This is a genomic window from Trinickia sp. (assembly GCF_051953955.1).
Taxonomy (GTDB): domain Bacteria; phylum Pseudomonadota; class Gammaproteobacteria; order Burkholderiales; family Burkholderiaceae; genus Trinickia.
The window spans coordinates 1-114288 of record NZ_JBQCIF010000086.1 but is presented as its reverse complement, the minus strand read 5'-3'; the positions used below and the strand labels follow the sequence as shown (position 1 = coordinate 114288).

Sequence of the window (114288 nt, the reverse complement as noted above, 5' to 3'; positions counted from 1 at the left end):
ATCGCGATCGTCGCGGCCTGCGGAGTGGTGGGTTTTCTGTTGAGCCTCCTGCTGCCGTCCACGCCCCTGCGTTTCGTCGCGCTCGTGCTCGGCGGCGCATGCATTCCTCTGCTTTATCCCTGCTTCTGGTCGATGCCGCCGCGCTACTTCACGGGGGCGCGGGCGGCCGCCAGCGTGGCCGCCATCAATTCGATCGGCAATCTGGGCGGCTTCTTCGGCCAGAACCTGATGCCGCTGGCCGGCAAGATGACGGGAACGGCATTCGGCCCGATGATCGTGCCGATCGTTTGCCTGACGGTGCTCGGCTTGGGCGCCAGCGTCGCGTGGCTCCGGTCGGAACGCGCCGTCGCGGCCGTCCCGGTATGATATGTACATCGACCTAATGACGTAGAAAAAATATATTGGACGTCTTACCGATAATCTTTCAGTATTCGGACGTTTAACGATGCAGACCCTGCGGCGGCGGGAGCGAAGCCTGCCGCCCAACGGTTGCCGCCCGGGCCGGCCGTGTCGATCTCGCCGGCCGGGCGCAATTTCAAAGTCGACGACCGCAATACCTGAGGATTCAGATGCCCCATTACCGCTCACGCACTTCGACGCACGGCCGCAACATGGCCGGCGCTCGCGCCTTGTGGCGCGCGACCGGCATGAAGGACGACGATTTCGGCAAGCCGATCATCGCCGTCGTGAACTCGTTCACGCAGTTCGTGCCGGGCCACGTCCACCTGAAAGATCTCGGTGCGCTCGTCGCGAAGGAAATCGAAGCGGCCGGCGGTGTGGCCAAGGAATTCAATACGATCGCCGTCGACGACGGCATTGCGATGGGCCACGGCGGCATGCTCTACTCGCTGCCGTCGCGCGAACTGATCGCGGATTCCGTCGAGTACATGGTCAATGCCCATTGCGCCGACGCGATGGTGTGCATCTCCAACTGCGACAAGATCACCCCGGGCATGCTGATGGCCGCGATGCGCCTGAACATTCCCGTCGTGTTCGTATCGGGCGGCCCGATGGAAGCGGGCAAGGTGAAGTCGCCGGCGGACGGTCAAGTGATCGCCAAGATCGACCTCATCGATGCGATGATCAAGGCCGCCGATCCTAAGGTCAGCGACGCCGAAGTGGCCGAAGTCGAACGCAGCGCCTGCCCGACGTGCGGTTCGTGCTCGGGCATGTTCACCGCGAACTCGATGAATTGCCTGACCGAGGCGATCGGCCTCGCATTGCCGGGCAACGGCACCATCGTCGCGACGCATGCGTGGCGCAAGGGCTTGTTCGAGCAGGCCGGGCGTCTCATCGTCGATCTGTGCCGCCGCTACTATCAAGAAGAGGACGCTTCGGTGCTGCCGCGCAACATTGCCACGAAGCGCGCGTTCGAGAATGCGATGGCGCTCGACGTCGCGATGGGCGGATCGACGAACACCGTGCTGCATTTGCTGGCAGCCGCGCAGGAAGCGGGTGCCGATTTCACGATGGCCGACATCGATCGCATCTCGCGCAAGGTGCCGTGCTTGTGCAAGGTGGCCCCCGCCACGGATAAATTCCATATCGAAGACGTCCACCGTGCCGGCGGCATCATGGGCATCCTTGGCGAGCTCGCGCGCGCGGAGTTGCTCGACCTGTCGTGCGGCAACGTGCATAGCGGCACGCTCGGCAATGCGCTGGCGCAGTGGGACGTCATGGGCGGCGCGGGTGAGGACGCGAAAAAGCTCTACCGTGCGGCGCCCGGCGGGATTCCCACCACGGTTGCCTTCAGTCAAGAGGCGACATATGCCGAGCTCGATAGCGACCGCGCGAAGGGCTGCATCCGCGATAAAGCGCACGCCTATTCGAAGGACGGCGGCCTCGCGGTGCTCTACGGTAATTTGGCCGAGAACGGTTGCATCGTGAAGACGGCGGGTGTCGACGAATCGCAATGGGTGTTCTCCGGCCGTGCGCGCGTGTTCGAAAGCCAGGATGCCGCCGTCGATGCGATCCTGGGCGACCAGGTCGTGGCGGGCGACGTCGTCGTCATTCGCTACGAAGGGCCGAAGGGCGGCCCCGGGATGCAGGAAATGCTGTATCCCACGTCTTATCTGAAGTCGAAGGGCCTCGGCAAGACTTGCGCGTTGTTCACGGACGGCCGCTTCTCGGGCGGCTCCTCGGGACTCGTGATCGGGCATGCTTCTCCGGAAGCGGCGGAGGGCGGCACGATCGGGCTCGTGGAAGAGGGCGATGTCATCGAGATCGACATTCCGCAACGCAAGATGCATTTGGTCGTGCCCGACGAAGCATTGGCGCATCGGCGCGCGGCCATGGAAGCGCGTGGCGATCAGGCTTGGCAGCCCGAGAATCGCGAGCGTGTGGTGTCGCAGGCGTTGCAGGCTTATGCCGCGTTGGCGACGTCGGCCGATCGCGGCGCCGTGCGCGATATTTCGCAGCTGAAGCGGAAGTAAGCGCGCGCCGATCGATCGTTAGCCTTTCCTTTGCTCTCAGACAGACCGCCGCCGGCAACGGCCGGCGGTCTTGTTACCTCTGTTGTTCAATCGCGGTCATCCTCCTTTCCTTTGCTTCGAAGACGTTCATCCCGACCACATAAGCGTAAAGGCTGGCTGGCATGAATCCAATGGCAACGTCTTTATAAATAAATCGATCCATTGTCTTAGTCTTCGTAGTTACCAGAATGGAGGGGACTCCTTGCTCGTCTTCGCTGCGCAAGTCGTTTTGCTTCGCAAAGTAGACACAGTTGTCGAGTTCGCTGGTTTTTTGAAGCGGCTTATCGCTCCATTTAACTTCGATGCACCATCCGGGTTTGGTTTTCTCATCCGCGCGATAGACGATGTCGATCTCGCCGGATTGCCCGCCATTGTTCCATCTGGCGTAATATAGCCGGTCTATCGTATTGCTATGGAGCCACTGACTGTAGATCGCTGTTTCAGTAAGATGGCCCATGGCTTCGCTGTCTTTTGCAAGCTGGCCGAACAGCGCTGCACGCATCGATGGGTTGGTCAGATAAACCTTGAACGTCGTGATCCTTTGAAACCGCTTGGCGGTGTGATCGACGCGCTCCATCCGACGAATCAAGAAGGCTGCCTCGAGATATTCGAGATATTTCTTGATCGTATTTTTTGCTACCCCGGAATTCTTGGTCAGCGACTCTAGGCTGACCTCGTTCCCGGTATTGTACGCGAGCGTGGTGAATAGCCGATTCAGATCCTGGATATCGCTGATCCCATATAGGCTGGGCAGGTCGCGCAGCAGCACCTTGTCAATGATGTCGCTTCTGATGTAGCGGCCGGTATCTCGCTGAATCTCTTCGGAGAGCGCTGCTTCCGGATACCCTCCAAAATTCAGATAGTCGCAAAAACTCGAATTCAGCGATTCGATGTCATGCGTCCTATAAATTTTCTGCCCGTGATCGCTCGGCTGAATTTCGATCAAGTTGTCCTTGCCGACGAATGCGAGATATTCCGCAAACAACAGCGGAGGTAGAACGAAATCGGTAAAACGGCCGGCTCCGGACTCTTGGCTTTTCAGCCGCAACGCAGCCGCGGCGGAGCCGGTGGCGACGAACTTGTATTTGGGATAGGAATCGACCAGAGACTTTAAATGAATCTCCCAGTGAGGAAGGTATTGCACTTCATCAAAGAAAACGTAGACGTCAGCGTTCTTTCCATGTCCTTTCAATTTTCGGAACAGGTTGAGCAACTTTTCGAGATGCAGACCTGTGTAGAGAGGGGTCTCGAGCGACACGTAAAGTATCGAATCGGGAGGGACGCCCGCTTGAAGCAGGCGATGGATTGCCTGAAACACCATCACCGTTTTCCCGACGCGCCGCGGACCCATGAGCACTACCGCGCGCCGGATATCTCGCTTGTTGAGTAGCTCAAAAAACGGATCGAAGTAGAAGCGTTTCGGCATGGAGACGAAGATTTCGTCGACGCTGCCGCCGTCCCACCATTCGTTGTCGAACGCCATCCGTTCGACGACTTCGTTTTCTGAGATTGTCAGCATAACCCACTAAGATCAAACGTTTGATCTTAGTATAGGGTGGTTTTCAGTCGCCGTGCAAGCCGGTGATACAAGCCTTTGCTCGCGGTGGTGCCGTTCGCATGCTCCGAGGCGGCATCGGAGGGCGCTTGCACCGTTGTGCCGGTGCCAGTGCGCACTGCGTCACCGCAGGGAAATGGATCGATGGATGTCGGCTTGGTCGATCTTTAAATCGACGTAGGAAGGGGAGGCCGCCGCATCTCGAATTGGCGGCGAGCGACGCAAGCGCTATCGGTTGGGCCGGGGTAGCTCGGACCGATGCGCTCTCAGCGAGGTAGGGCGACGAATGTGACGTTAGAGAATGCGATTCAACGCGCCGGCAAATCTGGCGACTGCGCCTTCGATATCATGCAGTTTTTCGAGGCCGAACAAGCCGATGCGGAAGGTTTTGAAATCCTCGGGTTCGTCGCACTGCAAGGGCACGCCGGGCGCGATCTGCAAGCCGGCATCGGCGAACTTTTTGCCGGAGCGGATGCCGTCATCGTCCGTGTAGCTGACCACGACGCCGGGCGCTTGATAACCTTCAGCCGCCACACTCTTGAAACCCTTCTCGACCAACAGCGAACGAATGCGCCTGCCGAGTTCGAGCTGCTCCGCTCGCACCTTGTCGAAGCCGTATGCCTCGGTTTCCTTGATCACATCGCGCAGCGTCGCGAGACTGTCCGTCGGCATCGTGGCGTGGTAAGCGAAGCCGCCGTTCTCATAGGCTTCCATGATCTGCAGCCATTTGCGAAGGTCGCAGGCGAAGCTCGTGCTGGTCGTCGCGTCGATTCGTTCTCGCGCAACCGGGCCGAGCATGACAAGCGCGCAGCACGGCGGTGCGCTCCACCCCTTCTGCGGCGCGCTGATCAGGATGTCGACGCCGGATGCCTGCATGTCGACCCAAACAGTGCCGGAGGCGATGCAATCGAGCACGAACAAGCCGCCGACGGCATGCACGGCATCCGCGACCGCGCGCAAATAGGCGTCGGGCAGCATCATCCCCGATGCGGTTTCGACATGCGGCGCGAAGACCAAATCCGGTTTGTTTTGTTTGATTGCAGCGACGACTTCTTCAATCGGAGCCGGCGCGTAGGCGACCTGCCTTCCCTGCTCGACAGGGCGTGCCTTCAGCACGATCGACTCGGACGGAATGCCGCCCATGTCGAATATCTGCGACCAGCGAAAGCTGAACCACCCGTTGCGTATGACGAGACACTTCTTGTTCGTCGCGAACTGTCGGGCGACGGCCTCCATGCCGAAAGTCCCGCTGCCAGGAACGATTACGGCCGACTTCGCGTGGTAGACGTTTTTCAGGGCGCCGGAAATGTCGCGCATAACGCCCTGAAACAAGTGCGACATATGATTGATCGAGCGGTCGGTGTAGACCACCGAGTATTCGAGAAGCCCGTCGCGATCGACATGGGGAAGTAGACCTGGCACGCTCGCCTCCGGTAAAGAATGAACGATCAGCGCAGTATGCGTCAGTCGATACCGCTGCCGGTAGTGCAAAAATGCATTCTACTTCCATCAAAGCAGCGGCTAACGAAAGCCGAGATCCGCAAACGTGGTTGTCTTTGCCCCGCAGGCTCGCACCAGCGCCAGATCGTGGCTTGAAAAAAAGACGGCTGCGCCGGTGGCCAATGTCTTGAACAGGTCGATGAGCACAGCGCGGGCGGGGGCGTCGAGCCCATTGCCCGGCTCGTCTGCGATGACGACGGTGGGCTTTCCGACGGTGGTGGCCGTCAGAAATAGCTTTTTGCGCGTGCCGAGCGACATCTGCTCGAAGCGCTTGTCCATATGCGGTGCAAGTCCGAATCGATCCGCGAGATCGAGCGTGCGGTCATCGACGATCGTCTTCTTGGCGGAGGCCACGAATTCGAGAAATGCACGGCCGGTCTGGAACGGATACGCCATGCAATCATCGGGCACGTAAGCCAAGGACGATTTCGCCTCGAGCGGCGCCGTGCGCAGCGAATGGCCGTCGAGCCATACTTCGCCTTCATCGGCCTCGACGGAGCCAGCGAGAATGCCGAGCAGTGTGGATTTGCCGCTGCCGTTTTCGTCGCAGAGCGCTACGCAGCCGGCGCCCGACGCATAGTTGAGGCCTTGGAAGATGATGCGTGAGTCGTAGCGTTTGCCGAGATTTTCGAACCGGAGCATGGATGTGGTCAATAAACGAAGAATCGCCAGGCGGCTGCGACCCAGGCCACAGCCAAGATGATGCCGAGCAGCGGAGATTGCCGGGACGCATAGCGTTGCGGCAGATACAGCATGGCGAGCAGCGGGGTACCCGAGAGCAAGAGCGCTACGGCTGACCCTATCGACAACACGCCGTGGGCCACGAGCGTTAGCGGCGCGATAGCGGCAAACGGCAGCGCTAGCGCAGCAACGGTCAGGCAGTCAGCCCGTGCCTTCGCAGCGGCGGCAACAGGCAGCGATCGGACGAAGTGGGCGGCGCTCGAATGTGCGGCTTTCAAGTCGCGATAGGTCGTCGCTGCGATCAGCGCTATTGCCGCTTGCGAAATCAGCGTCAGCGGAACGGCGCGTGTATCGAAGCTCCAGAGTGTGAGCAGCAGGCAAGCACAGACCGTAACCGCGCCCATGACGAGGCACCGCGCAAGCGTTGCGGTGGCGCGATCAAGGAGTATGCCGAGTTGTAGTCTGGCGAATGGCGACAGCGGACTCCTGCAACTGATGCGGATAGAGTTTTTGACGCAACGTGAGAAGGCGGATTGACCGTGCCACCGTGAACTCGGTTTGGGTGATGCGGTATGGGCGATCGCCAAACCGGCGAGTAACAATGACGCAATCAGCAAGACCGGACGTATCACGCCCTCTATCTGCATGCCGCCGGCGAGGAAGGCATTGGCAATGCTCAACGCGATCGCGTTGAGCGGGGTGCGCGACAGCGCAGTCAATTGCCATCCCAGCGCGATCGCGAAGAGCGCGAGAACGAATAAATAATTGATCGCTTTGTGCGGTAGAAAGGCTAGAGCGATTGCCGCAGCGACCATAGGCAGCAGCAGCGGCGTGCTGGCGACGAGAACGACGACGGTGTCGACGAACCGGCGGCGACTGTTTGGAACAGGCAGAGACTCGAGGAAGCTGACGAACGGGCCACCGACGATGGCAGTGCGCTGGGCCAAGATCCACAGCACGCCCACGGCTTCGAGCAGATGCACCCAGGCGAACCGCCATTCGACACTATGCGAAGGTGCCAGAGCTTCGAGCACTGGGGCGCCGAGAATGTGCGTCTGCGCCAATACGGGCATCGCGGGGAGCAGAAGTGTGAGCGATAAAAGAAGCGCCTGCCAATGCCTGCGCAGCATGCGAGACGTCGCGAGCGCGTACCACCTCAGTCGGCAAGACAGCATGGTAAGGATTAATGTCGGATAATGTGCGCCGAGCATATCACGACGATCTTCCAATATAGCGGTGCAGATTAGCGTTCTTCGTTTTTCGCGGCGGCCATATTGCTTCCAACTGTGTGCGGCCGCAACGCTCACCGTATAACCGAGGGCATGTGCCGTGGACCAACAGACCATTGAAACCTACTCGGCAAGCGCGGATCGCTTTGCGGCTGAGTGGCGCGATCAACCGCCTCCGACCGACATGTACGCGTTGCTGCAGCGCTATTTCGCGCCTGGGGGCGAAACTGCGGACATTGGTTGCGGCGCTGGCCGCGATGTCGCGTGGCTCAACGAGCATGGTTTTCCTGCAGTGGGTTACGACGCTGCTGCAGGCCTGCTCGCTCAAGCCACGACTGATTATCCGTCGCTCCATTTCCGGCGCGCGGAGCTTCCGTCGCTAGACGCCATTCCAAGCGGCTCCTACGACAACCTGCTGTGCGAAACGGTTGTCATGCACTTGCCGCCCGAGGAGGTCACGCAAGCGTGCGCCCGGCTGTTCGAAATTCTTAGACCGAAGGGCACGCTGTATTTGAGCTGGCGAGTCACAGAATCGGACTCTGCGCGAGATGCATCAGGACGGCTCTACGCCGCGTTCGACGCAGCCCGGGTCAGGGATGGCCTTCGCGATGCGGAATTTTTGCTCGATGTCGAAGCCGTCAACTCGTCTTCGGGGAAAAAGGTGCATCGGCTGATTGCCCGTCGGCGGTGAGAACTTTTGCTTACTTCTAGCTTCGGCCATACCGCCGAGGTTGGCGCCGATGAGCACCACGGCCGCGGCACGTCGCATCACGCGCGGCGATGCAGTAAAGTAGCGCCGCACCTACCCATTATCCCCACCCGCAACCGGCACCACGGCCCCTGTTATATAGCCTGCCTCATCGGATGCAAGAAAAAGAATGGGTGCGATTTGCTCGTCGAGCGTGCCGTAGCGTTTCAAGAAAGTGGATTCGGTGACCTGCTTCACCGTTTCGGCCATCCACGCTTTCTCTTGCACGTTGTCTCCCGCGGCGTTGCGCGGCACACGTCGCGCAGGCGCCTCGGTTCCGCCGGGCGCTGCGGCGACCACGCGGATGTTGTGCTCGCCATACTCCATCGCGAGCGACTGGGTCATGGCGTTGACGCCGCCTTTAGCCGCGGAGTAAGGAACACGGCGAATGCCCCGCGTTGCATTCGATGAAATGTTGACGATGGTTCCATGACCTTGCGCGAGCATGTGCGGAAGCGCCGCGTGACAGGCGTACAAGGTAGGCATGAGGGAGCGGCGAATTTCTGCATCGATCTGAGGCGGCTCGAATTCGGCATACGGCCGCATGCGAATGGCTCCGCCGACTCCGTTGATGAGGATGTCGATTCGCCCGAACGTCTGCACGGCAAATGCCATCGTGGACGCCGCGCCTTCGTAGGTCTCTAGATCGGCCACGAAGCCTGCGGTATCGGCACCCGTCGCCTCGGCAGCAACCTCGGAAACGAAATCCGCGCGGTCGACGAACAGCACTTTCGCGCCCTCCGCGGCAGCGCGCAGCGCAACGCCGCGACAAATGCCTTGCGCCGCACCCGTGACGACCATGACCTTTCCATCGAATCGTTGAGCCTTCATGCGGTCACCGGCGCTGCGTTGGGCGTGAACTTTTCGTAGTGGAAGCTATGAGGCGTCACACCGTTGTCGTCGAAATACTTGCGCACCGCGTCGACCATCGGCGGCGGGCCACACAGGTACACATCGACATCGCCCTCGTTCAAGCATTCAGCCGGCATGTGCTGCGTCACCCAGCCTTTGCGAGGATGGCTCGATGCGGCTTCCGCAACGACCGTGCTGAACGTGAAGTTCGGCAGTTTAGCAGCGTAGGCCTCGATCGCCTCGACTCGCACGAGGTCCAGGTCACGGGTGACACCGTAGATGAGATGGACCTTCTGCCGCGAGTGTGCGAGCACCAGAACTTCCAACATCGACAGGAACGGTGCCAGCCCCGTGCCGCCAGCCAGGAACAACAGCGGACGCTCCACGGCGCGCAGGTAGAAGCTGCCCAGCGGTCCGGTCATCTGCACTTTGTGGCCAGGTCGCGCTGAATCAAGCCAGGTGCTCATCACCCCGCCGGGAATCTTCTTGATCAGAAAGCTGACTTTCGATGCGCCCGGTGCTGACGAGAACGAATAGGAGCGGTGCTGTCCGCTGCCGGGAACATCGATGTTCACGTACTGACCCGCAAGGAAGACCGGAGGGGCGCCACCGTCCATGTCCAACTGAAGGACCACGGCCGCATCGTTGTGGTGTTCGACTTTAATCACCGTCGCGGCGAATTGGCTTTGCCCCGTTTTACACGCCGTGGACGATGCCGGAACCGCAATGACGCAGTCGCTTTTCGGCACCATCTGGCACGTGAGCACGAGTCCGCCTTCCTTTTCATCGTCGCTCAGCGCGTCTTCGATGTAGTCTTCGCCCAAATCATAGTTGCCGCTTTCGGCGCGGCACTTGCAGGTGCCGCAGACGCCGTCGGAGCAGTCCATTGGCAAGTTGATCTTGGCGCGGAAAGCGGCGTCGAGCACCTTTTCTCCGGTCTTGCATTCGACGAAGCGGGTCACGCCGTCTTCAAAGTTCAGAGCGATGTTGTAGCTGCTCATGTTACCTCCTACTTCCTGTCTCACTGCTATCGGCGGCATCAGACGTGATAGACGTCGAGCACCTGGCGGATATAGTCGTTCTTCAACGCGATCTTCTTGCGCGCAATCAGCAAGCGGTCGTCAACCTTTCGGAAGGTGACGTGGATGGTGCCGAAGAACTGGTCGGTGACCTTGTAACGATGATTGAGCGTGTTGAAGTTGTAGCGAACGTCAACCTCGCTATCGCGTTGCGCGAGCACCTCCACATTGGTCACATTGTGGCTAGTGCGCGGCTCGGGCATCGACGCGCCGCTGCGCTCGGTCTTGATACGGAACACGCGGTCTTCGAGGCCGCCCCGGTCCGGGTAGTACATCAGCGAGATCTGACTGTTCGGGTCTTCCGTGAGATCGTCGTCATCGTCCCAAGCCGGCATCCAGTATTCGACGTCTTCCGTGTAGCAGGCCAACCACTCGTCCCATTCACGGTCGTCCAGGAAACGCGCTTCCCGATAAAGCGCGTTGCAGATCTTTTGATAATCGATGCTCATGCGGACACCTCTGCCTGTTCTTTGCGCAACGCTTCGCGCATCGCCCGCGCCCAGTATTCGTGTTGAACCACGAAGAGCCCTTCGTCTTCGCTGCGCTCGCCCGAAATGAGCGGGTTCAAACCCATGCCCTTCGCGTTTGCGTCCGGCCCGTGGATCCACAGCGGCGCCCCCCGGGACATGTCGTTCCACATCGAGGTGGTGCCGGCATAGCCCGCTTGGCACGCACGAAATTCCTCGAGGTCGTCGCTCGTGCCCATGCCCGACACGTTAAAGAAATCCTCGTATTGACGAATGCGGATGGCGCGGCTCTCCGCACTCTCGCCCTTCGGTGCGAAGCAGAAGATGCTGACTTCCGTCTTATCGACGCTAATCGGACGAACCACGCGAATCTGCGTGCTGAATTGATCCATCAGGAAAACGTTGGGATACAAGCAAAGATTGCGCGTCTGGTTGACGATGTATTTGGCCTTGTCTTCTCCGACGCGCGTGGCGATTTCATCGCGATGTCGATAGATCGGGCGCACTTCCGGATTCATCGTGTTGGTCCACAGCAGGATATGGCCGTGCTCGAAGCCGTAGACCCCTGCGATCGACTTGCTCCAGCCGTTGGCATCAACAGCCTTCGTGCCCTCCACCTTGCGGCGGCCCATCGTTGCTGCGTAGTTCCAGTGCACAGTGCTGACGTGATATCCGTCGCAGCCGTTCTCCATCTGCAGCTTCCAATTGCCGTCGTAGACATAGGAAGAGTTGCCGCGCAATACTTCGAGCCCCTCCGGGGCTTGCGAGACGATTTGATCGATGATGACCTTGGTCTCGCCGAGGTAATCCTCGAGCGGCATGACGTCTTCGTTCAGGCTGCCAAAGAGGAAGCCTCGATAGTTCTGGAAGCGCGCGACTTTCTTCAGATCGTGAGAGCCATGCGTATTGAACTGCACCGGATACTCGGTGGTCTTCTCGTCTTTTACCTTCAGAAGCTTGCCGGCATTGGAGAATGTCCAGCCGTGAAACGGACAGGTGAAGCTGCCTTTGTTGCCGTGCTTGCGACGGCAAAGCATCGCGCCTTTGTGCGCGCAAGCGTTGCGGACCGCGTGCAGTTCGCCGGCTTTGTCACGCGTGATGACGATCGGCTGGCGGCCAATCCACGTGGTGTAGTAATCGTTATTGTTCGGAACCTGGCTTTCGTGTGCGAGATACACCCAATTGCCCTCGAAGATGTGCTTCATCTCGAGCATGTACAAATCGGGGTTCGTGAAGATGTCGCGACGACAGCGGAAAACACCGTTTTCCTTGTCATCCTGAACGGCGTTGCTCAATAAGTCGTCCAGTTGCCGTGCGTTATCGATCATTGCGGACATGAGGCGTCTCCCTATGCGGGCTTCGTGACGAAGCCTTCGGCATCGGTTCAGATAGTGCTTGCGGGGGTATCGGCGGCCGAGTGGCAGGCCGCCAGGTGGGTCGTTACGCCGAGACAGCGGCTCGCGGGCGATTCACCAACTGGTTGTCCTGGCCTTGAACCAGCGGGGTCAACCGGATGTTGAATTCGATTTCCTTGTACGCGTCGGCCTTGAGGCCAAGCGCGGTGCCGCCGGTTCTCTCGATCACGTGCGGCACGAGCTCTTCGCGAGTCGCGTAAGCGAAGTCGTCCCAAATCAGCGGGTCGCCTTCGATGTTGATTTGCGTCGTCAGCTTGCGGGTCTTGTTGCTCGTCACGAAAAAGTGCACGTGCGCCGGGCGGTTGCCATGGCGAGCCATCAAGTTCAGCAGTTGCTGCGTGGCGCCGTGCGGCGGGCAGCCGTAACCCACCGGCATGAGGGTGCGAAATTCGTACTTGCCGTCGGCACCGGTCTTCACCGCACCGCGCAAGTTGAAGTCGTCTTGCGCACGCGTCGGGTCGAAATGTGAGTAAAAGCCCTTCGAGTTCGCGTGCCAGCATTCGACAATCGCGTCGGCCACGGGCTTGCCGTCGGGTCCGGTCACCGTGCCACGAATGATGAGCGGACCTGCGTCTTCATCTGGGTTGAGATCGATCTTGGCCACCCCATCGCGGACCGGGGCACCCGCGACATACAGCGGTCCTTCGATGGTTCGCGGCGTGCCACCGTGGATGTCGGCTTGGCGGTCTTGCGCATCCATGCGGATGTCGAGGTATTTCTCGAGACCGAGACCCGCAGCGAGAAGAGCGGCCTCGCCGTCTCGTCCCAGTTTGTTGAAGTAGCTGACGCCGGCCCAAACCTCGTCGGGCGTCATGTCGAGGTCGTCTATCGCCGCAAAGAGGTCGCTGAGCAGACGATGAGTAATCTGCTTGGCGCGTGCATTGCCGTCCGGGCTTCCGAGGTTAGCAGCGGCCCTAAGCAGGTCCTGCACTTCCTTCGAGTCGAAAACTTTGGCGCTCATGTCTGCTCCTAACTCTCTATTTTTTGATGGGGTTAACCCTTGATTCAGACAGACCCGGGTATGCTCGGAAGGTATAATCGGGCGCTGAAATAGGCGTGAGGGCAGAATAATGGACGCAGAAACGCATAGTCCAACACTGTTTTAGTATCGCGCTATATCCAGGAGGTATTATATGGAGCTGCGACATCTGCGCTATTTCGTGGCGGTGGCCGAGGAGCGGAACTTCACGCGCGCAGCAAAGCGGCTCCATATCGCGCAGCCGCCGCTCAGCCGTCAGATTCAGCAGTTGGAAGAGACGTTGGACGTGCAACTGTTCGAACGGAATGCTCGCCCTTTGAAACTCACCGAGACGGGGAAGTTCTTCTACGAGCACGCCGTGCAATTGCTGGCGAAGACGTCCGAACTGGAATCGATGACCCGGCGAGTCGGCAATATCGAGCGCAGCATGTCGGTCGGTTTCGTCGCATCGACGCTCTACGGGCTGTTGCCAAAAATAATCCGGCGCTTCCGGGACGAGAATCCGACCGTCGAACTGAGCCTGCACGAGATGTCGACAATGGACCAGATTCGGGCACTCAAGGACGGCATCATCGACGTAGGGTTTGGGCGCATCCGCATGGAAGACGCAAACATTCGGCGCGTCGTCCTTCGGGAAGAGAAGATGATCGTCGCTTTCCCGCTCGGGCATCCTCTTGCGCTCGCCAAGCCGATCGCGGCCCTTCGGGACCTCATCGACGAAACGCTCATCGTCTATCCGAAGACTCCGCGTCCGAGCTACGCGGACCAGGTCCTCGCGGCCTTCCAAGACCGTGGGCTCAAGCCTCGAAAAATCTATGAGGTTCGGGAAATCCAGATCGCGCTGGGACTCGTCGCTGCCGGCGAGGGGATTTCCATCGTTCCAAGCAGCGTCTATGGCCTGAAGCGAGACGACGTCAGCTATCGGGAGCTCGACGACCCGACCCTTGTTTCGCCCATCATCATGAGCATGCGCGCGATGGACGAGTCGCGCGACATCAAGGAGATGCTCGCGCTGGTCTATCGCCTGTACGAGGATGAGCAAATCCCCCACGTGCCCTCCGCAGACAAGGCGCCGTAGGCACGTCATACCTGGCGGGTATCGCACTAGACGCCAATGGTCTTGGACAGGCGAATGTTGCGCGCGCAATACTGCAGCAACCTATCCATTTCGACCTTCCAGGTATGAACGCCCGAATCACTTCCGTCGAAACCATCCTGGTCGACCTTCCGACCATTCGCGCCCATCAGCTCTCCATGGCGACGATGCAGCAACAAACCATGGTCGTCATCCGCCTGCGATCGAGCGACGGCATCGAGGGCATCGGCGAAGCCACGACCATCGGTGGGCTGTCCTACGGCGAAGAAAGCCCCGAAGGGATCAAGCTGACCATCGACACCTACTTGGCTCCGGCGTTGATCGGGCAGGAAGCGGACAACATCAACGCGATCATGCTGATGCTCGGCAAGGTGGCACGCGGCAATCGGTTCGCGAAGTCAGGCATCGAAACGGCGTTGCTGGATGCGCAGGGCAAGCGCCTCGGCGTCCCCGTCTCCACGTTGCTCGGTGGCGCTGTGCGCAAGACCCTTCCCGTTCTTTGGACCCTCGCCAGCGGCGACACGAATCGCGACATTGAAGAAGCGGAGATGTTGCTCGCCGAACGCCGCCACAACGTGTTCAAGCTGAAGATCGGCCGTCGCAGCGTGCGGGACGACGTGGCACACGTGTCCAAAATCAAAGCGGCACTGGGCGAGCGCGCGAAAGTGACCGTCGACGTCAATCAGGCATGGAACGAAGTCGAGGCTGCCTCCGGTATCGAAGCCCTCGAGGCTGCCGGTATCGACCTCATCGAGCAGCCGACGCCGCGCGAGCAACGCGGAGCGCTGGCTCGGCTCGCGGCGCGTTTCGTCGTGCCGATCATGGCCGATGAAGGTGTCGCGGGTCCGGAAGACGCGCTCGAACTCGTGCGCGATGCCTGCGCGGATGTATTCGCGTTGAAGATCGCGAAGTCCGGGGGTATCCACGGCATGATGCGTACCGCTGCGATCGCCGATGCCGCAGGCGTTTTGCTCTACGGAGGGACGATGCTCGAAGGCAGTATCGGCTCCATCGCGTCGGCCCATGGCTTCAGCGCGCTGCCTCAGCTGGCGTGGGGAACCGAGCTTTTCGGGCCTCTGTTGCTCAAGGATGACATCGTGACGGCCCGCCCGCATTACAGCGACTTCGATCTGCATATTCCGGAAGGTCCAGGGCTCGGGCTGCAAATCGACGAAGAAAAGCTCGCGTTTTACCGTCGCGACAAGAAGGCTTGAACGCTTGAACGCCTGTCAACGAAGTATCGACGTGATGCTCCTTCAGGCACGCAGGAGCGCTATCTCTCTCAGGAGGCAAACATGCTGTATCTGGTAAGAATGGACGTGCGCATGCCGCACGACATGCCGACGGCACCCGCCGATGAAATCAAAGCGCGCGAAAAGGCCTACTCGCAGGAGTTGCAGAGAGTGGGAAAATGGCAACAACTGCACCGCATCGTCGGCGAGTATGCAAATTACAGTGTCTTCGACGTGGACTCGCACGACGAACTGCATACCATCTTGTCGGGCTTGCCCTTGTTCCCGTACATGACGATGCAGGTGACTCCGCTCGCGCGCCATCCGTCGTCGATTCGATGATGACGCGCTCTCGGCTTCGCGCATTAAGCCGCGAGCCGAGAAGCCATTGCGCCTTTACGCCCGATTCGCTCTCCATGGCGCGACGTGCCCGCGCTTCACGCGCTCGGGCAGATCGGCCTGCAGATAGTCGACGAACGATCTCAACCGTACCGAAAGCTGGTGACGTTCGAGGTACACCGCATAAATGTCGGCGTTGGGTAACGACCATGCCGTGAGCAGCGGAACGAGCGCTCCGCTGGCGAGATAAGGCGCAATCTCCCATTCCGAACGCACGACGACGCCCTGGCCGTCGAGCGCCCAGCCCAGGACGATCTCGCCGTCGTTGCTGCTCAGTTGGCCATGGATCTTGACGGTCTCCGCGTTTTTTCCGCGAGTGAAATGCAACGTGCCGTAAGCGGATTCGTTCTCGCGCAGGACGAGGCAATTGTGTTTCGCCAAGTCGTGCGGCGTGCGCGGCAGTCCGTGTTCTTCGATGTAACGCGGTGATGCGCACACGAGCCGCTTGTTCTTCAGCAGCAGGCGGGCGTTGATCCGCGCGTCCGGCACGTCGCCGAAACGAACGCCGACGTCATACGCGTGCTCCTGCAGGCTCAGGGGGCGATCGGTGAGCTGCAACTGAAATTCCATCGCCCGATGGCGGCGTGCGAATGCCGATATCGCGGGCGCCACATAAGCGCGTCCGAACCCGAACGACGCGTTGACGCGCAGTAGGCCGGACGGCTCGACGCTGCTGCTGCTGACCATCTGCTCCAGTTCATGCAGTTCGGCGAGCAACCGCGAGCCGTTCGTCAGATACACCTCGCCTTCGGTCGTGAGGCTGATGCGTCTCGTGGTGCGGTTCAACAGACGCACACCGAGACGGCGTTCGATCTGTTTCAGCCGCTTGCTGACCGACGGCGTCGTGACGCCCAGCTCTCTCGCGGCCGCCGTGAGGTTGCCTTCGCGCACCACCAGTTCAAAAACGGTGAGATCCGAAATGCTGTCCATTGTTTCCTTCAGGGAAAGGGCGGTTTGCTTTCTGCGACACCTTATCGCACAAAGCACAAATTAGACTATCAAAAAACATGAGGAGGCAACGATGTTTGCTGAATTCGAGCCGTTCTCGGCTGTGACCGATGGCATCACGATCCGCGGCGTCAAGGGCGGACGAGGCCCGGCTCTGCTGCTACTGCACGGGCATCCGCAGACCAAGGCGATATGGCACAAGGTCGCCGCAAAGCTCGCGCAGTCGTTCACGGTCATCGCGACCGATCTGCGCGGCTACGGCGACAGCGATAAGCCCGACGGCGCGCCTGACCACACGAACTACTCGAAGCGCCGCATGGCCCGCGATCAGATCGACGTGATGCGCGCGCTCGGCTTCGAACGCTTTGCGGTGCTCGCGCACGATCGCGGCGCGCGCGTGGCGGTGCGCATGGCGCTCGACCATCCGCAGTCGGTCGCGCGCTTGGCGATCTTGGACATCGCGCCGACGCTCGCGATGTACGAGCAGACTTCATTCGAGTTCGCGCGCGCCTACTGGCACTGGTTTTTTCTCGTGCGGCCCGCACCGTTTCCGGAAACGCTGATCCGGAGCGACCCAGACCTCTATCTGCGACAGACGATCGGCGCCCGCAGCGCTGGGCTCGCACCCTTTACGAACGAAGCCTACGCGGAGTATCGGCGTTGCCTGTCGGACCCCGCGACCGCTCACGGCATATGCGAGGACTACCGCGCGTCGATCGGTTGCGATCTCGTCGACGACCGCGCAAGCCTGGCCGCGGGCGACCAGATTGGCTGCCCGGTGCTCGCGCTCTGGGGCGCCGACGGCGTAATCGGGAAATGCTTCGACCCGCTGCACGAATGGCGCAAGTGGGCGAGCGATGTGGAGGGCGGCGCACTGCCATGCGGGCACTACATCGCAGAGGAGGCGCCCGATGCGCTTCTCGAGCGGGTGCTGCCGTTCCTTCGCGCCGGCATGCCGACTTGAATCGTCCTTACTCTCCCGCTCGTCCGACTCCCATGTCCAAAAGCACGCTCTATCAGAAGCTCGTCGATTCTCACACCGTGAGGCGGATCGACGACGACACCGTGTTGCTCTACGTCGATCTTCACGTCATGAACGAATACACGAGTCCGCAGGCGTTCAGCGGGCTCGAAACGCACGGCCGGCCGGTGCGCCGCCCGGCTCAGCAACTCGCGGTGGTGAGTCACATCATTCCGACGCATGCTCATAGCCCTCGCGTCATTCGCGATGCCGCGTCGCTCCGTCAGGCGGAGAACCTCGCAAGAAACTGCGCGCGCAGCGGCATCCGGCTCCTGGGCGTCAATGATCCGCAGCAGGGCATCGAGCACGTCGTCACGCCGGAACTGGGTCTTGTCCGGCCCGGCATGGTGATCCTGTGTGGAGATAGCCACACCACTACCTACGGCGCACTCGGTGCGCTGGGTTTCGGCATCGGCACATCCGAAGTGGAGCACGTGCTCGCTACGCAGACGCTCGTTTACCGCGTCGCCCGCACGATGCGCATCCACGTCGACGGCGTATTGCCCTTCGGCACTTCATCGAAGGATTTGATCGTCTGGATCATCGGCTGCATCGGCGCGCAGGGCGCACGCGGCTACGCCGTGGAATTCACTGGTTCGACGTTCGATAGCCTGTCGGCCGAAGCGCGCATGACGCTTTGCAATATGACCGTCGAAGCGGGTGCCCGCGCGGCATTGATCGCGCCGGACGACATCACGTTCGACTACGTTCGCGCGCACACCGATTTTCCCGATCCGCAGTGGAACGAGGCGTTGCAGGCGTGGCGTGCCTTGAAGAGCGACGACGGTGCGGTCTACGACGCGCAATTCGAGTTCGACGCCAGTCTTCTCGCGCCGTGCGTGACGTGGGGTACGAGCCCCGACCAGGCCATGGAGATCGACGCGCTGGTGCCCTCGCCGGAGGATTTCGACACCGTCGAAGGTGCCGCCTCCGCGAAACGCGCCCTCGACTATATCGGGCTGGCCGCACGTCAGCCGATCGCCGGTACCCCGATCGATCGCGTCTTCATCGGATCGTGCACGAACGGCCGCATCGAGGACCTTCGCATGGTGGCGGGGGTGGTGGCCGGCAAACGTGTCGCCGATGGGGTGCGGGCGATGGTGGTGCCCGGTTCCGGCCGCGTCAAGCGACAGGCCGAGGCAGAGGGCGTGGCCCAAGTGCTCCTCGACGCGGGCTTCGAATGGCGCGAGCCCGGCTGTTCGATGTGCCTTGCGATGAACGACGACGTTTTGGCCGAAGGCGAGCGCTGCGCGTCGACCACCAATCGCAATTTCGAAGGCAGGCAGGGGCGCGGTGGGAGAACGCACCTGATGAGTCCAGCGATGGCCGCCGCGGCCGCCATCGCCGGTTGCATCACCGATGTACGCAAGATGGGAAGCAAGCAATGAGCGTATTCACGCATATCGAGGGCAGCTTGTTGCCGCTGCCCGTCGAGAACCTCGATACCGACCAGATCATGCCCAAGCAGTTTCTGCGCATCGTCGATAAGGCCGGGCTCGCAGACGGTTTGCTGTACGACCTGCGCTATGACGGCGCCGGCACGCCGCGACCTGGCTCGATTCTGAACGACAGCCGCTATCGTCGTGCGAAGGTGCTCGTCGGCGGGGCCAATTTCGGTTGCGGTTCGAGCCGAGAGCATGCGGTGTGGGGACTTCAGCAATACGGTTTCGAGGCGGTCATCGCGCCGAGCTTCGCTGAAATCTTCTACTCGAATGCGATGAACAACCGTCTGCTGCTCGTTCAATTGCCGCGTGCCCTCATCAACGATCTCGTGGCCCGTTCGCTGGCCGATCCCACGACGCGCGTGGACATCGATATCGACACCCTCACGGTCAAGTTGCCCGGAGGCGGACGGAGCGCGTTTCCGCTTGGCGAGCGGCATCGGACCATGATCATGCAGGGTATCGACACGATCGGCTTGACGCTGCAGGACGAAGCCGACATTCGTGCCTTCGAGCAGCGGCATTTCGCGGATCACCCATGGGCGGCCGTGTTCTGAACGCGTCTGACCACGGCAAGCGCGAAGAGTGGCGTGCAAGCCACCGACACATCAGGAAATGGAGCGAGACATGAAACAGCGAACCGGAAGCACCCCAATCTACAAAATTCTCTACGTGCAGGTCATCTGCGCGATCGCGCTCGGCATCGTAGCCGGTCATTTCTGGCCGGCGCTCGCCGAAAGCGCCAAACCGCTCGGCGATATGTTCGTCAAAATGATCAGGATGATCATCGCGCCGGTGATCTTCTGCACGGTGGTCGGCGGCATTGCCAGCATGCGAGACATGAAGGCGGTCGGCCGCGTGGGCGGCAAGGCGATCCTTTATTTCGAGGCCGTTTCGACGTTCGCACTGGCAGCGGGCCTGATCGCCGGCCATCTGATCGAGCCGGGTGCGGGCTTCAACGTATCGATTGCGTCGCTCGATGCGTCGGCCGTCAGCGGGTACGTGTCGAAGGCCGCGCACGGCGAGGGCGTCCTGGGTTTCCTGATGCATGTGATTCCAGAGACGTTTCTCGGTGCGCTCACGCACGGCGACATTCTTCCGGTGCTGTTCGTGGCCATCTTGTTCGGCTCCGCGCTGTCGCTGATCGGCGAGCGGGCGAAGCCGATGAACGATCTGATCGACTCCGCCATGGCGGCGATGTTCAGCGTGGTCGGCATCATCACACGCGTTGCGCCGATTGGCGCGTTCGGGGCGATGGCCTTCACGGTCGGCAAGTACGGCATCGTCTCGCTGCTGCCGATGCTCAAGCTCATCGCGACGTTCTACCTCACGGCCGGCTTTTTCGTGCTGGTGGTGCTCGGCATCGTTGCGCGTCTGACGGGCTTCAGCATCCTCAGGTTTCTCGTTTTCATCAAGGAGGAACTGCTCATCGTCCTCGGTACGTCGACCTCGGAAAGCGCGCTGCCGCAACTGATGAGGAAGCTCGAGACGCTGGGGTGCACGCGCGCGGTCGTGGGCCTGGTGGTGCCGACCGGCTATTCGTTCAATCTCGACGGCACGAATATCTACATGACGCTCGCCGTGCTGTTTCTCGCGCAGGCCACCAACACGCATCTCACGCTCACGCAGGAGCTCACGCTGCTCGCGGTGACGATGCTCACCTCCAAGGGCGCCACGGCCGTGGTGGGCGCCGGTTTCGTCACGCTGGCGGCGAGCCTGTCAGTCGTGCCGACCGTGCCCGTCGCGGCGATGGTCCTCATTCTCGGCATCGATCGCTTCATGGCCGAATGCCGTGCGCTGACCAACATCATCGGCAATGGCGTTGCCGCCATCGTCGTGTGCGCCTGGGAAGGGCAGCTCGATCGCGCGAAGCTGAAGAATGCGCTGGAAAACCGGGGTACGCGTGACCTCGACGAAGCACGGCTGACAGAAACGTCGACAGCGTCGCTGGACTACGACGAACCGGCATCCACGCAGATGCAATAACGCATTCACGCTCACGCATTTCACAAGAGGAGACGACGATGAAGAGAACCACCTGGCCGCTGGGCCTGGCGGCAGGAACGGCGCTCGCGCTTGCGCCCATGGTGCAGGCATACGCGCAGAACAGCGTGGCGTTGTATGGGGTGATCGACGCGGGCATCGGCTATGCGAACAATGTCGCCGCCGCGCTCGGCGGCACCGGCGGCCACAAGTTTCAACTCACGTCCGGCGTGGGCAGCGGCTCGCGTTTCGGATTACGCGGGACCGAAGACCTGGGCGGCGGAAATGCGGCGATCTTCGTGCTTGAAAATGGATTCAGCGTTGCGAACGGATCGATGCTTCAAGGCGGCAGGCTATTCGGACGGCAGGCATACGTCGGCTTATCGAATAAGCGTTTCGGCACGGTCACGTTCGGCCGGCAATACGATACCGTAGTGGATTTCGTCAGTCCCTTTACATCGGCCAAGCAGTGGGGCACGCAATACGGCGCTCACGTTGGCGACGCGGACAATCTGTACAACGCGTTTCGCATCAATAACTCGCTGAAGTACACGAGCCGGACGTGGCGGGGCTTCACGCTGGGCGCGTTGTATGGCTTCAGCAACCAGGCGGGCGGCGGCAGCGGCACCGGCTTTGCCAACGATCGCGCGTGGAGCGTAGGCGCGAGCTATCGCATGGGCGGCTTTTCCGCTGGCGCCGGATATCTGCTCGTGGACAATCCTTCGTCGGGAAATGCGAACGGCACCAACGTCAACGGCGCGGTGGCAGGCGACTACACGAGTGCAACGAATATCTTCTATGTACGACCAGTCGCGCGTCAGGCCGTCGTAGCGGCGGGAGCGGCCTATCAGTTCGGGAAGGCGACCGCAGGGTTGATCTACAGCCATAGCAAGCTCGATTACATGGATCGCTCGTCGTTCGGCATTCACAACATCGAAGCGAATCTATCCTGGCGCCTGCAACCGTCGCTCGTGACGGGCATCGCCGCGATCTACAGCGATGGGTTCGTCGATGGGGCAGGCGGGATAGCGAATGTCGCAACGACGACGCATCCGCGCTGGCTCCAGATCAACGTAGGAACCGACTACTCCGTCAGCAAGCGAACCGACCTATACGCCGCCGTCGTATGGCAGAAGGCGGCGGGCGGTGCCGCGGTCGCCGCGATCGACGCGGTCGGCGGGCCGACCGGCGCGGGTGGCCGTTATCAGATCGCCGCTCAAATGGGCATGCGCACGAAGTTTTGAAAGTCTGTCTGCGCAATGCCTCACGCTCGCCGCATTATGCGGCTTGCTGAGCCAGTTTCGCCTAGACGTATCGTCCAATTTCAGATAATTTGATGGGACTGGTTTTTTCGTCGAGCGGCCAAGCAGACTGGATCGGACACGACATCGATCCTGTCGATAGCTGCGACCTGACCTTCGCGTCCCTTTGCCGAGCTCGTGACGTCATGCGGCAAGATAGGAAGAGCGAAGCTTTCGTCATGTGCTGCGGGACGGACGCGATGGAAGACGTCGCCTATGCCGCCGCTCTGCTTTTCGATCGTGAACGGCCTGTCGTTTTGACCGGCGCTGCGATCCCCGGTGGCAGTGCCAATGCCGATGGTCCGCGCAATCTGGCAGACGCTGCAAATCACCTTCTGACCGCCGATGACCAGATTGCCGGCCTTGTTGATTTGCTGGACGGCGAGCATGCCTACGGGGTCTCCTATCGAAGTTATCGACAATGGCGATGTTGTCGACTGTAAGTATTCAGCGGAGCAGCCCATCGACCGGAGAGGCGGGCAAGCTCAATGGCACTACCTGGCATCCGTATATACCGTTGCTCTCGAAACGCCGAGATGGCGCGCAACGATATCCATTGCGCGCCTTACGTCCATGAAGCCCGATTCTTTTAGCTCACGAAGCAAAGATCGTCTTTCTTCCGGTTTGAGAAGGCGTGGCGTCGTGGCGAGTTTGGCTGCGTACTGATCGATATGAGCTCGAAGCGCTTCGGCACCGATGGGATTCAGTGACTCTCTCTCGGCCGAGGCATCTACGCTAATGAACTGCGCCATGGTGCTCTGCAAGGAGCGGAACAATGTCAAATCGACATTGATGCACAACGCAGCGACATACTTTCCGCGCGAGTCCTTCACGCCGATAGAAGTGCTTTTAGCCTGGCGACCGTCGGAAAAGTGATTCGCGTAGTTCGAGAGGATTTGCGGAAACGCAGGATCCGCGATACGTGCTAGGCCGAGCTCGGTCGCCGGGTCGCCAACCTTCCGGCCGGACAAGTTATTGTGGATCTCGAGAATGGCATGCTTGGGGTCGGTCAAGTCGTGAACCACGACTTCGCAGAATGGCGCAAAGGTATCGCTCAACCCTTTCGCTATTTGCTTGACTTGTTCGAGCAATACTTCATGCTCGGGAGGGGATTTCTTGGTCATTTGTCTGTACTCAACGGTAGGTTCGCTCGAAACCTTGCTTCCCTTCACGCTACGAGGGGCGCTTTGGGATAATCGCCCGGTCTGGGGATCGAGATAGAAAGAGTCTTGCATCGCAAATTCTCAGATCAGGCTACGTATCAGGAATGCCTGTGGCATCCGCCGAATCCAGCCAGGCGGCGTAGCGTGGCGATCGGCAAACCGGCTCGGGGGCGGGGATCGATTCGTTCCGTAGGGGAACCCCTCTTGCTGGAAAGATTATCTAGAGTTAAATGAAATGTATCATAGGTGTAAACACCTAGCGCTGCTCCGGCTCCGAGCCTGGGCTGAGGTACTCATGGATGGGAGGGGCGCAGCGCAACTGGACGTCGCGCTGAGGGTATTGGGCAAGACGGTGGACGGCCTCGGGCAATGGCCGCGCATTCGGTTGGTGACGCGTTGCCATGCGCAGCGTTTCCTCGACGAATGCGGGGGGTACGCTGTTGGTCTCGATCAGGCCGTAAGCGTTTCCTCACCGCCGTATGTTCGTAGGTCGAGGGGGTGCATGGCGAGCCCAAGCAGGTCGCTTTTGTCTAGATCGGGGTCGGCAGCGTCCCACGTTTCGATGCCGCCAATGACGTCATCAACCAGTGTATCCTTAGCCGGCTCTGCGGCTTATCTGTTCATATGCCGCCTCATGCTTGACCTCGTGCGTGCAGACAGCCGATCTTAGGGTGATGCTTACCGTCCAGGGGTGACGTGTAACGTTTGCTGTCAGTCATCGGTGGATTGCTCCGGTAATCCCGCTAAGGCTCCATCCTTCGATGACTTCGGTAGTCATTACGACGTATTACGAGGTTGGCCGGGCATGTGCCGCAGCGGGGCAAATATCGACTGAACAAGAAAGAGAAAGGCTGGGCAATGAGTCCTCCAGAACGGTTGCCGCTAGAGAAGGCGGAGCAGCCAAAGATGCAAATGTCCCGCCGCGTTGCGATCAGATCGATCGTTGCGGCCGCAATGGTAGTCGGCGGTGCGGCTGGCTTCGTTCGGTTCGCGGGCTCGTCAGGTCTGTGGCCGCCGACGCATGGAGATGACGTCAGTGACGCCGAACGGCAGCGGCGCATCGATGCGTTCGCCGGGCTTGGTGCAATGCCGCTTTCCATCGTGGCTGACGATGATCGAGCGCGCGCGGTGCAGAGCATGAACTTGCCGCCGAGTATGCGTGAGTCGTTGCTTGGCGCGGTGAGCGGGCAAGCACTCGCCAGCAATGAGGACGCCGGCGCCGTGACTGCGTCGGCGGCCGTCGCTACTTCCTCAACGGCTCGAGCTCGAACGGCTCGAACTCAACGTGTTGGCGAGACGGCACCAAGCAAATCAAGTAATTCGAACGATCCGAATAATCGTGCTGCCATGCAATCTTTCGCTCAAAGGCAGAAGCTTGCCCGTCTCGCTTGGATAACGTTATGGGATTCCGATATTGAGGACGGCGATGCCGTTCGCGTCGAGTGTGGCGGCTATGCTCGCACGGTCACGCTGACCAAGCGCGGTATCACGTTCGCCGTGCCCGTTCCGCCCGACGGGCAAATACGGCTGGTCGGCGTGCGCGATGGGGATGGCGGCGGCATTACGGTGGGGCTTGCCTCGGGCTCGGCCAAAGTGGTGTTGCCGATCATGAGTGTGGGCGAGGTGCTGAACTTGAACGTGAGGGCATCGTGATGCAAAGGCTCACGGCGCTGGCAACGCGTCTGATGCCAGTGGCAATGGTGGCCATGACACTGGTCGTCGTTGCGCAGTTCTGGCTCGCTCATGGCCCGAGCACAACGTGGCTCGGGCGTCATCGCGATGCGTTCGCCGGCTTCGCGCAGGGGCACGCGTGGATGATTCTGGGATTCGCTGCGTTTTTCTGGCTTGCCACTTTTGCCGGCTATTTTCATGAACGGCAAGCGGCTCATCAACCGGCTGTCGCTAAAAGGAATTGGATCATGGATGCGCTCGATAGATTGACCAACCGGAAAGTGCTCGAGCAAAAGCTCGCCAAGAGCCCCGAGTCGGTCATCATCGATGCCGAGCAGCTTGCCGCGGCGCTCAAGAGCAAGGTCATTGGCCAAGATGCTGTCTGCGACGACATGGCCGCACAAATTCGTCGGCGCCTTGCGCTCAAGCAGCGCGGCAAGCCCGTGGGCGTCTTCATGTTGGCAGGCCCGCCCGGGACCGGAAAAACGTATTTGGCTAAATGTCTTGCGACCGAACTGCAACGCAAGTTGCTGCATTTCGACATGACGCAGTTCTCGAGCGGCGGGCAGGGGGCAACGCAACTCTTCGGCGCTGCGAAGGGTTACGTTGGCTCGGATACCTACGGCAAGCTCACGGCGGCTTTGCGGGATACGCCCAATGCGGTGGTGCTGCTCGACGAAATCGAAAAAGCTCATCCCGAGATCCATAAGAACTTCTTGACGGCGTGGAACGATGGGTTCGTCACCGAGGCGTCCGATGGTCGGCAAATCGCGACGACCGACGCGATCTTCATTCTCACGACGAACGCCGCCACGGATGCGCTGCACGCGTTGAGCGTGACGTTTGCCCACGATCCCGACGAACTGCGGCGAGCATCGACGAATGCGCTCAAGGAGGCCGGCTTTGCTCCCGAGGTGCTGAACCGAATCGATCGGTTTTTCGTTTTCCAGCGATTGTCCGGCCTTGACATCGCTCGCGTGACGGCGCTCGAGATCGAAGCCATGATCAAAAGCTACGGTCTTGACGTCGTGGAAGGCGGGATTGATCCCGATATTCTCGTGGACATGATGGAGCGGCAACAGAAGCTTGGCACGGGCGCGTCCTCGCGTGACCTGGTGCGAGCCGTCGAGGAATCGATCGCCGATACGCTCATCGATGCGAAACGCAATGGCGATCAGCGAGTCGCACTCATCTCCGAGCACGGAAAAATCATCGCTCGTCCGGAACAATGAACGCTCTTCCCAGACCTTCCCCGATCGCTGCGCTAGTGCTGCTATGGCGCCGCGCGTTTTTGTGGCGAATGTGCCTGTTGCTGGCGTTTGGGCTGACGGCGCTATTCGTGCTTTGCCCGCCCGATTTCGGCACTGGCAGCGGCCGTCCCGTATTGCCAGAGCAAGTCGTCTACGTGACGCCGAAGCCCTCGCCTGTCGCCGCGCAGGCAACCCAAGCGATGCCGGCAACCCCGCAAGCCACACCGCCCGTTAGTGCGAAAGAGCCACAGCCGGCTTTGGCCGCGACTGTCCCGTCGGTGCCGCAGCGCAGCGTGTCGCTTCCTTCGGTTCCCGCGGCCAATGCTGCGATCTCCCTCGCGGTGCCCGGACAATCGACGGCACCGGATTCGTCCGGTCTCGATCCGGCTTTACTCGGGCGCACCTATAGTGGCTCGGTCGACGTCAACGGATTTCACATACCGCTGCCGCCGGGCAAGTGGGCGGTGCTCGCGAATATCCGCGTCGGGAAGCCGGAGGCCCCAGGACTGGGCTTGTTCCTTGGGCACATCGAACGTCGGCGCCTGGTTGCCGGATTGCGCGTGTTCGTGCTCAAGAGCGTCGACTTACCGGGGGCGGGGTTTCCGAGTGTGCCGGGATGCGTGCCTGGCAATCCGCGCTACAACGCGATGGACGTTGCCGCGATGACGCCATTTGGGCATCAGGCGTGTTGGTTTATGTTGAATCTGTATACGCCGCCGTTTCTTCAATGGGCGGATCGAGGGGTGCACATTGCGCAGTTGGACCGAATCGCCGCGGGCGACATGGCGGCCAAGGGCGTGACGTACCCGCAGGATTTAATCTCCGTGGAATTCCATCGCGCGGAGAGGTGGGGCTTGCTGCAGGCCAGCTATCTGTTTAGCCCTGACAGCGCAGGCATTCGTTCGAACGAGGTGGTGTCCTATTCGGACTCGGATTGGTATCCGTCCAATATCGGGCGTTTTCCCGAAAAGGTGGCTTACGTCGAGAAGTTGAAGTCCTGGGCTCAAACGTTCTGGCCGAAAGTCGACGCGGCATTCAATGCGGCGCAGCCAAGCGGATACGATGCGGCGGTTGCCGCAAGCCAGCTTGCCGCGGCAAGCGAGCCGGCTGTATCAACGAACCGGCCAGCGTCGTCGACGGACGACATGTTGCAAACGCGTGGCCAGGAATGCCGGACGGCCCCTCGTCATCCCGTGCGGTCGACGGTTGCCGGTGCCACGGAGGCGCAGCCGTCGCGAGGGTTGTCGTGCTTCTTTGACGGCACGGGACAACTTTATGCTGCACGGATGGTGATGCCGTACTCGGGAGAGGTCGATGGCGTGCACCTGGGCGATAGCTTCGACAGCGTGCGGGCGAAGCTCGGTGAACCGACGAAGCAGTTCGCGTTCGCGGGTAAGCAGGCCAATGTCTATGCTCGCCATGCGGGCGCGTTCGAACGGTTTGATGTCGGCGCCGGTACGGTACAGATCATGTATGTCGGAAAAAACATGCAATAGTGGAGGGCGGTGATCTGTGGTGGGTGAGCCTCCCGTCACGCCCTGCCTCCAACGGACGACCATCAGAGTGTGTTCGCCGTGCTGACCACCTGCTCGTCGTCGAGCGAGGCTCAACTCCGTCATATGCAGCGGCGCTGGCATGAAGCGGCGCGAGTACGTTCGGCAAAACTGGTCGGGAGCGGGACTCGCGGCATAGGCTAGTTAAGGTTGGGCCAGTAGAGCCCGCGCAATCTCCCGCGGCGCCGACCCCACCGCGAGTTGCGGCGTGCCATGCCACTCGGCGCAGCGCACGAGCGCCCGGCGCACGTCGGCCAGCATCGTTGCACTGACGCGCAACCCGGGCTCCAAATGAAACGACTTCAACTCGAACACGCCCTGCGCACGATGGGCCTTCGCATCGACGCGCCCGATCAATCGCCCTCGATGCAAGATCGGCAAACAGAAATAGCCATACTTGCGCTTGGCCGCCGGCGTATAACATTCGATCGCATAATCGAAATCGAACAGCATGGCCGCGCGTTTGCGATCCCAAACCACCGGATCGAAGGGGGAAAGCACCGTCGTCACCGTGGAGCGTAAGCGGCCTTCCAAGACATCATCGAGCAGCGGCGCCGATTCGCTCGATACGAACGCGTCCTCTTTCCATCCTTCGACGCGCGCGGGAATCACCTCGCCGCGATCGGCCAGCGCATGGAGCTCGGCCGTGTATTTGCGCCGCTCGATCCGATAGTAATCGGCGATCCAATCGGCACGGGCGACACCGAGCGCCCGGCATGTGCGTGCGACGAGCGTGGGCTGCACCGTCTCGGCTGCCGGCAGGTCACGCGTATCGTTCCAGCGCGGCAGCACACGCTCGGCGATGTCATAGACGCGATGAAAGTTGCGCCGTTCGGCCACCATCAAATGCCCGAGCGTGAAGAGGACTTCGAGGTGCCGCTTTTCGGGTTTCCAATCCCACCAGCCGTTGCCGCGCCCGGCTTCGCGCTCGAAGTCGGCCGCGCGCACGGGGCCGTTTTCGCGCACGTGATCGAGCAGTCGATCGATATCGTCCTTGTAACGCTGGTGCCAATCGGCTGCGTATTTCCATCCCATGTTGCTCGGATCGAGCATGCGATGACGCAGCAGGCCATAGTCCTCGATCGGAACGAAACAGGCCTCGTGCGACCAATATTCGAATAGCCGCCCTTCCGCCAGGTGCTCGTCGAGCCACTGCGGCGGGTACGGGCCGATCCGGCTGAAGAGCACCAAGTACGGGCTGCGTGCGACGACATGGATCGTGTCGATCTGCAATTGCGCCATGCGCCGAATCGCCGCGAGCACGTCGTCCTTGACGGCCTTGCGGCGCGGCGGCGAAAGAAACCCTTGGGCGGCGAGGTGAAGGGTGCGGGCGGCGGCGATCGAAAGCGTCGTCATCGGTTGGGAGGGCTTTATGCGCGTGACGTGATGCGGCAGCGTACACCGCCTTCGTTCGATGTGCATCGAGCGTCGTTATCCAAAATTATCCGGCTTCGGTATAACGCCTAGCGTTTCGAAGCTTCGGTTTGCGATCGACTCCTCCCCCTCCTCGTTCGCTCCTCGGCGGTCAACAAAAGAAAATAATAGTTTCTGTTTTTGCCAAAATATGAAATTATTGTTTTCATGCCGAGACGATCCCCGGCTGTCAGCGCGCCCGCGGAAACAACGGATAAACTCCCAGCGCCACGAAGCCTGCCGCGAACCACACCATCGTCCACGAACTGGCTGCCAGCAGGTGAGGCAGCGACAGCGGCACGAGGAACAGCCCAACATAGACGATCGTGTTCGCCATTCCGAGCGCCGTCCCCGCGCGTGCCGGCCCGGCGAGGCTCGCGAGCTCGGCATAAGCCACCCCGTGCCACGCGGACACGCAAATGCCGGCGAACACGATCAATCCGATGACCGATGCGATCGGCGCCGCGTGCCCAAGCGCCACGGCACCCGCCAGCGCGGCGAACGAGGCGGCCGCAACGACCGTCGAGCCGCGCAGGTAGCCGCGGCGATTGCCGCGACGATCGGTGTGGCGCCCGCTCCATACTCGCATGACCATGGCGCCGAGTTGCACGGCGGCCATCGTCGTGCTGATGCCCGCCGTGCCCAGTCGGCCGAAGTCGTGCAAAAAGACGGTCGCGAACGTGAGAATGGCGAACTGCGGCATGCACAGTACGCCGATGCCGACTGCGACGCGCCAGATTTGCATGTCGCGCAGCGGGCTGCGTTGTGCAGGGGCACCGGTCTTCGTCGCGGGTCCGGAGCCGGCGGAGGTGGTGGGGGAGGTGGTGGCCATATTCGGCGGCTCGTGAAGCCAACGTATGGCGAAGGCCGCCGGCACGGCGCACAGCAACGCAAGCGCGCTATAGACCGCCGCGAAGCCGTGCGTCGAAGCGAGCCACGGCAGCAGCGAAGCACCGATGCCGCCGCCGAGCGGCACGGCTGTTTGCCGGATGCTCATGGCGATGCCGCGCTCGCCTTCTTTGAACCAACTCATGATGGCCCGGCCGCTGGAGCCATTGACGCTCCCGCCGAGCAGCCCGACCAACGCCATCGCGGCTGCGAGCACGGGCAACGCCGGAATCGAGCCGGCCGTCGGCACGACGAACAGTGCCATCGACAGCAGCGCGAGCGCCGTCCCCAGCATCCCGGCGATCAATACCGGCCTGTCGCCGAACCGATCGGTGGCGAGGCCCCACGGCAATTCCGATAGGGCGATGCCGAGGCCCGTGGCGCCCAACGCGACGCCGAGTTGCGCATTGTCGAAGTGGTAACCGGTGCGCATCCAAATAGCCGTCGTCGGGATGCCAGCGGCCGCCGCGGAGAACCCGGCATTCGCCGCGACGCCGACCGTGAGCACTTTCCACCGGTGCGACGCGCCGAGCGTCTTCCCCTGCGTCGTGACGAGATATCGCGTGTCCATGGATTGCTCCGTTTGACTGATGACGTTTGACGGACGCAGTCTCGCATTCTATGATCATCCTGAAAATCAGATAATTTTGATGTTTTCGTTCGAAAATACAGGATGATTGGTGATTCATGAGCCAAACGAACTTCGATGTCGCGGCCTTGCGCAGCTTCGTCATGGGCATGGACCTGGGCAGCTTCGCTAAAGCCGCGGACAAAGTCGGCCGTTCCACCTCTGCGGTCAGTGCGCAAATCAGAAAACTGGAAGAACAGGTGGGTGCGCCGCTGTTCCGCAAAGCGGGCCGCGGGCTCGGGCTCACGGATGCCGGCGAGGTCATGCTTCGCTACGCGCGGCGCTTAGTCGAGCTCAACGATGAAGCGGTCGTCGCCGCACGCGGCACGGATCTCGAGGGCTGGGTCCGTCTCGGGCTGCAGGAGGATTTCGGCGAGTCGTTGCTCCCGGGCGTTCTGGGCCGGTTCGCTCGCGCGCATCCGAAAGTGCGCATCGAAGCACGCGTCGCGCGCAACGCCGACTTGACCGAGCGGCTCGATGCCGGCGAGCTCGATCTCGCGCTAGTGTGGGACGATCTCAACCTTTCGCTTCAAGCGCGGCGCGTGGCCGGCGCCAGCGTCGAAGTGGCGAAACCGCCGTTGCATTGGATTGGATCCGATGCGCTGCAATGGTCGCCCGATGCGGGCGAGCCGCTGCCGCTCGTCCTATTCGATGGGGCGTGCATGCTCTGCTCGCTCGCGACGGATGCGCTCGATCGCGCCGGCATCGCCTGGCGCGTGGCCGTGACGAGCCCGAGCCTCGCGGGCTTATGGGCCGCGGCGGCGGCGGGGCTCGGGATGACCGTGCGCACTTCGTACGGCTTGCCGTCCACCGTCCGCACGCTCGATCCGGCCGGCTACGGTTTGCCGGCGTTGCCTTCGCTCGGTCTATCGCTGTTGCGTGCGTCGAGCGCGGCGGCGGCACCCGTCGAGCAACTGGCGGCGATCGTCGTCGATGCGGTCCGCGGCCATGCCGGGATCGAGGCAAGTGGCATCGCAGCTTGAACGGCGCGCCGCCACGCGCGTCACGTTGCCGCGCTAGGCCGCTGCGTGTATGCGTGGCGGGCTATCCGCGCGAACCACGCGCGATTTCATCGCCGGCGTTGGGTGCCAGCTTGCGCGTGATAGGAATGGAGCCGAGCGAGAACAGGCCGACCACGAGGAACGACGGCCAGAAGTCGGACCACAGGGCGTGCGCGTGGCCGTGCAGATCGCGCGAGATCTGCAGCACGATCCCGCCCACGGTCACGCCTAGCCCAAGCGACATCTGCTGCACCACGCTGCCCAAGCTCGTGGCACGGCCGACGTCCTGGCTGCCGATCTCGGCATAGATCATCGAATTCAAGCTAGTGAACTGCAACGCCGGGAAGAACCCGCCGAGCAGCACGACCACCCACATCACCCATACCGGCGTGCCCGGAAAAAATGCGCCATAGGCGGCGATGGCGATGCCCGAAAACACGGCGTTGTAAATGAGCACCGTGCGAAAGCCGTACTTGCGCAGCACCGACGACGTGAGCGAGCGCATGAACATGCTCCCGAACGCGGAAGCGCAGGTGATGGCGCCCGATTGAAACGCCGACATCCCGAGGCCTTCCTGCAACGCGAGCGGCAGCAAAAACGGCACGGCGCCGAGCCCGATGCGGAACATCGAACCGCCGAGCACGCTCGCCCGGAACGTCGGCACGCTCAGGAGCCGCAGGTCGAGCACGGGCCGCTCGGCGCGCTGCGCATAGAGCACGTACAGCGCGAGCAGCAGCGCACCCGTGACGGACATTTCATAGGCGGTGCGGTCGGAGACGAGTTCGCTGCCGATCAGCGATAGGCCGAGCATGACGAGCGACCCGCCGATGGCCGACAGCAAAAAGCCGAACCAGTCGAGCGGACCGGGATGCGGCTCGTGCGTGTTGACGATATGGCGATTCGTCAGGTAGATGCCGAGGATGCCGACGGGCACGTTGATGAAAAAGATCAGCCGCCAGTGCAAATACGTGGTGATGAAGCCGCCGAGCAGCGGCGCCGCGGCCGGCGCGAACATCGCAGGCAGGCTCAGGTAGTTCATGGCCCGCACGAACTCGGTCTTGGGCACCGCGCGAAAAATGATGATGCGGCCGACGGGCACCATCATCGCGCCGCCGATCCCTTGCAGGAAACGCGCGAGCGTGAAGATGTGCAGCGAGCGCGCGAAGCCGCACATCACGGAACCGACGACGAAGATTCCGATCGCCGTTCGGAAGACCGTGCGGGCGCCGAAGCGATCGGCCAGCCAGCCGCAAATCGGAATGAACACGCCGAGCCCGACGACATAGCTCGTGATCGCCACTTTCAGCGCGACCGGGTCGCTGCCGAAGTCGCGGGCCATCGACGGCAACGCCGTGACGATGATGTTCCCGTCGACGCTTTCCATGAACATGGCGCAGGCCACGATCAGCGGGGCGATGAAGGCTTTGATGGCAAGCGGCATGGACAAGCGGCGCTGCAACGACGAATCGTGGGCAAAGACGCAAAGCAGCGATTATGCGCCGAGTTGCTCGGGCGTGTGCACGAACCGCGCAAAGTTGTTGCGCGTACAACGAAAGAGCCGATCCGGAATAAAGGGCCGGATCGGCTTGGGGCACAAGAGCCCGCCGTCTCGCCGGGCGGTCGGCGAGCGGTCAACCCGCGGTCATTGCGCGAACGGATGGCTATTTACGTAGGACGCCAGATTCGACATGATCAAGCTGCCCCAGCCCGTCGGGTAGTCCCACCCTTTGGCCGCCCGGTAGCCGTAGCCTCGATAGCCGTTGTTGCCCGAGGTGACGTCATGGACGAGCGAAGGCGCCGCTCTCACGGCGCAGTAGATACTCGAGGCGGGGAATCCGAGCGAGTTCGAATGGGCCGATTCGAGCCGCGCCCATAGTCCGACGAAGATCGGCGAAGCCAAGCTCGTGCCACCGATCTGCTCGATCTGGCCGTAGCTGTAGACGAGCGCGCCAGAGCCCTGTGCCGCGTCGAACGAAATGTCGGGAACGGCGCGGCCGGTGGGCTGAGGGCTCATGGAAAGCGCTTTCTGCCACGACGGCAGCGGCTCGACCCGGCTGATGCCGCCCGTCGACGCCCAGAGCTTGCCGCTGTCGTCTAGCCCCTCGTTCCAGACCGTCTCGCTCGCCCACTTGCCGTTCGACGTAAAGAGCGTCGTACCGCCGACGGCGATGACGCTCGGCGACGAAGCCGGCCATGAGATCGAGTAGGTGCTACCGTCCGGATAGCCGCGGTTGTTGCATTCGTAGGCGCCCTCGTCGCCCGACGAAACCGAGAACGTCTGTCCTTGCGCGACGGCCGCGGCAAAGATCTGGTCTTCGGCGGCCACCGTGCCGTCGGCTTGCGCATCGGCTTCGCACCAGCCGAGCGAGACGTTGATGACCTTCGCCGTGTCGTCGCTGACGGCTTGGTTGAACGCCTGCGTCAGCCCCGTGTTGCCGGAGGCAGCCATATCGGCCTCATAGAAAATCAACTGGCCGACGGCGCCGCCCGCCGCACCGACGATATCTTGGCTGTCGAGGTCCCATTCGCCTTGGCCGTTAGGATCATCGCTGTAATCGCCGCTTGGATCGCCCGTTTGCACGGCCGAGACGTTGACTCGAGCGAGATCGTTGGCCTGCGTGAACTGATTCAGATCCTGTGTGGCCTGGTTCGCACCGCCGATCGTGATGATGCCGACCGCCGTGCTCGATGCCGTGGGTAGGGTCGTTGCGCCGTAAATGCGCGGCCATTCGGTCGGGTAGTGGCCCATTTCGGTCCCGATGGCCATCGTCTTCGCTTCCGTGCGCGGGCCTCTCACCGCCATCGTGTGAGCACGCGTCACGTTTTGCAGCCCTAGCACGGACAGGACGGTGCCGCCGAGCGCTTCGGGCACCTCGGCCGGTGCCGCATTCGCGAAGACGGTGCGGTTGCCTTTGCGCAAGTGCACGAGCGGGGTGTTGAATGCGGTCCTCACGGTGCCGGCCGTGCCGTCTGCCGAAATCAGCAGACGATTCTTGGACACGCGGATGTTGACGAAGCCGTTCTTACGCATGTACGCGACGACTTTTTGCACCTGTGCTTCGGTTGGCGCGAATTCGGACAAGAACGCCTCCGGCGTGAGGAAGCGGTGATACTGACTGTTGCCGCGCTCATTGACGGCTTGACCGAGCGCCTCGAGCTTCGCCATGTCGCGCACGCGCAGGCTGACGACCACATGGGCTTTCTCGCCGGGCGTTACGAGAGCTTGCGGCGTTGCTGCCAACGCCCTCATTTGTTGCGGCGTCAAAAACGCCCGTGTTTCGGTGCCGACCCACGCCGTCGGCCCAGCATCCGCATGGCTGGGCGGCGCGGCTGCGACGAGCGGCAATGCCAATGCAGCGGTTCGGAAAATACTTGGTAGGGACCCCTTCGATTCGAATGTCGACTTCAATTTGAGCTCCTAGGATTGCAACGCCAAGAGACGCCGTATCCGCGGGATAGCGGTGAGTCAACGGATTTTAATTTGCTGCCGTCTCGAGCCATCGTTATTGATTAATGGGGTAATAATATCGCTCAACGGTGCATTGAGCATCTTCAACGTAGCAGGTCGAGAATATGGCTGTGTAGCTGTTAATGGTAGTAGTGGAAAAGATGGTCTGTACGGAAAATGCGGGGCGTCGCGACGGATGCAGACTCCAGGACGGACATTTGCTACGGACGGCGCTTGCAGCCCGATCGAAGAATCCTAAACGACTAGGCAACTAGGAACGTCTTATTTACAGACGTTCGGATTAAAAGGGCGAGTGATGAGCGGCCGGAATCTTCGTCGTTCCGTGTATGCGCCGCGCATCACATTCGATGCCAATTGAGAACGCAGATTTTGAATCAGCCAGTTCACTGAGAGGTTGCATCGTCGTAAAAACGATCCAAATCGTTCTTCAATGCGTGCAGCGCGGCGTCGTCGAGGTAGATCATGTGTCCCGTTTCGTAATAGGTCACCCGCAGATTCTTGCGCAGCGATGGTTCTAGCCCCATGTGAGCAAGGTCGTACTCGGTCGCGAAGAATGGCGTCGCAAGATCGAAATAGCCGTTTGCGGATAGCACCTTCAGCCGTGGGTTTTGCCGCATCGCTTCGGCCAGGTCGGCCGCCGCATAGGGCACGTTCAGCGTCTCGCCCCACCAGGCGCGATGCTTCCAGCCCCACGTGTCGAGCACGTGACCATTGAAGACGCGATAGGGTGTTTCGCTCGCGTTCGCATCGTGCAGGTCTTGGGCCAAATGCTGGTGGAATGCGGCATTGAATGCGCTCGAAATGTACTTTTCCGAAGCGTCGAAATCGGGAGAAGAAGAATCGTCGTCATACTCGATGCCCTCGAAGCGGCTATCGTAGCGCCCCACGCTGCGCGCTTGGCCGAGCAGCAGTTGCTTGCGGAAATGAGAGGGCGAGATGCGCAGCCGCGCTCTGACGACGTATTGCGCGTCGAGTCCCGTGTATTGCGCAATGCGCGCGGCGATTGCATCGCGCTCGGCTTCGGGCAAGGCATCGCCTTTTCCGAGCGCGGCCGCATAGGGCCCCGCCGCGAATGCGCGTACTTCGTCCAAAAACGCGGGCAGGTCGGCGGGTTTCGAGGGGCCGAGCTTGTCGTGGTACCAGGCGGTCGCGGCGAACGAGGGCAAGTAGTGCACGTACATCAGGTCGAGCCCCGGCGCACGCGTGCCCGAATTGAGCACCGACGAAAGCAGCACCACGCCGTTCAGCGAGATTTCGTGCTGGCCGAGCCGATAGGCCAGCATGGCCGCCCGTGCGGTGCCATACGATTCGCCGACGAGGAATTTCGGCGAGTTCCAACGATCGTTGACGGTCAGATAGCGATCGATGAACCGGACGAACGCGTCGAGATCGCCATCGACGCTCCAAAATTGCTTGCCGCTGCCGTGGCCCACGACCTTCGAAAAGCCCGTGCCGATGGCGTCGACGAAGACGAGATCGCTCTTGTCGAGCAGCGAATCGGGATTGTCGGTGAGCACGTAGGGTGCGGGCGGCGTGGCCGACGGGCTCGAGGTATGCACGCGTTTCGGGCCGATCGAGCCGATCAGCAAGAACACGCTCGCGGCACCCGGGCCGCCATTGAAAAGGAAGGTAACGGGGCGCGCCGCGCCGCGCTCGGCCTTGCTCGTGTACGCAACGTAGGACATGCTCGCCTCGGGCTCGCCCTTGTCGTCGCGCAGCAATAGGTTGCCCACCGTGGCGTCGTAGTCGAGCCGGCGGCCGTTCAGGCGCAGCGCGTGCTTCGTCATGATCGACGTCTCGCGCGGCACGGGCTCCGCCGCGGCGTTCGTTGCCGCCGAAGCCGAGTGCGGTCCGCTTGCCGCCGGCGCGGCATGGGCGCGTGGATGGACATCGGGCTTTGCGGACGCGGATGCGGGCACGGGTGCGGACAGGGACGTGGGCGCCGATCCGGATACCGCGCCGACCACCGGTTCGGCGGCGTCGCTGCCGTTGTTGCTTTCGTCGTCGGCTAGGGCCAGCCGGCTCGTGCCGACCGTGCAGACCAGTGCGATCGCGAGCGCGGCCATTCGGGCCGTGCGCGTGCCGCGCGGCGAGGGAGGTATAGAGAGACGCAAGCGCATGGCCGCTCCTGAGGTGAGGATCGTTCGTATCCGTCGGCCCCAGATTCTTTACAAAGTCCCGCGCCGCGTCAACGAGGGGCCGCTGCGCACGCAGCGAACTTCGATAAGATGTGGGCGATCGAGACTCTCACCGCAAAGGCGATCGTCATGCCTATTTTTCCGCTTGCCACGAACGATTCCGCCGACGGAAAGCGCAGGCAGCGCGTCGCGACGGTGCTGCTCTACACCGTGCTCGTGGCGCTCGCGCTCTGGATCATTCGATCGTTCATTCCGTCGATCGTCTGGGCGCTCGTCATCGCGATCCTCGTGTGGCCGCTGCTGCAGCGCCTGAGCTCGCCCAAGCAGAGTCCGACGCGCGCGAGCGCCATCGCGTTGGCGATCACCACCGTGGTCGGCTTGTTCATCGTGCTGCCGATCGTGGGTGTTTTCGCCCAAGTGCTGCACGAGACGCATCACCTGATGCACTGGGTCTCCGACCTCGAGGAAAACGGCATCGCCTTGCCGAAGTTCGTGCAGCAGTTGCCTTTCGGCAATCAGATTTCGCAATGGTGGCAAACGAATCTCGCGCGTCCGCTCGAAGGCTCCCCGGCCATGCAGCAGTTGCGCGATAGCCACGTCGCGACGGCCGGCCGCCACTTCGGCTCGCTCGCGGTCCGCGGCGTCGTGCATTTCGGCTTCATGCTGCTGACGCTGTTCGTCGTGCTGCGCTCGGGCCCCCGCGTGTCCGAGCATCTGGCGAAAGCCGTGCGCCGCGTATTCGGTGCGGACGGTACGCACCTTGCGATGCGAATGGCGGCAGCCGTGCGCGGCACGGTGACGGGGCTCGTCGTGGTCGGCATGGGCGAGGGTGCGCTGATCGGCGTGGCCTACTATGCGACGGGCGTGCCTCACTCGGCCGAGCTCGGCCTCGTGACGGCCATCGCCGCGATGGTGCCGTTTTGCGCGCCGGTTGCATTTTGTCTCGTGGCGCTTTGGCTCGTGGTCCACGGCCAGGTGGCCGGCGCCGTGGCCGTGGTGGCGACGGGCAGCGTCGTCGTGTTCTTGGCCGAGCACTTCGTGCGCCCGGGGCTCATCGGCAGCGCGACGCGGCTGCCGTTCTTGCTCGTCTTGTTCGGCATCCTCGGTGGTGCCGAGACATTCGGCCTCGTGGGCCTCTTCATCGGCCCGGCCTTGATGACGGTCTTGACCGTGCTCTGGCACGAGTCCGTGCGGTGAGCCGATCGCGCACCGCGTGCCCGGCCCCGGCGGCAGGGGCCGAGGCCGGCCCTTTCGCTGTCATGCCTTCTCGGGCACCGGAGTCCTGAAGCTCACGTTGAGCAGATTCCATGCGGTGATCGTCACGATGACGAACCCGAGCTCGGCGATCTCCTCTTCGCTGAACCGCGCGCGCAGCCGCGCGAACGCTTCGTCGCTCGGATCGGTGTGAGGCACGCCCGTCACGAGCTCGGCCCATTCGAGCGCCGCGCGCTCGCGCTCATCGAAGAACGGGGCTTCGCGCCATCCGGCCACTGCATTCAGATGCCGAGGATCGGCCTCCATCTTCATCAGATCGCGCCAGTGCATGTCGATGCAAAACGCGCAGCCATTGATTTGCGACACGCGCATCAGAACCAATTCGACGAGACGATGCCCGAGCAGATCGCGGCGCAGCCCCGCCGAAAGCTGCTGCAAGTTGCGAAAAGCCGTTGGCGCGAGCTTGAAGTAATCGATGCGAGCAGTCAGTGACATGGTTTTTCCTCTCCGGTCGTGAGCGGAGCGCCGCCCGGTGCGGCGTCCATGCATTCAAGACGCCGCGTTTCGCGCGCCTGTGACAGATCGCGCGGATTTTTTTGGCCGTCCGGCCGAGGACGAGCCGCCGGGAAAATTTCTTACCATGAGCGACGCAGCTTGTTCTTGTTGTTTACGATAACCGTCGTATAATGGAGGCCTGGTGTCGATACCTCGAGGATTCATCGCGGCGAAGCAGGCCGTGATTGCCGCGCTACAGTCTGGGTTGTTTCAGCATGAAGCGCGTCGCCAGATTGACTTGAAAAATTTGCTTCAGGCCGGTGCGGTGAGTCCCGCCGAAGTCGAAGCCATTGTCCGCCGCGCCAAGGGAAGCGAGCACCAGTGCTCGCCTCATCATCAGGCGCCGTCGGTGGATGTGCACCTGATCGTGTCGCAGGGCTGGTACATCAAGTTTTACTTCATCGACGATCCCGACACGATGTTCATTAGCGTCCACCGGTGATTTTGAAGACTATGAGTACGAGACTTTTTCAGGAAGGCGACAAGAGCCGGGCGATCTGCTCGCACTGCGGCGAACGGGTAAGCACGACTTTCGTGCGCCGGGATGTTCCGTTCAGCGATGGCAAGGGGATCGCGAGGGATATCCTCGTGGCGGTGTGCGACGGTTGCGACGAGGTCGTCGCTACGCCGGCGCAGTCTACTCCGGCTATTCGAGAAGCGCGGCAAAGAGACATCAAATCCGTGGAGGCCCAATTGCCCGCCATCTATATCGATGCACTGGATTTAGCGGCCTACACGCTCGACAGCCAAAGTTCGACCGAATTTCGGAAGGTCTTGATGACCGTCTACCTTCATCGTTTCGCGTCGGGCGAATATCCGATCTCGGGGCTGGTCAAGGGGCTCGCGGCTGCGCAGTCGAGGTACGAGGAAAGCCGAGGCGGTGCTCGCAGGCGCTTGTCGTTGAAAGTCGCGCCGCGCATCGCCGAAGACTTGAACCATCTCGCCAAGGAAACGGCCATGTCCAAGACGGACGTGATCAAGTCCGTGATTTTTCGGATTCAATCGGATGTGTTGGAATCGCGCAAGCCAAGCCTCATGCGAGAGCTCAGCGCGCTCTCGCTGCTCGCGGCATAGTGGGCCGCAGCGGGGCGCTGCAATGCGTGCAACGTCCCCGATTGCGGACTCGGCTTCGCTACCTATCGGTGGCTATCGCTGCCTGCCGCTGCCAAAGCATCCTGTCACTGCGCGAGCGATTGCGGAACATGCGTGAGCTTGTCTGGGTTGCGGACGGAGTAAATCCCGACGACGCGCTCGCCGTCGGTGGCGAATGCCATTGCCGACTCGAGCCTGCCGTCGATGTAGCGCAGCAACCCCGGCTCGCCGTTGATGAGCGCATGGCGGTAAGCCAGCGCCGGGCCGAAGCGCCGCCCGGTGACCCAAAACAGATTGGCGATGCGAAACGCGCCATGTAGCACTTTGGAGACCGCCGGGACTTTGCCGCCGCCGTCGCCCACGAGTTCGACGTCGTCGGACAACAGCGCCTGAATGGCATCCCGCTCGCCCGACTGCGCTGCCCGCATGAATTTCTCGACGACGCGCCGATGCGCGTCGCGCGGCACGGGAAAACGCGTGCGGGTGTGCTGCACTCGCTCGGAGGCGCGATGGACCATTTGCCGGCACGCGGCCTCGCTCTTGCCGAGCAGCGTGGCGATTTCGCCGTAATCGTGATCGAACACCTGGCGCAGCAAGAACGCAGCGCGCTCCTCGGCTGAAAGCCGCTCGAGCACCCAAAGCAGCGCCATGGACAAATCGCTCGCCAGCTCGATGGCGGCTTCCGGCGTGCGCTCGTCGGCCTCCTCGACGAGCGGCTCGGGCAGCCACCAGCCGACATACGCTTCGCGTTCGGCCTTCGCCGCGCGCAAGCGGTCGATCGACAGCCGCGTCACGATCGTGACGAGCCAAGCCTCGGCCGATTGCACCGCCGAGCGATCGGTGTTCTGCTGCCAGCGCAGCCAGGCGTCTTGCACGATGTCTTCCGCGTCGGCGCGGGTGCCGAGCATGCGATACGCCACGGAGAAGAGCCGGGGCCGCAATGCATCGAACGGGTCGGAGGCGGCGAGTGAAGGGGCGGGATCGGTCATCATATCGTCTCGATGAAAAGAGCGTGCACAACGGCGCTCAACCGACCTTAGACGAGTCACGGCGCCGTTTTGTGACAGATCAAGCCCAACGCTCGCTCCCGCGCTCACCCCGGCGCCATCTCTAGCCGCAGGCGGCCATGGTCAATCCGAATTCGCGGGCGAGCAGGCCCGGCAACTCGCTTGGCACCACCGTACGCTTTTCCGTGCGCCCGTGCGAGACGATCTTGAAGCTGTCGCCGCCCAAGATCTTACGGCCGCTCTCGGTCATCAGCACGGCTACGATCATTCGTACGAAAATCGTATCCGGATGCGTCGAATTCAGATAATTCGCCGGAATGAAATCGACCCATTCCTGAGGCGAGAGATCGAATGCATACTGGTTCGCCCATTCTCCGTCGACCTTGGCCCGAAGCAAGTAGAAGCCATCCTCCCCCAAGCTCAGCATGAACGTGTCGTCGTCCTGGGCGATCTGGGCGTCCAACGCGTCGAGGCGCATCGGGGCACGAATGCCATAGCTGCCGAAGCCGAGGTCGCACAGCCAACGTTCGCCTTCGAGCGTGATCACGAGCGCCATATGCGTCCGGGGCCGCCGCGCGGGATAGATCATCGGTCGTGCAGCGACGTATTGATAGCGGATGCCGAGCGATTCCAACGCCATCGCAAACAGGCCGTTCACTTCGTAGCAGTAGCCCCCGCGCTTGCGATTCACGATCTTCTCGACGATGTCCTCCGGCACGAGCGAGACGATCTTGCCGGCCTGTACGTCGAGGTTTTCGAACGGCACCGAGAACAGTTGCCGGCGCATCATGCGCGTAACCGTCTCGATGTCGGCCTTCGGTGTCCCCGTGTAGTCGATGCGATGGAGGTAGTCGGTTAGAGAAAAATTGTCGGCGTGCATAGGCGTGGCCCCTTATCGAATCGATGAAGATAAGTTGTGTGAGCAACGAAAAGCATCGGGGCTCATTGCTGGCGCAGTAAAAATTCCGATGCCACCGAGAGTGCATCGTCGACGGCCTTCGCATCGACGTCCAGATGCGTGACCCAGCGCTGGCGCGTCGCCCCGTAGGTCGATACGACGTTGATCCCGTGCTGTGCCAGGTGCGCCACGAAATCCGGGGCAATCGGCGCCTCTACATCGACGAACACGATGTTCGTCTGCGGTTCGGTCACGGTCAACCCGGGCAGTTGGGCCAGACCTGCGGCAAGGACGCGGGCGTTCGCGTGATCCTCGCTGAGACGCTCGACGTTGTGCTCGAGCGCGTAAAGGCCTGCCGCGGCAAGAATGCCGGCCTGCCGCATCGAGCCGCCGAGCATCTTACGCAGCCGGCGGGCGCGGGCGATCGCCGTTGCAGGGCCGACGAGCACGGAGCCGACGGGCGCGCCCAGGCCCTTCGAGAGGCAGATCGAGACCGTATCGAACGGCTGCGCGAGCGTGGCCGCCGGCACCCCGAGCGCAACGGCCGCGTTGAACAGCCGGGCGCCGTCGAGATGGCAGGACAGGCCGTGCCGCTTGGCTAACGCGGTCGCCGCGAGCACGTAATCGGAGGACAGGATTTTGCCGCCGATCGTGTTTTCGAGCGCGAGCAGGCGTGTACGCGCGAAATGCGGATCGTCAGGCTTGATCGCGGCTTCGATGTCGGCCAGGGCGATCGTGCCATCCGCGGCGTTCTCGAGCGGCTGGGGCTGGATGCTGGCCAGCACGGCGGCCCCACCCGCTTCCCACCGGTAGCAGTGCGCCTGCTGCCCGGCGATGTATTCGTCGCCGCGCTCGCAGTGGATCATCAAGGCGATGAGATTCGACTGCGTGCCCGACGGGACGAACAGGGCCGCTTCCTTGCCGATGATCTCGGCCGCACGCGCTTCGAGCTGCTTGACGGTCGGATCGTCGCCGAGCACGTCGTCGCCGACCACAGCCGAAGCCATGGCCGCACGCATTGCGGCCCCCGGGCGCGTGACGGTATCGCTGCGAAAGTCGTATTTCAGGGCGTGCATCTTGGAGTTCTCCTATCCGGGGTGCCATCAGTGCGCTCATGATGGCATGACCTGCCCGTCGTCCCTATACACAACAGGGCCGAATCTGTTACATAACAGATTTGGCGGATTTTTCTGACGGCCATGGACTCCGGCGAGCACGACACCCCCCTTTACCTTCGGTTGGCGCAACGGCTTCAGAGCGGCATCGAGCAGGCGGCGATGGAGGAGGGCGCACGCTTGCCGTCGGTGCGTACGCTTGCGACGCAGTATGGCGTGAGCATGGCGACGGCGCTGCAAGCCCTGCGCTGGCTCGAGACCCGCGGGCAGATCGAAGCGCGGCCGCGCTCGGGCTACTTCGTCGCACAGCGTCCGCGGCGGGGCAAGCGCGCGGGCGCCGCTGCCGCCGTGAAAGGCGGGGCCGGCCGATGGGCCAAGCCCGCGCCCGAGCTCGACGCGCAGGCGCGCGATCATCTGGCGATCGCGGGCGAGGCGGCGGCCGTGCGGCTCGATCTTGCATCGGCGGAGACATCGCTTTACCCGGTCGAGCGTTTCGGCGTGCTGTTGCGCCGGCTCGCCTATCAGCACCGCGACTTGGTCGGCTCGCACGTGCGCGGTACCGGGTATCCGGCGTTGCGCGCGCAAATCGCGCGGCAGGCGATGCGCTACGCTTGCGAACTCGATCCCGATGAAATCGTCGTGACGAACGGTTGCGTCGAAGCATTGAATCTGGCGTTGCGGGCCGTGGCTCGCCCCGGCGACGTCGTCGCCGTCGAATCGCCGACTTACTTCGTTCTCCTACAGATGCTGCGGGCGCTCGAGATGCACGTTCATCCGATCCCGAGCAAGCCGCGGACGGGCATGGATGTCGATGCATTGAGGCAAGCGCTCGATCGCGGCGTGCCGATCAAAGCCGTGGTGACGGTCGCGAACGGCAACAATCCGCTCGGCAGCGTGCCCGGCGATGCGGCGAAGCGCTCGCTCGTCAAGCTGCTTCGCGAGCGCGACGTACCGCTGATCGAAGACGACATCTTCGGCGATTTGTGCTTCGGCGAAACGCGGCCGCGGCCCGTGCGCGCGTTCGACGATGCGCACGGCAACGTGTTGCTTTGCGGCGGATTCTCGAAGAGCTTATGTCCTGGCTTGCGCGTGGGCTGGATCGCGGGCGGACGGTTCACGGAGCGCGTCAAGGCGCTCAAGTACACGACGAGCATGGCTACGGCCGAGTTGCAGCAGGCGGCCGTGGCCGAGCTATTGGCCACGGGCGGCTACGCGCTGCATCTGCGGCGGCTGAAGGCCGCGCTGCACGGTCAGCAGCGTGCGTTGCGCGAAGCCGTGCTGCGCTATTTTCCAGAGGGCACGCGGGTGACCGATCCCCTAGGCGGGATGGTGCTATGGGCGAAACTGCCCGAGGTCGAGGGGCGCTCGCGCAGCACGCGGGTGCTGTTCGAGCAGGCGCGGACGGAAGGGATCAGTTTCACGCCGGGGCATTTGTTCGGTGAAGGCGATGCGTTCGACGATTGCCTGCGCTTGAATGCCGGCAATCGTTGGACGAGCGAACTCCAGGCCGCCGTGCGGCGCTTGGGCGAGCTTGCGGCGCGCGGAGAGTAAGCAAGGCGCCGGGATCTTCGGGATACCGATCGCGCCGGCCGTCGAGATATCACGGCATCGCGGCCTCAGCGCATCAACTCGTCGAACGCGAGCAGAAGCCGGTCGATGTCGGGCGCGTGGATATCGCCCATCGTCGAAATACGGAACAACTGTTTCGACAAATCCCCTTGGCCTGCATAGATCACGAACCCGCGCGCCTTGAGCGCATCGTGCAGCGGCTCGTAAGCGACGCCGGGCGGCAGGTCGTAAGAGCGCAAGACCACCGACGACTGTTCGGGCGGCAGGACCGACGCGATACCGCGCGAGGCCAGGCCGCTACGCACTTGCTCCGCGAGGGCCGCGTAACGGGCATGCCTCGCCCGCACGCCGCCTTCGTCCTCGAACTCTCGCAACGCTTCGACGAGCGCATAGTACGCGTGCACGGAAGGCGTGAAAGGTGTATTGCGCGCCGCTTGCATGCGCGCGAGGCGCGCAAGATCGAAGTAGTACGCGCGGCTCGTGCCGCGCTCGATCGCCTCGCGTGCGGCGATGACGAACGAGGCGCCCGGCACGCCGTGCAGGCACTTGTTCGCCGTCGCGGCGACGGCGTCGATGTGGGCTTCGTCGAAATCGATGGCCTCCGCGCCAAAGCTGCTGACGGCATCGATCAGCAAACGCACGCCGCGGCTGCCGCAAAGCGCGCCGATCTCGCGCAAGCCGTTGAGCCGGCCCGTCGTCGTTTCGTGATGAACGATCGCAACGTGCGTAAAAGGACCGTCGGTATCGAGGCAGCGGGCGATGGCCGCGGGATCGGGAGCGGCCATCCAATCATGAACGAGCGGGACGTGCTCGATCCCGTACTGTTTCGCCATGGCGGCGATCCGCTCGCCGTACACCCCGTTTTGCACGATCAGCAGCCGGCCTTGCCGCGGCACGAGCGAGGCGATCATGCTTTCGACTGCGCCGGTGCCCGAGGCGGTCATGAGAACGGCCGACCACCTTCGCGGGTCGAGCCGATAGACATTCAGCAAACGGCCGCGTGCTTCGTCCTGCAAGTCGTAGAACTCGCTCTCTCGATGGCACAGATCGGGTTGCAGCAGGCTTTGGCGCACACGCGCCGTCAACGTGACGGGGCCGGGGTTGAGCAGCAGCGTTTTCATTTCGGGGAGTTTCCTCTTGCATGTCTCATGCGGCGCCGATATGGCGCATCAATCGTGCTTTGACGTCGGCGGGAGAGATCGTTGGACGGGGCAGGCCGTCGGGCGTGCCGCGCTTGATCGTCACGCGTGCGAAACGGGGGCCGCTGCGCGTGCCGTCGAGCGGCGGGGCGAGCAGCATGTCGACGAGCGAAAGATCGTCGCCCTCGATCGCCGCGGTGTAACCGCATGCTGCCGCCACGCCGGCGAACGAGACGTGAGCCGAAACGGTCGCTTGCCCTCCTGTGGAGTCGTGTGAGCCGTTATCGAGCAGCAGATGGGTGAGGTTTGCCCCTCCATATGTGCCGAGCGTGGCGAATGCGCCCATGCGCATGAGCGCCGCGCCGTCGCCGTCGAGCGCGACGACGTGCAGGTCGGGCCGCGCGAGGGCGAGGCCGAGCGCGAGCGGCATGACGCAGCCCATCGATCCCACCATATAGAGTTGATTGGGACGATCATCGAGCGCATAGAGCTCGCGTCCGCAAAAACCTGTCGATGCGAGCACGACGGTCGAGTCGATCGGTGTGTGCGCGATCACGCGCTCCAACGCCTCGCGGCGAGACGGCAGCGCGTCGTGGGGTGTGCCATGCCACCGCGATTGCGGCACGCGTGCCGCCGTGCGTGCCGGAACCCTTTCCTCCAGCGGATACGGCGCGACGCTGCCTTTGCGCATGACGAGCGCATAGGGGCGCCCGGTTGCGTCCATGTGCGCGACCGCGCGCGAAAGAGCCGCTTCGATCGCCTGGGCATCGCGAGGAAACGGCTCCCACGGGATTTCCATCGTTTCGAGCAGCGATGGCGTGATCGGCCCCATCAGCGCATGCTGCGGCTCGTCGGCTACGCCGGGCTCGCCGCGCCAGGTCACGATGAGCAGTTGCGGCAGGCGAAACGTCCATGTGAGCGACGTCAACGGGCTGACGGCGTTGCCGAGCCCCGAGTTCTGCATCATCGTGATGCCGCGCTCGCCGTTGCGTGCGCCGAGCGCCACACCTGCGATCAAGGCGACGGCATCGCCCTCGTTCGCGGCGCTCACGTAGCGCAGCGTCGGGTTTTGGAGGACGTAGTTGATGAAAGGCGTGAGAAACGAGCAGGGCACGCCCGCGTACCAGGTGAATCCGCGGCGCCGGGCCGCTTCGACGAATTGTTCCGCTTCGATCATGGCGTCCCACCGTGCCCGTTGCGCGCCATGGCGAACGGCGTTTGAGCATGCGCGAAATCACCCGCGCGCCGGAAGTCTTCGAGGTCGTTCACGCCGCACCAATGTCCGTGGACGTACTGCACTTCGACGGCCTCGCCCACGTCGATCAACGCGTTGATGAGCGCGGGGACGTCGAGGGTATCGAAGTCGGGCTGGCGGCGCAGTTCCGCGAGCATCTCGCGCAGGCGCTCGATGCCGCGCCCGCGAATGCTCAGCAGTCCTATCCATCGTCCGTCGGGCGGCGCCGCGCCGGGCTTGCCGCTGTCGATGCGCTCGAGCAGTGTCTTATGGCCGAACAAGGCCCGGTCGTCGGGCGCCGAGCAATAGGCGAAATCGCGCACGCTCTGATTCGACGTATGCGGCTGCGACGAATCGACGACGACGGTGAACGGTGCATCGCTTTCGACGAGATCGCGCAGGATGTACCCTCGAAAGAGCAAGTCCCCGTAGGAGAGCAGCGTATCGGTCGCGAGATTGCCCGCGTCGACGGCGCAGGCGAGCGAGGCCAGCTCGCCCGTTTGCGCATGACGGTCGTTGACGACGAGCTTGATGCCGGCCGAATCGATCGCATCGGCCCGATATCCGCCGACGACCGTGATGTCGTTGACGCCATGCTTCTTGAACGCGTCGACGAGCCAGCGCAGCAGCGGCTTGCCCGCCACGGGCAGCATGACCTTGGGCCGCTCGGCGGTGACGGCTTCGAGCCCGCGCCCGCGGCTCGCCGCGAGTACGACGGCGGCGCCGTCCTTACGCGATGCCGATAGGTAGAGCCGCTCGGCAGCCGAGTACTCGTCGGCATCCTGCAGCCGGAAAATTTCGTTGACGCTGGCGATCCGCTCCTCGACGTTCACGAGTGTCTCGCTGTCGTGAATTTCCTTGGCGACGGCCTGCATCGACGATGCCGCGGCCCGGATCAGATGATTGGCCCAGATGACCGTGCTGATGCCGGCTTTGCGAAACACTTCCGTGGGCGTGCTGTAGTACTTGGTCGGCACGATGACGAGCGGCGCGCGGCCGGCCCATTCGCGTGCGAACGCGAGGATTTCGTCCGGGCGCGAGAGCTTGCTGTGGATCAGGATGGCATCGGCGCCGGCAAGGCGATAGGCTTCCGCGCGCTCGAGCGCTTCTTGCAGGCCCCAGCCTGCAATCAGCGCTTCGACGCGCGCGACGATCGAGAAGCTGGCTTCGGATTGGGAATCTTTTCCGGCCTTGATCTTGCCGCAAAATTCCTCGACGTCGGCGAGCGGCTGGCGCTCGCTGCCGATGAAGCTATTCGTCTTGGGAAACTGCTTGTCTTCGATGCATACGCCCGCGATGCCCCGTTGCTCTAGCTTGCGCACGAGGCGGCGGACGTTGTTGAAATTGCCGTACCCCGTATCGCCGTCGAGCAGGATCGGCAGGTCACTGGCGTCGGCCATGAATTCCAGCGTGTCGACCACTTGTGTCCAGCTGGCCTCGTTGTTGTCGCGCACGCCGAACTGCGCCGAAATGGCCAGGCCCGACGCCCAGATGCCTTTGAATCCGGCCTCGCGCACGATGCGCGCGGACAGCCCGTTGTGCGCCTCCATGAGGAACTCCAACTCGTCGCTGACGAGCATTTCGCGCAGCCGCTCGAAGCGCGAATGCTTGCTCACTGCTTGTTCGCGTGCGTTCATCGTGCAACTCCCGCCGGTTGTTGCGCAAGGCGGGGCAGTATCGCCGTCTCGGCTCGCGCCACGTCGCCCGGAAAATCGATCTCGATCCACGCAAGGCCCGTCACGTCCGCCACGTCGTAGGAGCGTCCGCCTTCCAGCAGCAGATCGCGCACGGCTTCCTCGTGCGGCAGGTTGTCCCGGCCGGACCGAACGTAGCCGGCCACGATCTCGGCCAGCCGGCGCGCCGTGCTTTCGCAAAAACGGAAGAACCCGATCGATTCGCCGATCGTGTCGTATTGCAGCCCCACGGCAACCTGCTTGCGCAGCTCCACGGGCACGCCTTCCTTCAGGCACAGCTTGACGGGCTCATCGCCCGTTTCGAAGTCTCGATCGATCAGCAGCCGATCGACGCTCGGCCCGGCCACGAGCGCTTGCAAGATGGCGTCGTCGTAGAGAACGTCGGCGTCCATCAGCAACACGTCGCCGCCGCGTGTGAGCGCGTCGGCCATCGTGTGCACGGTCAGCACGCTGCCGAGGTCGTAGCGGTCGTTCAACACGATACGCGGCCGCGGTTGCCATCCGAGGCGATCGAGCTCGGCTTCGACCATCTCGGGCCGGAAACCGAGCGCCAGCTCGATTTCTTCGACGCCGTGCGCGCGCAATGCGCGCAAGTGGCGCTCGAGCAACGTCGTGCCTTGAAAGCGCAGCAAGCACTTCGGAAATTGCTGCTCCGGCGGTTGCTGCAAGCGGAGCCCGAGGCCCGCGGCAAGAATGACTGCTCTCATGTTCTTCTTCTCCTGGCAAATGCCGAGAGGCGACGGAAGACGACGCTGCGTCAATCCGCGTCGATCCGCGTCAATCGGCGACCGGCAAGCCGGACCGATGCCGGCGCCGCCAAACCCGTTCACTCCAGTGCAAGTAGACAATGCCCGGCAGCCCCAGTGCGAGCTCGCGCGTCCGTTTGGCCAGCGAGAGCGCGAGCGCGGCGTCGGGCGATAGCCCGACGACGTGCGCGAGCAGCAAATAGCCGCCTTCCTGCGCGCCGAGCGATCCTGGGATCGCAAAGGCCGCGCCGCGTATCGCTTGTCCCACGCTTTCGAGCAGCAATGCGTCGAGCCAGTTCACGGGATGCCCGATGAAAAGCAGCGCGAGCCACACCTCGCCGATGCCGACTCCCCATCCGATGAAACTGAGGACGAAGGTAGCGGCGATGCGCCCGCGCGCGCGATACGACGCGCGCACGGCCTCATCGATCGCATCGGCGCGGGCGGCCGAAGCCAGGGCGCCGTGCGGGCCGAACACCTTGCCGATCCAGCGCGACGAACGGCCGAATAGGCCACGCTGCTGGGCGTAGTAGAACGCGGCGACCGCCACGGCGAGCACGGCGCTCGCGGCCAGTGCGGCGACGTGCAGGGCATTCGCCGCGCCTGCGCTGCTCACGGTGGAGAAGGCGGCGAACGCCGTCAACCCCACGAGCGCAAAGGCGATTTGCGCGACCGATTGCATCGTCATCGATACTGTGATGCACGCCGCCGCCTCGCGCATCGGTGCGCCACGCTGCGCGAGATGGCGCGCCATGACGACGGGGCCGCCGATCTGGCCGGCCGGCAGCAAGCTGTTGACCGATTCGCCGGCCCATCGGGCTCTGAGCGTATCGATGAACGTGACGCCTGGCGCCGCGAGCACCGAGATCGCAGCCGCGTCGACGGCAAGCGGCAGCAGATGAAAGGCGGCCACGAGCACGAGGCCCCACCCGGCCGTTGCTAGCGTGGCGGCGACGGCACCGGCGCCTTGCCATGCAAGCAAGGCGATGAAGGCCGCCCCTCCCAGCGAGAGGAGAATCGCAGCGGTGCGGGTCATGCCGTCTCTCGGCCGGCCGTCGACGTATCGCTCGGCCGACGCGAGCGAAAGACTTGGCGAAAGCCGAAGTAGGCGATCGCATCTTTCATGTTCGAGATGAACCGGCGCCACGGACGCATGCGTGCATCGGTGACGTATTCGAAAGTCAGCGACACGCGCATCTCGCCCGCTCTCGATGGCGTGATGCGATGGCGCAGCTTGTCGCCGTCGAACAGCACGATGGCACCGGGCGGATACTGAATCGATCCGGCCACCGGTTGCGCACCCGGCGTGCGCGTATGCAGTTCGTAATCGAGGCGGCAGGACGAATCGTCGATGACGCCGATCAGCAGCGTATAGCGGCGGCCCTCGTAATAGGAGGTGTCGTAGTGCCAGCCGATGTGATCGCCTTCGCGCGTGTAGTAATAGAGCGCATAGGCATGCGGATCGTCGTCGGGCGAGGGCTGCAGCGTATCGCCCGTGATGCCCTCGAGCCAGTCGATCAAGGCGCGCGAACGATAAAGCTCCGCAATGTGCGGAGCGAGCCGATCGATCGTATGACGGCTGACGCTGCCGCCCTGCTTGTGCCCGGGCAGGTAATTGCGGTTGACGGCCGGCACGAGCGAGCGTGCGCTCTCGGCCAATCGAGCCGTCAGACTGCCGGGCAGGAAGTCGTTCAAATATAGAAAAGCGCCTTGAGCCGCGAACTGCTCGCGCAGCCGATGCCGGTCGAGTCCGCGCATCGTTGCGGACAAGGCGCGATCGATCGGCGACGTACCGGCTTGCCGCGCCGATGCGGCCGCAGGTGCCTCGTCCAACCGCGCGTTCATCGCGACCCCCACGCTTCGTTGGTCTGGTGCGGCCGGCGCACGACACGTCGATAGTCGAACGCCACCCAGAGCGCGAACAGGGGAGCGCCGATCGATGCCGCGATGAGGAACGGTTCGATTTGGCCGGAGAGCGTCACGAGCGGCAGCAAATAGAGCACGTCCTCGGTCTCGAAGCCCGCGGCGGAGGCCTGCCGCGTGCCGGCTTTGCCGGCCATCGATTCGATGCGCATGCGCAAATAGAAAATGAGCGCGACCGCAACGCCGGCGACCGCCCCGAGCCAAGTCGGTTGCGAGAGTGCTTGATCGCCGCGCGCTTGCGCGACGCCGACGCCCATGCACACGAATAAGGCAACCGTGACGAGCGCGTCGCTCGCGAGATCGTAGAAGTGGCCGAACCGGCTCGATTTGCCGCTGATGCGTGCGAGTTCTCCATCCGTATGATCGAGGAAGTTCGACAACACGATCAGCAATGCGCCGGCATTGACCCACGCGAATCCGCCGCGCGCGAGCGCTGCGGCACCGGCGATGCCGACGGCGAGGCGTAAGGTCGTGAGGTGATTCGGCGTGACGCGCGATGCTTCGAGCGGAGTGACGAGACGGCGCGCGAGCCTAGCGTCCCACGTGCGCGGCATGGGAGCGATGGCGCGATGAGGAGAGTCGACGCGGTGGTCCATCAGCAGGAATATATACGGTTTTTCGGAGTGGCGCCGCTAAGCCGGCATGCGCTTGCATGCGCCTGAGCGCATCGCACTCGAGCAAGCTGGGCGGGCCTCGCCAAACACGGTAAAGTTCCGCTCTTACGCGTTGAGCGGCGTTTCGGCCGAAGTTTTGATCGGGCCCGGCACGCCGCGTGCGAAGCGCCAATCCCAACCGTGACCCCGCTCGGTCGTTACCCGAGCGCAATCGCCATCATGAAACGTTTCACCTCCGCCATCGTCCTTGCGCTCGCTGTTGGTTATGCCGCTGCGTCGTCTACACCTGCGTTCGCCGAAGCGCTCGACGAACCGTTGCATTGCGATCGTTCCGCCCATGACTTCATCGGTGCATTGGAGTCGCAAGGCTTGATCGACCCGCATCCGTCGCACGTCGAACCGAATTCCATCAATGCGTTCAATCCAGCCCACGCCGTCGATCTGACCGCATTCGGATTCCGCGTTTTCGCGATCGTCGGTTATCAAAAGGACGATCCGATGTTCGAAAAGGGCGACGGCAAGCCGCTGGCCGATTCCGCTTACGGCGCCGTCGTGCTCGGCTCGACCGCCAGTGTCGCCACGGCCGCGAAAGCCGCTGGGAGCTCGGCGATCATTCATCACGTCGGGCCCTTCATTACCGCCATTTTTTGTCAAATCGACACTGCCACGCCAACGGACCACCGGTAGCTTACATTTTTACTTTCGACCGCCCCGAAAGGGGCCGCAGACGGTCGTTTCAAGTAGTTCTTTCTCGGGGTTAATGCGGGGTGCACGCACTTTTTTGCCGACGGCTATCGGCGCATGAAAATCATTGCCGTCCCACCAGTTGGCAATACGCAACGGCTATGCGCGATGCTGCGTCGGGCGATGGACTTGCCGATGCGGTCGTGCAAACATCGTCACCATTCCGTCATCGGGACGGACAGCACGAGACAGACCACGAGCGATCCGACCGCCCAAACGAGAAGAGGCGGGCGTCGCCCGGATAGCGGCATCTTTCCGATCAATTCGCCGGCTTGGAGCATTCGATGAAAAAGCATCTCTTTTGCCTCGCTGCGTTGTCGGCTTTCGCTGTGCCCGCATTCGCGCAAAGCAGCGTTACGCTGTACGGCATCATCGACGAAGGTTTCAATTACACGAACAATGTGCAAGGCAGCCACGTGTACGAGTTGGCCAGCGGCTATGCCCAGGGCAGCCGTTGGGGCTTGAAGGGCTCGGAGGATCTGGGCGGCGGGCTGAAAGCCGTCTTTCAATTGGAGAATGGGTTCAACGTGAACAACGGCCGTCTGGGCCAAGGCGGCCGGATGTTCGGCCGGCAAGCCTACGTGGGCTTGTCGAGCGACTTCGGCACGGTCACGCTCGGTCGTCAGTACGACTCGCTCGTCGACTATCTGGCACCGACCACGGCCAACGGCAACTGGGGCGGCTACCTGCTCTCGCACCCGTGGGACAACGACAACACGGACAATTCGTTCCGCGTCAACAATACGATTAAATACGCGAGCCCTGACTACGCGGGCTTCCAGTTCGGCGGCACCTACAGCTTCAGCAACGGCACGGGCTTTTCGAACAACCGTCAATACAGCCTCGGCGGTCAATATCAGAACGGCGGGTTGCTGGTCGCGGCGGCCTACCTGCAGGCGAACAACCCGGGCGTGGGTGCGGCCGGCGCGATCGCGGCCGACGACGCGAACTTCGTCTCTTCGCGCCTGCGGATTTTCGGCGGCGGCATTAATTACACGTTCGGGCCTGCAACGGCCGGTTTCGTCTATACGAATACGAACATCAGCAATCCGACGGGCAATGCCGGCTATTTCACGAGCGCGGATTCGCTGATCGCGACCACGGGCCCGCTCACGGGCGCGCCGGTGAATGCGCTGAAGTTCCAGAACTTCGAGGTGAACGGCAAATATCAGCTCACGCCTGCGCTGTTCGTCGGCGCACAGTACATCTACACGATGGAAAACTACGAGACGACGCTCGGCGGCGTGAAACCGAAGGTCCATACGTTCGGGCTCATGGTCGATTACAGCTTGTCGAAGCGGACCGACGTCTACATCCAAGGCGCGTTCCAGAAAGTGGCCGGCGACAGCACGGGCTCGACGCTCGACCATGCGTTCATTCCGGGCGCGGACGATGTTTCGAGCACCTCGAAGCAAGCCGTGGCGCGCGTGGGCATTCGTCACAAGTTCTGATCCAATAAGAAAAACGGCGCGCTTCGCGCCGCGACTTCTGCCTAGACCCATCCGGCGCGTGAGCACGGATGGGTTTTTATTTCAAGGACATCATGACTCATCCCCAAGACCTCGCTGCGAAACTGCTGCAAGCGCGTCGTACCCATACGCTGCTCGATCCGGCGTCGCTTACCTCTTGCACACCGGCCAACGCCGACGAAGCCTATCTCGTGCAGCAGCTCGTGCTCGACGAACTAGGCGGTTGCGCCGGGTACAAGATCGGCGCGAAATCGCCGACGGCCGAGCCGCAATGCTCGCCGCTGCCGACGACCAAGGTATTCGGTGCGGCGACGGGCATTCGTCGTGGCGACTATGCGTTCATCGGGCTCGAGCTCGAGATCGCGTTCAGTTTCTCCGAGGACGTCGATCATCGGCTGTCGGAACGGCCCGACGAGGTGATCGACGCCATCGATGCGATGTCGGTGGTCGTCGAAGTGGTGGACAGCCGATTCGAAAACTGGCGCAAAGCCGATCCGCTGCTGCAATTGGCCGATTTGCAAAACAACGGGGCGCTCGTGATCGGCGATACGCGTCCGTACGATCGCAATTTCGATTTCAGCACGCCGACGGTCAGTTTCTTCTATGGCGATCAGCCAATTTTTCAAGGCGCCGCACGCCATCCGGCGGGTGATCCGAGGCGCTTGATCGCATGGCTCGTCGCACGCACGCTCGAGACCGGACATTCGATTCCGGCGCGCACGGTGCTCACGACGGGCTCCTACACGCCGTTTTATCTAGCGACCGGCCCCGGGATCGTGCGCGGCACGATCGAGGGATTCGGCAAGATCGAGTTCGAAATCAAGTAAGGGCATCGCCGGTGTCGCACCGGACATGAGCGTTGCCGGTTGCCGGTCTACGGTTGCCCGGCCACGCGTCGTCTCACGACGTCGACCAGCCGATCGTCGGCGAACGACGCCGCCGCCAGCGCGGTCAAGTTGGGGTAAGCCAGGCGCGCGATGTCGGTCAGCACTTGGCCCGGCGGCGCCTCGACGACCACGGTCGCGCCGCGCTCCACGATCGTCGTCAGCGCGTCGAACCAGCGCACCGTATAGCGCATGTTGGTCGCTAGATCGGCGCGTATGTCTTCGCCTCGATGCAGCGCACGGGCTCGCCGATTGCCGATGTAGACCGTTTTCGGGTGGCTGAACGCGATGTTCGCCGCATAGGCGAGCAGCGTGTCGGAGGCTTCCTGCAGCAATTCGCAGTGCGAAGGAACGCTGACGGCGAGCCGCTTCGCGCGATGCGCGCCCGCGGCGCCCGCGCGTTCATTGAACGCGGCGAGTGCCGCGTCGGAGCCGGCGACGACGATCTGGCGCGGGGCATTGACGTTGGCCACGTAGACGCGCTCACCCTGCGCGCTCATCGTCGCATCGATCAGCGCCTCCACTTGCGCCTCGCTCAACCCCTCGATGGCCGACAGGCCGTATCCGCTCGGGTAGGCGCGCTCCATCAGCTCGGCGCGCGTTTTGACCATTCGCACCGCGTCGCCGAACGCGATCGATCCGCATCCGACGGCTGCCGCATAGGCGCCGACCGATAGCCCGGCGTGCAAGTGCGCCTCGATCCCCGCTTCGATCAGACGCCGCGCGAGCGCCACGCCCGCGACGACGAGCGTGATTTGAACGGCCACGCTGGATCGCAGCGCTTCGCTCGTATCGAGCGTCCCGACGTCGAGCGATAAAGCGTCCGAGGCTTCTTCGATCGTCGATGCGATGGTTGGGTGATCGGGCAGTCGATGCAGAAAGCCAGGGCTCTGTGCGCCTTGGCCGGGATAGAGGAGGGCAAGCATCGGCGTGATCGTCTCCTAGGAGAAAACGGCGTTCGCCCACGGATCGTCGACGAGGGTCGGCCCGCTTGCCGATCGTGCCAGCACACGCGGTTTGCCTTCGATCCATTCGTTCAGCGCGATGCCGCCGGCCGGTGTTTCGAGCTGTGCATCGATGCGCAAGCCCAGCTCGCGCTCGACGTGGGCCAGCCGCCCGCGCAGCGCGTGCGCATGCGCTCGAATCAACGGCAGCGGTGCGCGGATCAATACGTCGAGATCGCTCGTCTCGGTGACGGCCGGATGCGCCGTCGCCAGCTCGAAGCCGACGCTGCCGGTCGGCCCCCATACGAGCGATTCGAGGCCCCCTTGCTCGACGATTCGCCGAAGCGCGGCGAACGCCTTGAGCACCGCTCGCCCGGGGCTCGGGCAGCGGTGGATCAAGGCTTCGGGCGGCGTAACGGATACGACCGAATCGCGTGCGACGAGCGCCCCATATCGGTCCGACCGCGACGGCCCGCGAAAACCGACCGCGACGAAGCCCTGCGGCGCCACGGCTCGCCGCACGACGGCAAACGGCGCATCGGCGAATGCCGCGGCGAGCCATGCGGGGCGATCTTGCGCAGACGGCAACGCGCTCAAACGAAGCAGATCATGTGCTTCGCATTCCTGAACGACGCTGGCGTTCTCCGCATTCATGTCGTGCTGCCCGCATTCGTCGTGCCCCGGCGCGCGCCCGGGATTTCTCAAACCGTATCCCATTGCATGGCGAGACGGCGGCGCACTTCGATGGATGCGGCCCGCGTCGTACGCGCCGTGTCGGAATCGAGCCGCCGAGACAGCGCACGCGAACCGGTGCGTGCCGACACCGCGGCTTCGGCGAGCGCCGCCTGCACCTTCGCTACCTGCGCGCCGGTCGGCATATCGGCATCGACGTCTTCGATGAGGCGATCGAGCAAGCCGAGCTTGGCGAACCCGCCCGTGAGCGAATACGACATCGGCGTGATCGTTTCGCCGAGGGCATCGAGCGCTTCCACGCATCGCCGTGTCACGCGTGCCGCCGCTTCCTTGCCCATCGCGTGCACCATCGTGCCGGGCGCGTCGAGCGCGAGAATGCGGTCGGCTTGATAGCCGTGCGCGAGAAACGCGCCCGACATGGCCGGACCGACGATCAGCGCGATGACAGGATGCCCTGCGAGCCGGGCCGATGCATAGGCATCCACGGCCGCCGCGCAGGCGAGATGGATGCCGAGCATTTCTTCTCGATAACCGTAAGCCTGGCTCTTGACGTCGACGATCGCGACGATGGGCCGCCGCTTCGAGGTGGGCGCATCGGCAACGATGACTTCGCGCACCGCCTGCGCCACGCGCCATCCTTGCTCGAGCCCAATGACGTTTTCGCGCGCGCGGGGAAAGCGATTGTCGGCGTCGGGCACGACTGCGATGAAGCGAGCCGTCTCCTGGCCGAGCGGCGCATCCGCATGCCGTACCGGCGCAGCGCTTGCCGGCTCGCCCGCCAGCACTCGCAGCCACCGTTCACCGCGGGAGGGGGAAATCGTGTCGTTCATGAGCAGTCCTCAGCGTTCGTCGCGTGCTTGGCGTTCGGCCGCCGATGCGTCGCCGAACAGCGCGCGCATCTCGCTGGGCGAAATCGTTCGGGGATCGACACGCGCGAGCAGCGACACATATCGATTGACGGCCTCGGTGCGATGGACGGCCGGCACGCCTGCCGCGAACGCCGCGCGCACGGCGGAGCCGATCTCGTCGACGTCGTCGGCGACCAAGTGATCGGCGAGCCCCGACGCCACCCGCTGCTCGCCGCCGATCAATTGCCAGATGCGGCGCCGGTCGCTCGCGTCGAGCTCTTCGATCCCGGCCTCTTGCTCGATCACTTCGGGGCCGTTCATGCCGAGCCGGCCCTGCCGCGTCATAACCAACCGCGTGCAAAGCGCGGCGGCGAGCGACATGCCGCCGAAGCACCCGACCATTCCGGCGATGATGCCGACGACGGGAACATGCCGCCGCAGCGCGACGATGGCCGCTTGAATCTCGGCGATCACGGCCAGGCCGAGGTTCGCTTCCTGCAGCCGCACGCCGCCGGTTTCGAAGACGATGACGGGCCGAACGATCTTGCCGTGCTCGCAGTCTCGCAGCGCGAGCTCGAGCGCACCGGCGATCTTGCTGCCTGATACCTCGCCGATGCTGCCGCCTTGAAAGGCCGATTCGATCGCGCAAACGACGGCCGGTTCGCCGCCGATCGTTCCGCGTGCGATCACGACGCCATCGTCGGCCTGGCAGACGATGCCTTGCAGAGGTAGCCATGGCGACGTCATGCGATCGAACGGGCCGAGCAGCTCACGGAACGTCCCGGCATCGAGCAGTTGCCGCGCGCGCTCGCGCGCCGTGAGTTCGATGAAGCTTTCGTGCGCGATGAAGGGAGGGCGCACGTTCGGGGCGATTTCGCTCATGCGCTTGCTCCTTGCGCGCCGTCCGATAGTTCGGCCGCCTCGACGGCCTCCGCGAGCCGCAACGCGACGACGCCGGGCGTGGCGCCGAAATCGTTGATCTCGATCGACGCGGCGCCATCGTAGCGCGTGAAGAACCGTTCGAGCACGCTTTTCCAAATGTGCGAGTAGCCGTCGACGCTCGTGTTCACGACGACGCGTGCCTGCATCGTTCCGCTGGGAGCGAGCAGCACTTCGAGGTCGCCCGAGCCGACGACGCCCACGTGCGCACGCGCGGCGATCGCGCGGCGCGCAGGGAAGTCGAACGTCAGATGCTCCATGCTTGTAGTCCCCCATCGGCGCCCGGCGGCGCCAGCCTATCGATGAAAAGTGTGGCGGCGAGCAGATCGGCGGCGCCGCCCGGCGATGCATTGAGCGCGAGCAGACGCGCTTCCAGGCGATCGAACGCAGCACGGCCGCTCGGCGTCGAGCTGCCGCCGAGCGACAACACCCGCCGGGCGCCTTGCTGGGCTGCCGCCAGCGCCGGTGGGCCGCCGCGATGCAGCAGGCACGTATCGTCGAGTGTCGCCATGATGGCCAGCAGTGCATCGATGCGGGCCGCGTTTTCCTCGACGCCACGCCGGCGCGCCGCGCGCAATGCTGGCAGACCCACGCGCAGCGCATGCGGAAAACCCTCCTGGGCCTCGAGCCGCGCGCCGCCCACCCCATAGCGTGCTCGCACGCGCGAGCCGTTGCTGTCCGTCACCGGCGCGCCGTGATCGGGAAAGCAGGCGATTTGCGCACCGATCGTGCAGATCGCCCTTGCGTCGTCGATTCGCGGCGCGGCGATCTCGCTGTATATCGTTGCGCCCGCAACGAGCAGGCCGACGATCCAAATCGCGCCGCGATGGGCATTGCTGCCCTGAGTCGCCTTCATCATGTCGGCTTCGCCGGCACGGCCGATCGCACCCAACTCGGCGCGCAAGACCGCCGACGGCGGCTTGCCGCGCGACGCATGCGCGAGGGCCTCGAACGTGGGTTCGAGCGAATGGGCGGATCGCTCCATCAACGCCAAGCTCAGATCGCGATGCGCGCCGCTGCCGCGCCGATCGACGAGTGCGGGCTTCGGCGTGACGTGCGCTTCCTCGATCAGCGCCTCGGTGGCGAGCCGTGCGAGCCGCAGGGCGAGATCACGGCTCCGTGCGGCCGCGTCCGGCTCAGTGCGGTGTATTCGGCGAACCGCGGGGGCGAGCATGATCACCAGCTCCTGAAGCGTGCCGGGGGCACGTAGAGATCGCCCGACCACGCCACGAGATCGTCGATGCTGCGCGCGGCCAGCAGTGCGCGTTTGGCCTGCGCGCGCCGGATGCCGAGATCCTCGGGATAGGCGACGATGCCGCGCCGCCTCAGGTCCTCCGTGCGTTCCGGTTTCGCCCGCAAGCCGATCGGCGTGACGCCGGCCACGGCCGCGAGCGCAGCGCGCCGCTCCTCGATGCCTTCGGCCTTGTGCAAGTAGGCGATGCCTTCCTCGGTCACGACATGGCTCACGTCGTCGCCATAGATCATGACGGGCGCGATGGGCATGGCGCTCTTGTTGCCCACGGCGATCGCATCGAGCTCGTCGACGAACGTGGGCTCTCCGCCCTTCTTGTAGGTCTCGACGAGTTGAACGACGAGCTTGCTGCCGCGTGAGACGGGGCCGTCGGCCGCTTTCATCAATTTGAGCCAGGCTTCGCTCGCATGACGGCGTCCACGCGGATCGTGGCCCATGTTGGGCGCGCCGCCGAAGCCGGCGAGGCGTCCGCGCGTCACGGTGGAAGAGTTCGCATCGGCGTCGATCTGCAGCGTCGAGCCGATGAAGAGATCGACGCCGTATTGGCCGGCGAGTTGGCACAGCACGCGATTCGAGCGCAGGCTGCCGTCGCGGCCCGTGAAAAACACGTCGGGGCGCGCGGCGACATAGGCCTCCATGCCGACCTCGCTGCCGAAGCAATGCACGCTGTCGACCCATCCCGATTCGATTGCGGGAATCAGCGTGGGGTGCGGATTGAGCGTCCAGTTGCGGCAGATCTTTCCTTTCAGGCCAAGCTCGGCGCCGTATGTCGGCAGGATCAGCTCGATCGCGGCCGTGTCGAAGCCGATGCCGTGATTGAGCGACGTGATGCCGTAAGCCTCGTAGATGCCGCGAATGACCATCATCGCCGTCAGGACCTGCAGATCGCCGATGTGGCGCGGATCGCGCGTGAACAGCGGCTCGACGGCGAACGGACGATCGGCCTGCACGACGACGTCGACCCACGAGCCCGGAATGTCCACGCGCGGCAGCGTATCGACGATTTCGTTCACTTGGACGATGACGATGCCGTGCCGGAATGCCGCGGCTTCCGCGATCGTCGGCGTGTCTTCCGTGTTCGCGCCGGTATAGAGATTGCCGTGACGATCGGCCTTCTCCGCGCACAGCAGCGCGACGCGAGGCGTCAAGTCGACGAACATGCGCGCGTAGAGCTCGACGTAGGTATAGATCGATCCTATTTCGAGCAGGCCGTCTTCCAGCAACTGGGCGACGCGCAGGCTTTGCGGGCCCGCGAACGAAAAGTCGACCTTGTGTGCGATGCCGCGCTCGAACAGCGTCAGATGCTCGGGGCGGCTGATGCTCGAGATCAGCAGATGAATGCCGTTGACGATGTCCGGGTCGACTCGAGCGAGCGAACGCGACAAGAAATCGGCTTGCTTTTGATTGTCGCCTTCGAGGGCCACGCGATCGCCTGGGCGGATCAAGGCTTGCAGCGCGTCGACGATGCGTTCCCGCGGCAGGATGCCGTCTTCGAGCCACGGCGCAACGGCTGCGAGCCGTCGCGCTTTCTCGTCGCGCAAGGTGGTCCAGCTGCGCTGGGCCGGCTGTTCTATTGCGGAGATCATCGAGCGAATCGGCTCCTATGCGTTGGGTGGTTGCGGACCGCGGCTATCCGTTGGTGCGCCTGGCGACGCGCTTTTTGGGCACGAGCGTCGAATGTGCGGCCGGCACTGCCTGCGCACTGCCGCTGCCGCGCCTGCGCACGGACGAATCGGGCACCGGCGCGTGCTCGCTCAACAGGCGATAGAGCAGTTCGCCCGTGCCGAGCAAATGATCCGCAATCAGCTTCTGCGCGGCGGCGGTGTCCTTGCGCCGAACCATTCTCATCAGTTGACCATGCTCTTGATCCGAAACGCGCTTGTGCTCGGACAGACCGAATTTCACACGCAGGTAGCGCTCGCCGCGCCGGTGCAGAGCCTCGATCATTTCGAGCAATTGCGGGCGGCCGGCCGGCGCATACAGGCTCATGTGAAACGCCTCGTTGCGCGCTACGTAGAGCGCGGGATCGCGTTCGAGTTCCGCCGCTTCATAGAGCGCCTGGACCTCGCGCAGCGTTTCGTCGGTGTGATGGGGAATCGCCAGCGTGAGCGCGAGGCCCTCGAGCGCCGCACGAATTTCATAGATCTCGCGTGCCTCGTCGGCCGACAGCGGGGCGACGGTCGCGCCCTTGTGCATTTCCACCCTCGTCCATCCCTCGCTTTCGAGCTGCCGGAGCGCTTCGCGCACCGGAATCGCGCTGACCGAGAAATGCTTGGCCACGGCGTCCTGGCGCAACGGGGCGCCGGGCGGCAGCCGGCCGTCGACGATGGCGGCCCGCAGCGCGTCGGCCACCATGCGCGATGCGCTCGTGCGCGGTGCCACGGCCACCGTCGCAAGGGGCAAGCCTTGATCGGACTCCGGCTCTAAGGGAAAACGATTCGTTGCGCTGTCGGTCATCATGATCGATATTATATACAAAATATTCGATATAGAAATCGGGCAAACCCCAGGAATATCGAGGCTCGAAGCAGGCGCGGCAAGCTCCGCGCGCTGATGTTCATGTCAGATCGGCAGTTCCAACCGATTTACCGGAGGAGTGTGAGATGAGTTCGATGACAGAAACCGCGCGCGCCGCGCGACGACGCACGCCGCTCAATCGTTCCCAGATAGCGGGGTTCTGGGGAGCCTGGGCGGGATGGACGCTCGATGGGATGGATTCATTCATTTATGCGCTGGTGCTCACGCCGGCGTTGACCGAGTTGTTGCCGCGCTCGGGCATTCAGGCGAATGCCGCGAACGTCGGCCTTGCCGGGTCGATTTTGTTTGCGTTGTTTCTCGTGGGGTGGGGCTTATCGTTCATTTGGGGGCCGCTCGCGGATCGCTTCGGGCGCACGAAGGTGTTGGCGGCGACGATCTTTACGTTCGCGATCTTTACGGGGCTTTCGGCGACGGCGCACAGTGTCTACGAGTTGGCCATCTATCGTTTCCTCGCCGGTATCGGCATCGGCGGCGAATGGGCGCTGGCCGGGACCTACGTGGCCGAAGCATGGCCCGAGGATCGCCGCAAGATGGGGGCAGGCTATTTGCAGACCGGCTATTACGCGGGCTTCTTCTTGGCTGCGGCGCTGAACTACACGATTGGCGTGCATTTCGGATGGCGGGCGATGTTCCTGACGGGCGCGGTGCCCGTGGTCATTGCGATCATGGTTCTGCTACGCGTGAAGGAGCCCGAGAAGTGGAAGAAGGCCGAGGCGAAGGTCGTTCACGCGAAGCCGCTGGCCGAGATTCTCGGTCCTAGCTATCGCCGCCGCACATGGGTAGCGTGCGTGCTGTTGACGATTGCGATCGTCGGCTTGTGGGCCGGTGCCGTGTACGAGCCGTCGGCAGTGATACAGCTCGCGTTGAAGTCGGGCATGGACAAGGCGGGTGCAATCAAGACGGCCTCGATCGCGACCGGGTTGCTGTCGATCGGCACGATCCTCGGGTGTCTGGCGCTCCCGCCGCTCGCGGAGCGCATCGGGCGTAGAAAGACGCTGGCGCTGTACTTTGCGGGCATGGCCGTGTCGATCGCCGGTAGTTTCGGCTGGGCTTTCTATCTGCCGAACGGGTTGATGCCGTTCATTGCGTGGTTGTTCGCGCTCGGATTCTTCGGGGGGAATTTCGCGCTGTTCAGCTTGTGGTTGCCCGAGCAGTTCGAAACGCGCGTGCGCGCGACGGCGTTCGCGTTTTGCACGTCGTTCGGCCGGTTCATCGGCGCGGGGGTGAACTTCCTGCTCGGCGCCGCCGTGCTGCATACGCATACGCTCGGGCTGCCCGTGGCGTTGACGGCGATCGTATTCGTCGTCGGGCTGTTCGTGATTCCGTTGGCACCGGAGACGCGGGGGGAGGTGTTGCCGCAGTAGGTCGCGGCCTTAGCCGCCGCAGTGCGCGTCATGGTATCGGATGCGGCCGGCACGTCCCGCTCGGCGCATTCCGATGACGACTCCCTGCGGCCGATTTCTTCCTCAGCTCGCCGGATTTTCCGCGGTCGGGGGCGGCGCCGTGCCGCTCCTTCGGGCATCTCTTGCCCTTCCTTTCGTCCGACTGTCTTTGCTAAACAGGGCCGCGTCACGCCTTCCATGGTAGAGGAGTAGCTTTTAAGCTACACATGTGCCATGATAGAACTGGTTCGGTATCGAAGCGGCGACGGGCGAGAGCCGTTTGGCGAATGGCTTCGCTCATTAGGGGACAGGGCTACCGAAGCCCGCATCCGCGTGCGGCTGGGCCGGGTGCAGGCAGGTAACTTTGGCGATTGCGAGCCCGTCGGAGAAGGAGTGATCGAGTTGCGCATTCATGTCGGCGCGGGTTACCGAGTTTATTGCGGCCGTTATGGCAATGCCATCGTGTTGCTTTTATGCGGGGGCAGCAAGAACAGCCAAGCGGCTGACATTAAACGCGCTAAGGAGCTTTGGTCGGAATGGAAACAGAGGCAGACATGAGTAAGCTAAAAGGCGTAGTGTCGCACCACGATGCAGAGGTCGCTGAATTGCGGGCCGACCACGGACTGGCGGTCGAGTATTTGAAGGCGGCAATGGAGTCGCTCGATAGCCCTGATGATCGAGCCGCGGGTTTGCTGGCTCTGCGCACTTTGGCCGAAGCATACGGCGGATTGGGCGCTGTTGCGGCGGCAGCAGGAATTAGCCGGGAATCGCTGTATCGAGCGCTATCGGCCAAAGGAAACCCTACACTTAGAACGCTTTTAGCGGTTCTTAAGACGATCGGCATGCGGCTCTCCGTCGAGCCAGCGAATCCGGCGCACGCCTGAGCAAACGGCGGGTAGCCGCTCAGCTCGCCGGATTTTCCTCGGTCGGGGGCGGCGCCGTGCCGCTCGGCATGCCAAGCACGCTCATTTGAAAAATCCGGGTCGCGGCGAGCGACCGCAGCGCGGGGTCCTCCGGAATCGTGAGCAGCACAGGAAAGATCACCGAACCGCCGATCACGGCACGCCGGCTGTCATCGGCCGGCGACAGCCCCCAAATGTCCTGATAAACGAGGGGTACCGTGTGCCCGCCGCGCGTCGTATTGCCCAGGTACAGCATCACGTGGCCACCGATGTACACGAGCGTTCTCATCGGCTGGCCGTGCTCGACCAAATAATCGATACGCTGCGCGGGTAGCGACGACGAAAGATCGGTCATCTCTCCGGCCGTCATCTGCGCCGACGAGTGGCGCGGCAACCAGACGCCGAACGCTGCAAAAATACTCTGCAGTTCGGAAGAGCAATCGTTATAGAAATTCATGTTGCCCCATCCATACGGGCGGCCGATCAGCGATTTGATCAAAAGCGCCAAATGATGCGGCGTGGCCGAGATAGGGGCCGGCGCAATGGCCGTATCCGGTAGTCGCCCCCGGCGCACGACCGCACGGCCATCGATATCGCGGGCAGGGACGAGCACCGTGTATCGCGCCGCGGGCTCCGGCGCGCCAACTTGCGCCAGCGGCAGCAGCGTGCCGGCCGTTGCATTGAAACGAAACGTGCCGCTCGCATCGCTCACCGGTGTCGATGCCGTGATGACGACCCCCCAACTGTCGCTCGGGCGATGCGACCACGCCGCGATGAACGCATCGTCGACGAAGCCCACTCCCGTTGCCGAGACCCATCCTTGGACGTCGGGCGTTTGCACGTAATCCCATGCACCGTCGACGCTGTGGCCGATCACATAGAGCGGTGTGCCGGGACGCACCGACGAAATTTGCAGATTGTCGAACGGATAGCCCTCGCCGGCGATCGTGTGCGAATAGAACGACGGGTCCAGCGTCGGCAATTCGCGCACGAGCAGCGCATCGGTGGCGATGGCGCGTGCGCTCGCCACATAGCGGGGCGCCTGGGCGAATTGCTGCAGATTCATGTTCTGCTCGATGTCGTAGATCCACCGAGCCGTATGCGGACGATAGTCCTGCCCATAGCCGATCGCGCGGGCCGGCTTGCCCTCGTTGTCGTAGTTGCCGATTCGCCGCAACTGCAAGTCGACGATGTCCGCGCCGCCCTGTCCGTAGAGTCGATTCGCGATGTACGCCGGATTCCACGGCGACGCGTCGTGCTCACCCGTTCCGAAGTAGCGAGCGAGATAGGCGTTCCAATGGGCGCGCTGCGCTTGCTCGCTCAAAAACGGCGTGTCGTAGTGGCCACTCGCCGGATCGATCCAATGATCGACGTTCTGATCGTAGTCGGCCATCGGAAACACGCCGATCGGATCGACATAGGCGTGTTGCACGACGGGAGGGTTCGTTGCGCAGGCGGCGAGTGCCAGCGCGAGCGAGGCGAGCGCAGCGCGAACGGTAAGCGTGCGCGCATGCATGGGAATACGAGCGGCAATCGAAAAAGTCATTCTTGGCACGAGGCGAGACCGGCGTAAGGCCCTATCATACGGCCATACGCGAACCGATTCGCTACGCCGCGCCACCGAGCGGAAGCCCCGCACGCCGCGGAACGCCTTTCGGTTCGATACGGCGCATCGTGCGCATCGGACGCGCTACTCGCCGAAAAGGCCGCGGATATCCTTGCCTTCGTCGGCGTCGGACAAATTGTATTCCGCCCGCACGGCCGTCAGCACGTCGCCCACGAAGCGCTCGTACCCCACCGCATTGCCGAAGTGCTTCATCGTCCAATTGCAGCCGCTCGCGTCGGGCTCCTGCTTTTGCGGACGTGGCACCCGAATCTTCACGCCTTCTTCGACGATTTCATGAATGCGATGGATGCGGCGGCTCACTTCCTCTTGCAGTTGCGAAGCGTTGCGCGTCTTGCGGATCATGTCGGGCTCCTCGTCGGGGTTGCACGACAGTTTACGATACGCTGCCACGCCCGCGACGACGGACGCGGCTATAGCGCGCCGCGCCCCCGGAACCTGCTCAAATGCCCCCGCCGTTCAGGATCGGCAAGAGAACCCGGTACACTTGAATGACCGCGGGCCCGAGCAACACGATGAACATAGCGGGAAAGATGCAGAAGCAGAGCGGCAGCAGCAGTTTCAAAGCGATCTTCGCCGCCTGCTCCTCGGCGCGCATCTGGCGGCGCGTGCGCAGCGTATCGGACAGCACGCGCAGCGAGTCGCCGATGCTCGTGCCGAAGCGTTCGGCCTGAATCAGCATCGTGCTGAACGATTCGATGTCGTCGACGCCCGTGCGCAACGAGAGATTGCGGAGCGCCTGCTCCTTCGAGAAACCGGAGCGCAATTCCAGCAGCATCAATTGGAGTTCGCTGGCTACCACGGGGCTGCGCAGTTTGATTTCGTCGGCCACCTTCACCATGGCGGCATCGAGCCCCAAGCCGGCTTCGACGCAAACGGTCAGCAGATCGATCGCATCCGGAAAATCCTCGAAGATCGCACGCTTGCGCGTGGTCACGTGGTGTTTCAGGACGCCGTTCGGCAGGTAGTTGCCGATTGCGCCGAGCAGCAGCAAGATACCGCTCATCTCCATCGGGTTGGTCGAGATGGAACTGGTGGCCAGCCACGGCAGCGCGAGCAGCGGCAGTGCCAGGGCCAGCGCGGTTTTGGCCGCGAAATACACTGCGGCAGCGTGAGGCGAGCGCCAGCCGGCGTTCATCAGTTGCAGCCGCAACGCCGACTTGTCCCAGTTCTCCTTGGGGATCGACAGCTTTGCAATGGGCTCCGAAATATCCGCGATCTTTTCGAGCCATGCTGCGCCTGTCGATTCGGCTTCGGACGGCAGCGAGACTTGTGGTCCTCCGGCCTGCTGAATGCGCCGCCGCATGTCGCGCGGTGCGAAGATGAGCATCGCGCCGAACGCGCCGGCGAACACGATGACGAAGAGGCCAACCAGCAAAACGATGTTCGTCGTATTGGGCGAATCCATGACACCCCCTTATAACAGCGTCGCGGCGAGTGCACGCGCACTCACACGCGGATCTTGATAATCTTGCGCATCCACATCACGCCCGTCACCATGATGACCGCCATGCCGGCAAGCATTTTCTGGCCGACCGGGTCCTCCCACAGCACGGGAAGAAACCTTGGGTTGATGAGCATGACGGCTCCGCCGGTCACGAACGGAAGCAGAGCAAGCACCCATGCGGACAATTTGCCTTCGGCCGCCAACACCCGAACCTTGTCGAAGAGCTTGAACCGCTCGCGGATCAGAAAGCCGATGCCGTCGAGTACCTCGGCGAGGTTGCCCCCCGTTTCGCGCTGAACCAGCACGGCAATGACGAAATACCGCAAGTCGCGAATCGGCACGCGGTTTGCGAGGTTCAGCAAGGCCTCGTTCAGCGGTACGCCGTAGTTGATTTCGTCGAAGGTGATGCGAAATTCCCCACCCATCGGCTCGGCGAATTCGGTGCTCACCATGCCGATGGCGCTCGCGAACGAGTGCCCCGCACGCAGCGCACGGCTCAACGTATCCGCAACGTCGGGCAATTGCTTTTCGAGCTTGTGCAGCCGCTTGTTGCGCAGGCGGACGATACGAAGGTACGGAAAGGCGCCCGCGATTACCGCGGCCACCGGATCGAGCGCCACCGGCACCGGCAAGAAGGCGGTGACTGTCAGCGCGCACAACGCCATGAGCAGGCTCGTGATGCCCAATCGCGCGACGCTCGTACGGGCTCCCGATTGCTGCAGCAGAAGATCGAGCGACTTCGCCCGCGGCATCTGCATCATCAGCTTGTCGAAAAAGCTCGCCTCCTTGAGCAAATTGTCTTTGAGGATCGACAAGCGCTCCTTGTTCACGTGCCCGCCCGCGGACAGCGCACGAATGCGCGAGTCGATGCGCCTAGCCGCGGCGCCGTGACGGCTGTTCCACCAGAGGTAGGCGGCTTCGACCGCCAGCACGACGGCAACGAACATCAGGACGATAAATGCGTAGAAGATCGAATCCATGCGAGTCTCCTAGGTTCCGGTAGGTGGGGCAGTGCAACTCGCCGGTTCGCTACGCGGTTTCGAATCGCCGCGCGGGATCGTAGAGCTGATCGGGAAGATTGATCCCGAATGCCTGCAATCGCTCGACGAACTTCGGGCGCACGCCGGTCGCGCAGAAATAGCCGCGCACGTTGCCGTTCGGATCGACGCCCGTACGTTTGAAGGCGAAAATTTCCTGCATGTTGATGACTTCGCCTTCCATGCCCGTCAGCTCTTGAATGCTGACGATCTTGCGCCGTCCATCGTTGAGCCGGGTGGCTTGAATGACGACGTGGATCGCCGACGCGATTTGCTGGCGCATCGTCTTCGGCGGGAGCGACATGCCCGCCATGTTGATCATGTTCTCGAGGCGCGTGAGCGCATCGCGCGGGGTATTCGCGTGAATCGTCGCGAGCGATCCTTCATGCCCCGTGTTCATGGCGGCGAGCATGTCGAGTGCTTCGGCGCCGCGCACTTCGCCGAGGATGATTCGATCCGGCCGCATCCGCAGGGCGTTGCGCACGAGCGTGCGCTGCGTGATCTCGCCGCGTCCCTCGATATTCGGAGGCCGTGTCTCGAGCCTTGCAACATGTGGCTGACGAAGCTGGAGCTCGGCGGCATCCTCGATCGTGATGATGCGCTCATCGGCCGGGATGAAGCCCGAGAGGATGTTCAGAAGCGTCGTCTTGCCGCTGCCGGTGCCGCCCGAGATCAGGATGTTGACCTTCGCGCGCGCCAGCGCATCGAGAAGATCGGCCATGGGCGGGGTGAGGGTCTGTAATTGGATGAGATCCGGCACCTGCAGCGGGTTGACGGCGAAGCGCCTGATCGATACGAGCGGCCCGTCCACGGCGGAGGGCGGGATGATCGCATTGACGCGCGATCCGTCCGGCAAACGTGCGTCGACCATCGGGCTCGATTCGTCGATGCGCCGTCCGACGCGCGACACGATCTTCTCGATCACTTTCATCAAGTGTGCATCGTCGTAGAACGTGACGTCGGTGAGTTCCAAGCGTCCCTTGCGCTCGACGTAGGTTTGTTGATAGGTATTGACGAGAATGTCGGATACGCCCGGATCGCGCAGCAGCGTCTCGAGCGGACCGAAGCCGAACATCTCGTCATAGACGTCGACGACGAGTTGCTTGCGCTCGAAATCGTTGGCGGGCGCCCGTTCCTCCTCGAGAATGCGCATGATGAGCGCAGTGAGCTCCTGACGCACGACATCGGGCGATAGGCGTGAAATGCGTTCGAGCTCGACGCGCTCGAGCACCAGGTGATGGACCTCTCGCTTCAGACTCTGATATGCACCTCGGGCCATGCCATTGTGCGAGCTGCCGGCGGCGTTGCGTTCATTGAGCGGCTGCACGAATTGACTCGAAATCTGCTCACGTAGCGACATGGTTTTCTCCTAGATATCTGTCTATATGTCTATCTATATTTCTATCCGTGTCCGCTACACGGAGGTCTTGAGCTTGGGAGCCGCGAGCCGGTTGAACAAGCCCGTCCGCCGCGGCTCGGTACCCTTGTGCCCCGGCGAGGCCGTCGGCGTCCCCTTGGCGATGTCCTCCGCGAATTGCTGCAGACCGCGCGCGATGCCGCTCTTGCGGCTGACCTCGAAGACAGGCAGGCCGTGGTTCACGGCCTCCGTGACGACTTCGTTGTCTTCGGGCAGCACGAGGTGAGGCGCGACGTCGAGAACCTCCTCGAGCGCCGCCTTTTCACGTTCCGCGTGGCGCGTATACCGGTTGACCAGCAGTTTCAGGTTCGGATGCGGGTATCCGAGCGACGTCAGAATCTCCTGGAGACGACGCCCCGCGCGGGCGTAGAGCATGCCGGGTTGCAGCACCACATGAATCTCGTCGCTGCGATCGAGCGCGACGATCGAAAGCTGATTGATCGATTGCCCGAGGTCGAAGATGACGAAGTCATAGCGCGGCGCCGCAACGCCGAGCATCCATTCGAGCCTGTCGCTTTGAACTTCGGCCGCCTTGACCGGATCGCCCGCGCCCGCGAGCAGGTGAAACGTGTCGCTGACGTGCATGAGGCTCGCATCGAGGAATGCCGAATCCATGCGCTCGATGTTTCCGCATACTTGCGGCAGCGTCGAAGGAGCCGTCTCGCTCGTGAGAAGAAACGACGCATCGCCGTACAGTTGATTGAGGTCGACGAGCAATACGCGCTTCTTCTGGAATGCCGACAGCGCATATGCGACGTTGCAGGCGATGAACGTGGTGCCCACGCCGCCTTTGCATGACATGAAGGACAAGACGCGCGTGACGTGACCGCCCTGCAGCACGCGATTTTGCTCGACGCGGTGCAGTGCCTCGCACAGCGCGCGCTTGTCGAGCGGCCAGGCGAGGATGTCGCGAACGCCCGCGCGCATCGCTTCGATCAGCATCTGCTGCGAGGTGTCGGGCGTCAGCAAGATGCAGGTCAGCCGTGTCAGGCGCTGGCACAGATGTGCGATGACGGGCAATTGCGCGTCATGCAGCGTAGCGGCATCGACGATCAGCACGTCGAACGACTCGAGGCTGTCGCCGCGCTCGGCGAGTTGTGCCGGCGTCCCCACGATGCGTGTCGTCCGGTAGCTGCCGCACTCGCCGATGTGGCGCGCGATCTGGGCAAGACGCGAGGCGTCGCTTGAGATGCTGAGGATATCGATCATGATTTTTCTGCCCGATCTATCAAGGTTATTGACATACGGTGCCGCCCGTCGACGTCGCGAGACTTTCGCGCGGCAACGTGGTGGTGAGCGGCGGCATGGTGAGCGTGACCGGAACGAACGGAATCATCGTCTTCACGCTGACGTTGGTGACGCTGACCGTCACGAACGTGCAGGTGTTGCGTGCCGTGGTCGGATCCGAGTCGCAGCCGGACGGGGTGTAAGTGAGATTCACGTTCGACGAGGCAAGCAAGGGCAGCAACCCGGTGATCCTGGACTTGATGACCGTTGCGTCGGCATCGCACACCGCGGCGGTGCGCGCGCCAAGTCGCACGGCCTCGCTGGCGGTATTCCAGTAGAACAGCACGCGACCGAACTCGAGAATACCGACCAGCACGGTGCAAAACAGTGCGGCAACGATCGCAAACTCCACGAGCGCCGCGCCGTGTTGCTTGCGCCGCCTGGAGACGAAGGAGTGCGGGCGTGCCTTCATGATGCTTGCCTCATCACGGTGAAGATGTTGCCGAAGATGAGCCCTTGCAGATTGAAGAACGTCTCGATCGGCGTGTACTGGTAGCCTTTGATCTTGACCTCGACGAGATTGACGCTGCCCGTCGGTGCTCCGTTCGACGCGCCGTTGTTCGTGTCGTAAGTCGCGACGCTCGCGAATTGCGTCGGGTCGGAGGCATCCTGGCAATCGGTGGTGTGCGAGGCGTCGCAGACGACGATCATCGATGTCGTCAAGCCGTTGACGAGCGGGGTGCCGGAGCCGCTTGGACAGGCTGCGTCTCCGTATACGGCGAGGCATTGGGCGCTGGCGATCGGGTAGGCAGGATCGGTCGACAGGTACGTCGACAGAAAGCGCGCCGCATCTCGCGTCGACTTGGTGAGCGCTTCATACTGGTAGAGCGCCCGGCCGAATTCGGCCACGCCCAAAGCGAGCAGCAGGAGCGGGGCCACGACGATGGCGAATTCCACCATCGCTGCGCCGCGCATGCGTTTGGGAGAGGGGCGGTGGTTTTTCATGGTCGCCTCCATTACTGCACGAGAACGGGAACGAGCGGCCCGAGCGTTGCACTGTCGCCGGGAATCCCGAACGCCGCGCAAGGAACGCCGGTCGAGTTCGCCTTGCCTTCGAATTCCAGGTAGACGGGCAGATCCTGGCTCGGGTTCGCCGGGTCCTTGCCCATCGGATTGAGCATCAGCACGCAATCCCAGCGCAGAACGGGGGCCTGTTTTGCCCCGCTGAGCAATACCGAGCAATCCACTTCCGGCGTAATGGCAAGCCGGCGATCGGCGCCCGCCGAGTAGCTGGTCGAGCTATAAGAACCTTTTGTATTGACGCCCGCGGCGGTGTCCCCCTGATACGAGCTGAATTTCGAGCGTTGCGAGACGAAATCGCTGTATGCGTTACCGAAGGTGTTACCGTACGCGTCGGTCGTCGTCGTCCATTTCGACGGAGTGTACGAATACCCGGTGAAATCAGGGGTGGCGGCCTGGTTTCCCGACTGGGAGTATGGGTTGGCGTAGATGCCGAAACGCGTGTTCCATGCCGTGCTGTCCGACCATTTGTTGCCCGGTGAGCCGACGTTAGAGTTCTGGCTTGGGATCGTGCATTGATTGCTCGTCAATTCGTTGCTGATCGTGTTGGCGTTGTAAGCGCCGTTCAGGGCGCTCCATCCGAAGTTGCCGGCGCCGAAATTCGGCGTTGGGCCGGACTTGGACTGGATCCACTGTCCTGAGGCGTAATCGGGTTCCCCTGCGGGCGCGCTCGGCTCCGTGCCGGCTTTGCATACGTAGACGGGAATGGCACAGGTGGTTTGCGCGGGGCTGGTCGTGGCGACGGCCATCGTCGATACCGAAGCATTGGCCACCGAATTGCCCGGCAGCACACTGAGCACCTGAACGAACCAATTGGAGATGTTCGCCAGCGACGTCGTGCATTTCACGTACTTCATGGCCGAGGGGTTGGCCACCGAGCCCTTGGGCAGGAAGGGGTTGCTCAGCGAATCGCTGAACGTCACGTTGCTGTCCGTCGCCAACTGCACCGGGGTGCTCTGAAAGAACACGCGGTTGAGGCTGCCGGCCGTGATACCGGCAGCCTCCGATACCGAGAGGTTGATCGTCGCTCCGGTGAGATCGCGAACCGCGGCCAGCGCGCAAGCATCGGCGCTGTTTTGCAATTCGCTTCGCACGACGTAGAGCTTGCCGAGATCGAGCGCGAGCCCCACGACCCCGATCAGCACCGCAAGGGACAGCGCGACGATGACCGCCACGGCGCCGCCTTGCGTACGTCGAGTCCTGCTTGGTATGCCTGATTGCCATTGGCGACGCATGATGACTTCCCCCGGTACGTTGGTTCACTGACCTCCGCCTTCACCGCCAGTGCCGACGCCTAGCACGAGCGGCGTGAAGGTTTTAGGCGGTGCCTCGAACGACTTCTGGTACTGGCCCATCGCCGAGTTCGCGGCTCGACCGTCGATGCCCGGTGCCGACGGGTTGCGTGCTCCTGCTCCTGCATCGATGACTTGCGCTTGCGTCACGGTTCTGACCGCTTCGCCGAAATGCGCGTCCCAGATCGGCGAGCTCGACATGCAGCCGCCGAGCGCGGCGCAGGCCTGGGCTGCGGCGATGACGAGCGCCCGGCGCACGAAAAGATAGTGATTGACGTTCATGAGATTCCCCTTGAGCCAAGCGTCATTGCTTCGCTGAACCGTTCGATTCCTTCGACATTGCGAGCTCGCTACGCTTTTGAGCTGCATCCAAGCGCGCCGCGGTCCGTTCGATGCGAGCGATGCGCGCCGCGTTGGCATCGATGGCCGCCACATCCTTGCTCGAAGACGGGGTCACGGGTGCCGATGGCGATGCGGAAGGCGTGCTGGGTCCACGCGGATCCGCGCTAGGCAGCACGGAGGCAGTGACGCGGACGGTCGGCACCGGTTGTGGCACAGCGGGCGACGGAGACTGCAGCGATGAGATCGCCTCCGTTCGGGCAGGCATTGCCGCATCGGGCGGTTGCGTCGTCGAGCTCGATGGCGGCGTGCTCAGAGGGGTCGACGTGCCCGCCGAAGGTGCCTTGGATGCGCTCGGCACGCTAGCGGGTGAGGGCATCTTCCGCTCGGCACCTCGGCCCTCCATATTGCCGGTGGCGTAGATGTCGGCCTCGTTCGGTTGCGTGAAGCTGTCGGTCGGCAACGGCAGGTTCGGATTCGCGAGCGGCTTGACGAGATGCGGCGTGATGATGAACACGAGCTCGGTACGGTCCTGTTGGAAGTTCGTGCTGCGCAACAACGCGCCGATGACCGGCACCTCGCCCAAGCCCGGGAACGCTTTCAACGTGCCGGTGATGTTGTTCCCGATGAGCCCGCCGATGGCGAACGACTCCCCGTCGTTCATCTGTACCGTTGTGGCGGCGCGGCGCGTGGTGATGAGCGGAAGGATCGCCGACGCATTCACGCCGGTCGCCGTGACTGCCACGCCGGTGGGCGACAGCTCCGACACCTCCGGGGCCACCTTCAGGTTGATGCGGCCGTTGGCGAGAACGGTCGGCGTAAACTTCAGGCCCACCCCGAACTCCTCTTCTTGAAGCGTGATCGTGCTGCCGTTGCCCGAATTGCTTTGCGGCACAGGAATGAACACGCGGCCGCCGGCGAGGAACGAGGCTTCTTGGCCGCTGACGGTCACGAGGTTGGGCTCGGCGAGGATCTTCGTGAGCTCATCGTTCTTTTGCGCATCGATCGCCGCGGCGAACGGCAGTTTGTTCGCTTTGCTGCCCACGAGGGCCGTCTGCGCGCCGCTCAGCAAGTTGCTGACCAATGCGCCGGTCCAGCTTCCAAAGCCGCCTTGAAGATTGAGCGACGAACCCATCTGATTGACGAGCGTTTTCGCGACTTCGGCGACCTTGACCTCGAGCATGACCTGCTGCGGGGCAGCGACGTTCATCATGTTGAGCACGCCCGTCGATCCGCCCGAACTCGAAGTCTGCTGAGTCGAACTGGCTCCCGCGGCGCTCGACGTGCTCGATTGCGATTGCTGGGTGGGCTGCGACGCAGCGTAGGCGGAGGCGATTTGCATGGCTTCCTGGGCGGCCGGTGAGCTCGATACGTCCCCCGAGAGCACGAGGTTGCCCGCCGCGGTCGTGACGTGAATGCCGCGTTCGTTCGGCATCAATTCCCTCAGCGTGTGCTGCAATCCGTCGGCATCGACGCCGACCATGACGTCGATCATCTGGCAGGCACCGCTGCGTCCCTGAATGATCATGTTGGTGGTACCGACCGACATGCCGACGATATAGAGCGTGCGCGGCGATACGAGCGTCGCCTGTGCAACGACGGGATTGCCGATCGTGCGCGCGAGCGTCGCTTCGTCGAGCGGAACGAGTATCGACTTGCCGACCGCCACGGCGACGTTCGCGCCTTCGCGGACTTGGCCAGTGCAATTGGGGCCGCGCAGCGGTTGCGCGGCGGCCGGTGCTGCTGCCTTCGGGTCCGCGCGGCCCTTGGGGGCCTCTTTGGCGATGACGGGCTGCATGCTTATCACGCCCGCCGCGACGAGCGCCGCGAATACTGCGCTGCCGGCCTTGCCGCGTCGCGGGCTTTGCCCCATGAACGACTCCGTTCTCTTATCCATTTGATGATGCCCCCCGGGTTACTGATATCCGTGATACCTGTGCTTCGTTCATTGATGCTGTAGTGGTTTTTTTGCTTTGCGCGCTCACGCGAATCGGTCCTCGCGTACCCGCGGCGGCCCCGCTAAAAGCATTCCTCGCTGCCTGTGACACCGGAAAGCACACCGATGCAGTCGCGCTTCGGATGCGGGGCCGGGCGCGCTTCGACATAGCGAACGCGCGTCGTCTTGACGGGCGCGGCAGCCGGCGCAGGTGCGGACGCGGCGGCGGGAAGTCCGAGCAGCGTGAGCTTGGTTGCGCCCGTCGTTGCGAGCTGGTCTTTGTCGACCTGGTTGCGCAGCACGAGCGACAACGTGCCGACGCTGCGTGCGAGGTCGAGTTTCTCTGCTTGATCGGGCGACACTTGAAGCGTCACCGCGTTGACGACCTTCGGCTGCGTGTCGTCCCGGCTTACCTGCTGCGCGACCGCCAACACCAGAATCTTTTCGAGAACGATTTTCGAAATGCTCTGCTGGTCGCCTTTCCCGGGCTCTTGCGTGTTCACGATGACGTCGACGTAGTTGCCCGGCAGTGCGAAACCTGCCACGCCGACCACGTCGTTCACGCGCACCGTGATGGCCCGATCGCCCTTGTCGATAACCGCGGAAAGGCCGCCTTTCGTGCCGATCGGCGCGAGCTTCGATTCGAGCACCGGTTCGCCGCGAGCGAGGCTCGTGCGAAGCACGCGTCCGTCGAGCGTTTTCGTATCCATGAATGAGCCTGGAGGCACGCTGCCGCTCGGCCAGTTGACGATGCGGATCATGTTGACGTTCAGGGGCTGGCCGAGATTGATGTCATCGCGTGCAACGGCAACCGGTGTGAGGGCGCTCGATGAGGTATGGATCAGCCATCGGGACGCGAAAATGACCGACGCAACGCCGGCGATCATGGCTATCGCCAGCATGAATAGAGCGCGACTGTTTTTCATGACAAGACTCCTGGTGGATCAAGGAAGGAGCGCGCTTCAACGCGCCGCCAATCGTTTATCGGGCTGCTTCGAGGCGGGCGGATGAGGCCCGATGCGACTTCCGACCTCACCGAAATAGCTCTGCCATGCTTCGAGGAGCCCGTCCTCGGTGACTTCGCGCGCAGCCCCGCGGTATTCCGCGGAAGCGGCAAGCAGGTGGAGCAGGTCACGCGGGTAGCACGCTAGAAATGGCTTGTTCGTCGCCATATGCAGGTCGTGCAACAAATAGTCGAATGCCGATTGCGGCAACTTGAAACCGATCGATGCGCAACATGCATCGAACACGGCGCGATAGTCGTCGAGTGAAAGCGGGCCGATTTGCAGTTTCGAGCCGAGGCGGCGCAAGAATGCCTCGTCGCCGATCTGCGCAGGGTCGAGGTTGCTCGAGAACACCGGCCAAACGTCGAACGGTGCCGTGAAGCGCGTTCCGGACTGCAGCGTGAAGAGGTCGATGCCGCGATCGAGCGGCATGATCCAACGATTGAGCAGTTCGTGAGCTGCCACGCGCTGACGCCCGAGATCGTCGACGATGTACAGGCCCATGTTCGCCTTCAGGTGCGGCGGTGCTTGATAAAAGCCCGCGTTGACGTCGTAGCGAAGATCGAGGCCCTCGAGCGTCAGTTCGCCGCCGGAGATGATGACCGGCCGGCGACACAGCCGCCAACGCTTGTCGCCGACAGCCGCTTGGGCCGCCGCGGGTGCGTCGCGATGAACGAGCGGGTCGTAGAGCTGGATGAGCTCGCCGCCGACGAAAAGCGCATAGGGAATCGGCACGTCACCGTACAGAAGCTTGCCGAGCCGTTCGGCGATGAAGGTTTTGCCGCTGCCGGCCGGGCCATACATCAATAGGGGCCGCCCTGCATTCAATGACGCCGCGGCACTATCGAGCAATGCGTGGTTGACGCGCACGTCGCCGAATGCAGCTTCCACATCGGCATGCGTGATGCGCTGCTTGCGCACCGAATGCTCGCGCACGACTTGCGCGTAGTGCTCGAATGCGATGGGAGCGGGCCCGCAATAGCTACAGCGTGCCAACTCGTCTGCTGCGAGCGTGCGGCCGGCGTCGGTCAGGCGCAGCGTCACGTCGATATCGGTCGCGCCGCGGTGCGTGATTTCCGCGAGATGCTCGCGCACGAGAAACGACAGCACGTCTTCGAGGACGGCGATAGGCAGCCGATGGCGCTCGGACAAATCGGAGAACGTCGACTTGCCGTTCAGCAGCGTGGACTTCAGCACGAGACGGCCGACGAACGTGGGCGGCAATCCGGTGTCTGCCAATGTGCGCGGTGCGCGCAGGGCGACGGCCGGTGCATCGGCGTTACGCGCGCGCAAGGCCGGCGGCTCCGGCAGGCGCGTGATTTGCGCCGAGCTGCCCTGTTCGATGTTGTGTCCGTCCATGTGCAAACCCCGAATAGTTCATCACTGTCATGCGGCCGTCAGAAACGCGGGCGCGCCCGATCCCTGGTCTGAAACGTGTTTTGCGTTCGATCCCTACGCCGCGGACATGAAGAGCGTGACCAATGTCCCGGCGGCGATGGCAACGCCGTAAGGCAATGTCCCGACCGATTTGATGCCTGACGTATCGCTCGGCCCCTCGTGCCGCAGGCGCCAGCCTCCGTGTGTGATCGACCAAAGGTTCAGGAGAAGCTGCTGCATGCGGCCGCGAAAGAGCGTCCAGGCGATCGACCACGCGCCGCCGATGATGAAGGCCGCGAGCGCGACGTAAAGGATCGTGGTCGGCCCGACCCACGCGCCGATCATGGCGAGCAGCTTGACGTCGCCGGCTCCGGTTGCGTGCAGCAGATACAGCGGAATCAGCAACGCGAAGCCGGCAAGCGTGCCAGCGAGCGCGTCGCCGAGACCTGTCACAGGGCCGAGCAGAAACGCCTGAACCACGAATGCGGCTACAAGGCCCATCGCGATCACGCGATTCGGGACGCGGCGGCAGACGATATCCGTGCTCGCGGTCAGCACGACGAGTCCGACCACGAGAGCCGGGATCGGTTGGGGCGGAAGGGCTGCGGTCAGCATCAGGAGCCTCGATCAAGTTGTTTGGTTGGCAGCGAAGCGCTGCCGTGGCGCGCATGAGCCGCGCAAAAACGTTTGCTCAAAAATCATCGGCGACGGTGTTGTAGAAGGTGTCCAGCTTCGAGCCGATCGTCGAAATCGCCGCGACGCATACGATCGCGATCAGCATGACCATGAACGCGTACTCGACCATCGTTGCGCCGCCGTCATCGTGAAGAAAGGCGTTCAGCTCTCGGGCGGCGCGCGAGCGTCGCTGAAGGCTCACGAAATCCCGAACGACGAGGCGTACGAATAGGGCACTTGCGTTCACGATCTCCTCCTTTGGCACGTCGCCTTCTAGTTCATCAAAGATCGTCTGCGATCGAGTTGAACATGTTGTTCGCATCGGTGCCGATCAAACCAACGGCCGTAATGCAGACGACGGCAATGAGTGCGAGCATGAGCGCATACTCGACCATCGTGGCGCCGTCTTCGTTACGAAGAAAACCTGTCGCTTGGGTAAGAATGTTTTGCATTTTTGTTCTCCCTCCGAGGAGACTCGCGAGTCGCATTTGATTGAGAAAAAGACGCTGGGCTTGAGAGAGCTGCGGGCACCCCCGGTGAGGCGGTTCGGCCCGCCCGAGCTCGTCAAAGATCGTCTGCGATTTTGTTGAACATCGTATTCGCGTTGGTGCCGATCAAACCAACAGCCGTGATGCAGACGACGGCAATGAGGGCGAGCATGAGCGCGTACTCGACCATCGTTGCACCGTCTTCGTCGCGAAGGAAACGCTTTGCTTGGTTGATGATGGTTTGCATTTTTTGAGTCTCCATGAGATGCAGAGTGACAAGGCCCTTGCCGGGATTGGCTTCGGGAACGTACTGCTACGGGTGCTGCGGGAATAAACCGGTTCGATTTGCCTGCCGATGCAGGCGCGCGTATATCGGAATTGCAACGCGTGCGTGACCAGGAGGAAAGTTCGCCATCGCGAATAGGCAGTCGTGGCGCGCGATGCTCTGTGCGAGGCGGGGAAGCGAGAGGCGCGGCGCCCATTGGCGGGCTGCCGCAACGACATTGCCTAGGTGGCGGACAATGCGCTTGATGCATGCTTCGCCTGTCGTCGTTGCGACAAGCGATGCACCGCGTCGATTCGTCGTGCTCATGCTGATCCCCCCCGGGCATTCAGCGCCTTTCTCCGGCATCGGCTTGCGCTCGACGCCAACTTGTCAGCCGGCGACTCACCGGGATCCCGCCTTGTTCCCGTCATCCCAATGGATGACGGGAACAGGAAGGAGCCTCCCCGTGATTGACGTCCGTTTGCGGTGCTTCTGCTCGATCTTTCGTCGAGTGATCCGAATTGCGCCGGCCGTCATATCGTCGACTGCGCGGCTACCTAGGCAAGGTCCGGACCAGTGGCGCGAACCCTTTGATTTTCAAGGCTTCCTGCAAAGCCGGCTGCCCGGCCGCCCGCGATTTATGGATTGACTGTCTCAGGCGTGCGACAGCCGCGAGGCCATTTCGGCACTACCGCTATTTCACTGCGCGGCCCGCGGATCCTTAATTGCCATAGCGCCGGCTCCAACAAGCACATGGCAATTTGCCCACGAGACACGATTGGCAGAAGTGTTTCGAGGCTGAAACGTGTACGCGCAATTCATCAATTTCGGCGCAGACGTGCCTGTGTTCGTTACCGCACCTAATGGGAGCATGCGTTACCTGCCCCGCGGGAAGACTCTCTTGAAAGCGCCGTTTTTTTCTGCCAACAATGAGTCAGGTGATTCGTGTACGGATGTCCCGACCGAAATCACTCGATACGACGAAGAGAAAAAATCATCGCGGACCAGTTCATCGCATTTCGAGCGATGGCCACATAAGGCGAAAGATATGTACGGTTTGAGTCGGGGGAAGCGCGGCACCGATCGGCGCGTGAGCGGCTGGTTGACGCCGAGCAGGTTGCTGCTCTATTGCAGCACCATGATCGTGATCTACGCGGTCGTGCTGTGCGCTTGGGCCTGGGCCACAGGCGGATTCAGCCGGCCAGATGTGTCGCGTCCCGGCATCGACTTCTCGGTTTTCTGGGCAGCTTCGCACGTGCTGCTTCATGGGTCGCCTTGGCAAGTGTATAACCACCTCGCGTTTGCCAAGGCTGAGGCGATGCTACTGCCCACGTTCAAGGTCGGCAGCTTCCTGCCTTGGTTGTATCCGCCTGCATTTCTGTTCGCGATTGCACCGCTTTCGCTGCTTCCTCTAGCAGTCTCATACCTTTTGTTCGTGGGTGTCGGTGCGCTGTTGTTCACGAGGGTAACGCTACGCGTTTCGGAGCTCGGGCAGGCGATCGGAAAACCGCGCGTGGCCGCGCTGTTCGTGGCCGGTTCCCCGTGCGTGTTCGTGGCCGCGGCGGTGGGACAGAACTCGTTGCTGACGGCGGCGTGCGCAGCGCTTGCCGTGCGCTGGGTCGATCGCAGACCGATCCTCGCCGGCTTTTGCATTGGCTTGCTGGCAATCAAGCCTCAGATGGGGATCGTGTTTCCTTTTGTTTTGATTGCAGCCGGGGCGTGGCGCACCTTTGTCGTGGCCGGAATCAGCGCGTTGTCGATTACTGCGTTCGGCGTGATCGCCGGCGGCATGGAAACGCTGCACCTGTTCCTTGCCAATGCCGACTTTGCGCGCAGCATCATCATCGATCATTTTTTTCATTTCTGGCGCGGCTCGCCAACTGCCTTCGCCGCGCTGCGTATGAGTGGTGCAGGGCTCGCGCTCGCGAGGTTCGGTCAGGCGTGGGTGGCGATCGCCGCGATAGCGGCTGCGTGTCACGTTTGGCGGAGCACGAGTGACACCCGGCTGCGTTGCTCCGTGCTGGTCGTCTCCACCTTGGTCGCGAATCCCTACGTCTGGCATTACGAACTCACCTGGCTCGGCATTGCGTTGGCATGCATCGCCTCGTTGGGCTTCGAGCAGGGGTGGCTGAGAGGCGAGCAAGAAGTCCTTGGCTTCGCGTGGTTGTTGCCCCTCTACGAGTATTTCAATCCGTACTGGGATCTACCGCAGATCGGCCCAATCATCTTGCTGGCCGTGTTGTTGGTCATATTGCGGCGTATGCGTGCAACCGCTGAAGGCACGCTCTCACGAGCCGCAAATGGGATTGCTGAAAAAACGGCGACTCGCGATTGTCCGTGTGGTCTCGATGTCGCGTGCAGTGGAACGAACGGGGGGTGACATGGACCGACAGATCGGCAAGCCATTGATTTCGCTAGTGGTGCCGTTTTACAACGAGACCGAAGCGGTTGACGGCTTCTTTGCCACGATCGTGCCGTTTCTCGAGTCGATCGAATCGATACGGTTCGAGATCGTCTGCATCAATGACGGCAGCACCGACGGCACGCTCGATAAGCTCGTGCGCGTTGCGACGGCCGACCGGCGCGTGCGCGTGCTCGATTTCTCGCGCAATTTCGGCAAGGAAGCCGCGGTGACGGCGGGTATCGAGGAAGCTTCGGGCGATGCGGTGATTCCCATCGATGCCGACCTTCAGGATCCGCCCAGTTTGATCCCGGTCATGATCGAGCATTGGATGAACGGTGCGGAAGTCGTTGCCGCTAAAAGAAGCAACCGCGATTGCGATGCGTTTCTGAAACGCACGACCGCTGCGCTCTACTATCGCGTCCATAACGCGCTTTCCGAAATCAAGCTGCCCGAAAACGTCGGCGACTTCCGCCTGATGGATCGGGCGGTCGTCAATGCTTTGCGAAACTTGCCCGAACGTCACCGGTTCATGAAGGGGCTGTTCGCCTGGGTCGGCTTCCGTACCGTCATCGTCGAATATCAACGCGAGCCGCGCACAGCGGGGAAGTCCAAGTTCTCGGGGTGGCGTCTCTGGAATTTCGCCCTCGAAGGCATCACGAGTTTCAGCACGGTGCCGCTGCGCAGTTGGACCTACATAGGGCTCGCGATGGCGGCGCTCGCCTTTTGCTACGGCGGGGCGATCGTCGGACGCACGATTCTGTTCGGAAACCCCGTGCCGGGCTACGCGTCGCTGCTCTCGATCATCCTTTTCCTCGGCGGGATCGAGCTGATCGGAATCGGCATGGTCGGCGAATATGTCGGCCGCATCTACGACGAGACCAAGCAACGCCCGATCTACATCTTGCGGCGACGCTATCCAATGGACGACAACGTGAGCGCCTTGCCCCTGCGGCGCGACGAAGCCGGCGTGCGCAACGTCACGGCGTTGCAAGTTCCGCGCGGGCGGGCGATGGCCGATGCACGGATGGGCCGCTAATCGAGTGAAGGAGACGATCATGTCACCGGAAGCCTATTTGGAAATGGCGGAGACCGAGCTTGAACACTGGTGGTTTCGGGGCCGTCGAGAGGTCCTTTCCTCGATACTTCGAGGACTCGCGCTGACGCCTCGATCGCGTGTCCTCGAAGTAGGCTCCGGCACCGGCGGAAATCTCGATCTTCTGGCGCAATTCGGCAATGTGAGCGGTTTAGAGATGGATGCCAGTGCCCTTGCAATGAGCATCGAGCGGAGCCACGGCCGCTTCGATATCCGTCGCGGATACTGCCCGGACGATATTCCGTTTCGCGACGCGTTCGATCTGATTTGCTTCTTGGATTGCCTGGAACACATTTCCGACGACGTCGGCACGCTCAGGCACATGCATGCGCTGCTGGCACCGGGCGGATCGATCGTCGTGACGGTACCGGCTTATCAATGGCTGTGGAGTGCGCACGACGAGTTTCTTCATCATCGCCGCCGCTACGATCGCGCGTCGTTGACGCGTTGCGCGCAAGCGGCAGGTTACCGCGTCGAGCGCGTTACTTACTTCAATACGCTGCTGTTTCCCCTCGCGGTGGCGGCCCGGTTGTGCGATCGGCTGCTTCGACGCGGAAGATCGAGCGGCGATGCAGTGCCGGCTGAGCCGTTGAACGCGGCGCTCTACGGGATTTTCAAAAGCGAAGCCTCATGGCTCGCGCATCATGGACTGCCGTTTGGCGTCTCGCTGCTGGCTGTATTGAAGGCGGACTCGTGACGGCCGGTGGACCGTCGCAAGCAGGGTTCGGAATCGACTTTTCCGTCTACTGGAGCGCGGCATCGGTGGCGCTCGCGCACGGCCCGGCGGCTGTCTTCGATCGAGACCTCATGATGGCCGTCGAGCGAACGGTCCGTTCGGGCGGGCTGTTCGAGGGGACCAGCGGGCCGTGGCTCTCGCGCATACCTAGTTCGTACCAACGCCGGCGCGGTTCCGTACGCGCGCAGACACTTTTCTAGCGCCCTCGGCACATCGCTGCCGTCGCTGGATGCGAACGGCAGCGATGCCGAAAGCGCCCCGCGGCCGGCGCTGTTCGCCATTTGATGTCGGCCCTCGCGTGTGATTCTGAATGGCGATTCCTGCGCGGCCTGCGGGCATATAACTTAAGCAAACGTCATGCCAAACACCGGGGAAGGCCTTCATGTCGAGCGCCGACGGTCGCGTTGGGGCCGGCGGCCCACGCCCGACGCCCAAGTTGTTGCAACTGCGGGACGAGCCTAGCGGCTAACCACGCAGGACGGCAAAGCCGTCGAGCAGCGCGCCGCGACCTTTGCCCCACCGACCGCGACGCCTAAAAGGCAAGGCCGCCGATGTTTCGAAACCCGATAGTAGACGAGTGGCTTTCCGTCCGGAAAAGCAATTGCTTTGGTTTCGATTCGGCGAAATGCTGCGTTTATGAAACGCTCTTGCCGGCAATCAGAAGATCAGTGGTCGTTATATCAAAAATAGAACGAGCGTTTATTTTCGTGCGTCCGGCTATGCCGCAGCGCAGCGACGGCTACCCCGCAGGGTGATTCGATTGTTCAGGCGATACCAGAAAGTTGAAAAGATTCCATCACTTCAGTCATGTAAAACGTTTGCGCCCGGTCTGTCGCATTCCTGAGACCGCGTTCGGCTGCAAGCGGGGACGATGCGCAGGCTCTAATCTGCAAAAGAAGTGGGCGGAACCCCACACAAGACGGTAAAAACTACTGCGACTCGGTATTCGGCCCGATGGCGTTTTTTCCTATAGTATTTCGTAAGGTTCGAGTCTATGTTGCATTGCATAACGAAATTAAGCGCAGCTGAATCACGCATGACGCTTTAGGAGAGATTCCGAGGTGGGGATGTGCATTTCGGTGCGGCAACTCGGCCGGAGACAGCCGAGTGTCGTAGCGAATGCATGTCGATGCGTGGTGGCTGGCAACGTCGCGGGAGACGACGTGCCTACGCGGTTTCGATGGTGATGTCCGATGCGAGACGCCATGTCGCACCGATACTGATCGAAATCAAAAATGGCTTCGATTCGACGAGATAGCCTGCATGAGGCAACTCGCGTATCGATACGGGGGCAACACAACATGAGCACTGTTTTTGATTCGTCGCACGCGGAACGGACCGTTCTTCTCGTTTCGCTGAACCCGGACACCGAGAGCGTCGACCGGCTCGTGGCCGCGGGTTGGCATGTCGTCCATGCGAAGACGCAGCAACAGGTGCAGCGGACCGTCGAGCGCGGCGTCATTCACGTCGGCCTCGTGCAATTGCCGGTCGACTGCAGCGTGCAGCAATTGGCCGAACTGGAGTCGTGCATTTCGCAGAGCGACGTCGCCTGGATTGCGGAAGTGCGGCCGGGGCAGGCGGAAAATCCGAACGTGCGCCGCTTCATTCTCGACTTCTGTTTCGATTTCGTGACGCTGCCGTGCAACGACGAGCGTCTGACGATCCTGATGGGGCATGCCGACGGACTCTGGGCACTGCGCGATACGGCAAGCCACGAAAAGCCGGTGGTCGCGAAAAGCACGAGCACGATGATCGGGCAATGCGAGGCCATGCAGCAGCTCAATCGGGGCGTCGATAAGTGCGCGCGCAACGAAGCGCCAGTATTCATCGCGGGCGAATCGGGCACGGGCAAGGAATTGACGGCGCGAGCCATCCACGACCGCTCGGCGCGCGCGAAGGAACCCTTCGTCGCAATCAATTGCGCGGCGATTCCCCCGTCCTTGCTGCAATCGGAACTGTTCGGCCATGAACGCGGTGCATTCACAGGGGCGCTGCAAAGGAAAATCGGCCGCATCGAAGCTGCGGCTGGCGGTACGCTGTTTCTCGACGAAATCGGCGACATGCCGCACGAATGCCAGGCAGTGCTGCTGCGCTTTCTGCAGGAAGGCACGATCGAACGGCTCGGCGGAACGGGGCCGATCAAGGTCGACGCTCGCATCGTATCGGCTACCCACGTCGATCTCATGGCAGCGATCGCGGAGGGCCGCTTCCGGATGGACCTTTACCACCGGCTGTGCGTGCTGCGACTCGACGAGCCGCCGCTGCGCGAGCGCGGCGGCGACATCAAGCTGCTCGCCCAGCACGCGCTGGAACTCTATCGCCGCGACGGCGCGCGCAAGATCCGCGGGTTCTCGAGCGATGCGGTTTCGGCAATGTTCAACTACAGCTGGCCCGGCAACGTGCGCGAGTTGATCAATTGCGTGCGCCGTGCAGTCGTCATGGCCGAGGGGCGGTTCATCACCGCGCAGGACCTGGGGTTGCCGGGCATGGCAAGCAAGGCCGGCCGCACGCTCGCGGAAATCCGCTGCGAAGCCGAGCGCGCCGCCGTGCGCGAGGCGCTCGTGCGCCATGCCTACAGCCTATCGAATGCCGCGATCGAACTCGGCATTTCGCGCGCGACGTTGTATCGGCTCCTCAATTCGAGCGGGCTGCGTGACGAATCGCCCTCGCAGCGCCATTCGCGCGGCGGCGCCGAATGCGGCGGGAGCGGCGATTCGAGGGCCCGGCACGGCATCGAGCAAATCGCGCCGTAGCGCTAGCGGCAGGTGGCCGCTCGTCGCGACTTGGCCCGACCGCTTGGAAAACCGGGCCGTAGCGCATATCCTGACCTTCGACGTCCGTGCGCCGGCGAGGCGCGCGATTCCTTTCGCGGACTAGGAGGATCAGCTACATGACGCGTGCCGCCGATTCGGTCATCATTCTCGTTGCACGTTTAGCGCTGTCGGTGTTGTTTCTGTGGTCGGGCGTCATGAAGCTGCTCGGCTATGGCGCCTTTGTCGGGTACCTACAGGCAAAGGGCGTGCCGTTCGTGCCTATCGCGGCACCGATCGCCACCGCCATCGAAGTGATCGGCGGCATTTTCCTCGTCATCGGTTTTCTGATTCGGCCGCTCGGGCTCGTCATGGCCGTCTATACAGTCGCCACGGCCGTGTTGGGTCACGACTTCTGGAATGTCACGAATGCCGCGCTTCAGCACGACATGGTGATTCATTTTTGGAAAAACGTGGGATTGGCGGGCGGCTTCCTGCTGCTCATGGTGACGGGCGCGGGCGGCGCCAGCGTCGATGCGGCGCGGGCGCCGCGGCGGCCTTCGCTCTAGGGTCTGCGAAGGCCGATGGCGGGGGTGCGAACCGGCTCTGGCGGGGCCGGTTCGCAGCGGGCCTCGGCTGGCACGCACGGTCCTTGCTTACAACATGGGACTAGGATGCACGTGCGCGAGAAGGAGGGCCTGCGGATGATTCAAAGCTTCGATCAGCAAATAAACGGACGCACCATGCGCTTTTGCGCCAGCCTCGGCGAAGGCGAGTCAAAGCAGCGCGTCATCATCAGCCGTGACGATTCCGCCGAAACGCTAGTCGTATTCGAAACGACGGGATTGATCGGATCCCTGAAGGCAGAGATGGTTCCCCCGGAGCAACTGATCTCCGACGCCATCAAAAAGGCGCTCGACGAAGGACTGATCGAGCGCGCACTCGATACGGGCGCCATTCAGAACGCGACGCTGTAGCGCCCGCCGATGCATCTCCCGATACGTTCTTCGATCCATTTCCTGAGCCGCGGCTGCGCGAGTTGATCTCTGCGACAGCCGCGCGTCGTGCTTACCCCGCGTTTTCGCGCGCCGCTTCGTTGCCGTTGCCGACACGCTGCCGAACGTGCGCCGCCGGATGAACGAGGCCGGCGAGCAACAGCCCCGCCACGAGCAGCGCCGCTGCGATTGCGGCCGATATCCGCATGCCCGAGACGACGGAGGCCGCGTCGGCACCGCTCGCGAGCGCGCCGAACGCGGCGACCCCGACCGCACCGCCCGCTTGCCGCGCGGTATTGAGCAGCGCCGATGCCGTGCCGGCCCGCTTGTGCTCGACGGACGCCAGCACGGCCGTCGTCATGGCGGGGACGGCGAGCCCCATGCCGGCCGGAATCAGAAGGAACGGAAGGAGCATGGCGGCGAGCGGGGTATCGGCCTGCGTGAAATGCAGTAGCGCATAGCCGAGCGCGCCGACGCCGGCGCCGATCATCATCGGGCGGCGCGGGCCGTAGCGTGCGACGACCCAGCCGCTCGCGACGTTCGACACGAGGAAGCCTCCGGTGAGCGGAAGGAAGGCGAGGCCCGCCTGCAGCGCTGTCTCGCCGCGCACGCGCTGCATGAACAGGCTCAGGACGAAAACGGTGCCGTAATAGGCCATGTTCACGCAGATGCCGAAGACCACCGCCGCGCTGAACGTCCTGTCGCGCCACAGCGCAAGCGGCACCATCGGCGAGCGGCTGCGTGCTTCCACGGCTAGGAAGGCTACCGCCGCAAGCACCGAGGCGGCGAGCGCGCCGACGATCAGCGGATGGCCGACCCCGAGCGGGCGCATCTCGATGACGGCGCCCGTGAACGCGGTCAGTGCCACGATCGCGATGCACTGGCCTGGCAAATCGATGCCCGCGGGCCGCTCACAACGCTGCGCCGCATGAGCCGCGTCGTCATCGCGATGCGGTATCCATGCGAACGTTGCCGCCAGGCCCAGCAAGCAGAGCGGCACGTTGACGAGAAAGATGCTGCGCCAACCCCACGCCGCGATGAGCATGCCGCCGAGCACGGGCCCCGCCGCAATCGAGACCGCTCCAGAGGCGGTCCATAGGCCCACGGCACGCGCGCGTAAGTTCGGGTCGTGACTGCAAGCGCGATTGAGCAACGCGAGGGAATTGGGCAGCATCGCGCTGGCGCTGATGCCTTGCGCGGCGCGAGCCGCAACGAGCGCCGCGGGATTCGGCGCGAGGCCGCAGGCGAGCGAGGACACGGCGAACAGGACGAGGCCCACGGCGAACAGGCGGCGCGCTCCGAAGCGATCGCCGAGCACGCCTGCCGACAACATCAAGACGGCGAATGCGAGCGTGTATGCATCGACGATCCACTGCAGAACCGAGACGGGCGCATGCAATTGCGAGCCGACGTTCGGCAACGCGATGTTGACGATCGTCACGTCGAGTTGAGTGACGACGAATGCCACGCTGACGGTGGCGAGCACGCGCGCGACAGCGGGCGTGAAAGTGGGGGAGTGGCGGTTCGAGTTCATGCAGGTGATGCTAGCAATGTGCGCGCGTCGATGTTTCGTGCTGCGACGAAATGTCGATTCCGGTGCAGTCCGCAACGACCGTGCCGCGCCGAATTCGAAATAAGAAATTATCAACATATCAACTGCGCTATCACTCCGCGGCCGAAACCAGTGTGCGCCTCCTTACACTTTCCTTCGATTTGATAGCGCGGGAACCCGCTTAAGCGTGCATGCTGGCAACGCAAGGAAACGGATCGAGTGCGGCCCCCATCGCCTTATCCGTCCCGTGCTGATCAAACCTGAGAATGCCTCCCGAGATGTTCGCCCCGGACATCCCGGCGGGCGGCTGCACGTCCAAAACCTTCGCTCAGACCGAAAGTCGATGAGCACAAGGAGCCGGCTATGCCTCGTCGCGATACTTCCCCTCGCCGTCGCCAATTCGTCCCATTGGTGATTGCAGCCTTGCTTACCGTTGCGCTTTCGAGCAGTTTCGCGCCAAGCAAAGCCAACGCGCAAAGCGCGAATGCAAACGGTGGCAAGGCGGTCAATCCCGCCAAGAGTTTCAAGGTTCCGGCCCTGCCGTCCGGCTCAGGAAACGTTCAAATCCAACCCGGCATGTCGAAAAAGGATTGGCAAGACGCCTATAAGGAAACCGGCCGGCCCAAGTTCAAGCAGAACACCGTCAAGCGCGTAGGCGGCACGGTCGAACGCGACTAGGGAGACCCGACATGAAAAAGCTCATCCTCATCTTGGCCATGCTGGCCGGCTTCGCACAACTGATGGTGCCCGCGACGGCGCGTGCGCAAGCGACCACGGCGAGCACGCTGATTCTCTACGACAACCCGCAGAATGATCCGTTTTCGAAACTAGGATTGATGTACGCGATCATGCTGCGTAACTTGCTCGGGCATTTCAACACGACCGTCACGATCGAGCCCGTGCAGAACTATACGGCGGGACAGATCAACAACACGACGGCGACGTTCTATATCGGCGACTACTACAACAACCCGCTGCCCACGGCGTTCATGAGCGACGTGATGACCGCGAAAAACACCGTGGTCTGGTTCAAGTACAACCTGTGGGAAATCGCGTGGAATACGGCTTATACGTTCACGCAGACCTACGGCATCAATTTTCTCGGGTTGGCGGGAATGAACGCGGCGCCTTCGTCCAGCAATCCGAATCCCGGCTTCTACGACACGGTCACCTACAAGAATATGTCGATGGTGAAGTACTACGCGTACGATGCTTCGTCGGGTACCGTGAGCGCCGATCCGGACGTCGGCTTGACTTCGGTTGCCAACGCAGCGCTGGCCCAATCGCTCGTCACGATCAAGAACAGCAAGACGGGAGCGACGGCGCCTTACGTGATTCGCTCGGGCAACCTGTGGTATTTCGCCGACATGCCGTTTTCGTACATCGGGCCGACGGATCGCTATCTCGTGATCTGCGACATGCTGCACGACATCCTCAAAACCGGCGCACCGGTCAACCATCGTGCGCTCGTGCGGCTGGAAGACCTCGATGCCTACACGACGACGAGCTCGGTCAAGACGCTGGCCAACTACCTCTACGGTCTGCATATTCCGTTCACGATGGCCACGATCCCGCTCTATACGGATCCGAACGGCTACTACAACGGCGGCGTACCCGAGACGATTCACCTGTCGGCCGCAACGGGTTTGAAGTCGGCGCTCACCTATGGGGTCGCGCACGGCGGCTCGATCGTCGTGCACGGCTACACGCACCAGTACGATTCGACGCCGAACGTACAGAACGCCGTATCGGGCAACGACTACGAGTTCTGGTATGCGGTGCAGAACCGGCCGGTCGACGAGGACTCCGAGCAGTGGGCTCAAGGGCGGATGCAGGAGGGCGTGCAGGAGTTCACGAGCAACGGATTCAAGGTGGCGGGCTGGGGTGCTCCGCAATATCAGATGTCACCGCTCGCCTCGCAAGCGGCGGCGGCCCAGTTCACGACGTCGTACCAACGAGCCGTCTACTACACGGCCACGAACCCGCAGATCGGCACCGGTGCGGCCAACCAGGATTTTTCGGCCGGCCAATTCTTCCCGTACATCATCAATAAGGACTACTACGGGGAGCGCATCGTTCCCGAGAACCTCGGCAGCATTCAATACAACATCTGCAATATCGATCCGTTCTCGTGTGTCGCCTATACGTGGCAGCAGATGGTGACGAATGCGCAGTACGCGCTCGTCGTGCGGGACGGTTTCGCATCGCTCTTCTTCCACCCGTATTGGCTCGAGCCCGATCTGAACGTGCCCGCGATGAGCGACTTCAAGAGCCTCGTTTCGGGGATCACGAACCTCGGCTATACGTGGGTCGATGCCACGACGGCCAAGTGAAGGAGGATTGAAGGAGGACTCGACATCGATGGTGCGTGCGTGACGCGAGCACGCTCGCACCGCACTTTCGGCCGCTCGTCGAGCGGCAGCAAGTGAGGTGACTCCCACAGACACTCCAAGTGCCGTTCTTTTACTGTCGGAGCGTTGCAAGTATTTTGCAAGCGAGCGGCAAGCAACCGGTCAACCTGCGGGTTACCCGTTAGCGAACGGCATTTTCCCAATCCACGGGGAACACAATGAAGAAGGTTTTAACCGTATTCGGTACGCGGCCCGAGGCGATCAAGATGGCACCGCTCGTCAAGGCGCTGGCCGACGAAGAAGACGTCGAGGCGCGTGTATGCGTGACCGCGCAGCATCGTCAAATGCTCGATCAGGTGCTGCAACTGTTCGACATCGTTCCCGACTACGATCTCGATCTTATGCGCGAAGGGCAGACGCTCGGCGATCTGACCTCGGGCATTTTGCAGTCGATCGGGACGGTCTATGACGATTGGCAGCCCGACGCGGTGCTCGTGCACGGCGATACGACGACGACGCTTGCCGCTAGCCTCGCGGCGTTCTATCGCTACATTCCGGTCGGGCACGTCGAGGCCGGGCTGCGCACGGGCAACGTTTGGTCGCCTTGGCCGGAGGAGCTGAACCGGCGCGTCACCGACGCCGTTTCGTCTTGGCTCTTTGCTCCCACGGAGCAAGCGAAGCACAATCTGTTCAGCGAGGGCGCGCCGGGCTCGCAGGTGGTGCTGACCGGAAATACCGTGATCGATGCGCTGCTGCAGGTCAAACGCAAGCTCGATCACGATGCGTCGCTCGCCGGTTCGATCGCCGCGCGCTATCCGTTTCTCGATCCTTCTCGCCGTTTGATCCTCGTCACCGGGCATCGGCGCGAGAGCTTCGGCGAGCCGTTCAAGCATTTTTGCGAAGCCTTGCGGCAAATCGCGCTCAGCCACGACGACGTGCAGCTCGTCTACCCGGTTCACCTGAACCCGAATGTCCGGACGCCCGTCAACGCGATTCTGAGCGATCAGCCCAACGTCCACTTGATCGATCCTCAGGACTACCTGCCGTTCGTCTATCTGATGTCGAAGGCCTACCTGATCATCACCGATTCGGGCGGCATTCAAGAGGAGGCGCCTGCGCTCGGCAAGCCGGTGCTCGTCACGCGCGAGACGACGGAGCGGCCCGAAGCCGTGCGGGCCGGCACCGCCCGGCTCGTCGGCACCGATACGGATCGCATCGTGTCGGAAGTGCGAGGCTTGCTCGACGACCGCAGTCAATACGTTGCAATGGCACATGCGAACAACCCCTATGGCGATGGCCATGCGAGCGAGCGAATCGTCGATGCGCTGCTGACGGTGCCGGCAACGTTCTCGTCGATGAGCGCAACGGCACCGGCAGCGGTGCCGTTGCACAACGCGATCGCTTCGGGGCTGCAAGCACTACGTTCGGCATGAGCGACGCGATCACCATCAGTGTGGGACGACGAACGGTGATCGGCCGATCTTCATCGCACGATGTCAGCGCGATGATCACACAATCGGCCGATCGAAATGCACGACATATCTGTTTGGGGTTCGTATCTGAACGGTCTTGACGCCGTCGCCGTGGCGACGGCGTTCATCATCTTCGTCAGCACGTTGGACGATCTTTTCCTCGACGCGTATTACTGGTTGCACCAACTGAAGCGTTTGTTGCTTGGCAAATCGAACGAGAGCGTCGATGCGCAGGCGCTGCGCGACCTCGACGAGCAATATCTCGCGATCATGGTGCCCGCGTGGAAGGAGTACGACGTCATCGCCAAGATGATCGACAACACGCTGGCGACGATGGAGTACACGCGCTACATCATCTTTGCGGGCACTTACCACAACGACGCGGAAACCACGGCTGAAGTCGAGCGGATGGTGCGGCGCCACCCGGGCCGCGTCGTGCGCGCAACGGTGCTCAACGACGGGCCGACCTGCAAGGCCGATTGTCTGAACTGGATCATCGGCGCCATACGCCGATACGAATCGATACATCACATCGAATTCGCCGGCGTGATCATGCACGATTGCGAGGACGTGATTCATCCCATCGAGTTGAAGTATTTCAACTATGCGATCGCAGACCACGATCTCGTGCAACTGCCGGTGCTCTCGTTGCCGCGAAAATGGAACGAGTTCGTGGCCGGCACGTACATGGATGACTTCAGCGAGACTCACCAAAAGGATATTCCGTCGCGCCAGATGCTGACGGGCATCGTGCCGGGCGCCGGAGTAGCGTCGTGCTACAGCCGCCGTGCGATCGAGGCCGTATCCGAGGAACGGGGCGGCAAGCCATTCAATACGTCGACGCTGACGGAGGACTACGACTTCAGCTTTCGTCTGCGCGAGCTCGGCATGAAAGAGATGTTCGCGCGATTTCCGATTGCCGATGCCGTGCGCGAGCAAGTGCGTCGGCATCGACAGCGCGTGAAGAATGCCCGCAACTTGCTGGCCACGCGCGAGTACTTTCCGAGCACGCTGCGCACGGCCTATCGGCAACGCGCACGTTGGATCCTCGGCATTTCGTTCCAGGGCTGGCAGCAACTCGGCTGGCGCGGGAGTTGGCGCGACCGGTACATGTTCTTTCGCGATCGCAAAGGGATGGTCACGTCGATCGTCTCGATCGTAGCGTACGCGGTATTGATCAACTACTTGACGGTAGTGGCGCTGCGTGCGGCCGGAATCGCGCCCCCCGGTGCAACGCATGCGGGGCTCGTGAGCGGAACGCTTGCGCCGTTGCTTGCGGTCAATACGGTGATGCTCGCGCTTCGGCTCGGCGAGCGCTTCTACTTCGTCGCGAAGCTGAACGGTGTACTGCAAGGCGCGATGTCGCTGCCGCGCATGTTCGTCAACAACCTCATCAATTTCTTGGCGGTTTGCCGGGCGTGGCGCATCTTCGTCAACCACCTGATCACGGGCAAGCCGATCGCGTGGGACAAGACGAGCCATACCTACTTATCGAACGACCAACTCGGCAAAACGCGGAGCAAGCTCGGAGAAATTCTGGTCGAGTGGGGCGTGGCCACCGTCGCGCAAATCGAAGCATGCCTCACGCGACAAGCAGAATGCGGCAAGCGGCTTGGGGAGTTGCTGCTCGAATGCGATGCGGTCAGTCACGAGACGCTTGCCGATGCGCTCGCGGAGCAAGCCGAGTTGCCGCGCGTGAGTCTAGCCAACCTCGCGGTAGGACATTTCAATGCGGCGTTCACGCAGGAATTGCAGCGTGCCTATCGAGCCGTTCCGTTTTCGCTGGCGGACGACGGAACGTTGAACGTCGCCGTCGGCAGTCCCCTCACCGAAGACGAGAGGGAGACGATCAAGCGTGCGACGGGGTGCAACGTTGCGTACTTCGTCGCGAGCGACGCCGAAATCGCGGCGTCGCTCGCGCGTCAGACGCGGCGTTCCGATTTCGATCGCGGCAACGATGAGGCATTGCCGACGCGCCGTGGTGCGCCGCCGGCTCACTCGGGGGAGTCTTGATGAAACGCGCACGATCCAAGCGATCGGGGCGCCTGCCGTTGATCGTGCGTAGAAGCGGGCTCGCAGCTGTCGCGGTGCTGGCACTGCACGTGACGATGGCCTGGGCGCAACCGGAAAAGTTGACGCCGCGCGCCTATCGGCTGGCCGATGCGGCGTACAAGGCCATTGCCGCTGGCGATTTGCCGGGCGCGGAGGATTATGCTTCGCGGGCAGTGAAAGTGCAGCCGTCGAGCTTGCGGTTGGGGTTGCTGCTGTTGGACGTCTATTTGCGCGAGGGCAAGATAGACGAGGCCGACAAACAGGCGAACATGTTGCTCGCGCGTCATCCCGACGACGGCAACGTCCTTGCGCAACACGGCTTCCTCGAGCAAAGGCAGCAGCGCTACGGCGAGGCCGCGACCGACTTTTCGGCGGCGCTCGATAAGGGAAGCTGGGATGAGGCACAGCAGCGCAATTTGCGGCTCGCATGGGCCGACAGCGCGTTGATGGCGCATGAGCCGGATGAAGCGGCCAAGGCGCTGGCGCCGATCGAGAACGAGCCCGACGTCGCCGTGCAACTTCGTGTTGCGCAATGGCGGTTGCGCAACGGCGATCGCCTTGGAGCGCTGGCGGCGGCGCAACTGGCGCAAGAGCACGCGGTGAGCGACGACGATAAGAAGAGCGCGGCGGCGTTGATCGAGTACGCCAAGCAGACACCGCCCGATCCGCGCGACGAGCAAGCCCAGAAGACGCTGCAGCAGGCCTACGATCTGCTGCGCGAAAATAAGGACGATCAAGCGCTCGCTCAATTTCAGAAGGGCTTCGCATTGGGCGGCGGCAAAGCGGGCAACTATGCCGACGCAGGCTATGCGGCGAAGCGTATCGGCGATAACGAGCAGGCCGTGCAGCTCTTCAAAACGAGCCTCGATGCCGACGACCATGAACATGCATTCGACGAGCAACGGCGCTTCGGTTATCGCCGAGAGGTCGAGCAGCTCGAGCGGACGTGGGGCTTCGTCGTCAGCTTGCCGTATCAGGTGTCGGCGTTCTCGTATCAAGGCACGGTGGACGTCCTGCAGCCCGGTATCGAAGCGTATTGGCAGCCGCCGAAGATCGGCTATCGCAACGGCCGCATTCTGCAATTCTTCGTGCGCGGCTATGGGACGGCCTATGACGGATCGGGCAACGTAACGGGTCTGCCGACGTTGCAAGGTTCGGTCGGCGCGCGCTATAAGCCGCTCGTGGATCAAAACCTCGTGCTGAGCGCCGAGCGTCTCGTGCGCTTGGGAAGCCGATCCCAAAACGATTGGCTCGCACGTCTCGGCTATTCCTCGGAGGCGGGCACCGACATGCGCGTGACCGAGCCGAGCTGGCGCAGCTGGCAACTGTACGCGGAGGCCGACTATTTCGTTCACCAAGGCCGTTACATTTTGTATTCAGAGTTTCGATACGGACACACTTGGTCCCTGCCTTCGATCAGCGATCACCTAACGGTTTACCCGCACGTCGCCGTGGTGTTCGACCGCGACAGCAAGGAGACGAAGCAGACGGCGATCGGTATCGGGCCTGGCGTACAGTTCCGATTCTGGTTCCGCGAAAGCCGTTACGCCGCACCGGCGAGCTGGGCCGATCTGACGGTCCAGTACCGGTTCCCGCTGACGTCGGCCGCGCGAGCACGCGGCGTCGTCGCGCAATTGACGCTGTGGTACTGACGGGAAGGGACCGTATCGGAGGAGGGAATGTCGCTGCGCGTGCGATGGTGGCCGACGCTACGGAGGCGCGCAGCGCTCCTCGCCGTCACGTCGGGTTCGCTTGTCATGATGGCCGCGTGTGCCGACATGCCGCGCGATAGCCGTGCGCAAGGCGTCGTCTGGCAGGTCGACAACGCCACGACCAATCCGGTCGGCGATTGGCACGCGCTGGGCGTGAATCAGCTGCTCGTGCAATGGACCGTCGTGGACGATACGGCATTCGTGCCGAACACCGGGTTGCCCACCGCGGCGAACATGCCTGACTGGGCTCGGATCGGCCGCGAGCCGTGGGCGCGCGACGTCGTCCTCGGCCTAGCGGGCTATGCGGACGAAAAGCGCGCGCGAGCCGATGTCGCGAAGCTGATACGCCAATCGGAGCGCGTTGCAGGCGTGTCGTTGCCGCTGCATGTAACGGGATACTACTTTCCCGTGGAAGTCGATCCGACGTGGGGCGATGCGCCCAAGTTGGCGGCGTTGTTGAGCACGCTGCCGCGGCCTTTGTGGATTTCGGTGTACGACCGCTCGAACATCGGCGGCAAAACGCTGGCCGATTGGCTCGCGTCCTGGCTACCGGACGACGTCGGCGTGTTCTTCCAAGACGGCTGCGGCGTCTATGCGCGCGGGCCGGAGGTCGCGCGCCAATACCTCGATGCGCTGGCGCAGCGGTTCGGCCGCGACCGTGTCCGCGTCATCGCCGAAGCGTTTCGCCCGAGCGAGCACGGAGGCTTTCGTGCCGCGACCGCCGGAGAGTTGCGTGAGCAACTCTCGGCGTATCACGGGTATTTCACGTACCTGTTCGATGGGCCGCATTACGTGTCCGATGAACTGGTGAGAACGTTGGCTCCCCGCGCGGGACGGCACGCGACGAGCCCTTGACGACGATGGCGCATCACGACGGGGCTTTCAGATTGATGATCGTGTTGCGCAGCAGTTGGAAGTACTGGCTCGTCGAGTACGGGAGCATTTGTTCGACGTAGTTCCACCAGAAGAAGCCGCCGATGAATTTCGGATCGTTCATCGTATTCACCATCGGGTAATACGACTTGATCAGATTCGACTGCACCGACCACGGGGCGGCCGTGTCCGAGGTGCCGATCTCGCCGAAGCCGACCTTCGCATTCGGGAACAGGCTTTCGAGCTTCGCAAAATCGTTCTTCCACGACGGGTTCAGCCCCGGGCAATCCTGGTACGGGTAGTAGCTGAACAGCGCGTAGTCGGCGCCGTTGCGCACGGTCGACGAGAGGAACTGCGTCGGCCAGGTCCGCCAGTTGTCCATCGGCAGCTCCCAGCAGTTGTTGCCCGACGGATCTTGGTTGTAGTACATCGTTACGGCCACCTTGCCGCCTGCACCCTTCACGACGTTGTAGGCCGATTGCACCATCTGACCGATCTGTTGCTCCTCGGTCGTGGCGGTCGAAGTCGGGCCGCTATAGTCTGCGCGCAGCCATTCGCCATTGATTTCATTGGCGATTTCCCAGACGTCGACGTTCGAGCCCAGCGTGGAGACGAGCTCCTTCGTGCGGGCCGTATAGCTCGTCAAATCGGTCGGAAAGTAATACGAGTCGTAGATCTCCCCCATTACGTAGGCGTATTGATGCAGCTTGACGATGTACGGGTAGTAGTCGGCCGCGGACGTACCCGGATCGAACACGACTCGAACCGTCGGACGGTAGGGCAAGTTTTGCAGCGAGGCGACGATCGCGTTGAACTTCGAAAGATCGTCGAGCGTCACGCCGTAAATGGGGGCCTTCGGTGTTTCGGCCTGCGCGTGCGCGGATTGTGCGAAAGGCAGGTAGATCGCGCAGCTAAGGAGCGCGAATACGGCGAGTTTGGAGAATGTTTTGAATCGTCTGAACGTCACGGGGCTTCCTTGAAGTAGGTTGAAGGAAGCGCGATGTTACATGGAAATAAATGCCAATTATCCGAGGATAACGGCACATTCGTGTGAAGAAGGGAGAGGTGAAAACGTTGTCGACGCAACGATCCGCCGCTCGAAATCGGCGGCGGACGTGTCGTTAAACGACGAGAGTTTGGCGCTCGATGAGCGCCTGACAGGCGTAGGAAAGTGGCCGTGAAAGCCACTCGGTAGGGAGAGGGTCAGAGTTTCGGCAATGGGGGCCGAGACTCAATAGCATGGCTAATCAACTGCTCCACGGCATGGCGCTCTTCGCCGGCAAGCGGCATCCGCGGCGGACGCACGGGCTCGGTGCCGAGCCCGACGATCGCTTCGGCGAGCTTGATGTTCTGGACGAGCTTGTGCGAGACGTCGAGCGCGAGCAACGGTGCGAACCAGCGATAGAGCGTGCGTGCTTCCTCGATGCGCCCGGCTTGCAGTAGTCGGTAAATCGCGACCGTTTCGTGCGGGAACGCACAGACGAGGCCGGCGACCCAACCATGCGCGCCCATCAGCATCGCTTCCATGGCGAGATTGTCGACCCCGCAGAAAATCGCATAGCGCTCGCCCACCGCGTTGAACAAATCGGTCACGCGGCGAACGTCGCCGCACGACTCCTTGATGGCGACGAGCTTCGGTTCGTCGGCGACTTCCGCGAACATGTCGGGCGTCATGTCGACCCCGTAAGCGAGCGGATTGTTGTAGACCATGATCGGCAGCGGGCTCGCTTTGGCGACCATGCGGAAGTGATTGATCGTTTCGCGCCGATCCGACAAGTAGCGCAGCCCCGGCAGCACCATATAGCCCGCGGCGCCGTGCTTCGCCGCGCGCTCGGCTTGGCGGCAGCCTTCGAGCGTGCTGTCTTCGGCGATCGTCAGCAGCACGGGCACGCGGCCGCGGGCGGCGTCCACCGCGATGTCGAGCACGTCGAGCTTTTCATCGAGCGAAAGCGTCGACGCTTCGCCGAGCGAGCCGCAGACGATGATGCCGTCCACGCCTGCATCGATTTGCGCTTCGATGTTCTTCTTCGTCCAAGCGCGGTCTATGCTGAAATCTTCGTGAAACTTCGTCGTGACGGCGGGCATGACGCCTTGCCAGACTGGTGCCATTTCGGTATCTCCGGAAGCGGTCGATGAGAACAATGCCAGCGCAGTGTAGGCTGGCGGATCGATGAAGTCTTGCGCCGTTCGCGCATTCGCGATGCCGATTTCGGCATAACCCCGGCGTTGCGCCGGAGTATGCCGAAATCGGCATGTGCGGCGCGCACCGGCGCCAAGACGCGGCGCACCCGCGTTCCTACCATTGGCGGCATGAACACCCTTCACATCATCGATTCCCATACAGGCGGCGAACCGACGCGTCTCGTGATCGCGGGCGGCCCCGACCTCGGGAGCGGCCCGCTTGCCGAGCGGCTCGAAATCTTGCGCACGCGCCACGACGATTGGCGTGCGAGCGTCGTGACCGAGCCGCGCGGCTCGGACGTCATCGTCGGCGCATTGCTGTGCGAACCGTTCGATCCGAGCTGTGCCGCGGGCGTCATCTTCTTCAACAACGTCGGCTATCTGGGGATGTGCGGTCACGGCACGATCGGGCTCATTGCCTCGCTCGCCTATCTGGGGAGGCTGGCGCCCGGGCGCCATCGCATCGAGACGCCGGTCGGCGTCGTCGACGCCACGCTCAATGACGACGGCAGCGTATCGGTGCGCAACGTGCCGGCCTACCGCTATCGGCATGACGTTGCCGTCGAGGTGCCCGGCGCCGGCACGGTGACTGGCGATATCGCTTGGGGCGGCAATTGGTTCTTCCTCGTCGCCGATCACGGCCGCTTGCTCGAGCCGTCGCACATCGGCGAGTTGACCGCGTTCACGCATGCGATTCGAGCGGCATTGATCGCGCAAGGGATCACCGGCGCTGACGGCGCGCTCATCGATCACATCGAGCTGTTTGCGCCGGGCGACGAGGCCGGCATCGACAGCCGCAATTTCGTGCTGTGCCCCGGCGACGCGTACGACCGCTCGCCCTGCGGCACGGGTACGAGCGCAAAGCTTGCGTGCCTCGCCGCCGACGGCAAGCTCGCGCCCGGTGCTTCGTGGCGCCAGCAGAGCATCGTCGGCAGTATGTTCGACGCGCGTTACGCGCTGCTCGATTCGGCAGAGGGCGTACCGACCGATGCGCGGGCGATCGTGCCGACGATTACGGGCCGCGCCTATGTCATGGCCGAGGGCAAGCTGCTCTTTCAGGCGGACGATCCGTTCGCCGCCGGCATTCCGAGCACGCGTCCTGCATGACCACCGATGCCGTCGTGATCGGCGCGGGCATCGTTGGCGCCGCCTGCGCCGCCGAACTGGCTGCGCAAGGCATGACCGTCGAGGTGCTCGACGCGGCGGGCATCGGCGGCGGGGCGACCGCGGCGGGCATGGGCCACATCGTCGTCATGAACGATTCGCCGGCCGAGCTCGCACTGAGCCGTTACTCGCGCGAGCTGTGGCTGGCGCTCGCACCGTCGTTGCGCCCGGCCGATGCGTTCTCGCGCTGCGGCACGCTTTGGGTTGCCGCCGACGCTGAAGAGATGGAAGCGGCTTGCTCGCTGCAGCGCGCTTTCGCCGGCGAGGGTATCGAAACCGAGCGCCTCGATAGCGCTGCGCTGCACGAGTGCGAGCCCTCGCTTGCGGTCCCGTTGGCCGGTGCGTTGCTCGTGCCGGACGATTCCATCGTCTACGCACCGCGCGCCGCGCAATGGCTGCTCGAGCATTCGCCGGGGGCGCGCAACATTCGCGTCCGTCTCGGTTGCGAAGTGGTGGCGTTGACGCACGGCGGGGCGCGGCTCGCGAGTGGGGAGTGCATCGAAGGCGGCCTGGTCGTCGTTGCCAACGGCCTGTCCGCGCAACGTCTCGTGCCGTCTTTGCCGATCGTGGCGAAGAAAGGACATCTGCTGATCACGGACCGTTATCCCGGCTATCTCAGGCATCAAGTGCTCGAACTCGGGTATATCAAGAGCGCGCATCAGAGCGCGGGGGCATCCGTTGCCTTCAATGCGCAGCCGCGGCCGACAGGCCAAGTGCTGCTCGGCTCGTCCCGCCAGTTCGATACGCTCGATCCGGCCGCGGAATGGCCGGTATTGGCCCGCATGCTCGCGCGGGCCGCGCGCTATCTGCCGTCGCTGCCGTCGCTCCATGCGGTGCGCGCATGGACGGGTTTCCGCGCGGCGACGCCGGACGGCCTGCCGATCGTCGGGCCTGCCGGCGATGCGCTGCCGGGCGTGTGGCTCGCGGCCGGGCACGAAGGTCTCGGCGTCACCACTTCGCTCGCGACGGCCAAGCTGCTGGCGGCGCAGATCATGGACAGCCGAGCGGCGATCGACACCGCGCCGTATCGAGCCGATCGATTTGCCGTGGAGGCAGACCATGGCGCGTGAGCGAGTAGAAGCAATAGATCGCGAAACCAGTCCCGTCGTCGTGTCGATCGACGGCGTGCCGCTCGAGGTGCCGGCCTGCACGACGGTGGTGGCGGCCGTCATGCGACGGTATGGCGTGAGAGGCACGCGCGTTTCGGTGACGGGACAGCCGCGCGCCGCGCTCTGCGCGATGGGCGTGTGCCAAGAATGCCGGATGACGATCGACGGACGCGCGCAGGTGCTGGCCTGTCAGGTGATCTGCCGCGACGGCATGACGATCGACACCGAAAGCATGGATAGCACGCGCTCATGAAAGCCGAATTCGATCTCGTCATCGTCGGTGCGGGGCCGGCCGGATTGGCCGCCGCATCGGCTGCCGCCGCAGGCGGAATGACGATCGCGCTCATCGATGACAATCCGCGAGCCGGTGGCCAGATCTGGCGCCAGGGCCCGGGGCATTCGATGCCGGGCGCCTTGCGCGGCCTGCTTGCCGAGCTGAGCGACAGGCGCAATGTGACGATCCATAGCGGTGCGAAAGTCGTGGCACTGACTGGTTCGCGCGAAATGGCCGTCGAATCGTCGGCCCGCGGCGGCCTCTCGATTTCGTTCGGACAACTGATCATCGCTTCGGGCGCGCGCGAGCGATTGCTGCCGTTCGACGGCTGGACGTTGCCGGGCGTGACGGGGGCGGGTGCTCTGCAAGCGCTGATCAAAGGCGGGATGCCGGTGCGGGGCGAGCGCGTCGTGCTGGCCGGCAGCGGCCCGCTGCTCATCGCAGCGCTGGCGACGGCGCGCGCCGCCGGGGCGCGCGTGGTCGCCGTCGTCGAGCAAGCGCCGTGGCGTGCGGTGCTGCCGTTCGGTCTCTCGCTCGGCGCAGCCCCTTCGAAAGCTTGGCAAGCGATTCGATTGACACGCGGGTTCGCAGGCACGCGCTACTGGGCCGATAGCATCGTCGCGCAGGCGCTCGGAGACGAACGCGTGCAAGCGGCCGTCATCAGCCGCGGCGGCCGTGACGTCACGCTCGAATGCGAGCGAATCGCATGCGGTTACGGGCTCGTGCCGAACGTGGCGCTCGCGCAGATGGCCGAATGCAGGCTCACGCAAGGGGCGATCACCGTCGACGATCTGCAGCGCACGTCGGTGCCCGGCATTTGGGCGGCGGGCGAGTGCACGGGAATCGGCGGAATGGAACTGGCGCGAGTCGAAGGCGAGATCGCGGGGCTGGCCGCCGCCGGCCAGCCGGTCCCGGCCCGGTTGCTGCGCGAGCGGGAGCGGTGGCGGCGTTTCGCGCGGCGAGTCGCAAGCTCTTTCTCGCTCGGCGAGCGAGCGTGCGCGCCGCCTGGTGCCGGCACGATCCTTTGTCGCTGCGAAGACGTGACCTTCGGAGACGTCGCCGAGCATGCGACATGGCGCGATGCGAAGCTGCACACGCGCTGCGGGATGGGCCCGTGCCAGGGACGTATTTGCGGCACGGCCGCGCAGACTTACTTCGGTTGGGACGCCGCGGCGCCTCGGCCTCCGCTTGCGCCCACTCGCATCGGCGCGCTTTTGGAGGCGCAGGAGCAGTCGGACGACGGTGCTCGCCTATAATCGATGCGCTTTGCGTGGCGCATGTCTGCCGCGCCGTTTTCCACGCGCCTCGCGACGATGCCACCTACGATTCCTTTGCCACAGATGCTCGCTGCCGAAACGCTCGCCGACATGCTGCCGTATTACGCGCAGTTGGAGCCGGTGCTCGATGCGTTGCCCGATCTCGTCTTCTTCGTGAAGGATCGGGATGCCCGCTATGCGCTCGTCAATCGCACGTTGGCGACGCGCTGCGGCTACAAGGACAAACGTGGGATCGTCGGCAAGACGACCGAGGAAGTGTTTCCGTCACGTTTCGGTGCGGCTTACATGGAGCAGGATCAATCGATCATCAACGGCGGGGCGTCGATGATCGACCAACTCGAACTTCATCTCTATCCTGGGCGTCAGCCAGGGTGGTGCCTGACGTCGAAGGTGCCGCTCGTCTGCGGCACCGGGCAAGTCGTCGGGATCGCGGGCGCTTCACGCGACCTGAAGGCCAACGAACGGACGCATCCGGCGTACTCGAAGCTCGCCGAGGTGGTTCAGTACATTCAGGAGAACTACGTGCAGCCGCTCAATTTGACGCATTTGGCGCAAATGGCGGGGATGTCGGTTGCACAGCTCGAACGGTATTTTCATAAGGTCTTTCATTTGACGCCACGCCAAGTGCTGTTGAAGACGCGTCTCGATGCGGCCACGGCATTACTTGCATCGAACGACAAAGTCACCGACGTTGCGGCGCTGTGCGGCTATACGGATCACAGCGCCTTCACGCGTCAATTCAAGGCCACCGTCGGCGTGACACCAAGCGAATATCGAACCCTGCTGCACGGCGCTTCGCCGCGCTGAGACCTTGCACGGCATGCGAAGCATGGCGTGCACGCTCCTTGCTCGTCGATAGAGCATCCGGACCCATTGGCACTCAGCGACGAACTTCTGGCCGATTTGGCTGGCGCGAATCCGCCACGTTGCCTTGACGCTCGAGAGCCGCTGACCGATAGTGGGCCACTGATTCGATTCGATCGACGATCATGAACTACCTTTACCATCGAATCGAGCGGTTAATCGCGCTCGCCCCGACGAGCGCTCATCCGAGGCGAGGCGCATTGTCTGCTTCGTCCGCATCGTAGGGAGTGCGGACATGCGCGATTCAACCGCTCGCGAGCAAAAATTTCCGGCGACCTGTGCGCGATGCGGCGGCCGGATCTCCGAACCTGTCGCTTTTTGCCCCCACTGTGGCGCGCATGCGCGCTTTGCGCTGGCGGGCCATGCGGGGCCTGTCAACGGAGTCCATGTCGACAGCAGCCGGCATGCCGGGAACCCCGAACACGCTGGTGCCGCGCGGCGTGAGCCGCGCGGCACGGCGGGTCCGTCGCGCGCCGAGCCCAAGGCGCCGTCCTACGATTTCGAGGGGGATCTCGATCCTCCGTGGCCCGGGCCACCTACCCCTTTGTTCGCCTCGCCCGACGGCGACCCGTATGGCGAGTTGCGCGGCGGCGGGCTGCGCGGCGGGCGCCAATGGGGGATCAAGGGCGGAACGGTGCTCGTCGTGGCTGCCTTCGTCGTGCTCTACGGCGGGGCAGTCGCCGTGCATCGATACGATGGGCTGTTGCCGCTGCCGCATCCGAATGCATCGAAATCCGTCGAAGGCTCCATTGCGTCGAATTCCGGCAATGACTCGAACAGTGCCGCGCCTTCGGACAACAATGCGCCGCCGGCCGGCGGTCATGCGCCTCTCGGTACCAATGTGCTGCAGCCCCCGGCCTCCGTTGCGAACAATAACGCTGCGCCTTCCGGCGAAGCCCGCACGCGCTTGGATGGCGCGCCGTCGACCAGTGTGCCGTCGAACGCCGTAGCGTCCAATGGCGGGCCGGCTGCGCCGAGAGCCGGTGATGCACCGCAGCCCGGTATGTCGACTGCGAGGTTGCCGCCGCCTGCATCGACGATGCAGACCCAGCCGGACTTTGCCATGCCGCAGCAGCAGCCGAGCGTGGCCCCCGCGCCCGCACCGGCACAGGCACAAACTCCGCCGCGGGCCGATGACGGCAGGGCTTACGGCCGCGCACGCGGCGCCGATGCGAGCGTTACAAACGCGGCCGCCCGACAGCCTTATCGGTCCCGCGCTCAACGGGAGCAAGCTCAGGTGCAATCTGGCCGGGCTAGCGCTTATCGCTCGTTGGACGTCGCGCAAGCGGCATTGGCCAAGAGCGATTTGAGGGGCGCGCGAGCGTCGCTCGACCGGGCATTGGCGGCCGATCCCAGCAACAGTTCGGCGCTCACGTTGCGCGATGAGCTTCATTCGCGCGAGCAGGAGCGCGATGCATCGTTGAGCGCAGCGCATGCGTGCGTCGTCCAGTCGCGCTGGAATTGCGTGTGGCACAACGCCGGCAAGGCGTTGTCCGTCGATGCAAGCAGCACCGAGGCGAAGGCGCTCGTGGACCGGGCGATCGTCGAGTCCGGCGCCGCAACGGCGCCGGCGGGACCGGGGCCGGACAACGTTCAAGTGCCGATGGTGCAGTAGCGGCCGCCGGCTACCGGCCTACAGGATGCGTTCTGCTATCGCGTCGGCGGCGATCTTGCTCAGATAGGTGAGTTCGGCTGCTGCCAGCCCAAGCACGCCATGCGTCGGTTGGAGCGTAAAGCGTGCGAAAGGGGCAGGTAGCTGTCGCCCTTCGGCGATGGCTGCGGCGAGCAGTTCGCCCGCGGCCGTCGTCGGTGCGACGCCATGCCCGCCGAAGCCTACCGCATGCCAAATCCCCTCCGCGCATTGTCCGATCTGCGGCATCTTGTGCCGCGCATAGCTCATCAATCCGCCCCACGCGTAGTCGAGTCGGACGCCTTTCAATTGCGGATAGACGCGCAGCAGATCGCGCATCAAAAGGCGGGCGATCGTGCGCGCATCGCGTTCGAAAATCGAGATGCGTCCGCCCCAAAGAATGCGCGTGTCGGGCAGCGCGCGGTAGTAGTCGAACGCAAAGCGCGTGTCGTAGACGGCTGCGTCGCAATCGACGGCATCCTTCAGCCTGTTTCCTAGGGGCTCGGTGGTCACGACGTAGGTGGCGATGGGCAGCACGGCGCGCTCGACGCGTCGATGCACGCCGTGAGCATAGCCACCGCCGGTGAAGACCACGTGGCGAGCCGTGATCGACCCGCCGGCCGTGCTGACGCGATATCGATCGCGCTCGCGAACGATGCCGAGGGCCGCGCTGCGCTCGTAAATGCGCACCTGCGCGCCGGTCAGAACGTGCGCGATACCTAGCGCATATTTAAGCGGATGGAAATGAAAGGCTTGCGGCTCGAGCAGGCCGCCGTGGTAGCGGTCCGTCTTCAAGCGCTCGCGCAGTGCGCGCTTCGAGATCGGCTCCCATTGCGCGCCGAACGACGTCCGCATGAGCTCGCGCTGCGCTGCGAGGGCCTCGGGACGGCCGAACCAATCGGCGAGAATGGCGCCGCCCCTTACGACGTCGCACTGGATGCCGTGGCGTGCGATGCGCGAGGCGATCAATTCGACGGCATCGAGCGTGAGCCGATAGAGCGCACGCGCGTCGTCGGGGCCCAATGCGCGGAGCAGGTCGGCGCATTCGAGGCTGTAACCCGCGAGCACGAACCCGCCGTTGCGCCCCGACGCACCGAAACCCACCTGCTGGGCCTCGAGGATGACGACGTCGCGCACGCCTCGCTCGACGAGCCCGAGTGCCGTGGCCAGCCCCGCGAAGCCGCCCCCTATGATGCAGACGGTCGCTTCCTCCCCCGCTGTCGCAAGCGCTGGATGCGCCGGACGCTCGACCGTTGCTTCGTAAAAGCTTCGTGCTGCCGCTGGCATGAAAAGGCCCCCGTCAAAATAGAAGTGAGTCGGTGTATTGGGTGACGATGCGGGTGATGACGCGGGCGGCTTCCGCGATGGCGCCATCGCGGGCGCGAGCGGGCGCGCTCGTTTCGGTCAGGTAGACGGTCACGAGGACCGGTGCCCGGTCTTGCGGCCACAGTACGCCGATGTCGTTCGTCGATCCGCGCTCGCCCGTTCCGGTTTTGTCGGCCACGCGCCAGCCGTGCGGCACGCCGGCGCGAAGACGCGCATCGCCGGTGCGATTGCCGACGGCCCACGCCAAGAGTTGCGCGCGCGACGCGGCCGACAGGGCATCGCCGAGCAATACCCGACGCATGCTGCCGAGCATCGCAGCCGGTGTCGTCGTATCGCGCGCATCGCCGGGTATGGCGGTATTCAACGAGGGCTCGGTCCGGTCGAGGCGGGTGACAGTATCGCCCAATTGCCGCATGAACGCGGTGAAGCCGGGCGGGCCTCCGATCGTATCGAGCAGCAGGTTCGCCGCCGTGTTGTCGCTCAACGTCACGGCCGCATCGCACAGTTCGCCCACGGTCATCCCTCGACCGCCGACGTGCTTGCTCGTGACCGGCGCGTATTGCTCGATCCGATCCATGCCATAGACGATGCGACGCTCGAGGCCCTCCTGGCGGCGATCGATGCGAGCCAGGACGCACGCGGCAAGCATCAGCTTGAACGTGCTGCACATCGGAAATGGCTCATTCGAGCGGTGGCCCGCTTGCAGGCCGGTTTCGAGATCGTGGATGGCAACGCCGAGGCGGCCGTCGACGCCTTTTTCGATCGAGGCCAGTTGCGATTCGAGGGAGCGTGCGCGGGCAGCGAGGCTCCGGGAGCCGCTAGGCAATGCCGCGCCGCTTCGCTTCGTTCTCGCCTGCATTGCCTCGCCGGCCAACACGGGAGCCGATAGGCCCGCTATCATCGCGCCGAATGTGGTGTCGAGGAATCGTCTTCTTTGCATCGTGTCCGCTCCGTTGGAAGAGGGATGAATATCGCCTTTTCGGCCGGACGGGACAATCGACGATAATTTTTCGGACACAATACCTTTTCTTATGAGTTCTCGAGCATGGCCAGACATCTGCCGCTCAACGCGTTGCGCGCGTTCGAATCGTCTGCGCGCCATTTGAGCTTCACGCGCGCCGCGCGCGAACTGAACGTGACGCAGGCTGCCGTCAGTCAGCAGGTGCGCGCGTTGGAGGAGCGGCTCGGCGCGCAACTGTTCAAACGCCTGCCGCGCGGGCTCGGCATGACGGACGAAGGGCAGGCGCTCTTGCCCGTCGTGTCGGACGCCTTCGGTCGCATCGACGCCGTGCTGAAGCAGTTCGAGGGTGGCCATTTTCACGAGGTGCTGACGGTCGGGGTCGTCGGCACGTTTGCCGTCGGTTGGCTCATGCCGCGCCTGAGCGCGTTTCGCTCGGCGCATCCGTTCGTGGAACTGCGGCTGCTGACGCACAACAACCTCGTCGATTTCGCGGCCGAAGGATTCGACTTCGCGATTCGCTTCGGCGACGGAAACTGGCCTGGGACACAGGCGGCGTCATTGCTCGATGCGCCGCTCACCGCGCTGTGCGCTCCCGATTTGGCCAGGCGCCTGCGCGCGCCGCGCGACCTCGCGTCGGAGACGCTGCTGCGCTCGTATCGCGCCGACGAATGGGCGCTCTGGTTCACGGCGGCGGACGTGCCGTCCGGCGCGATTCGCGGGCCGGTTTTCGATTCGTCGCGCTTGATGGTCGAAGCCGCGATGCTCGGCGCGGGCGTGGCGCTCGCGCCGGCGCGCATGTTCGAGCGCGAGCTGCAATCGGGACGGCTCGTGCGGCCGTTCGACGTCGAGGTCGATACGGGCAGTTATTGGCTTACGTGGATCAAGTCGAAGCGCATGACGCCCGCAATGCAGGCGTTTCGCGATTGGATCGTGACGCAGGCCGCCGCGTAGCGGAGTCGCACCGTTAGCCGGCAGATACGGCATCGTCAGGATTCCTGACCGATTCGGGCACGAGCGACATGAGCCATTGCGAGAGCGCGACGAACGGCTCGTCGTTCGCGACGGCGTCGGGCGCGACCAAGTAGTAGCCCGCATCGCTCGCGAGCGGCATGTCGAGCGCGACGGCCAGCCGTCCCGAGGCCAGTTCGTCGGCGATCAATATCTCCGGCATCAGCGCGACGCCCATGCCCGCCAGCGCCGCGCTGGACAGCATCGTGAACAGTTCGTAGCGCGGGCCGCGCACGGCCCGCGCATCGTCGCCGAAACCATGCGCCCGGAACCACTCGCGCCAGGCGTCGGGCCGCGTGGATAGATGCAAGAGCGGCATGTCGACCAGGCGCTCGCGCGTGAGCGGTGCGCAATCTGCCGTGAGCGCGGGGCTGCAGACGGGCACCGCGTTGCCCTCGCGAAACAGCAGCGTGCCCTGTGTTCCCTGCCAAACCGATCGGCCGAAATAGATGGCCGCATCGAACGGCGAATCGCTGAATAGGAAGGGCTCGGTGCGGATCGAGAGGTTCACCGTGATGTCGGGACGCAGCGCGCGGAACCGAGGCAGGCGCGGAATCAGCCATTGACTCGCGAAGGTGGGGACGACGGCGAGCTCGAGCACCCGGCCGATGCCGCGCTGCGCCATCAATTCGAGCGTGTCGCGCTCGATGCGTTCCAAGCTCTTGCGAATTCGCTGGGCGTAGTGGCGCCCGTGCGGCGTCAGCACGACGCGCTTCTTGATGCGCAGGAACAACGCGACGCCGAGCCGATTTTCCAGGGAAGCGACTTGCCGGCAGACGGCGCTTTGCGTGAGTGCGAGTTCGTCGGCCGCGCGCGTGAAGCTCTCGTGCCGCGCCGCCGCTTCGAAAACCTGCAGTGCAGCCAGATTGGGGATGCCTTTTCTCATCGATTGCACCGCGTTCTTGCGGCTGCGCCAGCGCCCGCAACGGGCTGAGTTAGTGAATTTTAGGAATGAAGTCGTGAGTTTATATCAATTGTGGAGAAGCGGTGCGGCGAAGACAATGCCGTTCGAGCGGCTCCAGCGGTGCATGGAGGATCGACGACGCTGAAGCTTGCCGATGAACGCGCGGCCAAAGCGAAACCCGGGACGTCAGCCCGCGCGGTAAATAGGGGACACACGATGAACAGCAATCTCGACGCTTTGCTCGAGGCCGCTTGCGGAACCGGCAGTGCCCGGCAGTTGGTGACATTGATGAACGTACCGCCTTCGATGAACCGTTGCGAGGCGGGCATCGTGACGCGCGCCGAATTGGCGCAGGCGCTGAACATGGCGCTGTTCGCCGGGCTGCTCGAACGCGTGCCGACGGGGCGCGCCTATACGGAGGACGTCGTTCGCGAGGGCGGGCGCGTCACGTTCGATCACGGTGCGCTGCGCACCGTGCGCTGGCCTCATTGCGGCGCACTGCCTCCCGGGGAGGCAGCATTCACGCGCATTCTGAAGCCGCTCGGCTATCGCTTGAACGGAACGTATCCGCTCGATCGGATCAAGATGACGGGACGCTCGTACGCACACCTGGACGCGCCGGAGCACATCGCGCAGTTCTTCGTCAGCGAACTGCATCCCGAGCGCTTTTCGAAGGCGTTCCAAGCGGCGGTGACGAGTGTCGTCGGCGCGTCGGTGGACCCACTCACGCCGCGAGCCGTCGCGTGGCTGGCCGAGCTCGAGCGTGATGCGGCGTTGCCGTTGGCCGATGCCTGTTCGTTGCTGCCGATTCTCGTTCGCTGCTTCGACCGCCAGCATACGGCGCCTCGCCTTGCCGATTATCAGACGTTGCTGACTGAGTCCGCGGAAATGGCGTGGATCGCGACGGAAGGCAACGCCTTCAACCATGCGACCGATCGAGTGTCCGACGTGTTCGCGGTGGCGGATGCGCAGCGCGCATTGGGCCGTCCGATCAAAGTGAGCGTCGAAGTGTCGAAGTCGGGGCGCGTCAAGCAGACGGCGTTTCCGGCCGATCGCGTCAACCGCGTTTTTCGCGCCGACGATGGTACCGAAGTGCGCCGTGAGGTGCCGGGCTCCTTCTACGAATTCATCGCGCGCGATACCTACACCGATGACGAAGGGCGCACGGTGCTCGATCTAGGTTTCGATGCAGGCAATGCCACGGGCATCTTCAAAATGACGGCGGCCGCGTGAGCGAAGGCGGCGCGCACGCACCGTCGACGGTCTCGAGCCCACCGACCATGCGATCGACCTGAGGAAAGCGCGATGTCATCGAACGATGCGACGTCTTTCGGCACACCTGACGAGGCCTATGCGTTCGCGGCGCCGTTCCGCGCGCCGCGCGGCTCGCCGATCCGCGAACTATTCAAGTATGTCGGCCGCCCCGGCATGATTTCATTCGCGGGCGGCTATCCGTCGAAAGACCTGTTCGATCGTGAAGGCCTCGAAAGGGCGCTCGAAGCGGCGTACCGCAGCGATCCGATCGCGTGCCTGCAATACGGGGATACCGCCGGTGCGTTGCCGCTGCGCCGATCGCTTGCGCGCCTCATGGGCGCCCGCGGCGTGGATCTCGGCCCCGACGACATCGTCGTGACGACGGGCTCGCAACAAGGTTTCGATCTGCTCTTGCGCACGCTGATCGCTCCGGGCGATACGGCACTCATCGAAGAGCCGGCCTATCCCGCGGCAATTTCCGCGTTGCGGCTCGCCGGTGCGAACATCGTGACGGTCCGCACCGATCGGGACGGAATCGACGTCGATGCGCTCGCCGCGCAACTCTACGCGTGGCCCCCGGCAAGCCGGCCGAAGCTGCTCTATACCGTTCCGACGTTTGCGAATCCGACAGGCTCGACGCTGCCCCGCGAGCGGCGCGAGGCGCTCGTGCGGCTTGCGCAAGCGGAGCGGATCGTCCTCGTCGAGGACGATCCGTATGGCGAATTGCGCTTTGCCGGCACGCCCGTGCCGCCGCTGCTCGCATTGGCCGACGGGTGCCCCGGCGCGCGCGACTGGGTCGTCTATTTCGGGAGCTTGTCGAAGATCGTCGCCCCCGGCTTGCGGATCGGCTGGGCGATTGCGCCCGCGCCCATCGCGCGCCGGATGATCGTCGCCAAGCAAACGAGCGACTTATGCACGGCACCGCTCGCGCAGGAGGCGGCGCGCCATTATCTGGACAGCGGCAGCTTGGCGCCGCATTTACGTTCGGTCGTCGGTGCCTATCGCTCGCGCTGCGACGCGATGCTGAAGGCATTGGCGCATTTCGCGCCGAACGACGTCGAATTTTCCGCGCCCGAAGGCGGCATGTTCGTCTGGGCGCGGCTGACCGGCGGGCGCGATGCCGGCGAAGTGCTCAAGCGCGCAATCGAGCGCAACGTGATGTTCGTGCCCGGCACGGCGTTCTTCGTGCATGAGCCGGATCCGAGCAGTTTGCGGCTGTCGTTCGCCGCGCCGGACGAAGCCGAGGCGTTCGAAGGCGCGCGCCGGCTCGCGTCGGCGTTATCATTTTGACGAAGTAACTCCAACAAAAGAGGACGTGATGGTAGTCAACGATATTCTCGCAGCGCTCAACGTCGATCTTTCGGCTTGGAAGGGCGACGCTCTGACGGCTCGCTCGCCGCGCGACGGCGCGACGCTCGCCACGCTGGCCGTCGATTCGGCCGCCAGCGCCGAGCGCAAGATCGATGCCGCCCATGCCGCGTTTTCGAAATGGCGCACGGTGCCGGCGCCGCTGCGCGGCGAGCTCGTGCGCGTCTTCGGCAACGTGCTGCGCGAGCACAAGGACGCGCTCGGCCGGCTCGTGACGCTCGAGGCGGGCAAGATTCGCTCGGAAGGGCTCGGCGAAGTGCAGGAAATGATCGACATTTGCGATTTCGCGGTCGGTCTGTCGCGCCAGCTTTACGGCCTGACGATCGCCTCCGAGCGCCCCGGGCACCGGATGATGGAAACGTGGCATCCGCTTGGCGTGTGCGGCGTGATTTCCGCATTCAACTTCCCCGTGGCCGTGTGGGCGTGGAACGCGGCGCTGGCCTTCGTCTGCGGCGATCCGATCGTCTGGAAGCCCTCGGAAAAGACGCCGCTCACGGCCATCGCTTGCCAAGCGCTCTTCACGCAAGCCCTGCGCGAATTCGAGCAGGCGCACCCCGGTGTGGCGCCTGAAGGGCTGCTGCAATTGATCATCGGCGGCCGTGACGTCGGTGAAGCGCTGACGCGTTCGCACAAAGTGCCGCTCGTTAGCGCGACGGGCAGCGTGCGCATGGGTATGGAAGTCGCGCAAGCGCTGAGCAAGCGGGTCGCGCGCAGCATTCTCGAACTGGGCGGCAACAATGGCATGATCGTCGCGCCGAGCGCCGACCTCGACCTCGTCGTACGCGCAGTGACGTTCGCGGCT

The 114288-nt window shown here is 63.1% G+C and carries 106 protein-coding genes (1 of these 106 only partly in view); 48 read left to right on the top strand and 58 right to left on the bottom strand.

Annotated elements, in window-relative coordinates; translation table 11 throughout:
- On the top strand, positions 1 to 366 hold the final stretch of the coding sequence (locus ACTHNZ_RS16970) for an MFS transporter (RefSeq protein ID WP_440543719.1). Its footprint begins 894 nt before the window's first position; 366 of the gene's 1260 nt are visible here — the last part of the coding sequence; the start codon falls outside the window, past its left edge; the stop codon is at positions 364 to 366.
- Between the two features lie 203 nt (positions 367 to 569).
- A complete protein-coding gene (gene ilvD, locus ACTHNZ_RS16965; RefSeq protein WP_440543699.1) occupies positions 570 to 2432 on the top strand; it encodes a dihydroxy-acid dehydratase in 1863 nt (620 codons plus the stop codon).
- 73 nt (positions 2433 to 2505) lie between these two features.
- Here ilvD and ACTHNZ_RS16960 read toward each other — a convergent pair whose 3' ends face one another.
- The 4 genes from ACTHNZ_RS16960 to ACTHNZ_RS16945 form a co-directional block, all read right to left on the bottom strand.
- On the bottom strand, positions 2506 to 3990 hold the full coding sequence (locus ACTHNZ_RS16960) for an ATP-binding protein (protein WP_440543698.1): 1485 nt from the start codon (positions 3988 to 3990) through the stop codon (positions 2506 to 2508).
- Between the two features lie 330 nt (positions 3991 to 4320).
- Positions 4321 to 5448, bottom strand: a complete 1128-nt coding sequence (locus ACTHNZ_RS16955; protein WP_440543697.1) for an aminotransferase class V-fold PLP-dependent enzyme — start codon at positions 5446 to 5448, stop codon at positions 4321 to 4323.
- Between the two features lie 99 nt (positions 5449 to 5547).
- A complete protein-coding gene (locus ACTHNZ_RS16950) occupies positions 5548 to 6168 on the bottom strand; it encodes an ABC transporter ATP-binding protein (RefSeq protein ID WP_440543695.1) in 621 nt (206 codons plus the stop codon).
- Positions 6169 to 6176: 8 nt separating this feature from the next.
- The gene (locus ACTHNZ_RS16945) at positions 6177 to 7514 is read right to left on the bottom strand and encodes a hypothetical protein (RefSeq protein WP_440543694.1); all 1338 of its coding nucleotides are present in this window, start codon (positions 7512 to 7514) and stop codon (positions 6177 to 6179) included.
- A gap of 22 nt (positions 7515 to 7536) precedes the next feature.
- Between ACTHNZ_RS16945 and ACTHNZ_RS16940 the strand changes: the two genes are divergently transcribed.
- On the top strand, positions 7537 to 8127 hold the full coding sequence (locus ACTHNZ_RS16940) for a class I SAM-dependent methyltransferase (protein WP_440543693.1): 591 nt from the start codon (positions 7537 to 7539) through the stop codon (positions 8125 to 8127).
- Between the two features lie 111 nt (positions 8128 to 8238).
- On the opposite strand, the gene benD is transcribed toward ACTHNZ_RS16940, so the two are convergent.
- The 5 genes from benD to catA form a co-directional block, all read right to left on the bottom strand.
- The gene (gene benD / locus ACTHNZ_RS16935; protein WP_440543692.1) at positions 8239 to 9015 is read right to left on the bottom strand and encodes a benzoate diol dehydrogenase BenD; all 777 of its coding nucleotides are present in this window, start codon (positions 9013 to 9015) and stop codon (positions 8239 to 8241) included.
- Entirely contained in the window at positions 9012 to 10037 is a 1026-nt protein-coding gene (gene benC, locus ACTHNZ_RS16930) for a benzoate 1,2-dioxygenase electron transfer component BenC (protein WP_440543691.1), read from the bottom strand. Before benC ends, benD begins: the two co-directional genes overlap by 4 nt.
- 38 nt (positions 10038 to 10075) lie before the next feature.
- On the bottom strand, positions 10076 to 10564 hold the full coding sequence (benB, locus tag ACTHNZ_RS16925) for a benzoate 1,2-dioxygenase small subunit (protein ID WP_440543690.1): 489 nt from the start codon (positions 10562 to 10564) through the stop codon (positions 10076 to 10078).
- Entirely contained in the window at positions 10561 to 11919 is a 1359-nt protein-coding gene (locus ACTHNZ_RS16920; protein WP_440543689.1) for a Rieske 2Fe-2S domain-containing protein, read from the bottom strand. Before ACTHNZ_RS16920 ends, benB begins: the two co-directional genes overlap by 4 nt.
- A 103-nt stretch (positions 11920 to 12022) precedes the next feature.
- Positions 12023 to 12958, bottom strand: coding sequence for a catechol 1,2-dioxygenase (catA, locus tag ACTHNZ_RS16915; RefSeq protein ID WP_440543688.1), 936 nt, complete (start codon positions 12956 to 12958; stop codon positions 12023 to 12025).
- Positions 12959 to 13130: 172 nt separating this feature from the next.
- On the opposite strand from catA, the gene ACTHNZ_RS16910 reads away from it, so the two are divergent.
- From ACTHNZ_RS16910 to catC, 3 genes are all read left to right on the top strand, one after another.
- Complete coding sequence (locus tag ACTHNZ_RS16910; RefSeq protein ID WP_440543687.1) at positions 13131 to 14054, top strand: LysR family transcriptional regulator; 924 nt, start codon at positions 13131 to 13133, stop codon at positions 14052 to 14054.
- Positions 14055 to 14158: 104 nt separating this feature from the next.
- Positions 14159 to 15286, top strand: coding sequence for a muconate/chloromuconate family cycloisomerase (locus ACTHNZ_RS16905; RefSeq protein WP_440543686.1), 1128 nt, complete (start codon positions 14159 to 14161; stop codon positions 15284 to 15286).
- 81 nt (positions 15287 to 15367) lie between these two features.
- Positions 15368 to 15646: a muconolactone Delta-isomerase gene (catC, locus tag ACTHNZ_RS16900; protein ID WP_440543685.1), complete on the top strand. Its 279-nt coding sequence runs from the start codon at positions 15368 to 15370 to the stop codon at positions 15644 to 15646.
- 54 nt (positions 15647 to 15700) lie between these two features.
- On the opposite strand, the gene ACTHNZ_RS16895 is transcribed toward catC, so the two are convergent.
- Positions 15701 to 16633: a LysR family transcriptional regulator gene (locus tag ACTHNZ_RS16895; protein ID WP_440543684.1), complete on the bottom strand. Its 933-nt coding sequence runs from the start codon at positions 16631 to 16633 to the stop codon at positions 15701 to 15703.
- A gap of 91 nt (positions 16634 to 16724) precedes the next feature.
- On the opposite strand from ACTHNZ_RS16895, the gene ACTHNZ_RS16890 reads away from it, so the two are divergent.
- The 6 genes from ACTHNZ_RS16890 (at position 16725) to ACTHNZ_RS16865 (ending at position 22841) form a co-directional block, all read left to right on the top strand.
- Positions 16725 to 17615 carry an alpha/beta fold hydrolase gene (locus ACTHNZ_RS16890; protein WP_440543683.1) on the top strand — a complete coding sequence of 297 codons (891 nt, stop codon included), beginning with the start codon at positions 16725 to 16727 and terminating at the stop codon, positions 17613 to 17615.
- 32 nt (positions 17616 to 17647) lie between these two features.
- Positions 17648 to 19060: a 3-isopropylmalate dehydratase large subunit gene (gene leuC, locus ACTHNZ_RS16885; protein WP_440543682.1), complete on the top strand. Its 1413-nt coding sequence runs from the start codon at positions 17648 to 17650 to the stop codon at positions 19058 to 19060.
- A complete protein-coding gene (leuD, locus tag ACTHNZ_RS16880; protein WP_440543681.1) occupies positions 19057 to 19671 on the top strand; it encodes a 3-isopropylmalate dehydratase small subunit in 615 nt (204 codons plus the stop codon). Before leuC ends, leuD begins: the two co-directional genes overlap by 4 nt.
- A gap of 70 nt (positions 19672 to 19741) precedes the next feature.
- Positions 19742 to 21100 carry a dicarboxylate/amino acid:cation symporter gene (locus tag ACTHNZ_RS16875; protein ID WP_440543680.1) on the top strand — a complete coding sequence of 453 codons (1359 nt, stop codon included), beginning with the start codon at positions 19742 to 19744 and terminating at the stop codon, positions 21098 to 21100.
- Positions 21101 to 21138: 38 nt separating this feature from the next.
- Positions 21139 to 22341 (top strand): porin, encoded by a 1203-nt coding sequence (locus ACTHNZ_RS16870; RefSeq protein WP_440543679.1) that lies wholly within the window; start codon positions 21139 to 21141, stop codon positions 22339 to 22341.
- A 92-nt stretch (positions 22342 to 22433) separates the two neighbouring features.
- Positions 22434 to 22841: an asparaginase domain-containing protein gene (locus tag ACTHNZ_RS16865; protein WP_440543678.1), complete on the top strand. Its 408-nt coding sequence runs from the start codon at positions 22434 to 22436 to the stop codon at positions 22839 to 22841.
- A 51-nt stretch (positions 22842 to 22892) separates the two neighbouring features.
- Here the strand turns inward: ACTHNZ_RS16865 and ACTHNZ_RS16860 are convergent, their stop codons facing one another.
- Positions 22893 to 23522, bottom strand: a complete 630-nt coding sequence (locus tag ACTHNZ_RS16860; RefSeq protein ID WP_440543677.1) for a helix-turn-helix transcriptional regulator — start codon at positions 23520 to 23522, stop codon at positions 22893 to 22895.
- 897 nt (positions 23523 to 24419) lie between these two features.
- Between ACTHNZ_RS16860 and ACTHNZ_RS16855 the strand changes: the two genes are divergently transcribed.
- The 3 genes from ACTHNZ_RS16855 (at position 24420) to ACTHNZ_RS16845 (ending at position 27978) form a co-directional block, all read left to right on the top strand.
- Entirely contained in the window at positions 24420 to 25214 is a 795-nt protein-coding gene (locus ACTHNZ_RS16855) for a hypothetical protein (protein ID WP_440543676.1), read from the top strand.
- A 53-nt stretch (positions 25215 to 25267) separates the two neighbouring features.
- Entirely contained in the window at positions 25268 to 26464 is a 1197-nt protein-coding gene (locus ACTHNZ_RS16850) for an AAA family ATPase (protein WP_440543675.1), read from the top strand.
- 665 nt (positions 26465 to 27129) lie between these two features.
- The gene (locus tag ACTHNZ_RS16845; RefSeq protein ID WP_440543674.1) at positions 27130 to 27978 is read left to right on the top strand and encodes a hypothetical protein; all 849 of its coding nucleotides are present in this window, start codon (positions 27130 to 27132) and stop codon (positions 27976 to 27978) included.
- Between the two features lie 201 nt (positions 27979 to 28179).
- Here the strand turns inward: ACTHNZ_RS16845 and ACTHNZ_RS16840 are convergent, their stop codons facing one another.
- A complete protein-coding gene (locus ACTHNZ_RS16840) occupies positions 28180 to 29391 on the bottom strand; it encodes a winged helix-turn-helix domain-containing protein (RefSeq protein WP_440543673.1) in 1212 nt (403 codons plus the stop codon).
- A 247-nt stretch (positions 29392 to 29638) separates the two neighbouring features.
- Positions 29639 to 30907 carry an MFS transporter gene (locus ACTHNZ_RS16835; RefSeq protein ID WP_440543672.1) on the bottom strand — a complete coding sequence of 423 codons (1269 nt, stop codon included), beginning with the start codon at positions 30905 to 30907 and terminating at the stop codon, positions 29639 to 29641.
- A gap of 116 nt (positions 30908 to 31023) precedes the next feature.
- On the opposite strand from ACTHNZ_RS16835, the gene ACTHNZ_RS16830 reads away from it, so the two are divergent.
- A complete protein-coding gene (locus tag ACTHNZ_RS16830) occupies positions 31024 to 31947 on the top strand; it encodes a LysR substrate-binding domain-containing protein (protein ID WP_440543670.1) in 924 nt (307 codons plus the stop codon).
- 61 nt (positions 31948 to 32008) lie between these two features.
- Here ACTHNZ_RS16830 and ACTHNZ_RS16825 read toward each other — a convergent pair whose 3' ends face one another.
- From ACTHNZ_RS16825 to ACTHNZ_RS16815, 3 genes are all read right to left on the bottom strand, one after another.
- The gene (locus ACTHNZ_RS16825) at positions 32009 to 33406 is read right to left on the bottom strand and encodes an MFS transporter (RefSeq protein ID WP_440543718.1); all 1398 of its coding nucleotides are present in this window, start codon (positions 33404 to 33406) and stop codon (positions 32009 to 32011) included.
- Positions 33407 to 33607: 201 nt separating this feature from the next.
- Complete coding sequence (locus tag ACTHNZ_RS16820) at positions 33608 to 35374, bottom strand: S53 family peptidase (protein WP_440543669.1); 1767 nt, start codon at positions 35372 to 35374, stop codon at positions 33608 to 33610.
- A 443-nt stretch (positions 35375 to 35817) separates the two neighbouring features.
- Positions 35818 to 37554 carry a S10 family peptidase gene (locus ACTHNZ_RS16815; RefSeq protein WP_440543668.1) on the bottom strand — a complete coding sequence of 579 codons (1737 nt, stop codon included), beginning with the start codon at positions 37552 to 37554 and terminating at the stop codon, positions 35818 to 35820.
- A gap of 147 nt (positions 37555 to 37701) precedes the next feature.
- Here ACTHNZ_RS16815 and ACTHNZ_RS16810 point away from each other — a divergent pair, with 147 nt between their 5' ends.
- The gene (locus tag ACTHNZ_RS16810; RefSeq protein WP_440543667.1) at positions 37702 to 38769 is read left to right on the top strand and encodes an AI-2E family transporter; all 1068 of its coding nucleotides are present in this window, start codon (positions 37702 to 37704) and stop codon (positions 38767 to 38769) included.
- Between the two features lie 60 nt (positions 38770 to 38829).
- On the opposite strand, the gene ACTHNZ_RS16805 is transcribed toward ACTHNZ_RS16810, so the two are convergent.
- Complete coding sequence (locus ACTHNZ_RS16805; protein ID WP_440543666.1) at positions 38830 to 39282, bottom strand: carboxymuconolactone decarboxylase family protein; 453 nt, start codon at positions 39280 to 39282, stop codon at positions 38830 to 38832.
- Positions 39283 to 39484: 202 nt separating this feature from the next.
- Here ACTHNZ_RS16805 and ACTHNZ_RS16800 point away from each other — a divergent pair, with 202 nt between their 5' ends.
- Together ACTHNZ_RS16800 and ACTHNZ_RS16795 are read left to right on the top strand one after the other, a co-directional pair.
- Positions 39485 to 39784: a hypothetical protein gene (locus ACTHNZ_RS16800; RefSeq protein WP_440543665.1), complete on the top strand. Its 300-nt coding sequence runs from the start codon at positions 39485 to 39487 to the stop codon at positions 39782 to 39784.
- An 11-nt stretch (positions 39785 to 39795) separates the two neighbouring features.
- A complete protein-coding gene (locus tag ACTHNZ_RS16795; protein WP_440543664.1) occupies positions 39796 to 40416 on the top strand; it encodes a hypothetical protein in 621 nt (206 codons plus the stop codon).
- Positions 40417 to 40520: 104 nt separating this feature from the next.
- Here ACTHNZ_RS16795 and ACTHNZ_RS16790 read toward each other — a convergent pair whose 3' ends face one another.
- The 3 genes from ACTHNZ_RS16790 to ltaE all read right to left on the bottom strand — a co-directional run bounded on the left by ACTHNZ_RS16790 (position 40521) and on the right by ltaE (position 43415).
- Positions 40521 to 41423, bottom strand: coding sequence for an RNA polymerase sigma-70 factor (locus ACTHNZ_RS16790; protein ID WP_440543717.1), 903 nt, complete (start codon positions 41421 to 41423; stop codon positions 40521 to 40523).
- Between the two features lie 121 nt (positions 41424 to 41544).
- Complete coding sequence (locus ACTHNZ_RS16785; RefSeq protein WP_440543663.1) at positions 41545 to 42321, bottom strand: arylamine N-acetyltransferase family protein; 777 nt, start codon at positions 42319 to 42321, stop codon at positions 41545 to 41547.
- A 62-nt stretch (positions 42322 to 42383) separates the two neighbouring features.
- Entirely contained in the window at positions 42384 to 43415 is a 1032-nt protein-coding gene (gene ltaE / locus ACTHNZ_RS16780) for a low-specificity L-threonine aldolase (protein WP_440543662.1), read from the bottom strand.
- A 123-nt stretch (positions 43416 to 43538) separates the two neighbouring features.
- Between ltaE and ACTHNZ_RS16775 the strand changes: the two genes are divergently transcribed.
- Positions 43539 to 45005, top strand: a complete 1467-nt coding sequence (locus tag ACTHNZ_RS16775; protein ID WP_440543661.1) for a PLP-dependent aminotransferase family protein — start codon at positions 43539 to 43541, stop codon at positions 45003 to 45005.
- A gap of 65 nt (positions 45006 to 45070) precedes the next feature.
- On the opposite strand, the gene ACTHNZ_RS16770 is transcribed toward ACTHNZ_RS16775, so the two are convergent.
- The 7 genes from ACTHNZ_RS16770 to ACTHNZ_RS16740 all read right to left on the bottom strand — a co-directional run bounded on the left by ACTHNZ_RS16770 (position 45071) and on the right by ACTHNZ_RS16740 (position 52355).
- Entirely contained in the window at positions 45071 to 46144 is a 1074-nt protein-coding gene (locus tag ACTHNZ_RS16770) for a 2-aminoethylphosphonate aminotransferase (RefSeq protein ID WP_440543660.1), read from the bottom strand.
- 25 nt (positions 46145 to 46169) lie between these two features.
- A complete protein-coding gene (aepY, locus tag ACTHNZ_RS16765) occupies positions 46170 to 47339 on the bottom strand; it encodes a phosphonopyruvate decarboxylase (protein ID WP_440543659.1) in 1170 nt (389 codons plus the stop codon).
- On the bottom strand, positions 47336 to 49033 hold the full coding sequence (gene aepX, locus ACTHNZ_RS16760) for a phosphoenolpyruvate mutase (RefSeq protein ID WP_440543658.1): 1698 nt from the start codon (positions 49031 to 49033) through the stop codon (positions 47336 to 47338). The genes aepY and aepX overlap by 4 nt, the downstream gene beginning before the upstream one ends.
- Positions 49030 to 49797 (bottom strand): NTP transferase domain-containing protein, encoded by a 768-nt coding sequence (locus ACTHNZ_RS16755; protein WP_440543657.1) that lies wholly within the window; start codon positions 49795 to 49797, stop codon positions 49030 to 49032. Before ACTHNZ_RS16755 ends, aepX begins: the two co-directional genes overlap by 4 nt.
- Before the next feature lie 70 nt (positions 49798 to 49867).
- On the bottom strand, positions 49868 to 50872 hold the full coding sequence (locus tag ACTHNZ_RS16750; protein ID WP_440543656.1) for a lysylphosphatidylglycerol synthase domain-containing protein: 1005 nt from the start codon (positions 50870 to 50872) through the stop codon (positions 49868 to 49870).
- A complete protein-coding gene (locus ACTHNZ_RS16745; protein ID WP_440543655.1) occupies positions 50869 to 51681 on the bottom strand; it encodes a HalD/BesD family halogenase in 813 nt (270 codons plus the stop codon). The genes ACTHNZ_RS16750 and ACTHNZ_RS16745 overlap by 4 nt, the downstream gene beginning before the upstream one ends.
- A complete protein-coding gene (locus ACTHNZ_RS16740; RefSeq protein WP_440543654.1) occupies positions 51678 to 52355 on the bottom strand; it encodes a CDP-alcohol phosphatidyltransferase family protein in 678 nt (225 codons plus the stop codon). Before ACTHNZ_RS16740 ends, ACTHNZ_RS16745 begins: the two co-directional genes overlap by 4 nt.
- A gap of 237 nt (positions 52356 to 52592) precedes the next feature.
- Here ACTHNZ_RS16740 and ACTHNZ_RS16735 point away from each other — a divergent pair, with 237 nt between their 5' ends.
- The 3 genes from ACTHNZ_RS16735 to ACTHNZ_RS16725 all read left to right on the top strand — a co-directional run bounded on the left by ACTHNZ_RS16735 (position 52593) and on the right by ACTHNZ_RS16725 (position 55413).
- Entirely contained in the window at positions 52593 to 53060 is a 468-nt protein-coding gene (locus ACTHNZ_RS16735; RefSeq protein ID WP_440543653.1) for a hypothetical protein, read from the top strand.
- Positions 53061 to 53401: 341 nt separating this feature from the next.
- Entirely contained in the window at positions 53402 to 54568 is a 1167-nt protein-coding gene (locus tag ACTHNZ_RS16730; protein ID WP_440543652.1) for a porin, read from the top strand.
- A 92-nt stretch (positions 54569 to 54660) separates the two neighbouring features.
- Positions 54661 to 55413, top strand: a complete 753-nt coding sequence (locus ACTHNZ_RS16725) for a 2-keto-4-pentenoate hydratase (protein ID WP_440543650.1) — start codon at positions 54661 to 54663, stop codon at positions 55411 to 55413.
- Positions 55414 to 55460: 47 nt separating this feature from the next.
- Here the strand turns inward: ACTHNZ_RS16725 and mdcH are convergent, their stop codons facing one another.
- From mdcH to ACTHNZ_RS16685, 8 genes are read right to left on the bottom strand one after another with little or no spacing between them, the layout of a single operon-like run.
- Positions 55461 to 56396, bottom strand: coding sequence for a malonate decarboxylase subunit epsilon (gene mdcH / locus ACTHNZ_RS16720; RefSeq protein WP_440543649.1), 936 nt, complete (start codon positions 56394 to 56396; stop codon positions 55461 to 55463).
- Positions 56397 to 56411: 15 nt separating this feature from the next.
- Entirely contained in the window at positions 56412 to 57068 is a 657-nt protein-coding gene (locus ACTHNZ_RS16715) for a malonate decarboxylase holo-ACP synthase (RefSeq protein WP_440543648.1), read from the bottom strand.
- Between the two features lie 47 nt (positions 57069 to 57115).
- The gene (mdcE, locus tag ACTHNZ_RS16710; RefSeq protein WP_440543647.1) at positions 57116 to 57937 is read right to left on the bottom strand and encodes a biotin-independent malonate decarboxylase subunit gamma; all 822 of its coding nucleotides are present in this window, start codon (positions 57935 to 57937) and stop codon (positions 57116 to 57118) included.
- A gap of 9 nt (positions 57938 to 57946) precedes the next feature.
- Positions 57947 to 58837, bottom strand: a complete 891-nt coding sequence (locus tag ACTHNZ_RS16705; RefSeq protein ID WP_440543646.1) for a biotin-independent malonate decarboxylase subunit beta — start codon at positions 58835 to 58837, stop codon at positions 57947 to 57949.
- Positions 58834 to 59154 (bottom strand): malonate decarboxylase subunit delta, encoded by a 321-nt coding sequence (locus tag ACTHNZ_RS16700; protein ID WP_440543645.1) that lies wholly within the window; start codon positions 59152 to 59154, stop codon positions 58834 to 58836. Before ACTHNZ_RS16700 ends, ACTHNZ_RS16705 begins: the two co-directional genes overlap by 4 nt.
- Positions 59142 to 60068, bottom strand: a complete 927-nt coding sequence (locus ACTHNZ_RS16695; RefSeq protein ID WP_440543644.1) for a triphosphoribosyl-dephospho-CoA synthase — start codon at positions 60066 to 60068, stop codon at positions 59142 to 59144. The genes ACTHNZ_RS16700 and ACTHNZ_RS16695 overlap by 13 nt, the downstream gene beginning before the upstream one ends.
- 2 nt (positions 60069 to 60070) lie before the next feature.
- Positions 60071 to 61732 (bottom strand): malonate decarboxylase subunit alpha, encoded by a 1662-nt coding sequence (mdcA, locus tag ACTHNZ_RS16690; protein WP_440543643.1) that lies wholly within the window; start codon positions 61730 to 61732, stop codon positions 60071 to 60073.
- 43 nt (positions 61733 to 61775) lie between these two features.
- The gene (locus tag ACTHNZ_RS16685; protein WP_440543716.1) at positions 61776 to 62603 is read right to left on the bottom strand and encodes a GntR family transcriptional regulator; all 828 of its coding nucleotides are present in this window, start codon (positions 62601 to 62603) and stop codon (positions 61776 to 61778) included.
- 146 nt (positions 62604 to 62749) lie between these two features.
- Between ACTHNZ_RS16685 and ACTHNZ_RS16680 the strand changes: the two genes are divergently transcribed.
- The 3 genes from ACTHNZ_RS16680 (at position 62750) to ACTHNZ_RS16670 (ending at position 64950) form a co-directional block, all read left to right on the top strand.
- Positions 62750 to 64048 (top strand): MFS transporter, encoded by a 1299-nt coding sequence (locus ACTHNZ_RS16680; RefSeq protein ID WP_440543642.1) that lies wholly within the window; start codon positions 62750 to 62752, stop codon positions 64046 to 64048.
- A 252-nt stretch (positions 64049 to 64300) separates the two neighbouring features.
- Positions 64301 to 64624, top strand: a complete 324-nt coding sequence (locus ACTHNZ_RS16675) for a type II toxin-antitoxin system RelE/ParE family toxin (protein WP_440543640.1) — start codon at positions 64301 to 64303, stop codon at positions 64622 to 64624.
- Complete coding sequence (locus ACTHNZ_RS16670; RefSeq protein ID WP_440543715.1) at positions 64621 to 64950, top strand: addiction module antidote protein; 330 nt, start codon at positions 64621 to 64623, stop codon at positions 64948 to 64950. Before ACTHNZ_RS16675 ends, ACTHNZ_RS16670 begins: the two co-directional genes overlap by 4 nt.
- A 19-nt stretch (positions 64951 to 64969) precedes the next feature.
- Here ACTHNZ_RS16670 and ACTHNZ_RS16665 read toward each other — a convergent pair whose 3' ends face one another.
- From ACTHNZ_RS16665 to ACTHNZ_RS16585, 17 genes are all read right to left on the bottom strand, one after another.
- Entirely contained in the window at positions 64970 to 66514 is a 1545-nt protein-coding gene (locus ACTHNZ_RS16665) for an SH3 domain-containing protein (protein WP_440543639.1), read from the bottom strand.
- A gap of 144 nt (positions 66515 to 66658) precedes the next feature.
- On the bottom strand, positions 66659 to 66937 hold the full coding sequence (locus tag ACTHNZ_RS16660; RefSeq protein WP_440543638.1) for a hypothetical protein: 279 nt from the start codon (positions 66935 to 66937) through the stop codon (positions 66659 to 66661).
- A 97-nt stretch (positions 66938 to 67034) separates the two neighbouring features.
- Positions 67035 to 68000, bottom strand: coding sequence for a type II secretion system F family protein (locus tag ACTHNZ_RS16655; protein WP_440543637.1), 966 nt, complete (start codon positions 67998 to 68000; stop codon positions 67035 to 67037).
- Positions 68001 to 68041: 41 nt separating this feature from the next.
- On the bottom strand, positions 68042 to 69019 hold the full coding sequence (locus ACTHNZ_RS16650; RefSeq protein ID WP_440543636.1) for a type II secretion system F family protein: 978 nt from the start codon (positions 69017 to 69019) through the stop codon (positions 68042 to 68044).
- Positions 69020 to 69068: 49 nt separating this feature from the next.
- Positions 69069 to 70436, bottom strand: a complete 1368-nt coding sequence (locus ACTHNZ_RS16645) for a CpaF family protein (protein WP_440543635.1) — start codon at positions 70434 to 70436, stop codon at positions 69069 to 69071.
- A 54-nt stretch (positions 70437 to 70490) separates the two neighbouring features.
- Complete coding sequence (locus ACTHNZ_RS16640) at positions 70491 to 71702, bottom strand: AAA family ATPase (protein ID WP_440543634.1); 1212 nt, start codon at positions 71700 to 71702, stop codon at positions 70491 to 70493.
- A 25-nt stretch (positions 71703 to 71727) separates the two neighbouring features.
- Positions 71728 to 72192, bottom strand: coding sequence for a TadE/TadG family type IV pilus assembly protein (locus ACTHNZ_RS16635; RefSeq protein WP_440543633.1), 465 nt, complete (start codon positions 72190 to 72192; stop codon positions 71728 to 71730).
- On the bottom strand, positions 72189 to 72695 hold the full coding sequence (locus ACTHNZ_RS16630; RefSeq protein ID WP_440543714.1) for a TadE/TadG family type IV pilus assembly protein: 507 nt from the start codon (positions 72693 to 72695) through the stop codon (positions 72189 to 72191). The genes ACTHNZ_RS16635 and ACTHNZ_RS16630 overlap by 4 nt, the downstream gene beginning before the upstream one ends.
- 41 nt (positions 72696 to 72736) lie before the next feature.
- Entirely contained in the window at positions 72737 to 74035 is a 1299-nt protein-coding gene (locus ACTHNZ_RS16625; RefSeq protein ID WP_440543632.1) for a pilus assembly protein TadG-related protein, read from the bottom strand.
- Positions 74036 to 74059: 24 nt separating this feature from the next.
- A complete protein-coding gene (locus ACTHNZ_RS16620) occupies positions 74060 to 74374 on the bottom strand; it encodes a hypothetical protein (RefSeq protein ID WP_440543631.1) in 315 nt (104 codons plus the stop codon).
- Between the two features lie 22 nt (positions 74375 to 74396).
- Positions 74397 to 76328, bottom strand: a complete 1932-nt coding sequence (locus tag ACTHNZ_RS16615) for a pilus assembly protein N-terminal domain-containing protein (RefSeq protein ID WP_440543630.1) — start codon at positions 76326 to 76328, stop codon at positions 74397 to 74399.
- A gap of 122 nt (positions 76329 to 76450) precedes the next feature.
- Complete coding sequence (cpaB, locus tag ACTHNZ_RS16610) at positions 76451 to 77293, bottom strand: Flp pilus assembly protein CpaB (protein WP_440543629.1); 843 nt, start codon at positions 77291 to 77293, stop codon at positions 76451 to 76453.
- Positions 77294 to 77329: 36 nt separating this feature from the next.
- Positions 77330 to 78730, bottom strand: a complete 1401-nt coding sequence (locus ACTHNZ_RS16605) for an ATP-binding protein (protein WP_440543628.1) — start codon at positions 78728 to 78730, stop codon at positions 77330 to 77332.
- 93 nt (positions 78731 to 78823) lie between these two features.
- The gene (locus ACTHNZ_RS16600) at positions 78824 to 79360 is read right to left on the bottom strand and encodes an A24 family peptidase (RefSeq protein WP_440543713.1); all 537 of its coding nucleotides are present in this window, start codon (positions 79358 to 79360) and stop codon (positions 78824 to 78826) included.
- Between the two features lie 79 nt (positions 79361 to 79439).
- Entirely contained in the window at positions 79440 to 79670 is a 231-nt protein-coding gene (locus ACTHNZ_RS16595; protein WP_440543627.1) for a Flp family type IVb pilin, read from the bottom strand.
- Positions 79671 to 79704: 34 nt separating this feature from the next.
- Positions 79705 to 79875, bottom strand: coding sequence for a Flp family type IVb pilin (locus ACTHNZ_RS16590; RefSeq protein WP_440543626.1), 171 nt, complete (start codon positions 79873 to 79875; stop codon positions 79705 to 79707).
- Between the two features lie 112 nt (positions 79876 to 79987).
- The gene (locus ACTHNZ_RS16585; protein WP_440543625.1) at positions 79988 to 80158 is read right to left on the bottom strand and encodes a Flp family type IVb pilin; all 171 of its coding nucleotides are present in this window, start codon (positions 80156 to 80158) and stop codon (positions 79988 to 79990) included.
- A gap of 823 nt (positions 80159 to 80981) precedes the next feature.
- On the opposite strand from ACTHNZ_RS16585, the gene ACTHNZ_RS16580 reads away from it, so the two are divergent.
- The 6 genes from ACTHNZ_RS16580 to ACTHNZ_RS16555 all read left to right on the top strand — a co-directional run bounded on the left by ACTHNZ_RS16580 (position 80982) and on the right by ACTHNZ_RS16555 (position 88136).
- Entirely contained in the window at positions 80982 to 82556 is a 1575-nt protein-coding gene (locus ACTHNZ_RS16580; RefSeq protein ID WP_440543624.1) for a glycosyltransferase family 87 protein, read from the top strand.
- Between the two features lies 1 nt (position 82557).
- On the top strand, positions 82558 to 83616 hold the full coding sequence (locus ACTHNZ_RS16575) for a glycosyltransferase family 2 protein (RefSeq protein ID WP_440543623.1): 1059 nt from the start codon (positions 82558 to 82560) through the stop codon (positions 83614 to 83616).
- 19 nt (positions 83617 to 83635) lie between these two features.
- Complete coding sequence (locus tag ACTHNZ_RS16570) at positions 83636 to 84370, top strand: class I SAM-dependent methyltransferase (protein ID WP_440543712.1); 735 nt, start codon at positions 83636 to 83638, stop codon at positions 84368 to 84370.
- 1340 nt (positions 84371 to 85710) lie between these two features.
- A complete protein-coding gene (locus ACTHNZ_RS16565; protein ID WP_440543622.1) occupies positions 85711 to 87162 on the top strand; it encodes a sigma 54-interacting transcriptional regulator in 1452 nt (483 codons plus the stop codon).
- Between the two features lie 137 nt (positions 87163 to 87299).
- Positions 87300 to 87728, top strand: coding sequence for a DoxX family protein (locus ACTHNZ_RS16560; protein WP_440543621.1), 429 nt, complete (start codon positions 87300 to 87302; stop codon positions 87726 to 87728).
- 135 nt (positions 87729 to 87863) lie between these two features.
- Entirely contained in the window at positions 87864 to 88136 is a 273-nt protein-coding gene (locus ACTHNZ_RS16555) for a hypothetical protein (RefSeq protein WP_440543620.1), read from the top strand.
- A 91-nt stretch (positions 88137 to 88227) separates the two neighbouring features.
- Here the strand turns inward: ACTHNZ_RS16555 and ACTHNZ_RS16550 are convergent, their stop codons facing one another.
- On the bottom strand, positions 88228 to 89688 hold the full coding sequence (locus tag ACTHNZ_RS16550; protein ID WP_440543619.1) for an MFS transporter: 1461 nt from the start codon (positions 89686 to 89688) through the stop codon (positions 88228 to 88230).
- Between the two features lie 381 nt (positions 89689 to 90069).
- Between ACTHNZ_RS16550 and ACTHNZ_RS16545 the strand changes: the two genes are divergently transcribed.
- From ACTHNZ_RS16545 to ACTHNZ_RS16520, 6 genes are all read left to right on the top strand, one after another.
- Entirely contained in the window at positions 90070 to 90384 is a 315-nt protein-coding gene (locus ACTHNZ_RS16545; RefSeq protein ID WP_440543618.1) for a hypothetical protein, read from the top strand.
- An 11-nt stretch (positions 90385 to 90395) separates the two neighbouring features.
- On the top strand, positions 90396 to 92039 hold the full coding sequence (locus tag ACTHNZ_RS16540; RefSeq protein ID WP_440543617.1) for a DUF2334 domain-containing protein: 1644 nt from the start codon (positions 90396 to 90398) through the stop codon (positions 92037 to 92039).
- A gap of 236 nt (positions 92040 to 92275) precedes the next feature.
- Positions 92276 to 93490 carry a non-hydrolyzing UDP-N-acetylglucosamine 2-epimerase gene (gene wecB / locus ACTHNZ_RS16535; protein WP_440543616.1) on the top strand — a complete coding sequence of 405 codons (1215 nt, stop codon included), beginning with the start codon at positions 92276 to 92278 and terminating at the stop codon, positions 93488 to 93490.
- A gap of 96 nt (positions 93491 to 93586) precedes the next feature.
- Positions 93587 to 95542, top strand: a complete 1956-nt coding sequence (locus tag ACTHNZ_RS16530) for a glycosyl transferase family protein (protein WP_440543615.1) — start codon at positions 93587 to 93589, stop codon at positions 95540 to 95542.
- The gene (locus ACTHNZ_RS16525) at positions 95542 to 97233 is read left to right on the top strand and encodes an NfrA family protein (RefSeq protein ID WP_440543614.1); all 1692 of its coding nucleotides are present in this window, start codon (positions 95542 to 95544) and stop codon (positions 97231 to 97233) included. The genes ACTHNZ_RS16530 and ACTHNZ_RS16525 overlap by 1 nt, the downstream gene beginning before the upstream one ends.
- Positions 97234 to 97260: 27 nt before the next feature.
- Complete coding sequence (locus tag ACTHNZ_RS16520) at positions 97261 to 98148, top strand: hypothetical protein (protein ID WP_440543613.1); 888 nt, start codon at positions 97261 to 97263, stop codon at positions 98146 to 98148.
- A gap of 13 nt (positions 98149 to 98161) precedes the next feature.
- On the opposite strand, the gene ACTHNZ_RS16515 is transcribed toward ACTHNZ_RS16520, so the two are convergent.
- Positions 98162 to 99064: a hypothetical protein gene (locus ACTHNZ_RS16515; protein WP_440543711.1), complete on the bottom strand. Its 903-nt coding sequence runs from the start codon at positions 99062 to 99064 to the stop codon at positions 98162 to 98164.
- Between the two features lie 305 nt (positions 99065 to 99369).
- Entirely contained in the window at positions 99370 to 100275 is a 906-nt protein-coding gene (locus ACTHNZ_RS16510) for a dihydrodipicolinate synthase family protein (RefSeq protein ID WP_440543611.1), read from the bottom strand.
- 192 nt (positions 100276 to 100467) lie between these two features.
- Between ACTHNZ_RS16510 and ACTHNZ_RS16505 the strand changes: the two genes are divergently transcribed.
- The 6 genes from ACTHNZ_RS16505 to ACTHNZ_RS16480 all read left to right on the top strand — a co-directional run bounded on the left by ACTHNZ_RS16505 (position 100468) and on the right by ACTHNZ_RS16480 (position 106650).
- The gene (locus tag ACTHNZ_RS16505; protein WP_440543710.1) at positions 100468 to 101454 is read left to right on the top strand and encodes a 4-hydroxyproline epimerase; all 987 of its coding nucleotides are present in this window, start codon (positions 100468 to 100470) and stop codon (positions 101452 to 101454) included.
- Entirely contained in the window at positions 101451 to 102581 is a 1131-nt protein-coding gene (locus ACTHNZ_RS16500; RefSeq protein ID WP_440543610.1) for an NAD(P)/FAD-dependent oxidoreductase, read from the top strand. Before ACTHNZ_RS16505 ends, ACTHNZ_RS16500 begins: the two co-directional genes overlap by 4 nt.
- Entirely contained in the window at positions 102571 to 102873 is a 303-nt protein-coding gene (locus tag ACTHNZ_RS16495) for a (2Fe-2S)-binding protein (protein WP_440543609.1), read from the top strand. The genes ACTHNZ_RS16500 and ACTHNZ_RS16495 overlap by 11 nt, the downstream gene beginning before the upstream one ends.
- Positions 102870 to 104150 (top strand): FAD-dependent oxidoreductase, encoded by a 1281-nt coding sequence (locus tag ACTHNZ_RS16490; RefSeq protein ID WP_440543607.1) that lies wholly within the window; start codon positions 102870 to 102872, stop codon positions 104148 to 104150. Before ACTHNZ_RS16495 ends, ACTHNZ_RS16490 begins: the two co-directional genes overlap by 4 nt.
- 57 nt (positions 104151 to 104207) lie before the next feature.
- Complete coding sequence (locus ACTHNZ_RS16485) at positions 104208 to 104978, top strand: helix-turn-helix domain-containing protein (protein ID WP_440543606.1); 771 nt, start codon at positions 104208 to 104210, stop codon at positions 104976 to 104978.
- A 292-nt stretch (positions 104979 to 105270) separates the two neighbouring features.
- Positions 105271 to 106650: a hypothetical protein gene (locus ACTHNZ_RS16480; protein WP_440543605.1), complete on the top strand. Its 1380-nt coding sequence runs from the start codon at positions 105271 to 105273 to the stop codon at positions 106648 to 106650.
- An 18-nt stretch (positions 106651 to 106668) separates the two neighbouring features.
- Here ACTHNZ_RS16480 and ACTHNZ_RS16475 read toward each other — a convergent pair whose 3' ends face one another.
- Both ACTHNZ_RS16475 and bla read right to left on the bottom strand, forming a co-directional pair.
- Positions 106669 to 107952, bottom strand: coding sequence for an NAD(P)/FAD-dependent oxidoreductase (locus ACTHNZ_RS16475; RefSeq protein ID WP_440543604.1), 1284 nt, complete (start codon positions 107950 to 107952; stop codon positions 106669 to 106671).
- 13 nt (positions 107953 to 107965) lie between these two features.
- A complete protein-coding gene (bla, locus tag ACTHNZ_RS16470) occupies positions 107966 to 108850 on the bottom strand; it encodes a class A beta-lactamase (RefSeq protein WP_440543709.1) in 885 nt (294 codons plus the stop codon).
- A 186-nt stretch (positions 108851 to 109036) separates the two neighbouring features.
- Here bla and gcvA point away from each other — a divergent pair, with 186 nt between their 5' ends.
- A complete protein-coding gene (gene gcvA, locus ACTHNZ_RS16465; RefSeq protein ID WP_440543603.1) occupies positions 109037 to 109903 on the top strand; it encodes a transcriptional regulator GcvA in 867 nt (288 codons plus the stop codon).
- A 13-nt stretch (positions 109904 to 109916) separates the two neighbouring features.
- Here the strand turns inward: gcvA and ACTHNZ_RS16460 are convergent, their stop codons facing one another.
- Positions 109917 to 110846: a LysR substrate-binding domain-containing protein gene (locus ACTHNZ_RS16460; RefSeq protein WP_440543602.1), complete on the bottom strand. Its 930-nt coding sequence runs from the start codon at positions 110844 to 110846 to the stop codon at positions 109917 to 109919.
- A 234-nt stretch (positions 110847 to 111080) separates the two neighbouring features.
- On the opposite strand from ACTHNZ_RS16460, the gene ACTHNZ_RS16455 reads away from it, so the two are divergent.
- The 3 genes from ACTHNZ_RS16455 to ACTHNZ_RS16445 all read left to right on the top strand — a co-directional run.
- A complete protein-coding gene (locus ACTHNZ_RS16455) occupies positions 111081 to 112097 on the top strand; it encodes a DUF1338 domain-containing protein (protein WP_440543601.1) in 1017 nt (338 codons plus the stop codon).
- 72 nt (positions 112098 to 112169) lie between these two features.
- Positions 112170 to 113408 (top strand): PLP-dependent aminotransferase family protein, encoded by a 1239-nt coding sequence (locus ACTHNZ_RS16450; protein WP_440543599.1) that lies wholly within the window; start codon positions 112170 to 112172, stop codon positions 113406 to 113408.
- A 28-nt stretch (positions 113409 to 113436) separates the two neighbouring features.
- Positions 113437 to 114288: aldehyde dehydrogenase family protein (locus tag ACTHNZ_RS16445; RefSeq protein WP_440543598.1), on the top strand; the 852-nt coding region annotated here is incomplete at its 3' end.

Coding starts and splice junctions, on each gene's coding strand:
- ilvD (WP_440543699.1), top strand. CDS start 570: ATGCCCCATTACCGCTCACGCACTTCGACGCACGGCCGCAACATGGCC.
- ACTHNZ_RS16960 (WP_440543698.1), bottom strand. CDS start 3,990: ATGCTGACAATCTCAGAAAACGAAGTCGTCGAACGGATGGCGTTCGAC.
- ACTHNZ_RS16950 (WP_440543695.1), bottom strand. CDS start 6,168: ATGCTCCGGTTCGAAAATCTCGGCAAACGCTACGACTCACGCATCATC.
- benD (WP_440543692.1), bottom strand. CDS start 9,015: ATGAAGGCTCAACGATTCGATGGAAAGGTCATGGTCGTCACGGGTGCG.
- benC (WP_440543691.1), bottom strand. CDS start 10,037: ATGAGCAGCTACAACATCGCTCTGAACTTTGAAGACGGCGTGACCCGC.
- benB (WP_440543690.1), bottom strand. CDS start 10,564: ATGAGCATCGATTATCAAAAGATCTGCAACGCGCTTTATCGGGAAGCG.
- ACTHNZ_RS16920 (WP_440543689.1), bottom strand. CDS start 11,919: ATGTCCGCAATGATCGATAACGCACGGCAACTGGACGACTTATTGAGC.
- catA (WP_440543688.1), bottom strand. CDS start 12,958: ATGAGCGCCAAAGTTTTCGACTCGAAGGAAGTGCAGGACCTGCTTAGG.
- ACTHNZ_RS16910 (WP_440543687.1), top strand. CDS start 13,131: ATGGAGCTGCGACATCTGCGCTATTTCGTGGCGGTGGCCGAGGAGCGG.
- ACTHNZ_RS16905 (WP_440543686.1), top strand. CDS start 14,159: ATGAACGCCCGAATCACTTCCGTCGAAACCATCCTGGTCGACCTTCCG.
- catC (WP_440543685.1), top strand. CDS start 15,368: ATGCTGTATCTGGTAAGAATGGACGTGCGCATGCCGCACGACATGCCG.
- ACTHNZ_RS16895 (WP_440543684.1), bottom strand. CDS start 16,633: ATGGACAGCATTTCGGATCTCACCGTTTTTGAACTGGTGGTGCGCGAA.
- ACTHNZ_RS16890 (WP_440543683.1), top strand. CDS start 16,725: ATGTTTGCTGAATTCGAGCCGTTCTCGGCTGTGACCGATGGCATCACG.
- leuC (WP_440543682.1), top strand. CDS start 17,648: ATGTCCAAAAGCACGCTCTATCAGAAGCTCGTCGATTCTCACACCGTG.
- leuD (WP_440543681.1), top strand. CDS start 19,057: ATGAGCGTATTCACGCATATCGAGGGCAGCTTGTTGCCGCTGCCCGTC.
- ACTHNZ_RS16875 (WP_440543680.1), top strand. CDS start 19,742: ATGAAACAGCGAACCGGAAGCACCCCAATCTACAAAATTCTCTACGTG.
- ACTHNZ_RS16870 (WP_440543679.1), top strand. CDS start 21,139: ATGAAGAGAACCACCTGGCCGCTGGGCCTGGCGGCAGGAACGGCGCTC.
- ACTHNZ_RS16865 (WP_440543678.1), top strand. CDS start 22,434: ATGGGACTGGTTTTTTCGTCGAGCGGCCAAGCAGACTGGATCGGACAC.
- ACTHNZ_RS16860 (WP_440543677.1), bottom strand. CDS start 23,522: ATGACCAAGAAATCCCCTCCCGAGCATGAAGTATTGCTCGAACAAGTC.
- ACTHNZ_RS16855 (WP_440543676.1), top strand. CDS start 24,420: ATGAGTCCTCCAGAACGGTTGCCGCTAGAGAAGGCGGAGCAGCCAAAG.
- ACTHNZ_RS16850 (WP_440543675.1), top strand. CDS start 25,268: ATGACACTGGTCGTCGTTGCGCAGTTCTGGCTCGCTCATGGCCCGAGC.
- ACTHNZ_RS16845 (WP_440543674.1), top strand. CDS start 27,130: ATGGACGTTGCCGCGATGACGCCATTTGGGCATCAGGCGTGTTGGTTT.
- ACTHNZ_RS16840 (WP_440543673.1), bottom strand. CDS start 29,391: ATGACGACGCTTTCGATCGCCGCCGCCCGCACCCTTCACCTCGCCGCC.
- ACTHNZ_RS16835 (WP_440543672.1), bottom strand. CDS start 30,907: ATGGACACGCGATATCTCGTCACGACGCAGGGGAAGACGCTCGGCGCG.
- ACTHNZ_RS16830 (WP_440543670.1), top strand. CDS start 31,024: ATGAGCCAAACGAACTTCGATGTCGCGGCCTTGCGCAGCTTCGTCATG.
- ACTHNZ_RS16825 (WP_440543718.1), bottom strand. CDS start 33,406: ATGCCGCTTGCCATCAAAGCCTTCATCGCCCCGCTGATCGTGGCCTGC.
- ACTHNZ_RS16815 (WP_440543668.1), bottom strand. CDS start 37,554: ATGCGCTTGCGTCTCTCTATACCTCCCTCGCCGCGCGGCACGCGCACG.
- ACTHNZ_RS16810 (WP_440543667.1), top strand. CDS start 37,702: ATGCCTATTTTTCCGCTTGCCACGAACGATTCCGCCGACGGAAAGCGC.
- ACTHNZ_RS16805 (WP_440543666.1), bottom strand. CDS start 39,282: ATGTCACTGACTGCTCGCATCGATTACTTCAAGCTCGCGCCAACGGCT.
- ACTHNZ_RS16795 (WP_440543664.1), top strand. CDS start 39,796: ATGAGTACGAGACTTTTTCAGGAAGGCGACAAGAGCCGGGCGATCTGC.
- ACTHNZ_RS16790 (WP_440543717.1), bottom strand. CDS start 41,423: ATGACCGATCCCGCCCCTTCACTCGCCGCCTCCGACCCGTTCGATGCA.
- ACTHNZ_RS16785 (WP_440543663.1), bottom strand. CDS start 42,321: ATGCACGCCGACAATTTTTCTCTAACCGACTACCTCCATCGCATCGAC.
- ltaE (WP_440543662.1), bottom strand. CDS start 43,415: ATGCACGCCCTGAAATACGACTTTCGCAGCGATACCGTCACGCGCCCG.
- ACTHNZ_RS16775 (WP_440543661.1), top strand. CDS start 43,539: ATGGACTCCGGCGAGCACGACACCCCCCTTTACCTTCGGTTGGCGCAA.
- ACTHNZ_RS16770 (WP_440543660.1), bottom strand. CDS start 46,144: ATGAAAACGCTGCTGCTCAACCCCGGCCCCGTCACGTTGACGGCGCGT.
- aepY (WP_440543659.1), bottom strand. CDS start 47,339: ATGATCGAAGCGGAACAATTCGTCGAAGCGGCCCGGCGCCGCGGATTC.
- aepX (WP_440543658.1), bottom strand. CDS start 49,033: ATGAACGCACGCGAACAAGCAGTGAGCAAGCATTCGCGCTTCGAGCGG.
- ACTHNZ_RS16755 (WP_440543657.1), bottom strand. CDS start 49,797: ATGAGAGCAGTCATTCTTGCCGCGGGCCTCGGGCTCCGCTTGCAGCAA.
- ACTHNZ_RS16750 (WP_440543656.1), bottom strand. CDS start 50,872: ATGACCCGCACCGCTGCGATTCTCCTCTCGCTGGGAGGGGCGGCCTTC.
- ACTHNZ_RS16745 (WP_440543655.1), bottom strand. CDS start 51,681: ATGAACGCGCGGTTGGACGAGGCACCTGCGGCCGCATCGGCGCGGCAA.
- ACTHNZ_RS16740 (WP_440543654.1), bottom strand. CDS start 52,355: ATGGACCACCGCGTCGACTCTCCTCATCGCGCCATCGCTCCCATGCCG.
- ACTHNZ_RS16735 (WP_440543653.1), top strand. CDS start 52,593: ATGAAACGTTTCACCTCCGCCATCGTCCTTGCGCTCGCTGTTGGTTAT.
- ACTHNZ_RS16730 (WP_440543652.1), top strand. CDS start 53,402: ATGAAAAAGCATCTCTTTTGCCTCGCTGCGTTGTCGGCTTTCGCTGTG.
- ACTHNZ_RS16725 (WP_440543650.1), top strand. CDS start 54,661: ATGACTCATCCCCAAGACCTCGCTGCGAAACTGCTGCAAGCGCGTCGT.
- mdcH (WP_440543649.1), bottom strand. CDS start 56,396: ATGCTTGCCCTCCTCTATCCCGGCCAAGGCGCACAGAGCCCTGGCTTT.
- ACTHNZ_RS16715 (WP_440543648.1), bottom strand. CDS start 57,068: ATGAATGCGGAGAACGCCAGCGTCGTTCAGGAATGCGAAGCACATGAT.
- mdcE (WP_440543647.1), bottom strand. CDS start 57,937: ATGAACGACACGATTTCCCCCTCCCGCGGTGAACGGTGGCTGCGAGTG.
- ACTHNZ_RS16705 (WP_440543646.1), bottom strand. CDS start 58,837: ATGAGCGAAATCGCCCCGAACGTGCGCCCTCCCTTCATCGCGCACGAA.
- ACTHNZ_RS16700 (WP_440543645.1), bottom strand. CDS start 59,154: ATGGAGCATCTGACGTTCGACTTCCCTGCGCGCCGCGCGATCGCCGCG.
- ACTHNZ_RS16695 (WP_440543644.1), bottom strand. CDS start 60,068: ATGCTCGCCCCCGCGGTTCGCCGAATACACCGCACTGAGCCGGACGCG.
- mdcA (WP_440543643.1), bottom strand. CDS start 61,732: ATGATCTCCGCAATAGAACAGCCGGCCCAGCGCAGCTGGACCACCTTG.
- ACTHNZ_RS16685 (WP_440543716.1), bottom strand. CDS start 62,603: ATGACCGACAGCGCAACGAATCGTTTTCCCTTAGAGCCGGAGTCCGAT.
- ACTHNZ_RS16680 (WP_440543642.1), top strand. CDS start 62,750: ATGAGTTCGATGACAGAAACCGCGCGCGCCGCGCGACGACGCACGCCG.
- ACTHNZ_RS16675 (WP_440543640.1), top strand. CDS start 64,301: ATGATAGAACTGGTTCGGTATCGAAGCGGCGACGGGCGAGAGCCGTTT.
- ACTHNZ_RS16670 (WP_440543715.1), top strand. CDS start 64,621: ATGAGTAAGCTAAAAGGCGTAGTGTCGCACCACGATGCAGAGGTCGCT.
- ACTHNZ_RS16665 (WP_440543639.1), bottom strand. CDS start 66,514: ATGACTTTTTCGATTGCCGCTCGTATTCCCATGCATGCGCGCACGCTT.
- ACTHNZ_RS16660 (WP_440543638.1), bottom strand. CDS start 66,937: ATGATCCGCAAGACGCGCAACGCTTCGCAACTGCAAGAGGAAGTGAGC.
- ACTHNZ_RS16655 (WP_440543637.1), bottom strand. CDS start 68,000: ATGGATTCGCCCAATACGACGAACATCGTTTTGCTGGTTGGCCTCTTC.
- ACTHNZ_RS16650 (WP_440543636.1), bottom strand. CDS start 69,019: ATGGATTCGATCTTCTACGCATTTATCGTCCTGATGTTCGTTGCCGTC.
- ACTHNZ_RS16645 (WP_440543635.1), bottom strand. CDS start 70,436: ATGTCGCTACGTGAGCAGATTTCGAGTCAATTCGTGCAGCCGCTCAAT.
- ACTHNZ_RS16640 (WP_440543634.1), bottom strand. CDS start 71,702: ATGATCGATATCCTCAGCATCTCAAGCGACGCCTCGCGTCTTGCCCAG.
- ACTHNZ_RS16635 (WP_440543633.1), bottom strand. CDS start 72,192: ATGAAGGCACGCCCGCACTCCTTCGTCTCCAGGCGGCGCAAGCAACAC.
- ACTHNZ_RS16630 (WP_440543714.1), bottom strand. CDS start 72,695: ATGCGCGGCGCAGCGATGGTGGAATTCGCCATCGTCGTGGCCCCGCTC.
- ACTHNZ_RS16625 (WP_440543632.1), bottom strand. CDS start 74,035: ATGCGTCGCCAATGGCAATCAGGCATACCAAGCAGGACTCGACGTACG.
- ACTHNZ_RS16620 (WP_440543631.1), bottom strand. CDS start 74,374: ATGAACGTCAATCACTATCTTTTCGTGCGCCGGGCGCTCGTCATCGCC.
- ACTHNZ_RS16615 (WP_440543630.1), bottom strand. CDS start 76,328: ATGGATAAGAGAACGGAGTCGTTCATGGGGCAAAGCCCGCGACGCGGC.
- cpaB (WP_440543629.1), bottom strand. CDS start 77,293: ATGAAAAACAGTCGCGCTCTATTCATGCTGGCGATAGCCATGATCGCC.
- ACTHNZ_RS16605 (WP_440543628.1), bottom strand. CDS start 78,730: ATGGACGGACACAACATCGAACAGGGCAGCTCGGCGCAAATCACGCGC.
- ACTHNZ_RS16590 (WP_440543626.1), bottom strand. CDS start 79,875: ATGCAAAACATTCTTACCCAAGCGACAGGTTTTCTTCGTAACGAAGAC.
- ACTHNZ_RS16585 (WP_440543625.1), bottom strand. CDS start 80,158: ATGCAAACCATCATCAACCAAGCAAAGCGTTTCCTTCGCGACGAAGAC.
- ACTHNZ_RS16575 (WP_440543623.1), top strand. CDS start 82,558: ATGGACCGACAGATCGGCAAGCCATTGATTTCGCTAGTGGTGCCGTTT.
- ACTHNZ_RS16570 (WP_440543712.1), top strand. CDS start 83,636: ATGTCACCGGAAGCCTATTTGGAAATGGCGGAGACCGAGCTTGAACAC.
- ACTHNZ_RS16565 (WP_440543622.1), top strand. CDS start 85,711: ATGAGCACTGTTTTTGATTCGTCGCACGCGGAACGGACCGTTCTTCTC.
- ACTHNZ_RS16560 (WP_440543621.1), top strand. CDS start 87,300: ATGACGCGTGCCGCCGATTCGGTCATCATTCTCGTTGCACGTTTAGCG.
- ACTHNZ_RS16555 (WP_440543620.1), top strand. CDS start 87,864: ATGATTCAAAGCTTCGATCAGCAAATAAACGGACGCACCATGCGCTTT.
- ACTHNZ_RS16550 (WP_440543619.1), bottom strand. CDS start 89,688: ATGAACTCGAACCGCCACTCCCCCACTTTCACGCCCGCTGTCGCGCGC.
- ACTHNZ_RS16545 (WP_440543618.1), top strand. CDS start 90,070: ATGCCTCGTCGCGATACTTCCCCTCGCCGTCGCCAATTCGTCCCATTG.
- ACTHNZ_RS16540 (WP_440543617.1), top strand. CDS start 90,396: ATGAAAAAGCTCATCCTCATCTTGGCCATGCTGGCCGGCTTCGCACAA.
- wecB (WP_440543616.1), top strand. CDS start 92,276: ATGAAGAAGGTTTTAACCGTATTCGGTACGCGGCCCGAGGCGATCAAG.
- ACTHNZ_RS16530 (WP_440543615.1), top strand. CDS start 93,587: ATGCACGACATATCTGTTTGGGGTTCGTATCTGAACGGTCTTGACGCC.
- ACTHNZ_RS16525 (WP_440543614.1), top strand. CDS start 95,542: ATGAAACGCGCACGATCCAAGCGATCGGGGCGCCTGCCGTTGATCGTG.
- ACTHNZ_RS16520 (WP_440543613.1), top strand. CDS start 97,261: ATGTCGCTGCGCGTGCGATGGTGGCCGACGCTACGGAGGCGCGCAGCG.
- ACTHNZ_RS16510 (WP_440543611.1), bottom strand. CDS start 100,275: ATGGCACCAGTCTGGCAAGGCGTCATGCCCGCCGTCACGACGAAGTTT.
- ACTHNZ_RS16500 (WP_440543610.1), top strand. CDS start 101,451: ATGACCACCGATGCCGTCGTGATCGGCGCGGGCATCGTTGGCGCCGCC.
- ACTHNZ_RS16495 (WP_440543609.1), top strand. CDS start 102,571: ATGGCGCGTGAGCGAGTAGAAGCAATAGATCGCGAAACCAGTCCCGTC.
- ACTHNZ_RS16490 (WP_440543607.1), top strand. CDS start 102,870: ATGAAAGCCGAATTCGATCTCGTCATCGTCGGTGCGGGGCCGGCCGGA.
- ACTHNZ_RS16485 (WP_440543606.1), top strand. CDS start 104,208: ATGCCACCTACGATTCCTTTGCCACAGATGCTCGCTGCCGAAACGCTC.
- ACTHNZ_RS16480 (WP_440543605.1), top strand. CDS start 105,271: ATGCGCGATTCAACCGCTCGCGAGCAAAAATTTCCGGCGACCTGTGCG.
- ACTHNZ_RS16475 (WP_440543604.1), bottom strand. CDS start 107,952: ATGCCAGCGGCAGCACGAAGCTTTTACGAAGCAACGGTCGAGCGTCCG.
- bla (WP_440543709.1), bottom strand. CDS start 108,850: ATGCAGGCGAGAACGAAGCGAAGCGGCGCGGCATTGCCTAGCGGCTCC.
- gcvA (WP_440543603.1), top strand. CDS start 109,037: ATGGCCAGACATCTGCCGCTCAACGCGTTGCGCGCGTTCGAATCGTCT.
- ACTHNZ_RS16460 (WP_440543602.1), bottom strand. CDS start 110,846: ATGAGAAAAGGCATCCCCAATCTGGCTGCACTGCAGGTTTTCGAAGCG.
- ACTHNZ_RS16455 (WP_440543601.1), top strand. CDS start 111,081: ATGAACAGCAATCTCGACGCTTTGCTCGAGGCCGCTTGCGGAACCGGC.
- ACTHNZ_RS16450 (WP_440543599.1), top strand. CDS start 112,170: ATGTCATCGAACGATGCGACGTCTTTCGGCACACCTGACGAGGCCTAT.